This is a genomic window from Bradyrhizobium sp. 195, from assembly GCF_023101665.1.
Classification (GTDB): domain Bacteria; phylum Pseudomonadota; class Alphaproteobacteria; order Rhizobiales; family Xanthobacteraceae; genus Bradyrhizobium.
The window spans coordinates 3,882,274-3,996,827 of record NZ_CP082161.1 but is presented as its reverse complement, the minus strand read 5'-3'; the positions used below and the strand labels follow the sequence as shown (position 1 = coordinate 3,996,827).

The window sequence follows — 114,554 nt, the reverse complement described above, 5'->3', positions numbered from 1 at the left end:
CGACGCCGGCATCGCCAACCGCCCGCACATCAAGACGCACAAGAACCCGACCATCGCGAAGATGCAGGTCGCGGCCGGCGCCAAGGGCATCACCTGCCAGAAGATCGGCGAAGCCGAGATCATGGCCAACGCCGGCATCGACGACATCCTGATCAGCTACAACCTCTTGGGCGAAGAGAAGATGGCGCGGCTCGGCGCGCTCCAGGCCAAGGCCAACATGACGGTCGCCGCCGACAATTCGACGGTCGTTTCCGGTCTGCCCAAGGCAGCCGCGGCGTCGGGCCGTCCGCTCTCGGTCGTGGTCGAATGCGACACGGGGCGCAAGCGCGCCGGTGTCGAGACGCCGGCCGAGGCCATTGCGCTGGCGCGCGAGATCGCCGCGTCCAAAGGACTGCAGTTCGCCGGCTTCATGCTCTATCCGACCGAGACCGGCTGGGCGGACGCGCAGAAATTCTACGACGAGGCGCTGGCCGGCGTGCGCGCGCACGGGCTCGATGCAAAAATCGTCTCGACCGGCGGCACGCCGAACCTGAAGAATCTCGGCAAGCTCAAGGGCGGCACCGAGCACCGCTTCGGCACTTACATCTACAACGACCGCATGCAGGTCGCGGCGGGCTCCGCGACCTGGGACGACTGCGCGCTCCACATCTATTCGACGGTGGTGAGCCGCGCCGCGCCCGAGCGCGGCATCCTTGATGCCGGCTCCAAGACGCTGACGACCGACACCGGCGGCCTCGACGGTCACGGCCTGATCCTGGAACACCCCGAAGCCAGGATCGCGAAGTTCGCCGAGGAGCACGGCTTCCTCGACCTGTCCCGCAGCAATACCCGCCCCAATGTCGGTGACGTCGTCCGCATCGTGCCGAACCACGTCTGCGTCGTCGTCAACATGATGGACGAGGTCGTGATGGTGCGCGGCGAGGAGATCATCGGCACGCTGCCGGTCGCCGCGCGCGGGAAGCTTCGGTAAGGGCAAACTGCCGTAGGGTGGGCAAAGCAACTTGTCCGCCGAAGCTCGGAGAGCGAAGGCGGAAGCGTGCCCACGACTTCTCGTCGTAACTGCGAAAGATCGTGGGCACGGCGCTTCGCGCCTTTGCCCACCCTACGAGTTCTACGATTTGGCGAGCCACGCCAACACACCCCTGCCCGCAGCAACCCCCGTCGTGAACGAGGCCTGCAGCAGATAGCCGCCGGTCGGCGCTTCCCAGTCCAGCATCTCGCCGGCAGCGAACACGCCCGGCTGCTTGCGCAGCATGAATTGATTGTCGAGTTCGTCGAAACTAACTCCACCGGCCGTTGAGATCGCACGATCGATCGGGGCAACGCCCGTGAGTTGAACGGGAATTGCATTGACCAGGTGCGCGAGCTCGGCCGGCGAGAACATCGCCAGCGGCCGGCCCGAGGCGATGGCGGCCTCCTGCATCAGGCCGATGCCGACCGACGACAATTGCGCAGCCTTGCGCAGAAAGTTTGCCAAGGACTGCTTGCCGCGCGTCCCCGATAGCCGCGTGGTCAGAGCGGCGGCGTGGAGGTCGGGCCGCAATGCGATCATCAGCGTCGCCTGCCCGAGACCCAGCACCGCCTCCCGCAGCTCCGCCGACAGTGCGTAGATCGCGCCGCCTTCGATGCCGCACCGCGTGATCATCGCTTCGCCGCGCACCGTGTGTGCGCCAACCGTCAGCGCCACGCCCTTGAGCGGCTGTCCCTCGAAACGGTCTCGGAAGACGTCGGACCACGCGACCGTGAAGCCGGAATTGGCTGGCCGCAGCTTTGAAATGGCAATGCCTCTTGCCGCGAGGAGTTCGACCCAGCCCCCATCCGATCCGAGCCGCGGCCAGCTCGCGCCGCCGAGCGCGAGGACCGTGGCGTCGGCGAGGACGGCCGCCTCGCCATTGGGCGTTCGAAACAGCAGCCGTCCCTCGCCGTCCCAGCCTGTCCAGCGATGGCGGAAGGCAAATCGCACGCCGCTGGCGTCGAGGCGCCGCAGCCAGGCGCGCAGCAAGGGCGAGGCCTTGAACGCCTTTGGAAAGACCCGGCCGCTGGTGCCGACGAAGGTCGGCTCGCCCAGCGCCTCGCTCCACGCCCGCAGCGCGTCGGGCGAAAACGACTCGATCGCCGTTTGCAGCCTCAGTGCCGCCTCGCGATAGCGCGCCATGAATTGCGGCAGCGGCTCGCTGTGGGTGAGGTTGAGTCCACCCCGGCCCGCCATCAGGAATTTGCGCCCCGCGGACGGCATCGCGTCATAGACGGTGACGCGGGCGCCGCCCTGCGCCAGCACCTCCGCCGCCATCAGCCCGGCGGGACCGGCGCCGATGACGGCGACGGCTGTCAGAGCTTGATCCCCGCCCGCGCCGCGGCCTGCGCCACGTATTTCTGCGTCTGCTCGAACGCACCGGTCAGCGCCTTGGCCTTCGACATGTCGCTGATCTCAGCGAAATGCGCGGCGACCGCGTCCGGCGTCCATTCGGACTCCGGCAGGTTGATGCCTTCGCTCTCCACGATCTTGATGACGGCGAAGGAGCCGGCGCCGGCGCCCATGATGGTGCGGGTCGGCGCGTCCTCGCTCAGCATGTACTCGACCGCCGGCGTGATCGCGTTCGGCTTCATCAGCTGCAGCGCCTGCGGCGGCAGCAGCTCTTCCGTCATGCGGGTCGCCGCCGTCGGCGAGATGATGTTGACGCGGATGTCGGTCTTGCGGCCTTCCTCGGCCAGCACGTTCATCAGGCCGACCATGCCGGATTTCGCCGCGCCGTAATTGGCCTGGCCGAAATTGCCGTAGAGGCCGGAGGACGAGGTGGTCAGCACGATGCGGCCGTAATTGCGGTCGCGCATGCCGGCCCAGGCCGCCTTGCAGCAATAGAAGGTGCCGACAAGGTGCACATCGAGCACCTTCTGGAAATCGGCGGCTTCCATCTTGCCAAACGACTTGTCGCGCAAAATGCCGGCGTTAGCACACAAGAGGTCCACGCTGCCCCACTCCCTGGTGGCGCGCTCGACCATGGCGGTGACCTGCTCGAAATTCGAGACGTCGGCGCCGTCGGCCATCGCGGTCCCGCCCGCTTTGCGGATCTCCTCGACCACGGCCTCCGCGGGCGACAGCGAGCCGCCGCTGCCGTCACGTGCGCCGCCGAAATCGTTGACGACGACCTTGGTGCCGCGGCTGGCCAATCCCAGCGCATGCGCTTTGCCGAGACCATTGCCCGCGCCCGTGACGATGGCGACGCGTCCGTCGAACCTGATTGCCATGAGTGAAATTCCTGCTTCTTCTTCCTTCTCCCCTTGTGGGAGAAGGTGGCATAGGCGGCCTACGGCCGCCGTACCTGAAATGGACGCCGACGCGTAGCGTCGGCTACGGCGGCGGATGAGGGGTCTCTCTCGGCAGACGCGCTTGCGGAGAGAGACCCCTCACCCGCCTCGCGTTCCGCGAGGCACCCTCTCCCACAAGGGGAGAGGGTAAAACCGCGCGTTTGACGGCTTTTTGAGCAGCGAAGCCTCGCCGGGTCAAGCCCGGCAACGACGCCTCGGGCCTACGCGAAATAGATCAGACCGAGCCAATCCGCGACCAGCGCCGGCTTGTCCTCGCCTTCGATCTCCACGGTGACATTGGTGCGGGACTGCAATTCATTCGGCTTGCGGAGCTTCGCCTCCGCCAGCACGAAACGGCCGCGGATGCGCTTGCCGGAGCGCACCGGCGAGATGAAGCGCAGCTTGTCGAAACCGTAGTTGACGCCCATCGTGGTGCCCGCAAGGGCCGGCATCACTTCATAGGACATCACAGGCAACATCGACATCGTCAGGAAGCCGTGCGCGATGGTGGTACCAAACGCGGTTTCCTTCTTCGCGCGCTCGGGATCGATGTGGATGAACTGGCGATCCTCGGTCACGTCGGCGTAGGTGTCGATGCGGGGCTGGTCGAGCAAATGCCAGGACGACACGCCGATCTCCTTGCCGACCATGGCCTGATAAGCCTCGAGCGTAATCGGCGGCGACTTCCAGATTTGGTTCACTTAGGTCTCACTCCGTGTTTTCGGCAGCTCGGGAAAATCCTCCTCGCGGAATTCCCGGCCGCGCAGCGGATCGTTGCGATCATTGTCGCGTTCGAGCCGTCGTAGCTGGACCCGGCGGATTTTGCCAGAGATCGTCTTCGGCAGTTCGGTGACGATTTCGAGGCGGCGGATCCGCTTGAACGGCGCAAGGCGGGCGTGCAGATGCTTGAAGATCGACAGCGCCGTCTCCGGCGAGCGCTCCGCGCCCGACGTCAGCAGCACGAACGCCTTGGGGATGGCAAGGCGGATCGGGTCCGGGCTCGGCACCACCGCGGCTTCCGCGACGAGCTCGTGCTCGAGCAGGACGCTCTCGAGTTCGAACGGACTGATGCGGTAATCCGACGATTTGAATACGTCGTCGGAGCGGCCGACGAAGGTGAGATAGCCCTCGTCGTCTTCGAACACGACATCGCCACTGCGATAGAGCTCACCCTCGGCGCCAGACAGCTTGCCGTCCTCGCCCTGATAGCCCTGCATCAGACCGGCCGGGCGCTCACTGCCCAGCACCAGTGCGACCTCGCCCTCCCGTGCGGGATGGCCGTCGGCATCACTGATCTGCACGCGATAGCCCGGCAGCGGCCGGCCCATCGAGCCAATTTTGATCTTCTGGCCCGGCGAATTGCCGGTCAGCGCGGTGGTTTCGGTCTGGCCGTATCCGTCGCGGATGGTGAGGCCCCAGGCCGCCCGCACCTGATCGATCACTTCAGGGTTCAGCGGCTCGCCCGCGCCGCAGACCTCGCGCAAGGCCACCTTGAACGATGCAAGATTCTCCTGGATGAACAGCCGCCACACCGTCGGCGGCGCGCACAGCGTGGTGACGCCGCAGCGGCCGATGGTGGCAAGCAGGCCTTTGGCGTCGAAGCGCGGCTGGTTGACCACGAACACGGTCGCGCCGGCATTCCACGGTGCAAAGAAACAGCTCCAGGCGTGCTTGGCCCAGCCTGGCGATGAAATGTTGAGATGGACGTCGCCGGGTTTCAGCCCGATCCAATACATGGTCGAAAGATGCCCGACGGGATAGCTGCGCTGACTGTGACGCACCAGCTTTGGTTTCGCGGTCGTGCCCGAGGTGAAATAAAGCAGCATCGGATCGTCGGCGTTGGTCGGACCGTCGGCGCTAAAACTCTCCGAAGCCGTCGCCGCCTCATCGTATGAAAGCCATCCGTCGGAGGCGGCGCCGACCACGATGCGAACGACGTTCTCCGCGCCAAGGCTAGCGAACTTCGCCACCTGATCCTGCGCGGCAACCACCGCCTTCGCCTTGCCGCGATCGAGCCGATCGCGCAGCTCGTCCGCGGTGAGCAGCGTGGTCGCGGGGATCACGACGACGCCGAGCTTCATCGCCGCCAGCATCGTCTCCCACAGCGGAACCACATTGCCGAGCAGCAGCAACAGATGATCGCCGCGCCTCAGGCCCTGCGCGCGGAGGAAGTTGGCAATTTGGTTGGAGCGCTTCGAGAGCGCTGCGAAAGAAAGCTTTGTCTGCTTGTCCTGCGCGGCATCGACAATCCAGAGCGCGGGGCGGTCCTTGGCGTCGGCATCCTTCGCAAGCTCGTCGAACCAGTCGAGCGCCCAATTGAAGGGAACCGGATCGGGCCAGCGGAAATCCCTAACCGCCGTCTCGTAATCCGTGCGGTGCTTTAGCAGAAACGCGCGCGCGTCCTGAAATGTCGTCATGATCCGGGCCCGTCGAATTGATTGTCGAACGTAGCCCGGATGGAGCGAAGCGCAATCCGGGGGCCGGTCGCGCCAAACGAGGGAACAGTCCCGGATTTCGCTTCGCTCCATCCGGGCTACGAAGCCCCGCTATCGTCCAGCGAGGCTGCGAACGTGCTTGATAATTCCGGAAAAATCCACCCCACCCTGACCGGCTGCGTCGAAAGACTGATAAATCTCCTGCGCATGCTTGCCGAGCGGCGTCGCCGCGCCGGCCGCCTTCGCGGCGTCCTGCGCCAGGGTCAGATCCTTCACCATCAGCGCCGAAGCAAAACCCGGCTTGTAGTCGTTGTTCGCCGGCGAAGTCGGCACCGGGCCCGGCACCGGGCAATAGGTCGTCAGCGACCAGCACTGGCCCGACGAGGTGGAGGCGACGTCGAACAGGGCCTGATGCGAAAGACCGAGCTTCTCGCCAAGCGCAAACGCTTCGCTGACCGCGATCATGGAGATGCCGAGGATCATGTTGTTGCAGATCTTGGCCGCCTGGCCCGCGCCGGCGCCGCCGCAATGCACGATCTTCTTGCCCATTTTCTCCAGCACCGGCTTGGCCGCCGCAAACGCCATATCCTCGCCGCCGCACATGAAGGTGAGCGTCGCGCCCTTGGCGCCGCCGGTGCCGCCGGAGACCGGTGCGTCAACTGAAAGCACGCCGCTCTTGGCGGCCAGCGCATGCGCAGCCCTCGCGCTCTCGACGTCGATGGTGGAGCTATCGATGATCAGCGCGCCCTTGGCCATCGCGGGAACGACCTCGTTCCAGACGCCGAGCACATGCTTGCCCGCCGGCAGCATGGTGACGACGACATCAGCGCCCTTCACCGCGCCGGGCGCGCTGTCGGCGATGCCGGCGCCGTCGGCCTTGGCTTGCGCGCGCGAGGCCTCGACGAGATCGAACGCCACCACCTTGTGGCCGGCCTTGACCAGATTGGCCGCCATCGGGCCGCCCATGTTGCCCAGACCAATGAATGCGATCGTCGCCATTGTCGTTTCCTCCGCTGTCGCGTTGTTAGTTGAACTTCAGCTCGTCGGCGCCGATCTCGGCGAGATACGGCGCCAGCATCTGCGGCGTCACATCCTCGATCCGTGGCGGCGACCAGTTCGGATTGCGGTCCTTGTCGATCACGGCGGCCCGCACACCTTCGCGAAAATCATCGCTGCGGAAAACCTCGAGTGCGGCGCGGTATTCGCGCACCAGACATTCTTCCAGGCTCGAGGCGGTCCGCGCGAGCCGCAACAGCTTCAGCGTCACCACCATGCCCCGCGGAGATTTTTCGTTGAGCGTCTTCAGCGTGGCCAGCGCAAATTCCGAGCCGTCCCGCTTCAGCGCAGCAAAAATGTCGTCCATGCGATCGAAGCCGAACAATGCGTCGATCGCAGGCTCCTTTGCGGCCACCGGCCCCGCGGTCTCCCCGGTCTCAAAACCGCTGATGAGCTTGCTGACATCGGCTGCGGTCACGCCCTTCCGAACTTTCGTGAGCGCCTCGCGCAGCTCCGGCCATTCAGCCGCCGGCACAACCGCATCCGCGAACTTTGCGTGGATCGCGTCGGGGCCATTCATGGTCTGGCCGGTGAGGCCAAAATAAGTGCCGATCTCGCCGGGCGAGCGCGATAGCAGCCAGGTGCCGCCGACATCGGGGAAGAAGCCGAGCCCGACCTCGGGCATGGCCAGCCTGGTGCGATCGGTGACGACACGATGGCTGGCATGGCCTGACAGCCCGACGCCGCCGCCCATCACGAGGCCGTCCATGAACGCCACATACGGCTTCGGATATTTCGCGATCCGCGCATTCATGACGTATTCCTGGCGCCAGAACCGCGCGCCGAGATCGCCGCCTTCGCGCGAGCTCTCCCAGAGGCCGCGAATGTCGCCGCCGGCGCAGAGGCCGCGCTCGCCGGCGCCTTCCAGGATGATCGCAGCGACATCAGGATCGGTTTCGAACGTGTCGAGCGCCGCGTCGATGCCGATGGACATCTCCAGCGTCATTGCGTTGATCGCCTTGGGGCGGTTGAGGCGGATCACGCCCGCCGCGCCCTCGCGACGAACGACCAAATCGCCCTCTTCCACTGCATTCATCGCGCGCCCTCGATCAGTTTGCGCGCCACGATCAGCCGCATGATTTCATTGGTGCCTTCGAGGATCTGGTGCACGCGCAGATCGCGCACGATCTTCTCGATGCCGTATTCGCTTAAGTACCCGTAGCCGCCGTGGAGCTGCAGCGCGTGGTTGGCGACCTCGAAGCCGACGTCGGTGCCGAACCGTTTTGCCATCGCGCACAGCATGGTGGCATCCGGGTCCTTGCGATCCAGCGCGGCCGCAGCGCGCCACAGGAAGGTGCGCGCAGCCTCGAGCTCGATCGCCATGTCGGCAAGGCGGAATTGCAGCGCTTGGAATTCGTCGAGCCGCTTTCCGAACGCCTTGCGCTCCTTCATGTAGGCGCGCGCCTTGTCGAGCGCGGTCTGCGCGCCGCCGAGCGAGCACGCCGTGATGTTGAGGCGGCCGCCGTCGAGGCCAGCCATCGCGATCTTGAAGCCGATGCCCTCCTCGCCGAGACGATTGGCGACGGGCACGCGCGCGTTCTCGAACAGGACGGCGCGGGTCGGCTGCGCGTTCCAGCCCATCTTGCGCTCATTGGCGCCGAACGAGACACCGGGCGTCTTGCCGTCGATGACCAGGGTCGAGATGCCGCCGGGACCGTCGCCTCCGGTGCGCACCATCGCGACCAGCAGATCAGTGCCGCCGGCGCCTGAGATGAACTGCTTTTGGCCGTTGAGGACGTAATGGTCGCCGTCACGCACGGCGCGGGTGCGCAGAGCCGCCGCGTCCGAGCCGGCGCCGGGCTCGGTCAGGCAATAGCTCGCGATCAGCTCCATGGTGCAGAGCTTTGGCAGCCACGTATGGCGCTGGGTGTCGCTGCCGAAGGCATCGATCATCCAGCTCGCCATGTTGTGGATGGAGATGAAGGCCGAGGTGGTCGGGCAGCCCGTTGCCAGCGCCTCGAAGATCAGCGCCGCGTCGAACCGCGTCATCGCGGATCCCCCGACGTCGTCGCGGATGTAGATGCCGCCCATGCCGAGCGTTGCCGCCTCGCGCATCACGTCGACGGGGAAATGCTTCTCCTCGTCCCAGCGCAGCGCGTGCGGCGCGATCTTCTCGGCCGCAAACGCGAGTGCCATGTCGCGAACTGCGATTTGATCCTCGTTCAGAGCGAATTGCATGCTGCCGCCTACCCTTTCACCCCCATCGTCATTGCGAGGAGCGAAGCGACGAAGCAATCCAGGCTGCCTCTGCGGAAAGATTCTGGATTGCTTCGCTACGCTCGCAATGACGGGCTGGGCAACAGCCCTACTTCATCAGCGGGATCGAGAATTCCGCGCCTTCCTTGACGCCGGACGGCCAGCGCGAGGTTACCGTCTTGGTCTTGGTGTAGAAGCGGACCGAGTCCGGGCCGTGCTGGTTGAGATCGCCGAAGCCGGACTTCTTCCAGCCGCCGAAGGTGTAATAGGCGATCGGCACCGGGATCGGCACGTTGATGCCGACCATGCCGACGTTCACCTTGGCCGCGAAGTCACGCGCGGCATCGCCGTCGCGGGTGAAGATGGCAACGCCGTTGCCGTAGTCATGGTCCGACGGCAGCGCCAGCGCTTCCTTGTAGTCGTGGGCCCGCACGACCGAGAGCACGGGGCCAAAGATCTCTTCCTTGTAGATCCGCATGTCCTTGGTGACGTTGTCGAACAGCGAACCACCGAGATAAAAGCCCTTCTCGTAGCCCTGCATCTTGAACCCGCGGCCGTCGACCGCGAGCGTCGCGCCTTCCTTGAGGCCGATGTCGATATAGCTCTTGACCTTCTCGACCGCCTCGCGCGTCACCAGCGGACCGTAATCGGCCGACGGATCGATCGAGGTGCCGATCTTGAGGCTCTCGACGCGCGGGATCAGCTTTTCCATCAGGCGGTCGGCCGTGACCTTGCCGACGGGGACCGCGACCGAAACGGCCATGCAGCGCTCGCCGGCCGAGCCGTAGCCGGCGCCGATCAGCGCGTCCACGGCCTGGTCCATGTCGGCGTCCGGCATGATGATGGCGTGGTTCTTGGCGCCGCCGAAACACTGGCAGCGCTTGCCGGTTTGCGCGGCGCGCTCATAGATGTACTGCGCGATCGGCGTCGAGCCGACGAAACCGACGGCCTTGATATCGGGATCGTCGAGGATGGCGTCGACCGCCTCCTTGTCGCCGTTGACGACGTTGAGGATGCCGGCCGGCAGGCCCGCCTCGATCATGAGCTCAGCGAGGAGCATCGGCACGCCGGGATCGCGCTCCGACGGCTTCAGGATGAAGGCGTTGCCGCAGGCGATCGCAGGGGCGAACTTCCACATGGGGATCATCGCCGGGAAGTTGAACGGCGTGATGCCGGCGACGACGCCGAGCGCCTGCCGCATCGAATAGATGTCGATACCGGGGCCGGCGCCTTCGGTATACTCGCCCTTCATCAAATGCGGGATGCCGCAGGCGAACTCGGCGACTTCGAGGCCACGCTGGATGTCACCCTTGGCGTCTGGCACGGTCTTGCCGTGCTCGCGCGCCAGCAGCTCGGCGAGCTTGTCGTAGTCGCGCTGCACCAGCTCGACGAATTTCATCATGACGCGGGCGCGGCGCTGCGGGTTGGTGGCGGCCCATTCCGGCTGAGCGGCACGGGCGTTCTCGACGGCGGCGCGGACCTCGGCCTTGGACGCCAGCGCGACCTTGGCCTGGACGTCACCGGTCATCGGCTCAAAGACGTCTGCCGTCCGGCCCGACGTGCCCTTCACTTCCTTGCCACCGATGAAATGTCCGACTGAACGCATGGAATGATCTCCTTGAGGCCGAGCTTGAACGCTTTGACAAATCCTATCGACCTGCATTTATTGGGATTCAAGTCTGAGATAATGCACCATAGATGTGCGAAAATGCTGGATCAAGGCGCTATCGATTGGGACGACTTCCGCTTCGTGCTGGCCATCGTGCGGGGCGGCTCGGTCTCGGCTGCGGCAAAACAGCTCGGGGTCGACCATGCCACGGTGATTCGCCGCGTCGACCGGCTGGAGAAGCACCTCTCGGCAAAGCTGTTCGACCGGCGCAAGACCGGGTATCTCCTCACCGAAGCCGGCCAGCGCGTCGCCGACAGCGCGGAAGCCATGGAATCGACCATCGTCGCCAACCAGGAGCAGGTCGGCGGCTCGGTGGCGCGGCTGACCGGAACGGTGCGGATCGGCGCGCCCGACGGGTTCGGCACCGCGTTCCTGGCGCCGCGGCTGGCGCCCTTCGCCGACCGGTATCCCGATCTCGATTTGCAGCTTGTGGCCACCGCGCGGCTGTTCAGCCTGTCCAAGCGCGAGGCCGATATCGCCATCAGCCTGACCATGCCGAAGGAAGGCCGCATCGTCGGCCGCAAGCTGCTCGACTACCGGCTTGGGCTCTATGCCGCTCCAGCCTATCTCGACCGCTTCCCTGAGATCACCTCGCGGCAGGACCTGCCGCAGCACCGCTTCGTCGGCTACATCGAGGAGCTCTTGTTCACGCCGGAGCTCGATTATCTGCCGCAGGTCTCGCCGCGGATTTCCGCGCGCTTCCGCAGCGCCAATCTGATCGCACAGCTCAATGCCACGCTCTCCGGCTTCGGCATCGCGGTGCTGCCCCACTTCATGGCGAGCGACTATCCGCAGCTGGTGGCCGTGCTGCCGGAGGAGATCTCGATCACGCGGACGTTCTGGATGCTGATGCACGCCGACAGCAAGGATCTGGCGCGGATCCGGGCGGTGGCCGATTACATCGGCGAGATCGTGGAGCGCGACCGGGCGCTGTTTGCGGGGCGATAAACAAAGGTCTCGTAGGGTGGGCAAAGCGAAAGCGTGCCCACCACCTATCGCAACCGTGAGAAATGGTGGGCACGGCGCTGAGGCGCCTTTGCCCACCCTACGGCATCTCGCCTAGTTCTGCTTCGCCTTCTTCGCAGCCGCCACCTTCGGCTCGCGCTTGGCGCCATCCAGCGCACTGTCCCTGCCCGCCTTCAACACCTCGTCCGAGAGTTCGCTCGACCCGGCAACGCGTGCCAGCAGCATGGTGCCGGCCATCGTCGCCAACATCGCGACCGCCTGCTTGCGGGCGGTCTTACGCGGCAAGTTCGGGATGTAGTCCGCCAGCAGCTCGATCATCTCGTCGAGCTTGCCGGCAAATGCCTTTCGCGTCTTGGGGCTCTCGCGGGCGATCTCGGCGCCGAGGGCGGGGATCGAGCAGCCACTGCCGGGATTGTCGCGATGCAGCGTGGAGAGATAGCTCTCCGCGACCAGCGCCAACCGCTTTTCAGGAGCGGCCTCATCAGTGAGCTTGCGCCAATGGTCCATGGAACGATCCATGGCGTAGGAGAAGGCTTCCATCACCAGCGCCTCGCGGGAATCGAAATGCGCATAGAAGCCGCCATGGGTCAGGCCGGCCTCTTTCATGAGATCGGCGACACCGATGCCGTGGGCCCCCTTCTCGCGCAGCCGCACCGAAGCTTTCTTCACGATGCGGTCGTGGGTTTCCTGCTTGTGTTCCCGGGAATAGCGCATGCGGATCTCATTGGATGTCGATGGTCATCTTATAACACGCAAACGACGCAATGGGTGCATTAATTCATGTTAAGTTGCCTCCGATCATGGAAAACGTTGCAGTTGCGTGCACCGCAAGGGCGCCCTTGCCGTCGCGGACGAAGCCCTCGGCGTAGCTGGTCTGCCGTCCCAGCTTGATCACCTTCCCTTCCGCCGAGATCAGCCCGGACCGGACCGAGAGCGGGCGCAGGAAGGCCAGCTTCAGGTCGAGAGTGACCGAGCTGTGCCCGGCTTCCAGCCGGGTCGAAATGGCGCAGCCCATTGCGGTATCGAGCAGCGCGGCGGCGGTCGCTCCGTGGATGAGACCGATGGTGTTTTCGAGATCCTCGCGCGGCTCCAGTTCCACGACGACCCGACCCGGCTCGACCGTCGCCACCGTGAAACCGATCAGTTTCGCGAAAGGCGGCGGCGGCAGCCGGCCGTCGCGAATCCCCAGCATGGCGTCCATGCCCGATAGGCCCATCGCGACTTTCGCGATCGGCCCAGGCACCTGCCACTCCACCACACGCTCGCGCCGCTGCGCGGGCGAAAACAGGTCGAGTTGATCGTTACTGGTCATGTCAGCCTCTTTATATTACTTACATCATACTATGGCGCGCACTTCGCGATGGCAACTCGATCCCCTACCCGCTTGACAAGCCGAGCGTTTCGGCCCGGAAGTGATCATGACCGGCGCGCCTCGCGCATGTCCACGAAACCTTCGAGTTCCACGATGGAAATGCTCAACACCCACTGCGGCGTGACGCGCGATGCGCGCGGCGTCGTGCATGTCGCGATCTGCAATGCCGGCTCGCTGAATATTCTGGGCTCGCCCGTCACCGACGCGGTTCGCGAGGGCCTGCAGCAGCTCTCGTCCGACCGGAGCATCCGCGTCGTGGTGCTGCGCGGCCAGAGCGAGAAGAGCATGATCGGCGGCGCCGACATCAAGGAGATGGCCAAGCTCGACCAAAAGTCCGCCGAAGCCTTCATCAGCCGCCTGCGCGATCTCTGCGAGGCGGTGCGCCAGTTCCCTGCGCCCGTGATCGCGCGCATGCCGGGCTGGTGCCTCGGTGGCGGGCTCGAGGTCGCCGCGGCCTGCGACTTCCGCATCGCCGCGCATGACGCGCATTTCGGCATGCCAGAGGTGCGCGTCGGCATCCCCTCCGTGATCCATGCCGCCCTGCTCCCGCGCCTGATCGGCTGGGCCCGCGCGCGCTGGCTGGTGATGACGGCGGAGAACATCGATGCTCCGACGGCGCTCGCCTGGGGACTGGTCGACAAGGTTGCGGTGGACGGCGGGCTCGATGCCGAGGTGGAGCATGTCGTCAAGGCTTTGCTCGAATGCGACCCCGAAGCGCTGCGGTCGCAGAAGGCGCTGCTGCGGCAATGGGAGGAACTGCCGCTGACTGAGTCGGTGAATTTGAGCGTGAAAGTGTTCGGCGAGTCGTTCCTGACCGACGAGCCGACGCGGCTGATGCAGGCGTTCGTGAATCGGAAGCGGTAGGCTGCTGCCTCTGTCTTGAAACTGCTCCGTGCCTTATCAAAAGGTGTCATGCCCCGGCTTGCCGCCTTCGCTAAAGCTCCGGCGCGCCGGGCAACTCCGCAGGCCTTGGCGGAGCCGGGACCGGGACATCCCGTACGCCGTGGCCTCTCGTATCCCAGGACAGCCTCTGGAATACGGCATCACCCGCTTTCACGGGTGATGAAAGTGTGCTGTTGGAAGCACCTCCTCCCCTCGAGCGACCAAATCTCATCTCATCACGACATTTTCTCATCCCTGCCGCGGTTGCTTTTTTTGCGCCGCATCATATGATGCCCATAATCTCAATCATCACCGCAGGGAGTTTTGTCATGGCCGAAGCCGCCGATCCCGTCGTCATCGTCTCCGCCGCCCGCACACCGCTTGGCCGCTTCATGGGCGAGCTGTCGCCGCTGGCCGCGCACAAGCTCGGATCGCATGTGATCGGCGCGGCGCTGGAGCGCGCCAAGCTTGCGCCCGAGAAGGTCGACGAGGTCTTCATGGGCTGCGTGCTGCCGGCCGGCCAGGGCCAGGCGCCCGCGCGCCAGGCCGCGCGTGCGGCGGGTCTGCCCGATGCCACGGGCGCCACCACTGTCAACAAGGTCTGCGGCTCCGGCATGAAGGCGACCATGCTGGCGCACGACATCATCCGCGCCGGCTCGGCCGAGATCGTCGTCTCCGGCGGCATGGAGAGCATGAGCAACGCGCCGTATCTCCTCGCCAAGGCACGCGGCGGCTATCGCGCCGGCCACGACCGCATCATCGACCACATGATGATGGACGGCCTCGAAGACGCCTACGAGACCGGCCGTTCCATGGGCGATTTCGGCGAGGCCACCGCGGAGGCCTACCAGTTCACCCGCAAGGACCAGGACGCCTATGCGATGGAAACGCTCAGCCGCGCTCGCAAGGCGGTCGAAGGCGGCGCGTTCAAGGCCGAGATCGCCCCGATCACGCTGACCGAGAAAGCGGGTCCCCGCATCATCGCCAATGACGAGCATCCGCTGAAGGTCGACCCCGCCAAAATCCCGGGCCTGAAAGCCGCGTTCCGCGCCAACGGCACCATCACGCCGGCGGCCTCCTCCGCCAACGCCGACGGCGCCGCCGCGCTGGTGCTGACCAAGCGCTCGCTGGCCGACCGCAATGGCCTGCCTGTCATCGCCGAGATCAAGGGCCACGCCACCCACAGCCAGGAGCCGCAATGGTTCACCACGGCACCGATCCCGGCGATCCGCAAGCTGCTCGACAAGGTCGGCTGGAGCGCGGGTGACGTCGACCTGTTCGAGATCAACGAGGCGTTTGCCGTGGTGGCGATGGCGGCACAGCGCGACCTCGGCATTCCCCGCGACAAGCTCAACATCAACGGCGGCGCCTGCGCGCTCGGTCATCCCATCGGGGCCACCGGCGCGCGGTTGATCGTGACGCTGCTGCATGCGCTGGAGGCGAACAACCTGAAGCGCGGTGTTGCGTCGCTCTGCATCGGCGGCGGCGAAGCCACGGCAATCGCGGTGGAGCGAGTGGCGCACTAACCCGCGCCATGGCCGAAATAGAGGGAAGTCTGACATTTTAGACTTCCCTTTTTTATGCGAGATTGCAACGGTCATGCGGGTCTCTTTGGGGCTCGCAAACCACCATTGAGGCGCAATGATCTCGAACTGGCTCGCGGCGGCATTGTCCCGCCGCAACATCCATTACGGCTGGGTGATGGTCGGGGTGACCTTCCTCGCCGCGCTGATCAGCGCCGGCACGGTCGGCGCGCCCGGCGTGTTCATCGTTCCGCTGCAGAACGAGTTCGGCTGGAGCACGGCCGAGATCTCCTCCGCGCTGTCGATCCGTTTCATCCTGTTCGGGCTGATGGCGCCGTTCGCGGCCGCCCTGCTCAACCGCTATGGCCTGCGCAACGTCACGCTGGCAGCGCAGTTGGTCGTCGTTTCCGCGCTGGTGCTCTCGCTCGGCATGACGCAGGTCTGGCAGCTCGTGGCGCTGTGGGGCGTCGTGATCGGCATCGGCACCGGCATGACTGCGATGGTGCTGGGCGCCACCATCGCGACGCGTTGGTTCGCCGCGCGGCGCGGGCTCGTTATCGGCATCCTGACCGCGAGTGTCGCCACCGGCCAGCTGGTGTTCCTGCCGCTGCTCGCAAGCCTCACCGAACGTTACGGCTGGCGGCTTGCGCTCGGCTTCGTCTGCATCGCGCTTGGCGTTTCGGCGCTGGCGATCCTGCTCGCGATGCGCGACCGTCCGAGCGATTTGGGCCTGCGCCCGTTCGGCGACGAAGGCACCGAGCCCCTGCCCGCCCCGCCCGCCAGCCACGGCTCGATCACGGGCGTTGCCCTCGGCACGCTGCGCGACGCTTCGAGGTCGACGACGTTCTGGATCCTGTTTGCGACGTTCTTTGTCTGCGGCGCATCCACCGCTGGCCTCGTGCAGGTGCATCTGATCCCGATGTGCCTCGATTTCGGCATCCCGCAGGTGCAGGCCGCGAGCCTGCTCGCTGCGATGGGCATGTTCGACTTCGTCGGCACCATCATATCGGGCTGGCTGTCGGACCGGTACGACAATCGCTATTTGCTGTTCTGGTACTACGGGCTGCGCGGGCTCTCCCTGCTCTTCCTGCCCTTCAGCGATTTCTCGTTCTACGGCCTCTCCATCTTCGCAGTGTTCTACGGGCTCGACTGGATCGCGACGGTTCCGCCGACGGTGCGGCTCACTGCGCAAAAGTTCGGACCCGAGCGCGCCAATCTGGTGTTCGGCTGGATCTTTGCCGGCCATCAGCTCGGCGCCGGCACCGCCGCCTTCGGCGCCGGTTTGTCGCGGACGATCTATCAGAGCTATTTGCCCGCATTCTTCATCGCCGGCGCGCTCTGCGTGTTCGCCTCGCTGATCGTGCTGGCGCTGTCGCCGCAAACCAAGCCGAAGCCGCAAGCCGCGATGGCCTAGTACCTGATCGTGGTGGTGACGCCGAACACCGCGGCGTCACCAATCCGCGATATTCCGTTCGGATCGCTCGGATTCGGAATGCCGCCCGAGGGACGGAATACATATTGGAAATAAGGCGCGATCAGCCAGCCCGGCTTGACGTGCGCCTCGTAGATCATCTCGATCAGGGTCTCGTTGCTGCGCACCGGACTCTGGACGCCGGTGAAGGCTTGTGTGTCGAGATCGAGATTTCGGGCGGTTTTCGAAATCCGCATATAGGCCATCGCCACGCCGAACCGATCGAGCGGGCGGCCCGGCGTGAAGCCGACGAAGCCGATGCCGCCATCCATGTACAGGTCGATCAGATTGCGATCCGGCGGGCTGTAGGCGATGCGGCCGAACGCCGTGACGCCGGGGAGCGAGGCCGAGGTGCTGTTCTCGGTGACCGACGGCGGCCGATAGAGCACCTGCTCGATGACCGCAAAGAGTCCGTAATTGCCACGAAGCTTTGCGGGGATGCCGCTTCCGCCGGGATCGGCGATCGACTGTCCCTGCACCGTAAAGCGCTGGCTGTCGAATGAGCCGTAATGCTTCCAGGCATCCGGCGTGAAATTACCGGCGAGCGGACGGCCGCCCATATCGATGTCGTAGCTGAAGCGGACCTGCCCGATCACCCACGGCGGATCGTTGAGGCGGAACGCCAGGCCGTGATGGTCGCGCAGCTGCGGATCGGCCTCGCCCGGCCCCGACGGATCGCCGTTGAACACCGCGCCGTAAGCGGTGATCTTGTCGGTCAGCGCGGCCTTGATGCGAATGCCGGGCACCGCGATCGGCGGCGCCGGACCGCCAGCGGGCAAGTTGGAGGCCTTGATCGCGGGCCAGCCGAAGGTGCCGTTGATGAAGAGGTCGTCGGTCTGGCTGTCGAAAAACTCGACGTCGGCAGCTTGCTGACCTGCCCTGATGTTCAGCCTGTCGTTGAAAAAGCTCTGCTCGAAATACGCATTATAGAGCCGCTGGTCCGGCAGCGCCTCGATCTCGCTGATGGTTGCGAGATTCATCGCGTAGTTGCGGCTGAGTCCCTGGCCGTAGATCACGAAGGCATTGGCGTAGAATCGCCCGCCGGTCCAGCCGACAAGCTTGTCGAGATCGGCATCGACAGAGAGATCGAGGCGGCCGAAATGGATGGCGCCGCGCTTCACGCCGCCGGAGACGTTGGCGATATTGTCCGCGATGTAGGTGGCGCCGAAATTCAGGCCCCTGCCGGCGAGGCCGTCATGCCATTGGTTGAACCATTTCGGAAACAACCATGGGGCCGCGCTCTCATCCTTGGCGCCGGCAAACGCACTGGTGTTGCCCGCCGCGCACGCCAGCACAATCGTGGCCGCGCGTCGCAACGGAGATCTCTGGGCACGCCAACTCACGATCAATACGCTACTTGAAGATGCCCGTGCGCCGCATGAAGAGATAGGCCGCCGCAACCGAGCAGGCCATCAGCACCGCCGCCCAGAGGAATCCGCTCTCGACCTCTGTCAGCGGCAGGCCCTTGGTGTTCATGCCGAAGATGCCGGTGATCAGCGTCGGCGGCAGCAATAGCGAGGTCACGATCGAGAGCGTGTGGAGATGGCGGTTGCTCTCCTCCTCATTCTTGAAGCGCAGCTCCTCCTCGAGCAGGCGGCTGCGCTCCCTGAGCTCGACGATGTCGTGGTCGAGACCATCGAGCCGCTGCGCGAGCTTGCCGGCCTGGATCCGCAAGGCAGGCGACAGGTGATCGGTGTTCTTCTGGTCGAGCCGATGAAACAGCACGCGCAGGCCGGTGAGCTGCCGGTGCAATCTCACACAAGTCCGGCGCAGGCGGCCGAGATTGCGCCGCATCTCCGGTTTTGCATCCTCGGCGAGAATCCGCTCCTCGATGTCGTCGATCTCCTGCCCGAGCTTGTCGGCCATCCTGTCAAGCGTGTCGGCGACCTCGTCGACGATCTTCTCCAGAAGATGGGCGACATTGTCGACGCGGTAACCGCCTTCGAGGACGCGGCGCGTCGCATCCGCCGAGCAGAGCGTCTGATGGCGGCCGCTGACCAGGAGACGCTCGGTCATGGCAAAGCGCAGGAACGCGGTCTCCTCTGTCGGGCTGTCGATCTCGCGCACGAGGTCGGAGAACACGCCGTAGACGCAGTGATCGATGACGTGGAGCTGCTGGAACGTATCGTTCGACAGCAATAGCTCGCGCGCGAGCGGCGGCAGCGTTGACGCCGCGATCCACGGCCGCACGCGCGCGTCGGTCAGGTTGAAATGCAGCCAGAGCCGGCCGTCATGACTGAACTCGATCGGGTGGTCGATCGGTAGCGGCTCGGCACTGCCGTCGCTGTGCAGGCGAAACGCCCAGACCAGCCCGGGAATGGCCGGTTCGGCATCCGTTGTCGCGGTGACTAACTTTGCCGGCTCCGCCATGGCCAACCCCAACCGTCCACAATGCCCCATATCCGGAAGATGGCTGACGGCATCTTCCGGACCCGCGCGGGTACTCAATTACGCCAGTGTTACAGTTTGATGATGGCGCCCTATTCCGCCGCCAACCCTGTCGCGGCCGCCTCGGCTTCCCTGATGTAGTCATGCACGACGCGGCCAAACGGCAACGTCAGGTCGGCGATGTAATGATGCGCGCCGAGACAGCGACGGACCGGGAAATCCGCCACGGGCGCGTTGACGTGCGGCACCAGATGCAGCCGACCCGGCCCCATCCAGGACCCCTTCGGCACGATATCGGTGAGGTTGATCGCGACGAGCTGGCAGACTTCGAGACGGCCATCCACGCCCGGGATCATCTTCAGATTGATCTGCGTCTTCGACAGCGTGGCGCGAGTGAGCTCACCGTTGCCGGCCATGCTCTCGTGCTTGTAACCCATCGTGCCCATGGCGACGAGCTGGCCGGCATATTCCAGCGTGCCCGTCAGCGTGTCCTTGACGATCTCGAGCTTGGGATGAGCGTACTTCTTGGGAAAGCCCCAGATCTCGCGGCCGGCCGCGATCGGCGGATCATCGTCCAAATACATCTGCGAGACGAAATTGACTTCCTCGCCATTGAGGCGCGCGGGGATGACGAGACCGGATTCGGTGTAGCTGCCGAAGCCGGATGAATCCGGCATCTTGATCCATTCGTAGTGCACGATCGGCTGGCCGATCGGCTCCAGCGGCTCAGGCAGGCCGGCGCGGATCAAGTCGGGATCGGTCTCGTAGGTGATGACGAGGAATTCGCGATTGACGAAGCGGTAGGGCCCGGCTGGATAGCTCGGCCCGGCGGCCGGCATGGACGGAAGTTTCAGCACGTCTTCCCTGCGCATCGCTGGTCTCCTCGCGTGATGCCTTCTGTGATGCCCGCCCCGGCGGCGACAGGCTTGGCGCGAATTGCTAGCGACCCTCGTTGACTGCGATGTGATGGATTTCCGTCAGGGACGTGACCTCTCGTCATTCCGCTGCAGCAGCCTTGCATGCAGTCGATGCGCGCGAGCCGGCATTGTCATCAGCGCGTCACGGCAGGACGCAATCGTTCGGGGCATGCAGGAGGCACGCCATGGACGCCCGCACGCCGCAACCGACCCATCAGACGCAACAGCCTCCCGCGCACGGCTGGCGCCCCGAGCGCTGCGATCGCGTCGCGTTGGTGCTGCAGGGCGGCGGAGCGCTCGGCGCCTACCAGGCCGGCGTCTATCAGGCGCTGCACGAGGCCGGCATCGAACCCGATTGGGTTTGCGGTGTTTCCATCGGTGCAATTAACTCTGCCATCATCGCCGGCAACAGGCCGGAGAAACGGCTGGAGGCACTGCGCACGTTCTGGGAGCGCATCACCAACCGCAAGATCTGGCACTACACGCCCGACGGCGACGACTTCCGCCAGTGGCGTAACTTCACCAGCGCGTGGATGACCTCGGCGATGGGCCAGCCCGGATTCTTCACCCCGCACCAGATCAATCCCTGGTTCAGCCCGGTCGGCGCACGCACCGCCACCAGTTACTACGACACGATGCCGCTGAAGGAGAGCCTGCTCGAGCTCGTCGACTTCGACCTCATCAACGAGAAGAAGGTCCGCTTCGCTGTCGGCGCGGTGAACGTGCTCTCAGGCAATTTCATCTATTTCGACAACGCCCATGACGAGATCGAGCCGGAGCACATCATGGCTTCCGGCGCCCTGCCCCCGGCGCTGCCGATGGTGCGGATCGGCACCGATCATTTCTGGGATGGCGGCATCGTCTCCAACACCCCGCTGCAGCACCTGCTCGACCAGGAGGACGCGCTCAATTCGCTGGTGTTCCAGGTCGACCTGTTCAGCGCGCGGGGCGTGCTGCCGCGCTCGATCCAGGACGTGATGGCCCGCCACAAGGACATCATGTATTCCTCGCGCACGCGCCACAACACCGACGTCTATCGCCGCACCCACAACCTCAAGGTCCTGCTCTACAAGGCGTTGGCCAAATTGCCGGACGAGCAGCTCTCCGAGGAGGAGCGCAAGCTCAAGGCGAGCCTGCGCAACATGCCCGAGATCGCGATCCTGCATCTGATCTACCAGCAGAAGGCCTATGAGGGCGACGCCAAGGACCACGAATTCTCGGGCACCTCGATGCGCGAGCACTGGACCAGCGGCTATGAAGACACCAAGCGCACCCTGAAGCGCCGTGACTGGATCAAGATGCCGGACGAAGGCATGGGCCTCGTGGTGCACGACGTGCATCGGGAGACGGAGAGCGCGTGAGGCGCCGTGTCCCGGACAAGCTGCGCTGCTGAGCCGCGTCCGGGGAACGAGTCTGCCCGGGTGCCTCCACGCCGTCATTGCGAGCGCAGCGAAGCAATCCAGAATCCCTCCGCCGAGACAGTCTGGATTGCTTCGCTGCGCTCGCAATGACGGAGTGCGTGGGGGCGGCGTCGCTCTTTCACATCGCATCGTCATCGCAGACACACCTTCGCGTTCTCGCGGCTCATTTCGCCCGAGCTTTGCTCTCTTCGTTGCTCCCTTCTTGAGAAAGGGCGCAGGGAAGGCCGGGCGCCGGCTGGCACCCGCGGTCCCGTGTGCGAACAAGACGCGCACGGGGTGGACTACAGGTGACGCCGGAACGACCGGCCTTCCCTGCACGGATGGATTTACGGCTTATGTCGTGCTCTCCCCGGGGAGCGATGCACTATTGCCCCCGTCGCCTTGCGGATGGCTGATGCGCGAACCCGGTTGGGCCACCGCATCACCGCAACACTTGACGCACAGACCCCGGGCGTCAGGACCACACGATTTTGCCGTCCGCGCACATCCCCACTCCTGTCCGCGACGGCTGGCGTGCGCTCGCCATCGCGGCCGAACGAGGACGCTGTCGGCGCCGTGTCGTTTCGCGCGTGCCGCTGCTCACGGGGATTCCCGCCCTGCAGCCTGCCCAGCGCGCCAACGCCGTCGCGGCCACCGCCTCCCAGCCCGCGTCCCGTGACGATCGCGAAACGCCCCTTGCGGCGGGTGGGATGCGCAAAACATACGGCATATCCGAATTCTTGTAAAGCGAATTTTGACAGAGCAGCGACGGCAGACGGAAGCGCCCGCAGGGAGCGGTCGACCAAAAGCGAGGAAACAACCCCATGCACTTTAGCCGAGATACGGGGGGATCGTGGACTTAGATCGAGGACCCGGGCCACGAAGATACCAGGACGCGGATTCATTACGGCGTTCCAAGTTTGGGAGTTTGAATCATGAGGGGCCGTCCGACCGCAACGCTCCCGGCCCAGCCCCGGTCGCCGCTTATGGGCAAAAGCGAACATCTGACCAGCCAATGATCCCGGTGCGTCCGCCGAAAAAGGACCCATGGCCGTGCCTCACGACTCCCGCCGGGGCCGCTTGTGACCCAAATCGGGACACATCGGATGATGGCGCGGCAGAAGGCCTGCCTCGTTCACCACATTTAAACCTTAAGATTCTACGAAGAACCCTCACCCACAGGCGCAAGGACATGCGAACAGCCTTTGTACAGAAGCCATCCCTGGACTTCGGGTAATGAAGGTTTGGCAGACCAGCTGCATCGTGGCGGCTCTCGCATCCGTGGGACTTTGTCTGGCCGCGGGTAACAGACTGGCCGGGACGGTACCGGATGTCATGCCGGAAGCTGCAGCGAACATAGCGGCTCCTGCGAACATCACAGCTCCTGCGAACATGGTGACACCTGCGTTGTACGAAGAGGCATCCGCCAGACTTGCGGCAGCGCTTCGGGCAGAAAGAGCAGAGCCTGGCTCGGTGACGTCAGCAGGTTCCGCGCCGTTGAGCACGGGGGCCGAGATCGTCGATGAGCCCGTCGCGCCAAAATTGGCGTCGTTGGGACAGGATATCGTCCAACCGCTGCCGGCAGCGCGCGATGCGTCAAGCGATGCTCCGAAAGCGGCGTCGACGCAGGATTTCCGCTATCTGATCTACTACGTCTGGTCCGAACTGCCGCCTGCCGAGAAACCGGCGGAGATCGTCTTGCGTGCGTTCAAGGACATTCCGGTCGGAACGCCGGCCGAAGAGATCAAACGCGCTTCCGACGCATTTGGTCTCGATTTCAATTTCATGATGGCAGTTGCAAAGATCGAATCCGGTTTCAACCCCAATCAACGCACCGGGTCGTATATTGGCCTGTTTCAGCTGAGCCACTACGAGTTCGGGAAGTTCGGCTTCGGGCAGATTCGCAATCCGCGGGACAACGCCGTTGCGGCCGCCTACAAAATCATTACCGAAGGCGTCCAGTTCGGGTGGATCACGCACCGGACGCCGGACATGAGCGATCTTTACCTGATCCATCAGCAGGGCTGGGAAGGCGCCGCTCAGCACATTAGCCGGCCCGCTCGCACCGCCTGGAAATCCATGTGCGCCACCAGCGAGGGCAAGGAGAAGGGTGAGAGGTGGTGCAAACGCGCGATTTGGGGCAATGCACTTCCGGCGTTCAAGCGCACCTGGAAATCGGTGGACAACGTGACGTCCGAGGCGTTCGTCGGTATGTGGCGCGGCCGGGTCGCCGAATTCTACACGAAATATGTGGCGACCGCCGCTGCGGCGGCAAGCCAGTAATTCCGTCGTCGGCAGGGCCTTGCCACGCTCGCATTGCCTTTAGCCGCCGTGGAGAAGTCGACCCACCTGGGTAGACCCAGTCCGCTCATGGCCCGATGGCAACGTTCAGCTGAAGCTCTGGCTTGTCCGCTTTGGGAGGCAGAGCAGATCGTGTCTTGAGCAGCTCCAATATTCCGCTTTTGACCCATTGCGGACTTCGAGTACTCGGTCTGATGGCTGGTTCCGCAGTGCCTGTTTCCGAAGTCTTGAGCTTTTGCCGTAACTACACTTAAGCCAGGTTTCTAAGCGAGATATTTACCCATGATATCTACCTAGAGTCGCACTACCGGTGGGAGATCAACATGGGCGCTTGGAAGCTTTTTGCGCTCGTCAATGTTTTGCTCGCGAGTTTCAGCCTTCGCGATCTAGGGTCGTATGACCCGGGCCAGATCATCAATTTTGCAATAGAGGTACTTTCGACTATCGGCCTTGTGCTGATGTCGTTCGAAGTGATCCTCCTTCCTCGCAAATTCTGGCGTGCGCTCGCCTGCATCGTGTTCGCGAAGTGTTTTTCCATGATCGTCGGGTGGGGCCTTGTCGAGCAATTCCCCCTAGATGGAAACGTATTGGAAGCACTCCTTGCATTCACCCTCTTTCATTTTGCCGTTGGCTATGGCCTTTGGCTGTACGGATCAGGGCACGAACAGCACGCAGACGTGCCTCAGCTTGTGAGACACTCCAGCGTCCGCGAGTGAGGCTCAATTGATGGACACCGTCTACGTGATCCTGCTGATCACGACCCTGGTTCTGGGGTTCGTTGCAACCGTCCTATGGGGGCCAGACTTCGAATGGCTTGGGCACGATGTCGAGGCCGCTTACATCTTTAAGATGGTCGCCATCGGGCTGGTCGTGTTCTTCTTAATCGCGATCACTTTCGGCCTCATCTGAGACCTGACAAGACCCGCACCGACCGTAGCGAGCGCGTGCGAAACTTCCGCTTATGATGCTGTGGACGGCTCCTCCACGGGCACGAGAGTGCCAAGGAGTGGGCGCCGTTTAAAGCTCCCACGATTCGGAGGAGCAGCCTATGCAGTCAATTTCGACGATTGGTCTGGATATCGCAAAGTCGGTCTTCCAGGTGCACGGCGTCGATGGAGCCGGTCAGGTGGTGATGCGCCGGCAGTTAAAACGCCGTTTTGTGCATTCCTTCTTTGAGAAGCTGCCGCCGTGCTTGGTGGGAATCGAAGCTTGCGCGTCATCCCATTATTGGTCCCGCGAACTGCAGGCGTTGGGGCATACAGTGCGGTTGATGCCTCCGGGTTACGTGAAGCCCTACGTCAAGCGGCAGAAGAACGATACGGCCGATGCAGAGGCGATTTGCGAGGCGGTCACGAGACCCAATATGCGGTTTGTGCCGACCAAGACAATCGAGCAACAGAGTTGCCTAATGCTTCATCGAGCGCGCCATCTTTTTATCCGGCAGCAGACTTCGGTCATCAATTCAATCCGCGCCTATCTTGCCGAGTTCGGTATCGTCGCTCCCGTCGGACGCAGAGGTGTCGAGCAACTACTGGAAGTCGTCGCCGATAAAGCCGAAGACCGGATCCCGGAGGTCGCCCGGATGTGCCTAGCCGCTCTCGGCGAACAACTGTGCGCTCTAAAGGCTCGCATCCTTGAGTTCGACCGACGCATCATAGCCTGGCATCGATCAAACGCGACGAGCCAGCGGCTTGATGTTATTCCCGGCGTCGGTCCGGCGCTGGCAACAGCGCTGGTCGCCAGCATTGCCGATCCTAAAGCCTTCCGATCCGGGCGAGACTTCTCGGCTTGGGTCGGTCTCGTGCCAAAGCAGAGCTCGAGCGGGGGCAAAGACAGGCTTGGCAGCATTACCAAGCAAGGCGATCGCTATTTGCGTAGCCTGTTCACGGCTGGCGCACTCGCGGTGATCCGCTACGCCAAGATTCACGGCCCCGATCATCGACCCTGGCTCACACGATTGTTGGCCCGGCGGCCCGCCAAGGTCGCGGCGATCGCGTTAGCCAACAAACTCGCCCGGATTGCTTGGGCGATGATGGCCAGGAACGAACGCTATCAGGAACCGGCCGCGCTGGCGGCCTAAACGAGATCGCGTCGGGCATATCCGACGTGACGTAACGGTTGGGAGGACGAACAGCACGTAATGCAGTGCCGGTCGATCCGGCGATCAGGACAACCCACATGGGCCATGGCATCTCGAATGCGTGCTTTTGACCGGGACCTGATCCGCGGAGGGCATTATGGCCAGCGGTCACGTATACCGCGCGAAAAGGCCGAACACATGGCTGCTCCGACCAATCCCTGCAGCGTGAAGATTCTTCTTGCCAACCCGGAGCCGTCCACACATGGCCCATAGTTGACCTTGCCGCACTGCCCGCCACGCGTCGGCTTGTGACCCAAAGCGGACGTTCACACGACGCGCGCAAGGAAAACGCTGGAAGGCTCCACCTCAATCAGAAACGCGTCGTTGGCGAGGCTCGGCACCCCGATCCACGTTGCGCAAGGCGGATTATCTCCGAATGTTGCCCTGAGCGCGCCACTGATCGCCTCGCTTTCGTGCAGATATTCCTGCTTGATGTAGAGGCGAAGTGCGCCGACGTCATTGAGCGTCGCGCCAACCGAAGCCAGTGCGACAGCTAGATTTTCGAGGCTCTTTTCAAGTTGACGCGCGATGTCACCGACACCAATGATTTTTCGATCGGCATCCCAAGCGACTTGGCCAGAAACATTTGCAACGTCGCCGAACGGCGTCCGGACGACTGCGACCTGAGCAAAGCCATACGGTCGACTATCAAACAATCCTGCAGCGACCTTTATGGATCGGCTCATTGTAGCTCCCTATTTGGTGCGGGCTGACGGCGCCAGAACGGAATAGCACACGACCGCGATAACGACACTTCAGCTTCTGGCCCTTCGCGACAAACTCGATCCGAAGTCTTTCCTGTCGGCAATGAGGGGCAGAGCAGCCGGGATACTCGTTCTGAGTTCTTCGATGCCTGACCCAAAGGAGACATGGGCGTTCGGCTCCCGTCTAAGGCGCTTCCACTCCCGAACGCGATTACATAGACGGTCGGTATCGAAGGGAAGCAGACATCGACACAGATGACGAGTACGCGCCCTAAATTGACACAAGTCGCAAAATGCCAGACGCGAGATCCTAACACGGACCCGGCATATTGCCCGCGAACTGCGGATAGCATTCGCGCAGTTCTTCCCGAATTCGTCCCCGGATCAATGCCAGTGTCGCCTCGTCCGGCGACGGCGTCGTGACCTCGCATTGCTCGTTATCGTACGCGAAGCCCGTCGTGCCGCGAATGTCGCGCCAATCGTAGCCGGGATGCGTGCTCTCGAGGCGAAAACGTCCCGCCTCCCGTTCGAAGGAAAACAGCGCCGCATTGGTCAGCAGCGCATGAGGCCCGCCTCGCCGATAGACCGTCTCGTCGGTGACACCCGGGGCAGACACGAAGTCGACGCGCTCAACCAGGGATCGCAGGCTATGCTCTTCACGGAACAGAATGACTCGCGGAACGAGAAAATACAGGTAGGCGGAGCCGAACGAGCCGGGCCATCTGACCGGATTGTTCGGATAGTCGCCGGTGCCGACGAGATTGATATTGCCCTGGCCGTCGATCTGGCCCCCACCGAGAAAGAAGGCGTCGAGGCGTCCCTGCGCGGCACAATCGAACAACTCCTCGGCACCCCCGGTGAAGGAATTGTGCTTGACCGACCCGAGGATCGAGACCTGCACGTGCTCCAGTCCGTCACGCTGGTTGATCGCCCGCAACAGCATCGCTCCAGCCGCCGGCATCGGCGACGATTGACCGACTGCAACATGCCGCACGCCCTTCAGCAGCCGCGAGATCGTGTAGATCATCAACTCACGGCTGGTGCATGCCTCGCTCATGCGACGCTCCTGGAGTCCCGGACGTAGGCCAAAAATCCTTCCGGCGACCGCGCCGCTCGGGCGTATTTCTCGATCTCCTGCCCGTCCCTGGGATACTCCGCGTAAAGCCCCGTCGGCCATCCACCGTTCTGAAGCTGTGCCACCGCGCTCACGTAGATCGCGGGCAAGACACCCGCGGCCATTTTCTCATCCTCGAGCAGGGACACATCGGAGATGCGCTCGACCGTCACGAACGCCTTCTTCGACGCATGGGCCAGCAGCATCGTTTCGCGCCGACGCCCCAGCCGAACGTTGCCAAACCGATCTGCTTCAGGCGCATGAAACAATGCGATGTCGGGCCGAATCGCCGAGACCACGACGATCTGCTCACCATCGTCGAACGGGTTGGACGTCACCTTCCAGTCGTCCCGTTTCTTCAAGACGTCACTGTCGATGATGCCGCGGATCGGCATGAACGGAACCCCCTTCTCCGCGGCGGTCAGGCCCGCGAACACCGCGGGACAAGTCGCGTCGCGGAGGCGAATGGATCCGTCGCGGACAGCCCGGCTGAAACAGGGCGCGCCGCCCGCCTCGCCGAGACTGACGGCGCTGGTCTCCAGCGTTGCCACGGCGCCGGCGCCGATGAGCATATCGACCTGCATGCCGCCAATCGGCGCACAGACCACATGGAGATCGCGAATGCCTCGATCGATCAGCATCCGAACCAATCCGGGGGCCGCGGCGTAGTCATCCGGCGCCAAACCAAGCTTGCACCCCGACGGAATCATCTCGGCCATCTTCTGCGGCGTCACGAAGTCTGTCATCTCTGCACCTCTCCCTCGAGTCCCAATCCGGACGCCGCAGTCACTCACGACGGCGCCTTAGTTCTTTTCCGTAAGGTCCCTCGACGCGACGTAGCCATCGCGCGTCTGCGGCAGCTTCCAGCCCAGGACTCTGCCCGCGACCAAAGTGCGCAGCACCTGAGCCGTGCCGCCGCCGATCGTGAACATGCGGACATCGCGCGCCATGCGTTCGAGCGGAAAGTCGCGCGAATAGCCGCGCGCTCCGAACACCTGCAGGGCATCGTTGACGATCTTGATCGCGGCTTCCGAGGCAAAGATCTTCGCCTGGGCGGCAAGCATCGGATCGGGAAATGCGCTGCCGCCCGGCCCGCGCGAAAGAGCCGCCGCGTGCAGCATCAGGCGCGATGCGGTCAGCTGCGTCTGCATATCGGCGAGCATCCAGTGCAGACCTTGAAACTCGCCGATCGGCCGGCCGAACTGCTCGCGCGTCTTCGCCCATGCGATGGCGTGCTCCAGTGCGCCCGCCGCAATCCCCATGGCGACCGTGCCGGCGCCGACGCGCTGACTGTTGTAGGCATTGATGAGGTCGGCAAAGCCGCGCTTGAAGCCCGATGGCGGCAGCAGCACCATGTCCGGCGTGATCTCGAGGTCCTCGAAGACGAGCTCGCCCTCGGGCATGCCGCACAGCCCCATCGTCGTTTCGCGCTTGCTGACGCGGAGCCCTTGCGCCTCGCCGCGTATGGCCAGGAAGCCGCCGACGCCCAGCTCCTCTCCGCTCTCATCGAACACGCGTGCAAAGATCAGGTGGAGACGGGATATTCCGGCGCCGGTGATCCAATGCTTCCTGCCGTTGAGCACGTAGCGATTGCCACGTTTGTCGGCTCGCGTGGTCATTCCGCTCGCATCGCTCCCCGCGTCGGGCTCCGTGATGCAAATGGCCGGCTTGTCGCCTCCGAGGACGAGATCGGCAGCGCGCTTCTTCTGCGCCTCGGTCCCATAGGCCATGACGGTCGAGATGGCGCCCATGTTGGCTTCGACCACGATGCGCGCGGAGACGGTACAGGACCGGGCGATTTCCTCGATGACCAACACCGTGTCGAGGAAGCTTCGACCCTCGCCGCCATATTCCGGCGGGATGGTCATTCCCATGAAGCGCTCGGCCTTCAGCGCCTCGACGACGTCCCATGGATATTCACGCGACTGATCGATGTCGGCAGCACGCGTGCGTATCATCCCGTTCGAGAGCGCCGCAGCCCTTTCCTGCAAGGCCAGTTGCCGGGATGAGAGTTCCATGACCGTTCTCCATTCCGCACGGACGAGCGTGTTTGCCGAAGATGTCAGTCAGCCCCGTCAGCCGCGTCCCATGCTGTAGAATTCTGGGTTCGGACGCATGCTGGTGACGTTGGCAATCCGGTTGGAGAGGCCGAAGAAGGCCGAGATCGCGGCGATGTCCCACATGTCGTCTTCCGTGAAGCCGTGCGATTTCAGAGTGGCGAAATCGGCTTCGGAAACCTTGTAGGCCTCGGTCGAGACGCGCACGGCGAAATCGAGCATCGCCTTCTGCCGATCGGTGATGTCAGCCTTGCGGTAGTTGACCGCGACCTGATCGGCGATCAGCGGATCCTTCGCGCGGATGCGCAGGATCGCGCCATGCGCGACGACGCAATACTGGCACTGATTGAGATTGCTGGTCGCAACCACGATCATTTCCCGCTCGGCCTTGGTGAGATTGCCGGGCTTGTCCATCAGCGCATCGTGATAGGCAAAGAACGCGCGAAACTCGTCCGGCCGGTGCGCGAGCACGAGAAACACGTTCGGAATGAAGCCGGACTTCTCCTGGACAGCCAGGATCCGGGCCCGGATGTCGTCCGGCATGTCGGCCAGATCAGGGACGGGAAAGCGGCTGATTGCAAGTGCCTGGGTCATGGCGATGGTTATCCTCGGTGTTAGTCAGATGGAAATCGGTACGATCACGCGTCCCCGCACCGCAGCGGCAACTCGATCAGGATCGCTCTGAAACTATTGCTCACCGTCGTGGATCCTTTTGTTTGGCCTGGATCATCGCGAGAAATCCTCGCGCGAAGACGTCGAGCGCATCGGGGCGTCTTTCCAGCTTCGCCCGCAGCACCGCACCTTCCCAGCCGATCCAGAAGAAATGCGCGAGGCTATCGCAATCGATACCCTTGGGGATGTCGCCCGTCTCCTGCGCCAAGCGGAGGCAGCGTGAGGTCCGCATCTCCCAATCCCTGAAAACGGCAGCCAGGCGCTTTCGGAACGGTTCCGGCAGCGCCCCCATCTCCTGTCCGAGATTGCCGACGAGACAGCCGCGTCGATAGCCGTAGCGAGCCATGCCCGAGCGGGCGTCTGCGATGAAATTGCGCAGGCGCTCCAGCGGAGCCCGCTCTGCATCGTCGAACCATCGATCCAGCTTGCGGGCGAAATAGGCGGCATAAGCATCGATCAGCGCGAGACCAAAAGCCTCCTTGCTGCCGAAGTAGTGATAGAACGACCCCTTCGGCACGTCGGCGGAGGCCAGGATCTCCTCCACGCCGACGGCGCTGAATCCCTTTTCAGTCAGAATCGCCAGGCCCGTGCGCAGCAAGCGGGCGCGCGGCGCGTTCGGCTGCGACTGATCCTTCGGAGGACGACCTCGTCGAGGCGGCTCTGAAACCGGGGCTTCGCTGCTCATGGAGATTAATTAGACCGATCGGTTTGGAAAATCAACCGTCGGCTGAATGCGCTGCCGAGCCTGTGCAGCGACAGTGTACCGGCGCCGCTCGCGGGTGAATGCGAGCATGCCTTGGCGGGCCTTACTTCGACGTGCGAAGGAGTGCCGCTCCCGCGGGCAATCGCATATGGGCGATTTGGCCTGTGGCCATCCTTCGAGACGCCCGCAAGGACGAGGCGCGCGCTCAACTCGCGCAAATGCCGTGTGCGATCGCCCTGCCCCGCGCCCCCGTGAGGCTAGCAGGTCTTCTGCTGCAAATGCTGGACGCAGGTGCAGGTGGTCACCCCCGTTCCATATTTCACGTCGTAATAGGGAAAGCTCGAGGAGCCGCCCGGGCCGTTGGTCGAGCAGCGCGGGAACAGATAGTAGCTGTCGGACAGCTTGATGGTGCCGGCGATGGTGAAGCCGAGGTTGGGCGTGTAGTCATAAGACACCTCGCTCAGGATGAGGGAGATGTTGGCATTGGTGGTGCCGCCTGGCGCGGTAAAAGAAGACAAGGTCATCTGCTGACCGACGGTTCGCGCGCCCGAGGAGCTTGTGGACTTGCTCCATCGCACCGTGGCATTGCCGTTGCTGTCCGTCGAGACCTGCGAGACCGTGATCGTCATCAAGGAGGAGCTGCCATTCTTGGTGGGATATGGAGCCATGATGGCACTCGCGGCCGCGAGAATGCCGTCCATCTGGGTCGTGCTAACGGCGGTGTTCTGCGTGATCATGTCGGCGACACTGTGCGCGGTCGCGCTGACCTTGACGTTCATGGCGAGCCCGTTGCCGAGCTCGACGCCACCGATATAGAGCACCAGCATGAACGGCGTCACGATGGCGAACTCCGTCGCTGCAACGGCGCGGACATCGGTCAACAGGTGCCGGGCGCGAGACGACAGGGCGGAGATCATCAGGTAGCTCCTGGCTCGTTCTGGAACGCGGCAGACGACATGATCAGCCGATTGCCGTTGCTGAGATTCGAGAGGTTGAAACCGAGCGGGCCGAGGACGACCGGCCACTCGTACATCACGCGGAGCACGACGATATCGCCGGCGTCGCCCGGATCGTACTGCCAGACATTGGAGACCTTGCCCGATGCATCGTAGGTCAGGGTCGGCAACGCCGTGTTCGCGGAATTCCACGAGGTCGCGACCTGCATGTCGATCATCAGGCCGTTGCAAGTGAACAGGATCACGACCTGGTCGCAGACCTTCTGCTTGAAAACGGCCTGCGTCATGTTCGCGGACTGAACCTGTCCAGTCATGACAAGCCGCGCCGATTGGCGCACGACGGATTCGAGCATCTGCTGGGCGAAGAAGACCAGAAACGTCTGAATGAGTGCGATGACGAGGGCGAGAAACGGCGCGGCGACGAGCGCGAACTCGACGGCCGTGGCGCCCCTGCTGTCCCGCGCGAATGCGGCGCAGCGATTGCGGCGTCTGATGATGGTCGAACCGTATCCGAACATGGCCCTTTCCCTACTTCACGAGGCTGGCCGTGCTGGACGCAACCTTGATGAACAGGTCCGTCAGAGCCTTGTTGATGTCGCCACCATTCTTGACATTTGCGTACAGGCCCGGTGACGCACAGGATTGCAGCCGTTGCGCGATCGTGCCCGTCGATGAGGACGGATTGTTGAACTGCGAGATACGGCTGGTGTACCAGCCGTCGCTCGGCAGTTCCAGGTACTCGGTGTAGAGGATCGCGATACGAATGTTTCGATTCTTGATCGTGTCGCATATCGCCGTATTAAGCGGTTGCTGGCATCGCGCAGTCGTGGAGTTGGCTGACGGAAGCGGATAGGTAGCGTTGGGGTCACAGCTGCCCCCCGACTTCGGGATGAGCTTGTCCTCGACGCCGTCGGTGACGAGGAAGACCACTTCCTGCGGCGTACCGGTCGCGCTACCGTCGCCGGGATTGGGCATGATGGTGTTGAGGTCCGTCAGCCCCTTCGAGATATCGGTGCCGTAGTCGGTGGTGTAGATGCAGCCGCCCGAACCGTTGAGAACGGGGCAGTTCTGGTGGTCGACCGTCAGGAGCTGAATGTTGCCGATCTTCGTGCCGGCCGTGGTCGGGGTGGTCAGCGTCTGGATCGTGTTCAGGGCGTAGTCGAAGGTGTAGATGGCCGCCTTGTAGGTCGTATTGTTGAGCGCCGACATGCACTGCATGACGCCGCCCGACGTGCCCGACTGAGGGCACGTCCAGGGTCCGACCATCAACTGCTTGACGGCATTGGTCACGAGATCGATCCGCAGCGTGATGTTGTTCGCGCGCGCGACCGTGAGGTTGTCCTTGTTCGTCGAGCTGGGGGCAGCGTTGTTGGGATGCGCCTCATGACAGGCGAATGCACAATTCCTCGCGTAGGTGGGTTGGGTCTTCGTGGCGAGAACCATGTTGTCGATGTCGCCCTGGGTCGCCGCCAGCGCCATCGACGGGGAATCATCCAGCAACAGGTAGAAATTCATGTTGGGCGCGCTCGACGCCTTCGCGATCGCCGAACCGGCCACCTGCCAAGTCTGCTTGCCGAGAACGCCCGGGAAATTGTTGACGGACTCCGCGGTGTAGGACACCGTGATGGTCCGCGCGAGACCGGAATCGGTGACCGTGACCGTCGGCGTCGGCGTGGCCGCCAGCCCGGGAAGATTCGCCTTGGCGGCAAAGACGGCCTTCGCGGTCTCCTTGATGGTATCGCTATTGGTCTGCGTCAGCATCGCCGGCCTCACGGCCGCGATCGCGGCCGCGTCGGCAGCCGCGTTCAACTGCTCCCGCTTGCGCAGGGCGAGCGTGTAGTCGAGCGTCATCCCCAGCAGAAAGATGATAGGAACCAGCGTCAGCGCGAAAATGATGGCGACGTTGGCCTTCCGGTCTGTCGCGAAACCGAGCACTGCGCGGCGGAGCATGAGGTTCATCCTTACTGCCGTCATTGCGGCAGCGGCCCTTTCCCTAAAACCGACGGAAGAGGTTGCCGGGAGGCGATCCCAACACTCGTCCGTCATGGGCGGAATATGTCGAGCGCTCCGTTAATCAACACTTACGGGCCATTCGCAAACCGGAACCGCACGGGATCGAGATGTCTCATATCGAGAAAGCATCATTAATGTCGCTTAAATGCGATCGCAGAGATTGGCGGTAAACGGTTAGGAACACCCGTAAAATACCGGAAGAAAGCAATTGCGCCGGCCGACCGAGCGCGCGTCCGGCGCCGGTAGCGGCGCGGCTCAAACAGGAAATCCGAAACGTCCCCTGCACGGCCGCCGGCGCAAGGCGCCCTGCTCGCCGGGCCTTGCGGGCCGGAGCCATCTTGCCGTTAGACTCCACAGCGCAAACGTGGACAATACCCGGACGCACGTTACGTGCGCAATGCACATCAAGATGCGCCCAGGGGAAATAAATGCCGGCTGCCGGTCCGTCGTCCGAACCCATCATTCCAACCGCTCCGCTGACCGCCCAAATGCGCGATTCGCTGCGCGCGATCGTCGGTGAGAAGGGCCTCATCGAGGACGAGCACGGCAAGCAGCCGTTCGTGACGGACTGGCGCGGACTGCTGGTTGGAGGGGCCGGAGCCGTCGTTCGTCCTGGCAGTACCGAGGAGGTCGCGAAGGTGGTCAGGCTCTGCCATGAACACGGGGTCGCGATCGTGCCGCAGGGTGGAAACACCGGGCTGATGGGCGGAGCCACGCCCTGGCCCGCGCACACCGGCATCGTGTTGTCGCTTGGCCGCATGAACCGCGTGCTGGACGTCGATGCCACCGGTTACACCATGACGGTCGAGGCCGGCTGCGTGCTGCAGGCTCTTCAGGAGACAGCAAGCCGGCACGACAGGTTCCTGCCCCTCAGCCTTGGCGCCCAGGGCTCGTGCATGATCGGCGGCAATCTGTCGACCAACGCCGGCGGCGTGCAGGTGCTCCGCTATGGCAATGCCCGCAATCTCGTCCTGGGCCTCGAGGTCGTGCTGCCGAGCGGCGAGGTCTGGGACGGGTTGCGTGCGCTCAAGAAGGACAATACGGGCTACGACCTCAAGCATCTCTTCATGGGCGCCGAAGGAACGCTCGGCATCATCACGAAGGCCGTGCTCAAGCTATGGCCGGCTCCCAAGGACGTCTGCACCGCGTGGCTGGCGATCCGGGATCCGCGCGCGGCGCTGGAGATCCTGTCGGAAGCCCATAGCGCATCCGAGGACAATGTCGGCTCCTGCGAGCTGATGAGCCGCGCCGCAATCGACATGGTGCTCCGCCACATCCCCGGCACGCAGGATCCGCTTCGGGCGGACACGCCATGGTACCTGCTGCTCGAATGGTCGTCCTCGCGGGCGCGCCAGGACGGAGCTGACGGCATCGCGGCGAAGATGGAGCAGTTTCTTAGCCAGCAGCTCGAGGCCGGACGCGTGATCGACGCGGTGATCGCTCAGACCGGAAGCCAATCGCAGAACATGTGGCGCATCCGCGAAAGCGTCGCCGAGGCCTCCCGCGCCGAGGGGCCGGGACTCAGCTACGACGTGTCAGTGGCCATCTCCAGGATTCCGGAGTTCATCGACCTCGGGCTCAAGGCGGTGTGCGACATTCTCCCGGCCATTCGCCCCTATCCTTTGGGGCACATCGGCGACGGCAACCTGCATTTTTCGTTCATGGGGCCGCTCGGCATGGATCAGCAGACACTGACCCAATACAAGGCCGCGATCACGCGGGCCGTGAACGATCTCATCACGTCCATGGGCGGCTCGATCTCGGCGGAACACGGCATCGGCATCGACAAGCTCGACGAGCTCAGCCACTACCGCTCGAAGACCGAGCTCGACATCATGCAAACCATCAAGCGCGCGCTCGATCCGCAGAACATCATGAATCCCGGCAAGGTGTTGCGGCTATAGTTGCGTAGGATGGGTAGAGCTCTTGCGAAACCCATCACCGCTCTCTTTGCCCGAGACATCTTGATGGGTGTCGCTCCGCTCTACCCATCCTGCGGTCCGCCAACGCTATTGCATGATCGCCGCCGCGATCTTCTCCGCCGACATCAGGACCGGGAAGTTGGTGTTGGCGCATGGCACCACCGGGAAGATCGAGGCGTCGACGACGCGCAGGCCCTGGATGCCCTTGACGCGACCTTCTGTATCGACCACCGCCATCGGATCGTCGGCCCGGCCCATGCGGCATGAGCACGAGGCGTGCCACACGCCGATCGTCGCCTTGCGCACGAAGGCTTCCAGCGCCTCGTCGTCGTTCATGACCTGATCGAAGGTAAATCCCTCGACCACGAAATTGTCGATCATGTAGTGACGCAGCGCCGCCGGCCCGTCCATCAAGGCCGCGGCGATCTTGGTCAGAATCCTGTTTTTGGTATTGACCACGCCGATCTTGCGCACCTTGTCCGTATAGGCGGCCGGGAACGGCTTGTCCGTCACCGCCTTGACCACGTCGCTCATCTGCACCGCCGCCATCTTGCGGAAGCCGCTCATCAGCCGATCGAGGTCGCGCCGGTCGGACAGGAGATTGAACTCGACGATCGGTTCTGCCGAGGGATCGCGCGAGGCAAGCTTGACCTGCCCGGTCTCGGAATAAGTCTTGTTGACGAAGGTCAAGAGCGAGCCGATCTGCTCCCCGACCCCGTGCCAGGCCGACTTGCTGAGCAGGACGACGAACATGTCGCCCTTCGGCACGCCTTCGAGCCCCGAAGAATATCGCAAACCGAGCTGCATGTGGCGCCTGGTGTGCTCGTTCATGCGCGCGCCGCGGCGGACGAAGGAGGACAGCGAGATCGAGGGATGATCCATCAGGCGCTGGCCGACGCCAGGCAAGCCCATCAGGACGGGAATGCCGAGATCCTTGAGATGACCGACCGGGCCGATGCCGGCGCGGAGCAGATGCGCCGGCGAATGGATGGCGCCGCTGGAGAGAATGATCTCGCGCCCGCGGAATTCCTGTTCGCGCCCGTCAATCATCGCCTTCACGCCGACGCACCGCGTGTCTTCGAACAGCAGCTCTCTCACTTGCGTGTTGGTGGAGATCGTGAGGTTGGCGCGCTGTCGGGTGTCGCGATCGAGATAACCCATCGCGGCCGAGACGCGTTGCTCGGCCTGGTTGGAATGCGTCACCGGAAAATAACCGTCGACGAACGCGCCGTTCTGGTCCGGCACGAACTGGTGCCCGGCCTGCTGGAACGCCTCGGCGAAGGCCTGCGAATGCCGCGTCCAGTGCTCGCGCGGAATCCGGCGAACCGGGATCTTGCCGTCCTTGCCGTGGAAGGGACCGTCGAAATCGAGGTCGCGCTCCACCTTCTTGAAGAAGGGCAGCACGTCGTTCCAGCTCCAGCCCGTAGCGCCCCGCGCGTCCCATTCGTCGTAATCGGTCGGTGCGCCGCGATTGGCCATCTGGCCGTTGATCGACGAACCGCCGCCGAGCACGCGCGCCTGCTCGTATTTGCGTAACGGAGGCCGCGCTTCATGCGGATTGTTGTGGCTGACGACCTGGGTCGTGACCTTCAGCTCGGTCCAGTGGAAGCGCGGATCGAAATAGGCGGTGCCGGGATAGCTGTCTCTGATCTCGGCCGGCTCGTTGCCGGGCGGCGTGTCCTGCCCGGCTTCGCATAGCAGGACCTTGTTGGCGCTCTTCGCCGAGAGCCGGTGGGCCAGCACGGACCCCGCCGAGCCGCCGCCCACGATGATGAAGTCGTACACGATTGGCGCTTCCTCTTGTTCTTGTTGGGGAGCTTGGCGCGGTGCTGCTTGGCCGGCAACGACAGCCGCTACCCTACGGCCTGATCGAAAAGTTCTCCGGCGGTCCCGGCTTGCGCAAGGGCTCTGCGAGCCGGGCGAACTCGCACAACAGCGAGCGCGTCTTGCGGGGATCGATGATCTCCTCGACCCAGAACTTTTCGGCCGAGCGGAACGGCGAGCGCAGCTTGTTGAGGCGCTCCTGGATTTCCTCCAGCTTCGCCGCCTTGTCCTCGGCCGCGTCGATGTCGGCGCGATAGGCGGCCTCAATGCCGCCTTCGAGCGGCAGCGAGCCCCAATAGGCCGACGGCCAGGCGTAGCGGATCGAGAAGCGGTCGGCCGGCTGATGCACGACACCCGCAACACCAAACGCGTTGCGCAGGATCACGGTGCACCAGGGCACGGTGGTCTGGTTGACCGCGGCCATGGCGCGAACGCCGTGACGGATGGTGGCGGCTTTCTCGGCATCGAGGCCGATCATGAAGCCGGGACAATCCATGAGATAGACGACCGGCAGATGGAAGGTCTCTGCGAAGTCGACCCAGCGCACCACCTTCTGGCAGGCATCCGCGGTCCAGGAGCCGCCATAGTGGAAGCTGTCGCTGGCGAGCAGCAGCACCGCCCTGCCCTCCAGCCGGGCGAGGCCGACGATGAGGGGCTTGCCGAAGTTCTTGCCGACCTCGAAGAACGAGCCCTTGTCGACGACGGACTCGATGATGGGCCGCATCTTGTAGACCTGCTTGCGGTTGCGCGGCACCACATTCAGCAGCGCCTCTTCGGAGCGCTCCGGATCGTCGGTGCAGGGCAAGGTCGGCGGCAGTTCGTAGACCGACGACGGCAAGTAAGAGAGGAAACGCCGCGCGCAGGCGAACGCTTCTTCCTCCGTGTCGACGGCATGGTCGACCGCGCCGGCGCGGGTCTGGATGTCGGCGCCGCCGAGCTCTTCCTTCGAGAGGTCCTGCCCCAGCGCCTTCACAACCGGCGGTCCGGCGACGAACATCGCGGACTTCCGCGTCATGATCGAATAGTGGCTGGACGCGAGACGCGCCGCGCCAAGCCCCGCGACCGAGCCGAGGCCGAGCGCGACCACCGGCACACGCGATAAATTCTCGGTCGTGAAGCGATACCAGCGCGTGCCGCCGATGCCTCCAGGCAGATTGGCCGCGCCCTTGGTCTCGATGGTCTTGACCGAGCCGCCGCCGCCGGAGCCTTCGATGATGCGGACGATCGGCAGACGGAAGTCGTGCGCCATCTCCTCCGCCATCAACGGCTTTGCAGAAATCGACGCATCGGCCGAGCCGCCGCGCACGGTGAAATCATCGCCGACCACCACGACGGTGCGGCCGTCGACGCGAGCGCGGCCGAACACGCAGTTCGCCGGCGTCAGTTTCTGCAGCTCGCCGCTGGAATCGTACTCACCGATGCCGGAGACGGCACCGATCTCGTGAAAGCTATTTCGATCAATGAGCTTGTCGATACGCTCCCGAACAGTCAGCCGGCCCTGGTCATGCTGTCGCTTGACCTTGTCAACGCCGCCCATCTCCCGCGCGAAGGCTTCGCGCCGGGCGAGCTCGTCGAGTTCCGGCTTCCAGTTCATTCACTCCCTCCGAATTGATCGGCTTGTTATTGTTGTGCACGGCCATGGCGACCGGCTTACGCGAGATGCGGTTGTTGAAGGCATCGCCCTCCGCGCCTTCCACCAGGCTGCCAAGCGAGCGGCCCAGCTGCAGCATCAGCGGGGCGACTTCGTCATGCAGACGCTGCTCGTCATACATCGCCGAGAGCAGACCAATCGTGATGACCACGAAGGTCTGATATTGCGGCGACCAGATCGGCACCGCGAGGCCGTTGATGTGCGGGCTCCACAGGCCGCAGGCCACGACATAGCCGCGCTCGCGCAGCATCTGCCGGTTGGCCTCGATGCGGGGCCTGAGGATCTTCGCAGCCTCGGGCGCTTCGCGCTCCATCTCCGTGATGAAGGCATCGCCGACTTCCGGCGACAACGCCGCCGTGTAGGCCGCGCCTGCTGCGGTGGAGGCCATCGAGATGCGGCTGCCGGTGCCCTCGTGCAGGCCGAGCGCAGAGGCCGAGCGCGCGAACTGGAGATAGACGAGATTGAAGCGATCGGGCACGACTAAGCCGACCGTGCCGGGAAGCTGCTCGGCAACTTCCTGCAGCCGCTGGCGGATCATGCTGCGCAGCTGTGCGCCCTTCATCATCGAAGCGCTCATCGCCACTGCGCTCGGGCCGATGCGATATTTTTGATCGCGCGGCAGATAGACCAACTGCCCCATCCGCGTCAGCGTGTGCGTGAGCCGCGACACCGTCGAGCGCGGCAGGCCGCAGCGATTCGAAATCTCGAGATTGCCGAGCCTGCTATCGTGGCCCTCGAAGCATCGCAACACGTCGAACGCGCGCGAGACCACCTGGATGACATCACCCTCACCGGCATCGCCAGCGAGCATGCCTTGCCTACTCAACCGCTCAGATCGTCGTCCCATTGTTCCCTACCGTCTGTTCCGCTCTGCGGAATTAAATTCCACTTGCAGACGACGCTACCTCAGGCATTTTGCAACGACAACAAAAAGGCGATGGCATGCCAGAAATTAAGATCGTCACCGAAGTCGCGGGACGTATCTGCGCAACTCCCGTGCAAGTTGGAGGAACCGTCGCGGATGGCGATGAAATTGTGGTGGTCGAGGCGATGAAGATGGAGATACCGGTGCCTTCGCCTGCGAACGGCACGATCACATCGCTGCTGGTGAAGCTCGACGACATCGTTGCCGAGGGACAGGCGATCGCGATCGTCGCGAGCTGAACATGCATATGTCGCAGCCTTGGTTGCGCAATCTTTGCCTAAGCCCATCCTTCGAGACGCCCGCTTCCGCGGGCTCCTCAGGATGAGGACTGCCTCTGATGCAAGATCCTCGACCTCATGGTGAGGAGCGCCGCTTGCGGCGCGTGTCGAACCATGGGCCAAGCGCTCCCTCGTCGCAAGGCACGCGACAATCTGTCGGCCTCATTCCCGCATGCGCGGTACGGCGTTGCCATCGCTTGATCGCGGTGACATGATCCGTTTGAAACAAACTCTGTTTCAAACAAAGAATGAAAATCCTCGCGGCAAACGCGGGGAATGTTGGAGGGAAACATGCTTCGTGGGCTGATCATGCTTGCGCCTGCCTTGGTGGCGGGTATTTCGTTTGCGTCTACACGCTACTCGCGCGCCGAGGACGTCAAGCTCCCGGCGACCTTGACCTTCACCGCCTATGACACCGGCACCGCCGGCTTCAAATCGCGGTCGGTGTCGGCAAGATGATGAAGGACAAATACGGCACCGACGTGCGCGTGCTCCCCGCAGGCAACGACGTCGCCCGCCTCGCGCCGCTGCGCGCCAAGCGCGCGGTCTCATCTGCGATGGGATCGGGCACCTATTTCGCACAGGAAGGCGTGTTCGAGTTCGGGTCAAAGGAATGGGGCCCGCAGCCGCTCCAGATCCTGCTCTCATCCGTCGACTGCAATTGCGGCTCGCTGGGCGTTGCCGCCGACACCGGCGTGAAGGAGTTGAAGGACCTCAAGGGCAAGCGCGTCGGCTTCGTGGTCGGCTCGCCCGCGCTGAACCAGAATTCGCTCGCGGTGCTCGCCTTCGCGGGGCTGACGCAGAAGGACGTCAAGGCTGTCGAGTTCGCGAGTTACGGCGCGATGTGGAAAGGACTGATCAACAACGACGTCGATGCCGCCTTCGGCACTACCATCACGGGCCCTGCCAAAGAGGCCGAGACTTCGCCGCGCGGCCTGATTTGGCCGCCGCTACCGGCCAAGGACAAGGAAGGCTGGGTGCGGATGCAGAAGGTCGGCTCGTTCTTCTTCCCGCAGACCGCGACCTGCGGCGCCGGCATCTCGCCGGACAAGCCGGTCGAGCTCGGCAATTACCCCTACCCGATCTTCGTCACCTACGCCTCGCAGCCGGCCGACCAGGTCTATGCGATGACCAAGGCGATGATCGTGAACTACGACGCCTACAAGGATTCCGCGCCCGGCGCCGGCGGTCTCGCGGCCGATCGCCAGACCAAGAACTGGGTGGTACCGGTGCATCCCGGCGCGGTGAAGGCTCTGAAGGAAACCGGGCATTGGAGCGATGCGCAGGAGGCCCACAACAACAAGCTGATCAAGCGGCAGGAGGTGCTCGGCGTAGCGTGGACGGAGTACGGCAAGTCCAATCCGCCATCGGATGACAAGGCCTTCCTCGACGGTTGGATGAAGGCGCGCGCGGCCGCGCTTGCGAAAGCCGACATGCCGAACGGGTTCGAGGATTAGTCTTGCAATGGGATTGAACGCCGCCGGGACGACGGTGCGCTCCCTCTCCCGCTTGCGGGAGAGGGTATCACCGCGGCGGGATTCCCCCAGAGCAGAAAACCCTCACCCGGCGCTACGCGCCGACCTCTCCCGCAAGCGGGAGAGGTGGAAGAGCACGTGGCTCCATCGATTCAACCAACGGCCATTCGCTTAGTTAGTTACCAGCCGACACCCGGGATCAATGATGTCTTCTGCTTCCACCTCCACTGCCCCGCAAGACGAGGCCAAGCGGGTCGTGTTCGACGATCCGCACGGCGCCGCCGGCAACATGCAGGAGGCGGAGGTCACGCGCGTGCGCACCCTGCGCGGCGCCTGGCGCTGGACGCTGATCGCAGCGACCGCGGCGACGATCCTGCTCTGCATCAACCAGCAATTCTCGCTGCGCTTCTTCATCGGCTACACCCAGCTCAACACCGAATATTTCTATCTCCTGATCGCGTTGATGCTGCCGTTCACCTTTCTGATCTTCCCGGGCACGGAACGCGCCCCGCTCGATCGGATTCCCTGGTACGACCTCGCCCTCTTCGTCGCGACCTTCGCCGCAGCGCTGCTGCTGATGTCGAACGTGCGCAAGGCGGCCGAGGCCGGCTGGGAGTTCGGCGGCGCGCCGAACAGCGTGATCGCCGCGGGCCTCGTGATGTGGGTGATGCTGATGGAGGCACTGCGCCGCACCGGCGGCTGGAGCCTGCTCTTGAGCGTGCTCCCCTTCACTGTCTATCCGCTGTTTGCCGAGGCCAGCTGGCTCGGCCCGTTCCGCGGCACGCAGTCGACGCTGGAGCAGGCGACCGCCTATCATGTGCTGTCGGGCGAAAGCCTGCTCGGCATCCCGATCCAGGCCTTCGCCGATACCGTGATCGGCTTCCTGGTGTTCGGCACCGCGCTGATGATGACGGGCGCCGGCAAATTCTTCATCAACCTTTCTTTCGCGATGTGCGGCACCTTCCGCGGCGGTGCCGCCAAGGTCTGTATCTTCGCCAGCGGCCTGCTCGGCATGATGTCGGGCTCGATCATCTCCAACGTTCTGACCGCCGGCACCATGACTATCCCCGTCATGAAGAAGAGCGGTTTTCGCGCGTCCTATGCCGCCGCGATCGAGGCCTGCGCCTCGACCGGCGCGGTGCTGGCGCCGCCGGTGATGGGCGCGACCGCCTTCGTGATCGCACAGTTCCTCAACGTCAGCTACGCAGAAGTCGCCGTGGCCGCGATCATTCCGGCCGCGCTCTATTATGTCGGGCTGTTCATGCAGGTCGATACCTACGCCGCGCGCCACGGGCTGAAGGGCATTCCGCGCGCCGAGCTGCCGCGGATCATGGATACGATCAAGGACGGCTGGTACTACGTCTTCGTCATCGCGCTGCTGATCGTGATGCTGCTCTATTTCAAGCGCGAGAGCCACGCGCCATTCTACGCCACCGCTCTGCTGCTGGTCCTCAACCAGCTCTTCTCCAAGGAGACGCGCTGGACGTTCGCGACGATCGGCAAATTCCTGGAGGTCAACGGGCGCACCTTCGTCGAACTGGTCGGCATCCTTGCCGGCTGCGGCCTTCTGATCGGCGCATTCTCGATGACCGGCGTGGTGTCGAGCCTTGCCAATGACCTCCTGCATATTGCCGGCGACAATCCCTTCCTGCTGCTCGGCATGTGCGCCCTCACCAGCCTCATCCTCGGCCTCGGGCTGACGACGACGGCCTGCTACATCTTCCTCGCCATCCTGGTCGCCCCCGCGCTGGAGAAGCTCGGGCTGAACAAGATGGCGGTGCACATGTTCATCTTCTACTGGGGCATGCTGTCGTCGATCACCCCGCCCGTCGCGATCGCCTCATTCGCCGCCGCAGGCATCGCGGGCTCGCCGGCGATGAAGACCGGCTGGGAATCGATGTGGGTCGGCAGCATCATCTATTTCATCCCGTTCTTCTTCGTGCTCAATCCGGCGCTGGTGCTGCAGGGGCCGAGCCCCTACTTCGCCGGCCTTGGCTTGATGGGTCTTGCCGCGTTCGGCACGCTGTTCATCTGTGGCGGCATCCAGGGCTACCAGCCCTTCGTCGGCGATCTGCGCGGCGCCGGCGCGCTGGAATGGCCGATCCGCGTGCTGCTGGTGATCGGCGGCTTCGTGGTGGCGACGCCCGGCGGCGGAATCATGCCGCTATCGCAGCTGCAGGTGACGCTGCTCGGCCTTGCCATCCTCGTACCCACGACCTTGCTGGCCCTTCTCCTGGTCCGCCGGCAGACCATAGCGCCGGACGGGTTGCGCGCGCCCTGATTGCGTTGCACAAATGAGGCGATGAAGCCTCTCACGCCCGCCGCCTCGGCCTGGACCTGCTCGAAACCGCCTCTGCTGCGGTTTCTGGACAATTGCCTCAACGAATTCTCGGCCGAGACCTCGGGTAACGTTGCCGACTACATCCCCGAGCTGAGCAAGGCCAATCCTGCCTACTTTGGCATCAGCCTCGCGACACTGGATGGCCATGTCTACGAGGTCGGCGACTCCAGGGTGCCCTTCACCATCCAGTCGATGTCGAAGCCGTTCGTGTTCGCGCTGGCGCTGGACCTTTTGGGCGCAGGCAAGGTCGAGAGTGCGATCGGCGTCGAGCCCTCCGGCGATCCCTTCAACTCGATCCGGCTCAATTCGGAGAACCACCCGTTCAATCCGATGGTCAATGCCGGCGCGATCGCCTGCACCGGGCTGATCTACGACAGCAAGGGCGCGGCAGCCTTCGAGCAGATCCGCCTTGCTCTCGGCCGCTTTGCCGGACGCGAGCTTGCCGTGGACCAGGCCGTCTATGCCTCCGAAAGCCAGACCGGCGACCGCAACCGCGCCATCGGCTACCTGCTCAAGACCAACGCGGTGATCTCGGACAACGTCGCCGCCGTGCTCGACGTCTATTTCCGGCAATGCGCCGTGCTGGTGACCGCGCGCGACATCGCGGTGATGGCGGCAACGCTTGCCAATCGCGGGGTCAATCCGCTCACGGGCGAGCAGGTGCTGAGCGCTTACGCGATCTCGCGCACGCTTTCCGTGATGACGTCATCGGGCATGTACGACTATGCCGGCGAATGGATCTACCGCATCGGCATCCCCGCCAAGAGCGGCGTCGGCGGCGGCATTCTGGCCGCGCTCCCTGCCCGCCTCGGCCTCGGCAGCTATTCGCCGAAGCTCGACAAGCACGGCAACAGCGTGCGCGGCATCAAGGTCTGCGAGGCGCTGTCCTCGCATTACGATCTGCACATGCTCAATCGCAGCGACGATGCGCGTAACGCCGTCATCGCCGATTACGATATCGGCAAGAGTCCGTCACGCCGCGTGCGCCGGCCGCAGGAGCGCGAGATCCTGGCTGCACATGAGCAGGAGGTGCGGGTCATCGAGCTGGTCGGCACGCTGTCGCTGTCGGCCGTCGACTACGTCTCGCGCCGGCTGGCGGGACGACCGCGGCCGCAAATCGTCGTGTTCGACCTGCACCGCGTCACCTCCACCACCCGCGCCGGTGCGCGGCTCGTTGCCGAAACCTTCGAGGAGCTCGCGGCGCTGAACGTGACCGTCGTGCTGTCAGGCGTCAGGCGCACCTCCAAGGAATGGGACAGCTTGCGGGAATGGACCGCCGAGCTGAAGAACGTCCGCGACTTCTATTTGCTCGACACCGCGATCGAATGGGCCGAAGACCAGATCGTCTACCGCTATGGCGGCTCGATCGACTTTCACGAGACCACCGAGCTTGCCGAGCAGCCGCTGCTATCAGGTATGAGCGAAGAAGAGCTGACGGATCTCGCCTCGATCTGCACGATCGGAACCTTTCAGGCCGGCGCCAAGATCATCACCACGGGCGATCCCGCCGAATCCCTGTTCTTCCTGCGCAGCGGTGCGGTGCATGTCACGCTGCCCGACGGCGTGCGGCTGGCGACGCTGACCGCCGGCATGGCCTTCGGAGAGATGGCGCTGCTGGAGACGACGCGCTCGGCCGACGTCTTTGCCGACATGGCCGCGACCGCGTTCGAAGTGCCGCTGAAGGCGTTCGAACGCTTCCGCAATCAGCACCCGCGCGCCAGCGAGCGCGTCATGCGCAATCTGGCCCAGCTGTTGGCCGATCGCCTGATCGTCGCGAATGCGAGGGTGGATATTCTGACGTCGACGTAACGATTCAAGACATGATGGGATGGGCCGCGCCTGGCCGTCTACCGGCTCGCCGCCTCGCTCAGGCGTCGCTTGATCTTGGCGGTGCTTGCCTTGAGCACTTCAGATGGCTGCTGACCAGTCGCGGCACAGAGACAGGCCCAATAATAGATGACATCGCCCAGCTCATCGACGAGGCCAGCCTTGTCGAGCCAGTCATCGCGCAGGAGCTTCTTGATGTGGTCGGCGACCTCGCCGGCTTCGCTGGCAAGGCCAAGTCCAAGATAGGACAGCCGCTCGTTCGACGGATGCTCATCGACCTTCGCAATGCTCGCGGCCCAGGCCGCATATTCGTCGATCGTCATGAGCATCCCTCGCCGCGGATTTTGAATCAGCCCACCACTTCCGTCACGGGCTGCAGGTCGATCTCGAATGTCTCCAAGAACTTTGACGTCATGATGTAGAAGCCGACCGAGAGCTGGAGCTCGACCAGCGCGGCCGGCGTCAGCTTCGCTGCGATCGCCTTGAAGGTCGCATCCGCCGGCTTCTTCAGCGTCACGATCTCGTCTGTGAAGGCGAGCGCCGCGCGCTGCACCTCGTTGAAGCAGGTCGCCGCCTGCCAGTCCGCGAGCGCCTCGTTCTGCTCGTCGGTGACGCCGACATTCTTGCCGATGCGTTTGTGCGCGACGATCTCGTACGGCGCCTCGCACAAAATGCCGGTGCGGGTGATTGCGAGCTCGCGCACGATGGGGTCGAGCTCGCCCTTGTGGCGGATGGCGCCGCCCAGGCGGCAGTACTGCTCGAAATAGCTTGGGGAGTGCGCCATCATGCGGAAGATGTTGGCATTGCGATTCTTGTCGAGAATTTCGCGGGTGCGGTCGGAGGCCTTGGACGGGTCGCTGTAGTTGATGCGGGCCATGATTTTCCTGAAGTTTTCCCTGAATTTTTGATGCTTTTTGTCGTTGTCGGCGGGAGTTCTCTGAAACTCTATTCTTGCGCCGACGCAGGAGCAACATCATCGAGTCAAATTGCCGCCGCATTGCTGATCGACCTTGGAACGGTCGATATTCGCCGCGTGGGGACAAATCGCGGTGAGTACTCGCAAGTGGGGTGTTCCGAGTAAAACAATTGGCCGTCGGGTGCGCTAGCCGCACAACGATGAGTCACGCCCAAGTCTAGGGAGAAAAAGGCATGAAGGAAGCCACCAAGGGGGCGGCCTCGGGAGCGCTCGCGCATATGCTGGCGGTGACGGCGATGCTCGTCATCGCCAGCATCTTGTTCTACGGGCGTTAGCTGGAGTTTTAGAGTTTTCGTCATTCCGGGGTGGCGCCTCGCACAGCGCCAGGCCCAGAATCCCGTTCCAGGCTCGGTCCTTCGGACCGCCCCCGAATGACGGATCCCGCGAATCGCTCTCGGCAGTAGCCCGGATGGAGCGAAGCCCAATCCGGGAAAGTCTATTGCGGGGTGAGACTCCCGGATTTCGCTGCGCTCCATCCGGGCTACAGCATCCCCCACTATTTGCTCTTTGCAAAAAACGGCACGAGCCTGCCGGCGAACGGCTTGAAGCTTGCAACGACCGAATCGCCGATGGCAAGGTCATTCTCGCCATGGCCCATCATGCGAAAACCCTCGGCGCAATCGACCAGCAGGATGTTGTAGGGCACGTGGGCGCGCGTCTCTGGCGTGGCGGCACGGCAGACCAGCGAGGTCGCGTAGACCCTGCCCTTGCCGCTGGCACGCTGCTCACGCGGATCGGAGGCGCCGCACGCCGCGCAGAAGGCGCGGTGGAAATACTGCACATGGCCGCACGCGGTGCAGGTCTGGAAGGTGATGGCCTGTTCGCCCTTGGTCCAATCCGTCAGACGCCCGCTCATCGCACCCGCTCCAGGAACATGCTGACATGGGACGACAGCACACCGCCGTCGCCATGCAACAAGGCGATCGAGGCATCGCGCACCTGGCGGCCAGCCGCCCGTCCCGTCATCTGCAAATGCGCCTCGACCAGATGCGCCATGGCGCCGCCGACGCCGCAATGGCCGTAGCTGAGCAGGCCGCCATGGGTGTTCAACGGCATCGCGCCGTCGCGGCCGAAATGACCTGATCGCACGCGGGCAGCCGCCTCGCCGCGCCCGGCAAGGCCGAGGTCTTCCAGCAGCATCGCGAGCGTGATGGTGAAACTGTCGTAGATCGCCGCATAGCGCACGTCGGAGATTGCAAGGCCGGTGGCCTTCTTGGCGCGCGCGATGGAAATCTCGGCGCCGAGCTCACTGAGCGCGGGTGCGGCCGTGACATGCTGATGGGTGTGGGCTTGCGCGCAGCCGCGGATGCGGACGCCCGCCTCCCCGGTCCGCTCGCGGCTGATGACGAAGGCCGCACCGCCATCGGAGACCGGGCAGCAGTCGAGCAGTTTTAGGGGCATCGCCACCGGCTTCGAGGCCATGACGTCGGCGACGGTGATGGGATCGTGGAATTGGGCGCCGGGATGGGTGCAGGCGTGGGCGCGCATCAGCACCGCGAACTCGGCGAGATCTTCTTCCGTCACGCCATATTCGTGCATGTACCTGCTGGCGACGAGGCCGTAATAGGCGGGAATGGTCGGACCCAGCGGCACCTCGTAGTCGGGATGGCCGACCTGCGCCAGCGCCTGGATCGAGGCGTCGCGGCTCTGCCCGGTAAGACGGTTCTCGCCGGCGACGACCAGCACGTGGCGCGCGACGCCTGATACGACGAGATGATGCGCCAGCATCGTCATCGCGAGCCCCGTCGCGCCGCCAACCTGCACGGCGTGGGCATAAGCGGGACGGATGCCAAAGTGCTCGGCGAAGACGGTCGCCAGCATGATGTGGGGCGAGACGGTGGAATAGCCGCAGAGGATGCCGTCGATGTCGGATCGCTTCAGCCCGGCATCGTCAAGCGCGGCTTGCGCCGCTTGGCTCATCAGATCGAGCGAGGATGAGCCTTCATGCTTGCCGAAAGATGTGAGGCCGACGCCGGTGATGAAGCTCATGGCGCCCCTCCCTCCTCCGGCGGTGACCGCGTGACGCCATCGCGGACCATGGCGGCGATCTCGTCCTGGGAGTAGCCAACCTCGCGAAGGATCTCCGCGCCGTGCTCGTTGAGCTGGGGCGCCAGCCGCACCGGCTCGGCTTCGCTCTCCGACCACGTCGCCGTCACCTTCATGCTGCGGATCGGACCTTCCGTCGGATGGGTCACGACCGGGAAGAAGCCGGTCGCCTCCAGATGCTCATCGTGCAACATCGACGCCAGGTCGTGCATCGGCATGACCGGCACGTCGGCCTTGGTGAGCAGATCGATCCACTCGGCCGTGGTGCGCGTCTCGAAGATGCGCGCGAGCTCGGCATAGACGACGTCGATGTTGGCGGCGCGCCCCGCGAAGGTCGCGAATTTGGGATCGGCGCGAAGATCATCGCGCGCGGTCGCCTTGAAGAAATTCTCCCACTGCTTGTCGTTGTAGACGATGACGCTGAGATAGCCGTCCGAGGTCTTGTAGGGCCTCCGATCCCGCGACAGATGGCGGGCATAGCCGCCCTTGTCGAGCGGCGGCTCGTAGGTGAGCCCGCCCATATGGTCGCCCATGACGAAGCCGGCCATGGTCTCGAACATCGGGATGTCGACGCGCTGGCCACGGCCGGTGCGATCGCGGTGCACCAGGCTGGCGCAGATCGCGCCGACGGCGGTGAGGCCGACGATGCGATCGACCAGCGCATTCGGCACGTAGCGCGGCACACCGTCGCCGGTTTGCGCCATCAGCGCCGGCAGTGCGGTGGCGCCCTGGATCAGGTCGTCATAGGCGGGTTTTGCCGCATAGGGCCCGTCCTGGCCGAAGCCGAACACGCCGGCATAGACCAGGCGCGGATTGATGGCGGAGACGACATCGTAGCCGAGCTGCAGCCGCGCCATGGCCTGCGGGCGGACGTTGTAGACGAGGACGTCGGCGTCCTTCAGCAGCCGCAGCACGGCGTCCCGGCCAGCAGGCTTTTTCAGATCGAGGCAGATCGAGCGCTTGCTGCGGTTGGTGTTGAGAAACACCGGGCCCATGCCGGCGTGACGCATCGGGCCGATCAGGCGGGTGACGTCGCCGTCGAGCGATTCCACCTTGATGACATCGGCACCGTAGTCGCCGAGCATCTGGGTCGCATAGGGCCCCATCAGCACGGTGGTCATGTCGATGACCTTGATGCCCTTCAGCGGCCCCATCGTTCGCTCCCGATTGCGCAAGGGCCAAGGCGCGGCCTTGCGATTTCGGTCCAGCTAAAGGCAGCGAGGCCGCGCGCGCAAGGGCGGCCGGCGTATGGCCGCATGCGCCGCGCGGCGATATCGGCCGCTATTTCTTCTGGCGGGATTCGCGGATCTTGAGCAGCCGGTCGAGTTCGTCATTCTGCTGGCTGATGCGGTCGGCGATGCGCGACTCGTTCTGCTCGCCCGAGGCGGCCGCGGCCTGCTCGATGAGCTGGCGGATATTGTCCTCGATGATCGCGATGCGATCGTTGAGTGCGTCCATCGACAGTGAAGTTTCGTAGTCAGTGCTCATGATGCATTTCCCGCAAATCAATCAGGAGCGTAAGGTGGGCAAAACGAAGCGCGCCCACCATGATCTAGCGCAAGGGCCGTAGGGTGGATTAGCCGCAGGCGTAATCCACCAACTCTGTCTCCGCGGAGACAAAAGAGGTGGGTTACGCCAGCGGCCTGCGCTTCGCGCAGCCGCCAGCTAACCCACCCTACAAAACCTACTTCAGCGGCTCCAGCACGGAGACGTAGTTCGCCACCGCGGCGCCGCCCATGTTGAAGATGCCGCCGAGCTTGGCGTTCTTCAGCTGCATGCCCTCGGGCGCCTGCCCTGCGAGCTGCATCGCGGTCATCACATGCATGGAGACGCCGGTGGCGCCGATCGGGTGGCCCTTGGCCTTCAGGCCGCCGGACGGGTTGACCGGCAGCTTGCCGTCCTTCAGCGTCCAGCCTTCCTTGATGGCGCGGGCGCCCTGGCCCTTCGGCGTCAGGCCCATCGCTTCGTACTCGATCAGCTCGGCGACCGTGAAGCAATCATGGGTCTCGACGAAGGAGAGATCGGACAGGGTCACGCCCGCCTTTTCCAGCGCGCGCTGCCAGGCAACCGTGCAGCCCTCGAACTGCAGGATGTCGCGCTTGGACATCGGCAGAAAATCCTGGGCGTGCGCGGTGGCGCGGAAGCCGATCGACTTGGTCATGGCCTTGGCGGTCTCGGCATCGGCCAAAACCAGCGCGGCGGCGCCGTCGGAGACCAGCGAGCAGTCGGTGCGCTTCAGGGGACCGGCGACGTAAGGGTTCTTCTCGCTCTCGGCGCGGCAGAAGTCGAAGCCAAAATCCTTGCGCATCTGGGCGAAGGGATTGGCGACGCCGTTCTTGTGGTTCTTGGCCGCGATCAGCGCCAGCGCATCGGACTGGTCGCCGTATTTCTGGAAATAGGAGCTGGCGATCTTGCCGAACACGCCGGCAAAGCCGCCGACGGTGTCGCCGTCCTCAGGCAGATAGGACGCCTTGAGCAGGTTCTTGCCGATCTCCGCGCTAGGGGTGCGCGTCATCTGCTCGACGCCGACGACCAGCACGATCTTGGCGGCACCTGCGGCAATCGCGCGCAGGCCCTGGTGAACGGCGGCCGAGCCGGTCGCGCAGGCGTTCTCGACCCGGGTGGTCGGCTTGAAGCGCAGCTTCGGGTCGGCCTGGAGCACTAGGGAGGCGGTAAAATCCTGCGGCGAGAAGCCGGCGTTGAAATGGCCGAGCACGATCTCGTCGACATCGCCGGCCGAAATGCCGGCATCGGCCAGCGCCTCATTGGCAACGCGGGTGACGAGACTTTCGACGGTTTCGGTGTCGAACTTGCCGAACGGCGTATGCGCCCATCCGACGATGCTGGCGGTCATGGTCTTTTCTCCCTGGAGTCCTGTCCTGAGCTAAGTCTTAGCCCAGGGATGGCAAGACTTCACGTGGCTTTCAGGGCCTTGAGGGTGCGCTGGCAGATGGCAGTTATGCCGGCCCAGTTCCCGGCCCGGATCTCCGCCGTCGGACACAGCCAGGAACCGCCGACCGCGACCACATTGGGCTCGGCGAGCCAACTCGCCGCATTGGCTTCGCCGACCCCGCCGGTCGGGCAGAACCGCACGTTCGGGAACGGGCCACCGAGGGCGCGCAGGCCCTTGATGCCGCCGGCCTGCTCGGCCGGAAAGAACTTTGCGACATCGAGGCCGTAGGACAGTGCCATCATCAGCTCGGACGCCGTCGCGATGCCCGGCGCGAACGGCAAGGAGCTGTGCGCGGCGGCCTTGAGGAGGTCGGGTGTCAGGCCCGGGCTGATGCCGAAAGCGACGCCAAGCTTCTCGACACGGGTGAAGTCGGCCGGATTGAGGATCGTGCCGATACCAACGACCGCCTCCGGCACTTCGGCCATCATCGCCCGCGCGGCCTCGATCGCAACGGGGGTGCGCAGCGTCACCTCCAGCGTGCGGACGCCGCCGGCGACCAGTGCCCGCGCCAGCGGCACGGCATCCTGGATGCGCTCGATGGTGAGGACGGGAATGACGGTGGCGTCCCTGAACAGCGCGACGAGGTGGTTCTGTTGGGCAGTCGTGGGCATCTTGTGGATCTTTTCGTTTTACTTGGTCGCTTGGCGCGTGGCCGCCGGCCGGTGCCGCTTCTTCGGTGGCATGGCATAGCCCGGAATGATGGCGCCGGGATAGCAGATCACGAGGCTGGCGAGACGATGCCCGGCCTGGGCCGCCTCCACCGGATCCGAGCCACCTAGCCGGGCCGCGATATAGGCCGCGGCAAAGCTGTCGCCGGCCGCCGTGGTGTCAACGACGGGTTCTATCATGGGTTCGGCGCGGACCTCGTGGGTGCCGCCCGGAAAGCGCAAGAGGCTCACCGGCTCGGTCAGCCGGAACACCAGTTCGGGCGTGGGGATGCGCGCCATCAATTGCTCGTGGCTCTCGCCAGGATAGAGCGCGAGCAGGTCCTCGGTCGAGGTCAGCACGATGTCGGCGGCCGCAAACGCCGCAGCAAACACCTCGCGCGCGACATCGCGATCCGGCCACCCCCGCGCGCGGAAATTGGTGTCAAACACGAAGCGGGTGCCGAGCAGGCGCGCGCGCTTGATCGCCGTGAACAGGCGCTCGCGCCCGCCCGCGTCGTAGATCGAGAGCGTGATTGCGGAGAGATAGACGATGTCGTAGCTCGTCAGCGAGTTGAGCAGTTCGTCCGTCTCGGGCAGTTTCATCAGCTCGCGCGCCGCCGCGCTGTCGCGCCAGTGAAAGAACTGGCGCTCGCCCTTTGCATCCGTCTGGATCATGTAGAGGCCGGGCAGCTTGCCCGCCAGGCGCATGACGCGCCTCGTGCCGACGCCCTCGGCATTCCAGGCCGCGATCATTTCATCGCTGAGACCGTCATCGCCGAGCGCCGTGAGATAGTCGACCTTGACCTCGAGCCGCGCGAGGTACACCGCGGTGTTGAGCGTGTCGCCGCCGAAGCCGCGCGAATACAGGCCGCCGCCCTGCCCCTGCCCGGCAGACGCGCCGCCCTGGGCCTGCCGGAGCTCGACCATGCATTCGCCGATGCAAGCAACGCTCGCCATCATGTGACCCGCTCAGTCAGAGATCAGGCGACGAAGTTGCCGCCGAGCTCATCTTCGATGTGAATGCGGATGATGTCGTCGAACGTCTTCTCGGCGGTGGTGAAGCCGAGCTCGAGCGACCGCTTTGCGTTGAAATTGCGCGGCCAGCCGCCGACGATGCCGACGATGAAGGGATCGGGCTCGCGCTTGATGCGCGCGGCGACCTTCTCGCCCGCAACCCGCTTCAACGCGGCGATCTGCTCGCCGACCGTCGCCGACAGGCCGGGCATGGTCAGATTGCGGCGCGGGCCGACCGCGGCAAGGTCCATGGTGCCGGCGTGGAGCAGGAAGCCCACCGCGGAGCGCGGTGTGGCGTGCCAGTGACGAACGTCCTCGGAGACGGGAAGAACCGCTTCCTTGCCTGCCAGAGGTTCGCGCAGGATGTTGGAGAAGAAGCCCGATGCCGCCTTGTTGGGCAGGCCGGGCCGGATGCAGATGGTCGGCAGGCGGATGCCGATGCCGTCGAGGAAGCCACGGCGCGAATAGTCGGCGAGCAGGAGTTCGCCGATCGCCTTCTGGGCGCCGTAGCTGAGCAGCGGCGTATGGAAGAACTCGTCGCCGATCGCATCCGGGAACGGCGCGCCGAACACCGCGATCGAGGACGTGAAGACCACGCGCGGCTTGTAGCCGCCGCCCACGAGCCTGACGGCATCGAGCAGCATCCGGGTGCCGTCGAGATTGATGCGGTAGCCCTTGTCGAAATCGAGTTCGGCTTCGCCGGAGACGATGGCGGCAAGATGGAAGATCACGTCCGGGCGGCCGGCGATCAGCTTTTCGGCAGCGCCCGGCACGGCGAAATCGCCCGACACCGTCTCGACGGGGAAACCAGCCTTCTCCGGCTTCTTCGGCTCGACCACGTCGTGCATGGTCAGTTTCGTGATGTCGCTCTTGCCGAGCCGTCCGTCGCGCAACAGCCGTTCACACAATTTGCGGCCGACCATGCCGGCGGCACCCAGAACCAGAACGTGCAAGAGCTTAACTCCTTTTTATTGGCCGGAACGCGCAGCCTCCAGCGCGCTCCCATGGCAGACCCCCGCGATCACTCCTTCACGGCGCCGGTCATCGCGGACACATAATGCTCCACGAAGAAGGCGTAAAGGATGACGAGCGGCAGCGAGCCGGCCAGGGCTCCCGCCATCAGCGAACCCCAGCGGTAGATGTCACCATCCACGAACTCGTTGACGATTGCGACCGGCACCGTCTTGTTGCTGGTCGACTGCAGGAAGGTCAACGCGTAGATGAACTCGTTCCAGCACAGCGTGAAGCAGAAGATGAAGGCCGAGATCAGGCCGGGGATTGCCAGCGGCAAAACGATCTTGATCAGGATCTGCCAGCGACTCGCCCCGTCGATCAGCGCGCATTCCTCGAGCTCGAACGGGATGGTCTTGAAATAGCCCATCAGCAGCCAGGTCGAGAAGGGGATCAGGATGGTCGGATAGGTCAGAATCAACGCCAGCGGCGAGTCGAACAGACCATACTGAAACACGACGGTGGCGAGCGGAATGAACAGGATCGACGGCGGCACGAGATAGGCGAGGAAGATCAGCCCGCCGACGAGATTGGCGCCCTTGTAGCGCAAGCGCACGATGGCGTAGGCAGCCAACACCGATGCGATGATCGAGAGCACCGTGGCGCAGACCGCCACGTACATCGTGTTCCAGAGCCAGTGCGGATAGTAGCTCTCGAACAGCAGCTTGTGGAAATGCTTGAAGGTCGGATTCCAGGTCCAGAACGGGTTGTACCTGTCGAGATCGAGCAGCTGCTCGTCCGGCTTCACCGAGGTCAGCGCCATCCAGTAGAACGGAAACAACAGCACCACGACGATGATCGCGAGCGGCAGGTACAGCGTCACCATCCGGCGCGGCACCGACTGCAGATAGCTCATGCCCTCGCTGTTATCGACGCGCGCGGGCGCAGATATGACGGACTTGAGGTCGACTTTCGAGGCAGGAAGATCAGTCATTGTTTTCTCCCTGTTGCCACTTGCGACGCTGCAGGCCGAACCAGGACACCATGATCGCCGCGAGCAGGAATGGAATCATGGCGCTCGAGATCGCCGCGCCCTCGCCGAGTTGCCCGGCGATGATCGCGCGCTGGTAGGACAGCGTCGCCATCAGATGGGTGGCGTTGACGGGGCCGCCGCGCGTCATTGCCCAGATCAGCTGGAAGTCGGTGAAGGTGAACAGCACCGAGAAGGTCATCACGACGGCGATGATCGGCGTCAGCAGCGGATAGGTGATGAACCGGAAATTCTGCCAGCGTGTGGCGCCGTCGAGCGTTGCGGCCTCATAGAGCGACGGCGACACCGTCTGCAGGCCCGCGAGCAGCGTGATCGCCACGAAAGGCACGCCGCGCCAAATATTGGCGAAGATCACGCAAATGCGCGCCCAGGTCGTATCGCCGAGGAAGTTGATGTTTTGATCGATCACACCGAGATGCCTCAGCGACCAGGAGATGATCGAGAATTGGGAGTCGAAAATCCACCAGAACGCCAATGCCGAGAGCACCGTCGGCACGATGAAGGGGATGAGGACCATCGCGCGCAGCATCGCCTTGAACGGCATATTCTCGTTCAGCAGCAGCGCGAGATAGAGCCCGATCGCGAATTTGAGGGCGCTGGCGACGAAGGTGTAGAGCAGCGTGTTGAACACCGACAGCCAGAAGATGGAATCGTCCCACAGCCACTCATAGTTCTCGGTGGCGACAAAGTGCCCGACCCTGCCGATGCGGGTGTCCGTGAAGGACAGCCAGATCCCGAGCCCCAGCGGATACGCCAGGAAGAAGATCAGGAACGCCATGGCCGGCACCATGAACCAGAAGCCGAGCCAGTTGCGATTGTGTTTGAGCTGGGTCCAGGCGGTGTCCTCGCTCATTTGAGGCTTGGCCCGGGGAATTGCGACATCAGCCATGCCCGATATCCCTGATCGAAATGTTGACGAGCGGGCGGCGCGACTGCCGCCCGCTCCGTGACGCTTAGCGATAGATGCGCTTCAGCTGGCGCTCGGCTTCCGCCATCGCGCCCTTCGCATCCTTGGTGCCGGTGCAGTAGTTGGCGAACATGTCGACGACGATGAAGTCGGCGATTGCCGTTGCCGCCTTTTCGCCGACCGAACCGATACCGGCCGCCGGCAGCGTGCGCTTGGAGGCCTGCGAGAACACGGCATTCTTGGGATCGGCCTTCCAGATCGGCGCCGACTCATAGCCGTTCAAGGTCTGCGTCAGGTAGCCCTGCGCGCCGTCCAGCCACTTCTCGTAGTTCTCCTTCTCCAGCATGAAGGCGACGAAGGCCTTCGCCGCGTTCGGATATTTGGTGAAGTTGAAGGCGAGAATCGGCAGCGCAAGCTGCAGCTCGCTCGGCTTGCCGACCGGTCCGACCGGCCAGAGCGCGTGATAGGTGTCCTCGGCCAGCTCCTTCTTGCTCGCATCGGTCTTGGCGGCGACGTAGATCGAGATGCCGTTGGCCGTGCAGTAGAGCTCGCCGGCGAGGAAAGCCTTGTTGTTGGAGGAATCGTTCCAGGACGCCGTGCCCGGGATGAAGCTCTCGTACAGCGCCTTGCAATATTCCAGCGCCTTCGCCGTCTCCGGCGAATTGATGATGATCTTGTCGTTCTGGTCGACCGTGTAGGCGCCGTGGCCCCACAGCACCCAGTGCAGCCACGAATTGCCGTCACCCGACGCATGCCCGAGCGCGAAGCCGGCCGGCGTGTTGTTCGCCTTCAGCGCCTTGCACATCTCGAGGAAGCCGGGGAAATCTTTCGGGAATTCCTTGAACCCTGCCTTGTCGAGCGCCGACTTGCGGTACGTCATGTAACCGCCGTTGGTTGCAACGGGGATGCCGAGCCAGTCGTTGCCCTGCTTGCAGGTCTTGGCGGCCGCATCGGTCCAGCCACCATATTTGTTGCCGAGATAATCGGCGACGTCGTTCATCTTCAGCACTTTGGTGGGGAACAGCTGCGGCAGCGTGTGCAAGCCCCAAGCGAGATCGAGCCCGGAGCCCGTATTGGCCGCAACCGAGGCCTTTGGCTGCACGTCCTCGAAGGATTCGCTGAACACGTTCATCTCGGTGCCGGTGGCAGCCTTGAACGCCGCGACCATCGCGTTGAACGCATCGTCTTCCGCCGGCACGAAGCGCTTCCAGCGCATCACGGTCAGCTTGGCGCCGGGCTCCGCCTTCCAGGGCGCGCTCTGCGCCCAGGCCTTCGCGAAATCGAACAGCGCCGGCCCGGTGAGCATGCCGGTTGCAGCCAGTGCCGTTCCGCCCTGAAGCAGAGTCCGGCGGGTAAAGTCTTGCATGTCGTCCTCCCTGTGATGCTTTTTATTGTCTTAACTTAAACTTACGCTACGCGTTCAGGCGCTTTCCCGTCGCCTCGTCGAACAAGTGCACCAGTGACGGGTCCGGCTTCAGCCGGACCTTGTCGCCCGGGTTGAACTGGTGGCGTTCGCGGAAGACCGCGACGACCTGCTCGCCGCCGATCTTGGCGAACACTTGCGTCTCCGAGCCGGTCGGCTCGACCACGATGATCTCGGCCTCGGCGCCGTCGTCGGCGATGGTGAAATGCTCCGGCCGCACGCCGTAGACTGCGGGAAGGCCGTCGGACGCCGCGGGCGCGGTCTTGAGCGGCAGCTTGACGCCGTTCGGCCCTTCGAAGGTGGCAACGCCGTTGACGCGCACATGCCCCTTCAGGAAGTTCATCGCGGGCGAGCCGATGAAGCCGGCGACGAACTGGTTGTCCGGCTTGTCGTAGAGCTCGAGCGGCGTGCCCATTTGCTCGACGATGCCGTCATGCATGACGACGATCTTGTCAGCCATGGTCATGGCTTCGATCTGATCGTGGGTGACGTAGACGGTGGTCGTCTTCAGCCGCTGGTGCAGCTCCTTGATCTCGGTGCGCATGGCGACGCGCAGCTTGGCGTCGAGGTTGGACAAGGGCTCGTCGAACAGGAAGACCTGCGGGTCGCGCACGATGGCGCGGCCCATCGCGACGCGCTGGCGCTGACCGCCCGAGAGCTGGCGCGGATAGCGATCGAGCAGCGGCGACAGCGCGAGAATTTCGGCAGCCCGCTTGACGCGCTTGTTGATCTCGTCGGAGCCGGCATTCCGCAGCTTCAGCGAGAAGCCCATGTTGTCGGCCACCGTCATGTGCGGATAGAGCGCGTAGTTCTGGAAGACCATTGCAATGTCCCGCTCCTTCGGCTGGACATTGTTGACGACGCGGTCGCCGATCGAGATCGTGCCGGAGGTGATGTTCTCGAGACCCGCGAGCATGCGCAGAAGCGTCGACTTGCCGCAGCCGGAGGGGCCGACCAGAACGACGAACTGGCCGTCCTCGATCGGTACAGTCACGCCGTGCAGGACTTCAAAATTGCCGAACGATTTCCGCACGTCGCGGATTTGCACAGACGACATCTAGCTCCCTCCTCGAAAGTCCACGACGCCTCTAGCGCCGCGACCGTCTTGTTTTTCAGACTTCGCCGAACCAAGGCCCGACCTTAGCGGGCTATATTGTCGGCAGTTTGTGCGGTTTTGGCAATTTGTCTTTGGTTAGTCGCTGCTGGTAGCGCTGTCAACGTTCCTTTGTTTGCGGGACCGACTGTGTTATGAGCAGCAAATGGGTCGAAAACGCACCAAGTCAGGCAAAATCCGGTTGGCGGAAGTCGCCGAGCTTGCCGGCGTCAGCCCCATTACAGCGTCCCGCTTCTTTCGTAATCCGGAGGCCCTGTCGGTCGCCAAGCGGACGCGGGTCGAGAGCGCGGCCAAGGAGCTCGGCTATGTCCCGAACCTTGCGGCACGCGCACTGGCCTCGCAACGCACCGAGGTCATCGGTGTCTTGATTCCCTCTCTCACCAACAACGTGTTCTCGGACGTGCTACGCGGCATCTACGATGCGTCCGAAGGCAACCGTTACTCGATCCAATTGTCCAACACACGCTACAGCATTCTCCAGGAAGAGAAGCTGCTGCGTCTGTTTCTGGCGCAGAAGCCGGCCGGACTGATCGTTACCGGCATCGACCAGACCGCGGAATCGCGCGCGATGCTGGAGGCCGCCGACTGCCCGATCGTGCAGATCATGGAGATCGGCCCCGATCCGGTCGACATGATGATCGGCTTTTCGCACTATGATGCAGCCCGCGCAGCGGTTGCGCACCTGTTCGAACAAGGCCGCCGCAGGATCGGCTTCGTCGGCGCCCGCATGGATCCGCGGGTGCAGCGGCGGCTGGACGGATATGTCTCGGCCATGAAAGACACCGCATTGTTCGAGCAGCGCCTCGTCGTCACGACCGCGACGCCGACCTCGGTGACGCTCGGCGGCGCCCTCTTCACCGATCTGCTGGCGCGAGAGCCCGACCTCGATGCAGTGTTCTGCGCCAATGACGACCTCGCGCTCGGCGTTCTGTTCGAATGCCGGCGCCGCGAGATCGCGGTCCCCGACCAGATCGCGATCGTCGGCTTCAACGATCTCGAATTCATGGCGTCCGCCGTCCCCACCCTCACCAGCGTGCGCACCAACCGCTACGAGATGGGCAAGACGGCCGCCACCATGCTGATCGATGCGATCGACGGGCGGCGCCCGGAGCAGCCGGTGCTCGATCTCGGCTTCAAGGTGATCGAGCGGCAAAGCTCGTCGCCGCGCCATTCGGAGAGCAGGCCAGCCGTTTCAGGCGCGGGTGCGGCGAACAAAATGGTAGCGTTACCAAGTGGCCATGACTAGTATTGCACTCATGAGGAAACGCCCCGCCAGCGGGCCAGCGATCCATCATTCGCGCCGTTGGGCATCGCACAAGCCGACGCCCTAGGACGGACGCCAGTGCGTTTGCATTGCAGGAGAAGCCAATGACAAAAAAACCAACCAATGGGCACGCGCCCGCCGGCAACGGCTCAGGACGCCACCTTCGCTCGCAGGAATGGTTCAACAACCCGCACAACCCGGGCATGACCGCGCTCTATATGGAGCGCTACCTCAATTACGGCCTCACCCGCGCCGAGCTGCAGTCCGGCAAGCCGATCATCGGCATCGCCCAGACCGGCAACGACCTTTCTCCCTGCAACCGACACCATATCGAACTTGCCCACCGCGTGCGCGAGGGCATCCGCGAGGCCGGCGGCATTGCGATGGAATTCCCGACCCATCCGATCCAGGAGACCGGCAAGCGCCCGACCGCCGCGCTCGACCGCAACCTCGCCTATCTTGGCCTGGTCGAGATCCTCTACGGCTATCCGCTCGACGGCGTCGTGCTCACCACCGGCTGCGACAAGACCACGCCGGCCTGCATGATGGCGGCGGCGACCGTGAACCTGCCCGCGATCGTGCTGTCGGGCGGCCCGATGCTCAACGGCTGGCATGCCGGCGAGCGCACCGGCTCCGGCACCATCGTCTGGAAGTCGCGCGAGCGGCTCGCCGCGGGCGAGATCGACTATGAGGAGTTCATGGAGATCGTGGCCTCCTCGGCGCCCTCGGTCGGCCATTGCAACACCATGGGCACCGCTTCGACCATGAACGGGCTTGCCGAAGCACTCGGCTTCTCGCTGCCGGGCTGCGCGGCGATCCCCGCACCCTACCGCGAGCGCGGCCAGATCGCCTACGAGACCGGCAAGCGCGCCGTCGAGATGGTCTGGGAAGACCTCAAGCCTTCGGACATCCTGACCCGCAAGGCGTTCGAGAACTGCATCGTGATCAATTCGGCGATCGGCGGCTCGACCAACGCGCCGATCCACATCAACGCGCTGGCCCGCCACATCGGCGTCGAGCTCACGATCGAGGACTGGCAGAAGGTCGGCCACGACGTGCCGCTGCTGGTCAACATGCAGCCGGCCGGCTTCTATCTCGGCGAGGAATTCCACCGCGCCGGCGGCGTGCCGGCGGTGGTGCGCGAATTGATGAAGCACAAGCGCATCCATGAAGACGCGGTCACCGTCAACGGCCGCGGCATCGGCGAGAACTGCAAGGATGCGCCAAAGCCCGACAACGACGTGATCTGGGCCTACGACAAGCCGCTGGTGAAGGACGCCGGCTTCCTGGTGCTGAAGGGCAATTTGTTCGATTCCGCGATCATGAAGACCTCGGTGATCTCCAAGGAATTCCGCGACCGCTATCTCAGCAACCCGAAGGACCTCAACGCCTTCGAGGGCCGCGCCATCGTGTTCGAGGGGCCGGAGGACTATCACGAGCGGATCGACGATCCCGCGCTCGACATCGACGAGCGCTGCGTGCTGTTCATCCGCGGCACCGGGCCGATCGGCTACCCCGGTGGCGCCGAGGTCGTGAACATGCAGCCGCCCGCGGCGCTGATCAAACGCGGCATCCTGTCCCTGCCCTGCATCGGCGACGGCCGCCAGTCCGGCACCTCGGGATCGCCCTCGATCCTGAACGCCTCGCCGGAAGCTGCCGCCAACGGGGGCCTCGCGATCCTCAAGACCGGCGACAAAGTCCGCGTCGACCTCAACAAGGGCAGCGCCAACATCCTGATCTCGGACGAGGAGCTGAAGAAGCGTCACGCCGAGCTGAAGGCCGATGGCGGCTTCAAGCATCCCGAAAACCAGACGCCGTGGCAGGAGATCTATCGCAACACCGTCGGCCAGCAATCGACCGGCGCCTGCATGGAGCTCGCCACGCGCTACCAGAACGTCGCCGGCACGTTCGGCGTGGCGCGGGATAATCACTAGCAGCCACACCGTCATTGCGAGCGTAGCGAAGCAATCCAGAGATATCTCCGCGGCGACAGTCTGGATTGCTTCGTCGCACCAGTGCAAAATTGCTACGCAATTTTGTCAAGGCTCCTCGCAATGACGCTGGGTTGGCACTCGAATGAACTCAAGGGAGAAGAAAATGGCAGACCGCCTCAAGGGAAAGCGCGCCGTCATCACGGCTGCAGCGGCAGGCATCGGGCGCGCATGCGCCATCGCATTCGCGCGTGAAGGCGCAACCGTCATTGCCACCGACATCAACGAAGCGGGCATCGCTGGCTTGACCAAGGAAGGCATCGCCGAGGTCGCAAAACTCGACGTCCGCAACACTGCCGACGTCAACGCCTTTGCCAAGCGCGTCGGCAAGATCGACATCCTGCTCAATGCGGCAGGTTTCGTGCACCACGGCACCATCCTGGAGTGCTCGGAAGAGGATTTTGATTTCTCGTTCGACCTCAACGTCAAGTCGATGCACCGGACCATCAGGGCCTTCCTGCCCGAGATGCTGGCGGGCGGCGGCGGCAGCATCGTCAACATCTCGTCCTGCGCGGCGCTGCGGCCGCCGGCCAACCGTTACGTCTACAGCTCGTCCAAGGCGGCAGTATCGCTGCTGACGCGCGCGGTCGCGCTCGACTTCATCACCAAGGGCATCCGCTGCAACTCGATCTGCCCCGGCACCGTCGAGACGCCCTCGATGCTCGACCGCGCCGCCGCGCAGGGACCGCAGGGCAAGGAGATGTTCGTCTCCCGTCAGAAGATGGGCCGGCTCGGCACCGCCGAGGAAATCGCCAACATGGCGGTCTATCTCGGCAGCGACGAGAGCGCCTTCACCACCGGCGTCGACCTCGTCGTCGACGGCGGTTACATGCTCTGACGCCGGGAGATCAATCGCATGAACAAGATCGATCTCAACGGCCGCGTCGCCATCGTCACCGGCGGCGCACAGGGTTTTGGCCGCGCGATCACCGAGCGTTTTGTCGCCTCCGGCGCCAAGGTCGCGATCTGGGATTTCGATGCGGCTCTGGCTGAGAAAACCGCAAAGGAAATCGGCGATAGCGTCCGCGTGTTCAAGGTCGACGTCACCGACACCGCAGCGGTCGAGCAGGCCCGCGATGCGACGCTGGCCGCCTTCGGCAAGATCGACATCCTCGTCAACAATGCCGGCATCGCCGGAATCAACAAGCCGGTCTGGGAGACTGACCTCGAGGAATGGCGCAAGGTGCTGCGCATCAACCTCGACGGCCCCTTCATCGTCTGCAAGGCCATCGTGCCCGCGATGCTCAAACAGAAATACGGGCGCATCGTCAACATCGCCTCGATCGCCGGCAAGGAAGGCAATCCGAACGCCTCGCATTATTCGGCCTCCAAGGCCGGCCTGATCGCGCTGACGAAATCGCTCGGCAAGGAGCTCGCCGCCCACGACATCCTCGTCAATGCGGTGACACCGGCGGCCGCGAAGACGGCGATCTTCGACCAGATGACGCAGCAGCATATCGACTTCATGCTGTCGAAGATCCCGAAGGGGCGCTTCGTGCTGGTGGAAGAGCTCGCCGCGATGGTGAGCTGGCTCGCGTCGGAGGACTGCGCGTTCTCGACCGGCGCGGTGTTCGACATCTCGGGCGGTCGCGCAACCTATTGAGGACGTCATGATCCGGGAAGGTGGATGCCTGTGCGGCGCGATTCGGTTCAAGGCTGAGGGCGAGCCGCTCAACGTTCGTGTCTGCCATTGCCGCACCTGCCAGAAGGCGATGGGCTCGCCCTTCTTCGCCCGGGCGCAGTTCGACCAGCGCGCGCTGACCGTCGAAGGCGACACCGCCCGCTACGCGTCCTCCGAGAACATCGACCGCGTGTTCTGCAAGCGCTGCGGCACGCGGCTGTTCGCCTGGCGGCGTAATGGCACGCTCGCAGGCGTGTCCCTCTCCGTTTTCGACGATCGCAACGCCTTCGCGCCGACCGAGCACATATGGGTGTCGGAAAAGCCCGACTGGCTGAAGCTCGACGACGGTCTGACTCAACATCCAGGGACGATCCCGGCATAGTTGCGCGATCGCACGGCAGCGTGCTGCGGTCGGATCATTTGCGGCGTGGCATTTCGGGACAGGCCACCCTATGTTGACGTGAAGCGTCGCTGCACCGCCGGTTTGGCTGAACGGCTGCAAGGCCGCGAGCGAACCGGGACGGACGAGCCGTGAACATTTCCTTTTATGACCTGTCGGTGTGGGTGCTGCCGCTCGTGCTCGCCATCACCTTCCACGAGGCCGCGCATGCCTTCGTCGCGGACCGGCTCGGGGACAACACGGCCTCGCAGCTCGGCCGCGTCAGCTTCAATCCGCTCAGGCACATCGATCCGTTCGGCACGCTGATCCTGCCGGCGATGCTGCTGTTTGCGCATTCGCCGTTCCTGTTCGGCTACGCCAAGCCGGTGCCGGTGAATTTCCGCAAGCTCAACAACCCCAGGCTCGACATGGTCTGGGTGGCGCTGGCCGGACCCGTCACCAATATCCTATTGGCGCTCGCCGCCGCCCTCGCCTTCCATGCCCTGCCCCTGGTCCCCGCGAGCTCGGCGAAATGGGTCGCGGACAACCTCAAGAATGCCCTCGTGATCAACGCGATCCTGGCGGTGTTCAACATGATGCCGATTCCGCCGCTCGACGGCGGGCGCGTCGCGGTCGGGCTGTTGCCGCGGCCCCTCGCCGTGCCGCTGGCCCGCCTCGAGCCGTTCGGAATGCTGATCCTGATCGCACTCCTGATCCTGCTACCGCTTGCGGGGTCCCGGTTCGGTCTAAATCTTGATGTTATTTCAGCAATACTGCGAACGTTGACCGGTTATGTGATTCAGGCTGTTCTCTTCCTGACCGGCAATGCGTAGTTGAACAGCGACACCGAACACAAGCCGAAGGGCCAGAGGCCGACTTGGTCAAAGCTGCCGATATGCTGATCGCGCGACGCGCGGATACCCGCGCCCGCGCCGATTTCGCCACCTGGAAGATGATGGCCAAGCTCAACGGTTCGTCCGCGCTGCCGCCGGAGGCCCAGGAATTCCTGGCGAGCTACCAGAACCTGTTGGCGCAAATGAGCGAGGGTGAAGCCACCGAGGCCACCATCGGCGCGATCTACAAGGCCTATTATGCCGAGATGGGTGGCGCGGGAACCCCGCCGGACGTCCGCCCACGCGCGGCTGAGCCGGCCGCGGACAATGTTACCGCCTTCCGCCGCCCGGCACCGAAGCCGAAGAAGGCCGCTTCCTTCGGGGCGGCGGCGTTCGCGGGCTCCCAGAAACGGCCGCTGCCGGTGGCGCTGATCTTCGCCTGCCTGGTCGTGGTGTATGTCGGCATCAGGCTCTACTGGCGCTGAGCAGACTTCTTCGTTTTCTTCTCTTCCCGCGGCTTGAACTTGATCTCGACGGTGCGCTCGAACCGGTCGTCGGTGAGCTCGGTCGGCGGGACCGGGAAAGGATCGGATTTGTGGACCATGGAGATCGCAGCGGCATCGTAAGCCGCGTCTCCGGACGATTCCACGACATCGACCGAAACCACGTTCCCTCTGCGGTTGAGTGCGAAGCTCACCTTGGCTTTCTGGTCCTTGGGCTCCTTGCCCTCCGGGTTGACCTTGTGCGCGGCGAGATGCGCACTGATCTTGCGGTTCCAATCGGCCGTTAGCTTCAGCAGGTCTTTGCCGATGCCAAGCACCGGCGCCATGGCCTTCTCGGCCTCGCGCGTTGCGTCTTCGAAAGTCTGCCGATCCGCGGCAACCGACTTCTGGGATGCCTCCATGGCCGGCGTTTCAATCGCGGCCACCTTCGGATCGTCGTCCTGTTCCTTCTTCGGCTTGTTCTCGGTGACGATACGATCGGCATCCTCGACTTGCTGCGGCCGATCCTGCGGAAGGTCGGTCTCCTTCGTCTCGGTCTTTTGCTCAGGCAGTGCCGGGCGCTCTTCCGACTCGTCCGATTCTGTCGGCGCGAGGGGCAGATTGGCCTCCTGAACCGGAGGCGAAGTCATTTCCACCGCGAACTCCGCGCCGGCTGCCCCCAGACCGTCGCCGTCATCATCGGCTTGCAGGTGCGCCAGCGCGAGCGCTGCGCCACCCAGATGAAGCACGAGCGCCGCTACCGCGGCGAGGATCCAGAGCTTCCGGGATGGTCTGAGTTCGTCCGACATAGCGGGCCTTCTTAAGGCTGAGCGGCGCCTGCCGCAGGCGCCCCCGGAGCGCCTTCCAGCGCCACCAGTTTCACCCGCGTATAGCCGCCTGAGCGCAAGAGCTCCATGATGCCCATCAACTCCCCATACGGCACCGATTTGTCGGCGCGCAGGAAGACGTACTTGTCCTTGCTCATGTCGGACAATCCGTCGAGCGTCCCGATCAGCTCGGCCCGGTGGACCGCGTTTTCTCCGATGGCAAGCGTCAGATCGGGCTTGATGCTGAGATAGGTCGGCTTGTCCGGCTTCTTCTGCGGCGTCGCGCTGGAGGTCGGCAAGTCGATCGGCAGATCGACTGTGGAGAGCGGCGCTGCGACCATGAAGATGATCAGCAGCACCAGGATGACGTCGATGAACGGCGTAACGTTGATGTCATGCGTTTCCGAGAAATCGTCGTCGTCATCGTTGTCTGCGAGCGAAACGGCCATGGTTCACTCCGCTGCGCGCGAATGCACGCTGCCGTGGCTGCGGTCGAGATCGCGCGAGAGCAGCCGGCCCGCGGTGCCCGAGGCGCGGCTGACGAGCTCGAGATAGCCCTTCGTCACGCGCGAGAAGTGGTTGTAGATGATGACGGCGGGGATCGCGGCGACGAGGCCGATCGCGGTGGCGAGCAGCGCCTCGGCGATGCCGGGCGCAACGACAGCAAGGTTCGTGGTCTGCGACTTCGAGATGCCGATGAAGCTGTTCATGATACCCCAGACCGTGCCGAACAGGCCGACGAAGGGGGACGTCGAGCCGATGGTCGCGAGCACGCCCATGCCGATCCGGATGCGTCGTGCCTCGGCGCGCACGATCTCGGAAAAGCTGGAGGCCGCGCGCTCCTTGATGCCGGCGTCGCTGGACAGGCCGGCCGACATCCGCGCCTCGCGCAGCGCTGCCGCGAGGAAGGACGGCAAAATCCCCTCCTTGGATCCGAGCGCCATCTGCGCTTCGGCGAGGGAGCGCGTCTCAGAAATCTTCTTCAGCGCCGAACGAAGCTTAGTGGATGCGACCGACAGTTCGATCGATTTGGCGATGAAGACGGTCCAGGTCATCAGCGATGCAAAGGCGAGCCCGATCATCACCGCCTTCACGATGACGTCGGCCGACATGAACATGACCCAGGGCGACAGTTCCTTCATCGCCGGCGCGACGGCGGCCGCCGCATCGGGTTTGGCGGTGGTCGAGACGGTGGCCGCGGGGGACGCCGTCGGAGCAGCCGGGGCGGTTGCCGTCGAAGCCGAAGGCGCCGGGGCAGCAGGTGCAGTCACCGCCGGAGCCGGACCGGCCGGGACAGGCTGAGCCGCCGATTGCGCCGCTGCCGGCGGGGTTTGCGTCTGGGCGGAAACAGGAGATGCGAGCCAGGCGGCCGCCAGCATCGCGGCGGCGGCAAGGCTTGCTTTGGAGGTCATGGTCTTCATACTTCGGCCCAGTAGCGAATGAGGTTGTGATAGATACCCGTCAATTTGACCGTTTCGGGATCGTCACGCCCGAGCCGTTCCACCAGCGCCTGTATCGCGGTGTCGAGGTCAAAGATCATGCTCCGGGCTTGATCGTCCCGTATCATGCTCTGAAGCCAGAAGAAAGACGCAACCCGCGTTCCCCTCGTCACGGGGGTGACGAGATGGAGGCTGGTCGAGGGATAGAGCACGCAGTCGCCGGCTGGCAACTTCACTTCGTGCGAGCCGTAAGTGTCCTCGATCACAAGTTCGCCACCGTCGTACTCTTCCGGCTCGGCGAGGAACAGCGTGACCGACAGGTCTGTGCGGATGCGAAGGCCGGTTAGACGGTCACCGCGGATCGCATTGTCGACATGCAGGCCGAAATGGTGGCCGCTGCTCGCCGCATAGCGGTTGAACAACGGCGGGAAAATCTGGAGCGGGATTGCCGCCGCGAGGAAGCGCGGATTCGACGTCAGCGCCGAGATGATGCGGTTGCCGAGTTTTCGCGCGACTTCGCTATCGGGCGGCAGTTGCTCGTTGCGTTTGACCATCGCCGACTGCGCGCCGGCGGTGGAGCGGCCGTCCTCCCATTCGCTGGCATCCATGATGCGGCGGAAATCCGCCACATCATCCTTGCTGAGAACGCCTGGCAGGCACGTCAACATGATCAGAACTTCGCTGTGGTCACGACGTAGAACGCCCGGCCGGGCGCGACCGCCACGAACGGCACCGCGCTGCGATAGAACGAGTCGTAATAGAGCTTGTTGGTCAGGTTCTGCGCGTAGAACTTCATGGTCCAGTTCTGGTCGATCTTCTTCTCGACGAACGCATCGAAGCGCCAATAGCTCGGCAGCTCGTTGGTGTTGGCCGCAAAGGTGCCGCCGTAAACCTTCGAGCGGTACACCGCCTGCCCGCCGAGCTCCCAGCCGCCGTCGAATTTGTACTTGGTCAGCATGCTGAACGACTGGTGGGCAACGTTGGCAAGCTGCAGGCCGAGATTCGAGGCAACGCCGCTCTGCGTGACCTTCGACTGCATCAACACCAGGCCGCCAAAGATGCTCCAGCGATCGGTGATCTTGCCCTCGGCTTCGATGTCGATGCCTTGGATCCTATAGGCCGCGCCCGATGTCAGCAGGCCGGCGACGGTCTCGCGCGCGTTGTCCTTGGTGGTCTGGAACAGCGCACCGGTCACCAGCAGGTGGCGATCAGCAAGCTCCCATTTGGTGCCGAGCTCGATCGCCTTGTTGCGCTCGGGCCCGAGCAAGAGAGTCGAGTTGGGCGGAACGCCGCCGTAGTCGGTGGCGGTCGCGTCCAGTTCAGAACCGAACGGATTGGCCGAGGTCGCGTAGGCCGCATAGATGCTGCCGATCGACATCGGCTTGTAGACCAGGCCGACGTTGTAGTTCACCAGATCGGCGTTCTGCTTCACATAGCTCGCATTGTTCGACGCGCTCTGGCTATAGCCGTCGTAGCGCACGCCGCCGTTGACGATGATGGTGTCCTGCCAATTCGCGGTGTCCATCACATAGACGCTGCTGGTGTTGACACCGTAGCGCGTTGGATTTCCGACCAGCGAGGGGATGCCGAAGCCGGAGAGATTAGTGTATTGAGGCGAATACAGATTGACACCCGAGATCGCGCCGGCGCTCGTGAAGGGCGAGCCGGCCAGCTCTGCCGCGAGACCGGCGTAGCGGTCGATCGAGATGTTCTCGTTCGCATACTCGACGCCGAACACGGCGGTGTGCTTGACCCCGCCGGTGTCGAGCTTGAACGTGGCCTCGTTCTGGTTGGCCCACACGTCCACGTTCTGATACCGGCTCTGCGCGCTCGCCGTCGTGGTCCAGAGCAGCGGATTGGGGCTGGTCGTAATCGGGTTCTGCGGCAGCGTGCCGATGTAGTTGAGCACCGAGTGCTCGCCGCGCACCTTGCTCGTCAGCGTGATGGCCTCGTTGACCTTGTACTCGATGATGCCGGTGCCGAAATCCTGTCGCGCGGTCTGGAAGTCGCGGTTGAGGAAGCCGTACCAGTTTCCGCGCGGAATGCCGGCCGAGGTCACCGGGACATTGCCCTGCCTGTAAAAGGGCACGCCGAAATCGGGATAGCCGCTGAGATCGGTATGAACGTAATTAGTCGTGATCTTGATGTCGGTCGTCGGGGTGTACTTGGTCGAGATGAAGGAACCCCAGCGATTGTCTGTCACGAAATTGCGCCCGGCGACATTGGCGTCCTGGAACAGGCCGCCGGTGCGAACCGAGAAGGTCGGATCGATGACCTGGTTCACGTCGAGCGTGACGCGCTTGGTCATGTCGGTGCCGAACTCGGAATCCACGCGCTGGAAGTTGCGATCACCGGCCTGCTTGGTGACGATGTTGATGGCGCCGCCGGCGGTGCCGCGGCCGGCGTAGGAGGATGCCGGGCCGCGCAGAATTTCGATCTGCTCGGTAAAGAAGTTCTCGCGGATCGACACGGCGGGATCGCGGATGCCGTCGATGAACACGTCGTTGCGGGCGTCGAAGCCGCGGATGAAGAAGCGGTCGCCGAACGCATTGCCGCCTTCGCCCGAGCCCAGCGTCACGCCTGCGGTCGAGCGCCCGATCTCCTTCAGCGTCGTTGCGTTCTTGTCCTCGAGCACTTCCTTGCTGAGCACCGTGATGGACTTGGGGGTGTTCAGCATCTTCTCGGGAAACTTGCCCGAGGCCTGGACGTGGTCGACCTTGTAGGGCGCGGCCGGATCGGCATAGGGATTGCCGTCGGGAGCGCCTGACGGCGCAGTCGGCGCCGCCTGCTGGGCCGCCTGCTCGCGCTGCGCGGCGCGACGAAGCGCGTTGCGGGCCCGGATTTGCTCCGGCGAAGGCTTCGAGGCCGTCGGACGCGGACGCGCGACAGGAGCGTCGACCGTCACCGGCGGCAGATTCGACTGCTGCGCCTGCGCCGCGCTCGACACGGACGCCGCTGCGATCAAGCTCGCAACCGCGGAGACCTTCTTGCCGGAAACGCCCGCGAACTTTTCATTCCCCAGATCGAATGCTGCGACCGAACGCAACGACTTCGGTGCGACCACCTGCCCCATTACCAAACGCCCCATCTTCCTGTTCGCTCACTCACTTCGACGAACGATGGGTTGTTGGTATCGGCCGCAAAATAGTGGGTCAATGCGAGCGCCTCGCAAGAACCCTTGAATCAATCCAGATCAAAACAATTCTAAACTGCAGTTTGAAATCGTTCTAAACTAAGACTGGACTCATTCTAAAGACGACGCCAAATGCGTGCAATTGACGGCGTGCTTTCAGCATCAATCGCTGCTCGGCGGCTTCATCAGCGAGAACAATTCATCGACGGTTTTCTGCGCGACCGCGCGCACGCGATCGGTGTTGTCCATCCCCGCGATGTTGACGCCATTCACGACGGCCTTGATCTCGTCTCGGAAGTCGGTGAGGAAGCGCAAGGGATCGCGCTGCTCGTTGGCCACACGCGCGATCAATCCCGTGATCAGAATCTGACACGCGATCAGCTTGCCGTTCAATTCGTCCATGCTGCGCTCCCTTGTGGCGGCGCCGATATGGACGATGCCGAAATTCCTGACAACCGAAACAGCTTCCGCGGTATTTAGAACCGTTCTTGTCGCCGGCACCGAGATGCGGCTCGGCGCGGCGCCATCGAGGTTGAGCACACCGTCTGCGAGTGCCGCACAAGACTTGCCCGCGGGCCGGCCCGGCCGGGAAAATGCAGCGCTGCACAGCGCAGCGCCAGACCACTGCCCAGGGGGTGCAAAGCTTTCCAATTGTTTAGGATTCTCAACTGATAGTGCTGTTTACACTGGAACTTGGCGTGTATTATACAAACGCGGTGGAACCCTGCGATTGCCCCGTAATTCGTAGCTGAGGGCATACGAGCCGATACGAGACGACATGAAAAAGTCCCGGCCGATCCTCTGGCTTCTGATCATCGCGGCCGTGGCCTCCGCGGGTTACTATGGTTGGCAGAAATTCGGGCCTGAGGCCGGAGCAACCAAGACCGCCCAGAAGGGGCCACCCCGCCCGCCCGCCGTCCCCGTAAGCGTTGCGCCGGTTCAGAAGCTCGACTTCCCGGTCTACCTGACCGGTCTCGGCACAGTTCAGGGCTTCAACACCGTCCAGGTCCGCAGCCGGGTCGATGGTCAGATCGACAAACTCGCCTTTAAGGAAGGGCAGATTGTCCAGCAGGGCGAGCTTCTGGTCGCGATCGATCCCCGTCCGTATCAAGCCACGCTCGATCAGGCCAAGGCCAAGAAGGCGCAGGACGAGGCGAGCCTGGCCAACGCCAATCTCGAACTCCAGCGCGCCATGAAGCTCGGCGAATTCGCGACCGCCCAGCGGGTTGATACCCAGCGCTCCACAGTCGCCCAGCTCACCGCCCAGATCGCCGCCGACGAAGCCGCGATCGCCAACGCCCAGACCCAGCTCGACTACACGCAGATCAAGGCGCCGATCACGGGGGTCGCAGGGCTCCGCCAGGTCGACATCGGCAACATCGTCAACGCCTCGACGCAGACGGGCATCGTCACGATCTCGCAGGTCGAGCCGATCACCGTGATCTTCACGGCACCGGAAGACCAGCTCCCCTATATCAGCGAAGGCCAGCAGGCCGGTGCACTCAAGGTGATCGCCTTCACGACCGACGGCAAGAAGACGCTGGCCGAGGGCAAGCTCGCGGTCATCAACAATCAGGTCGACACCACCAGCGGCACCATTCGGCTCAAGGCGGTGTTCGACAACAAGGACCACACGTTGTGGCCGGGCCAGTCGGTTTCGACGCGGCTTCTGGTTCGGACCCTGAAAGACGCGACCGTGGTTCCCGATGATGCGGTCCAGCATTCGACCAATGGCCTGTACGCTTATACCGTCAATCAGGACAACAAGGCCGAAGTACACAAGATCAAGGTCAGCTACAGCATCGACGGACGCTCGGTCGTCGATGAAGGCCTGATCCCCGGGCAGCAGGTCATCACCGGCGGTCAGTTCAAGGTGCAGCCCGGAAGCCTCGTCTCCACAGCGGTGGCGAGCTCGGATCCGGCGCAGAACAAGGTTCGACAGGAATGACCGAGGGCGGGATTTCGGCACCTTTCATCCGTTATCCCATCGGCACCTCGCTGCTGATGGCCGGCATCCTGTTCGTCGGCCTCGTTGCCTACCCGCTGCTGCCGGTCGCGCCGCTGCCGCAGGTGGACTTCCCGACCATCCAGATCACCGCCAACCTGCCCGGCGGCAGCCCCGAGACGATGGCCTCGTCGGTGGCGCAGCCGCTCGAACGGCAATTCGCCCAGATCCCCGGCATCGCCCAGATGACCTCGACGAGCTATCTGGGCACGGCGTCGATCACCATCCAGTTCGACCTCAATCGCAGCATCGACGGCGCCGCCAACGACGTCCAGGGTGCCATCAACGCCGCCAGCGGCCAACTGCCGAAGAACCTGCCCTCGCCGCCGACCTACCGCAAGGTCAACCCGGCGGACGCCCCGATCCTGCTGCTGTCGGCAACCTCCGAGACGTTGCCGTTGACCAGCGTCAGCGACGCCGTCGACGCCCAGCTCGCCCAGCAGATCAGCCAGCTTTCGGGCGTCGCGCAGGTCTTCATCGGCGGACAGCAGAAACCTTCGATCCGCATTCAGGTCGATCCCGGCAAGCTTGTGGCAAAGGGCCTGTCGCTGGAAGACGTGCGCAGTGCGATCGCGATCACCACGGTCGACAGCCCCAAGGGCAATATCGACGGCGAGAGGCGCGCCTATACGATCTATGCCAACGACCAGCTCACGCACTCGAAGGACTGGAACGACGTCATCATCGCCTATCGCAACGGCGGTCCGTTGCGCATCCGCGACATCGGCCAGGCGGTCAGCGCCGCCGAAGACTCCAAGCAGGCGGCCTGGGCCAACGGCAAGCGCGGCGTGTTCCTGGTGATCTTCAAGCAGCCCGGCGCCAACGTCATCGAGACCGTCGACCGCATCAAGGCCACCCTGCCGCGGCTGGTGGCGGCTATTCCGCCCGCCATCAAGATCGAGCTGATCAGCGACCGCACCACGACGATCCGTGCCGCGGTCGAAGACGTCCAGTTCACCCTGCTCCTGACCATCGCGCTCGTGGTCATGGTCATCTTCATCTTCCTGCGCAGCTTCTGGGCCACCGTGATTCCCACGGTGACGGTGCCATTGGCGTTGCTCGGCGCGTGCGCCTTGATGTGGGTGGTCGGCTATTCGCTCGACAATTTGTCGCTGATGGCGCTCACCATCGCGGTCGGATTCGTGGTCGACGACGCCATCGTGATGCTCGAGAACATCACCCGCTACATCGAGGAAGGCGACTCGCCCATGGTGGCCGCCTTCAAGGGTTCCAAGGAAATCGGCTTCACGATCGTCTCGATCAGCATCTCGCTGGTCGCGGTGCTGATCCCCCTGCTGCTGATGGGCGGCATCATCGGGCGCCTGTTCCGCGAGTTCGCCGTGGTGCTGGCGATGACCATCTTCGTCTCGATGTTCGTGTCGCTGACGCTGACGCCGATGATGGCCTCGCGCTTCCTGCGCGCGCATGGCGAGGTGACCCACGGCAAATTCTACCAATGGAGTGAGCGCGCCTTCGACGGGCTGCTGCGCGGCTACGAATACGTGCTTGACCACGCCCTGGCCTGGCGTCGCACCACGCTGGCGATCTTCTTCGCCACGCTCGGATTGTCGATCTACCTGTTCGTCCTGATCCCGAAGGGCTTCTTCCCGCAACAGGACGTCGGCCTCATCACGGCCACATCCGAAGCCTCGCAGGACATTTCGTTCAAGGAGATGGTCAGGCGCCAGGAGGAGCTCGGCAAGATCATCATGGCCGATCCCGACATTGCCAGCATTGCCATGGCGATCGGAGGCAGCGGTCGCGCCGGCAACAACGGCAATTTGTTCATCACGCTGAAGCCGCGCGACCAGCGCCAGGCTTCGGCGCAGGAGATCATCGCGCGGCTGCGTCCGCAGTTCGACAAGGTCGAGGGCGCCCGCCTCTACATGCAGGCGGCCCAGGACGTCCGGCTTGGCGGCCGGCCGACCCGTACGCAGTTCGAATTCACGCTGCAGGACGCCAATCTGGAGGAGCTCAACGAATGGGCGCCAAAGATTCTCTCCAAGATGCAGACGCTGCCGCAACTGCGCGACGTCGCGACCGACCAGCAGACGCGGGGCACCACCGTCCAGCTCAAGATCAACCGCGACACCGCCTCGCGCTACGGCATCCAGCCGCAGATGATCGACGACACGCTGTATGACGCCTTCGGGCAGCGGCAGGTTACGCAGTATTTCACTCAGCTCAACACCTACAAGGTGATCCTCGAAGTCCTGCCGGAAATGCAGGGCAGTCTCGAGACATTGAACAAGCTCTATCTGAAATCGCCGCTGACCGGCGAACAGGTGCCGCTGTCGACCTTCGCGACCTGGACCACCGATCCGGTCCGCCCGCTCTCGATCAGCCACCAAGGCCAGTTTCCGGCGATCACGATCAGCTTCAACCTCGCCCAGGGCGTCGCGCTCGGCCAGGCGACCGAGGCCGTGCAGAAGGCGATGGCCGATCTCGGAACGCCGCCGACGCTCAATTCCAGCTTCCAGGGCACCGCGCAGGCGTTCCAGCAGTCGCTCGGCACCGTGCCGCTGCTGATCCTCGCCGCGCTCGTCGTGGTCTATCTGATCCTCGGCATCCTCTACGAGAGCTACATCCATCCGATCACGATTCTGTCGACCCTGCCCTCGGCCGGGGTCGGCGCGCTGGCGATCCTGATGGCGGCCGGCTTCGACTTCAGCCTGATTGCGTTGATCGGAATCATTCTCCTGATCGGCATCGTGAAGAAGAACGGCATCATGATGGTCGACTTCGCGATCGCCGCCGAACGCGACGAGCACAAGACGCCGGCGGAATCGATCCGCCAGGCCGCGCTGCTGCGCTTCCGCCCCATCATGATGACGACGATGGCCGCGCTGCTCGGCGGCGTGCCCTTGATGCTCGGTCACGGCACCGGCGCCGAGATCCGCCAGCCGCTCGGCTACGCCATGGTCGGCGGCCTGATCGTCAGCCAGGCACTGACGCTCTTCACCACGCCGGTGGTCTATCTCTATCTCGACGAGCTCAACAACTGGTTCTCGGGCTGGGGCCGTCCGGGTGATGGTGACAGTCACGAGACGGTCGAGCACCGCACCGTCAAGGAAGCCGCCGAGTAAGCTTGCGCCGCGTCTCCTGCGACGCTACAGCGAGACCCCCGGTTCACGCCAACGTGGTTTCGCCATGCCCATGCAATCCCGATTTGTCGCCATCGCCGCCGCGGTCCTGTTATCGACGGGGTTCGCCTATGCGCAGCAAGGCGCGAAGAAGAACGCCCCTGCCCCGGCGGCACAGCCTGCGCCGGCTCCGACGCAAGCACAGGCTGACGGCGCGCCGGCGCAGCAGCCCGGCTGGATCGTGCGCTGCACCAGCGTGAGCCGCGAGGCGCCGCTCGAATGCGCGATGGAGCAGAACGCGGTGCTGACCAAGACCGGCCAAACCATTGTCCTCGTCAACATCCGCATCGCGCCCGACACCCGCACGCCGGTTGCATTGCTGCAATTGCCGCTCGGCCTCAATCTTCCCGTCGGCGCCAAGCTTCAGGTCGACGAAGGCAAGACGGTCGATCTCCAGATCCAGACCTGCGAGAACCGCGGTTGTTACGCCTCGACCCCGATCGCGGCCGACCTGCTGGGCGCTTTACGGTCGGGCAAGCAGCTCAAGGTCTCCTTCCAGAACATGGCCAAGGAGACCATCGCGATCCCGATGCCGCTCGGCGACTTCGCGGCGGCTTACGACAAGATCAAGTAAGAATTGATCGTCAGCCGATGACGTCGCTGGCCCGGAGCAGCGTGGTGAAGCCGCCGTAGATCATGCGCTTGCCGTCGAACGGCATGCCCTCCATCTTCAGCCGCGGATCTGCCATCACCTTCTTGTTGACGGCATCGCGGGTCTCCCGATCGCGGTAGACGATCCAGGCGAACACCACGACCTCGTCCTCCTTCGCCATCACCGCACGCGGAAACGAGGTGAGCTCCCCATAGGGAACGTCGTCAGCGATGCATTCGACATAATCGAGCGCACCATGCTCCATCCAGAGCGCGCAGGCGGTCGAGGACAGCGACTTGTAGGCATCGACCTTGTCCTTCGGCACGGCCAGAACGAAACCATCGACATAGGGCATCACGGATCTCCCAGGGTTGTATGACCCAAGGACGATGGAGCGCGCGGCGTTCCGACCGGGACATGCGATTTTTAGATGAGGCAAACCGTCGCGACGCGCGGCCAACGGACTTCATCGCCGCCGAGCGGCACACCGAGGGAACTGCGACCGTGGAAAAGCGCCGGAACTGGCTGGGGAACCTGGATTCGAACCAAGACAAACAGAGTCAGAGTCTGTTGTGCTACCGTTACACCATTCCCCACCGAAGAGCTTGAAATGACTAAGCTTTCTTCGGAAGTTCTGCAAGGCTGGCCGAAAGGTTTGCAAATCAGCGGCTCGCAGGCCGCTCATATAGCCGCGCTGATCTTCGCGGTCCAGTCCTTCTGTGAACATCGACAGCCTGTTCTTGCTGCGTTCGCATCAAGCCTTTCCGATAGCCTCACGCCCGTCCAATTGTCGTAAGGAATCCGGCGCCCCCTTGCGGTTATAGAAAAGCGAGCGGCGCGCCCGATCAATCCATCGCTGGACCGTGAATTCAAATGCGAGCGCGACGACCGTGGATGCGAGCAGGATGCCCAAAGTCTGAAGCAGAATTCGCCAATGGCTCACAATGTGCGGATTGGTCAGCGTGATCGGATCAAACAGCTGCAAATTGATCGCGATCTGTATGAAGAGAAAATGCGAGAGATAGACGCCATAGGAGGCGTCGCCCAATGTGGTCGACAGCGGTCCATTGACCCTCGCGAAGAGCGTCGGAATCACGATGCTGGTTGCGACAACCAGCGGCACGCCCTGAACGATGCCCCCGTGATAGTCGACGTCGGCATACACGTCGCCCAGGAGATAAAGGCTGTAGAGGCCGGCGAGCCAGTAGCCCGCACGCGTCGACCATGTCAGGCGATCCCGCAACGAGAAAAGCACAACCCCAGTGCCGAAATATCCGATCTGGCTGTAGAACGGGAAGTAAGCCCATTTCCATTCGCAGAAGTGAAGAATGACCAGCTTGATCGCGAAGGCAGCGACCACCAACCCGGCGAGCCATTTTCTGTTGAGTAGAAGCAAGGCTGGCAGTAGCGCGTAGAAGACGATTTCCGCGCTGATCGACCATGCCTGAGGAACCAAGAGATATGTGGTGCTGTGCATGGCCGAATAGAGATCGAGACCCACCAGCGACAGGTTGATCACATAGGGCCGCTCATCCGTTCGGAGAGAATCGAAGATGCCGCTCTCGTTCGCCGGGTTCCACAAATGGAGTGCGAACGTAGCGATCAGGACAGTCAGGTAGAACGGGTAGAGCCTCGCAAAGCGGCTGGCCATGAACGCAGCAGGCCGCCCCGGATAATGCCGCTCATAGGCGGCGGCCATGTAGAAGCCACTGATGATGTAGAAGACCTCTACCGCGGCCAGGCCCCCGATTGTCTGGTGGATGACGCCGAACTGGCAATGAAATCCGACGACGATCGCCGCCAGCAGAAAACGAACTGTCCCCATCAGCCCCACACCCGTTGGCCTGCGAACCTAGCCCTGCAATCGACACTGAACAAGCGGGCGCCGCGCTCGGAGCGGCCACGGTATTGCAACGGTGCAGGAATTCGGCGCGGCCGGCGCTTGCGGATCGAAGTCTGCGCGCTTGGGCGTTGCGGTTGCGAGCAGCGCCAACCGGGCCGGTCTTCACCTGCGGCAACAGCAGCGGCACATTGTCGAAGGCGCGACTAGATCACCATGTGATCGAAGTCGGCTGCGATCCCAGTGTTCGGAAAGATCCTCGCCGCCTCGGCCAGGATCTCATCGTCCTCGTATCGTCCCGACATATGAGTCAGCACGAGTTGGCGGACGTTGTTCGCGGCGGCAAAGGCGGCCGCTTCCGCCGCGGTGAGATGGCCGTAACCCCGCGCGGTTGCGGCGTCGCGATCGAGGAAGGTCGCCTCGATCACCAGCATATCTGCGTCAGCAACGTAGCTGGACAGTCCGTCGGTGGTTTCGGTGTCACCGATCACGACGAGCTTCTTGCCGCCGCTCGGCGGGCTCAGAACGTCTTCCGGATCAATCGTTCGATCGGCGATCACGACCGGCCGTCCTGCAGCCAGTTCGCCGCGCATGGGACCATCCGGGACGCCAAGCGCCGCAAGGCGATCGGGCCGAAGGTGGCGACGTGCAGGGCTTTGAAACACGAAACCAAAGCTGTCGGTGTCGCGGTGACGGACCGGAAAGCAGGCGATGGTGAAGTCGCCGGCGTCGATGACCTGTCCTTCGGCCAGGGCAGCGAATTCGACCGCGATCGGCGCCCTGCCCGCGCCCCACAGGCCGGCGAGCATCCGGATGACGATGTCGAGCGTCCCCTGCCCGCCATGAATCGTCATCATTTCGGCGCTCTGCCGCAAGCCCAGGGTTGAAAACAGTCCGGGGATGCCGAGCACGTGATCGAGATGAGCGTGCGTCAGCAGCACGCGGTCGAGCCGCCGAAAGCCGGTGCCACTGCGCAGCAATTGGCGCTGCGTGCCCTCGCCGCAATCGACCAGGATGCGCTGGCCCGCGGCTTCCACCAGGAGCGCCGGATGGTTGCGCTCCGCCGACGGAACGCTGGCCGAGGTTCCGAGAAATGTCAGGGCGAACATGGTCGTTACGTGTCCGGCGGTGGACGGGTCTCACCGCCCCCAATGCCACGCGAGCAGCAGCGCGTACAGGCCCATCGACGCCGCATAGAGCACGGCAAGGAGTGCGTAGCCCGCGATCTGGCGACTGATCGCCGCCTTCGGCCTGACCCACCAATCGAGTGCCTTGAAGGCGGCGGGCACCAGCCACCAGCCGAGCAACTGGGTGCTGACGAGATTGCCGACGAAGAGCGACAGCCAGATTGGCACGCCGTTTCTGTCGATCAGCGGCGCGCTGACAAAATAGCCCCAGAGATAGACCACGGGATAGAGCACCAACAGCACGATGAGGTTGCTCTTCCAGATCAGGCTTGGGCTCTGCTCCGGAGCCTGGGCTTTGCCGGCCGGGAACCAGAAATTGAAGCCGTAGCTCGCCCGCTTCACGTTCATGCCAGCGTTGAAGCGCTCGCCTTCACTCAGCAGCGTCTGCCGCAACGGCGAGTCGAGCCATGCGTTGAGGTTGGCATCGCTGTCGAACGTCAGAATGACGATCCACTCGTCGTGAAGGCCCGGAATTGGCCGTTCGATCTTGTGGCGCAAGAACCCCTTGAACTCGGCCTCCGCGGCCTGGATGCGCTGCTGCCATTTGAGAAACGCGTCCTCGAGCCCATCCGGCACAATGAAGGAGATGACGGCGGAGACCGCATTGTCACGCTGGACGCCGCTGTCGGGCAGGATATGGACGTCCTCCGAACCGACGAAGAAGCGCTGCACCTCGCCGATCCGCCGCGTCCGCTCCTCGCTTTGAAGCCAGGCGCGCGCTGCAGCCGGGCTTGCGAAACGCAAGACAGTCACCCAATCAACATGGGCCGGCGGCCGCGGCGGCACGACCTCCTGCCCCAGGAAGCCGGGCCAGGCCTTGAGTGCCTCGCCGACCTCGCCATTCCAGCGCGCGAACGCGGCAAAGCCGTCATCGGCGATGCGGCGCTGGATGACGAGGGCGACCGGCTGTCCGGCCGTATCCGGAGATGCGCTCATCGGCGTCCGTCCGCTTCAGTTCTTCTTGTAGAGGCGCTTGCCCATCACCCAGGTCTCGTCGACGCAGCGATCGTCGCCGACCATCATGACGGCGAACAGCATGCTCGCGGCCTCATCCATCGTGCGCGGGCCGGCGCCATCGGCGATCAGCGACTGATGCCACGCTTGCGCGACTTGCCCGCCATTCGGATCGAGCGCGACGAAATCGGCCTCCTTGCCGGGCTCGAAATTGCCGAGCTTGTCGTCGATATAGAGGCCTTCGGCGCCGCCGAGCGTGATCGACCAGAAGCCGCGATAAGGCGAGAGCTTGTTGCGCTCGGCCTCCGCAAGATCCTTGCGCGTGGGATCGATGCTGCCGTCGAGCAGCGTGTTGTTGCACATGCCGACCTTGTAGGCGTCGTCGAGCACCGAGATCATCGAGAAGCGGTTGCCGCCGCCCACATCGGTGCCGAACGACATCTTGACGCGATGCTCCGGATCGGTGGCGCGGCCGAGGCGGAACAGGCCACTGCCGAGGAACAGGTTCGAGCACGGGCAGAACACCACAGCGGCGCCCTTCTTCGACATGCGGCGAAACTCGTTGTTCGAGAGATAGACGCCGTGACCGCCGGAGAATTTCGGACCGACCAGGTCGAACTTCTCGTAGACGCCGAGATAGTCCTGGCAGTCCGGATGCTCGACCAGCACGCCGCTGCATTCGGCCGGGTTCTCGGAGATGTGGGTGTTGACCCAGCAGTCCGGATGCTCGTGCTTGAGGCGCTGGCACGCTTTCAGCAACTCCGGCGAGGCGCCGAAGGCGAAGCGCGGCGTGATGGCGTAGAGGTTGCGGCCCTTGTTGTGATACTCTGCGATCAGCCGCTTGCTGTCGCGATAGAAATTCTCGGGCGTATCGATGAAATCGGCGGGCGCGTTGCGATCGATGCCGGTGAGGCCCGCGATCACGCGCATGTTGCGGCGGGCTGCTTCCTCGAACAACTCCTCGGTTGAAACAGGCGAGGAGCTCGTGAAGGCCTGGCAAGTGGTGGTGCCGGACGCCAGCAGCGCGTCGAGGAAGCGCTTCACGCCCTCGCGCGCATAGTTGCGGTCCCGGTATTTGAGCTCTTCCGGATAGACCCACTTCTGGAGCCACGGCAGGAGCTGCTCGCCGTAAGCACCGAGCACGCGGGTCTGCGGCAGATGGATGTGGCCGTCGATGAAGCCGGGGACGATGATGCGATCCTTGATATGGGTGATCTCGACGCCGGGGTGCGCGTCAGCGATGGTCTCGTAGGGACCGAATGCCTTGATGACGCCGTCCGTGACGACCATGAGGCCGTCCTGGTGAAACCGCGCGGCGGCCTGCTCGTTGCCGACATGCTTCCAGGGATCGTCGACGAAGTCGAAGAACGTGCCGCGAATACCGACCGTGGTCATGATGTGGTTCCTTCCTTAAGTCTGTGTGGCGTGGCGCACCGCAGGCAACGAGATCGCGAGCAGCGTGCCCGCAACGGCGCAGAGGCCGAGATAGAGCCATCCGATCGGCGCCTGCGTCGCTTCGGGCAATACCGCCGTGATCGCCATGGAGCCGCTCACCGCGAGATAGCAGAGCGCGCTGATGAGGCCGCCGATCAGGCCGTGGTCGCGCTCGAACAGGCCGAGGGCCATGCCGTACATCATCGGACACAGCACGCCGCAGCCGCCGAGCACCAGCGCGCCGCCGATTGTGATCGACACGAAATCGAGACCGATGGTCATGCCTGTTACGGTCAGGACCGCCGAGCCGGCGAGAAACAGCGCGAAGGCGCCAAAGCCGAGCATCCGGGCCGGCATGAATCGCGCAAAATGCGCGCAGCCGAGTTCGCCGGCGAGATTGACGCCGCCAAGGCCGAGCGCGACGAGGCCGTAGATGGCCGCGGAATAACCGAGGCCGGTCTGGTAGAAGAACGGCGCGACGACGCCGAATGCCAGCTGCGCGCTCGCTGCTGCGGCAAACACCAGGACGAAAGCCAGGAAGCCCGGACGGCGCAGCGCATCGCGCAGGATGCCGGCCGTGCGGCGCGGATCGAACGGTGCCCGCCGATCAGCGGGCAACGTTTCGGGAAGAAGGAATACGACGATGGCGGCAACGATCGCCGCGGCAACGGCGATGATGACGAAGACGCCGCGCCATGACGTCAGCTCGACGATGAAGCCGCCGGCCGCGGGCGCAAGCACAGGTGCGAGCCCCCACGCAGCGCCAAGCAGGCCGGAGATCGCCGTGAGCTCACGACCGCGAAAGCAGTCGGCCGCAACCGCATAGGCGACGACGAGGCAGGTGCAGCCGCCGACGCCTTGCAGGAAGCGCAAGCCAAGCAGCAGCGAGGCGCTGGTGGCGAGCGCACAGGCGATGCTCATCGCGATCAGCACCGACAGCCCCGCGAGCAAGACCTTGCGACGGCCGAGCGTGTCGGAGGCGATGCCGACCGGCACCAGCGCCAGACTCATGCCGAGCATATAGGCGGTGACGGTGTTCTGCATCGAGGCCGCGTCAGTGGCGAGATCCATCACCATCTGCGGCAGGCCGGGCGTGTAGGCATCGAGCGGAATCTGGCTGAACGGCACGACGCACAACAGGATCGGCACGATCCCACCCCTGGCGCGACCGGCGTCCGAAGCGAGTGCAGTCATGGATTACGCCCCTCGGTTCCCGCGGGCCCCGTCTTTTCGTGCGCGCAATAGGAGGCGACGATGCGGGTTGCGGACATTGTCTCGCGGAGCCTGCCAGAACTGTGTGTAAGAATTCTTAGGAGCGCCCGTATCGAGACGGCCTCTGCCGGCTGATGCTCTGGCCCGGGACCGCCAAACAAAAACGCGAAAACAACCCCATGCAAAGTACAAATCATTGAAGAATCTCGCGCCGCACGGCGCGTGGCCTGCCAGCGCGGACGTTTGACACGTCGGGCAAAGCAGGCGCAGAACTGCATGATGGCCGCTTGTCAGTTCCGCCCTCGCGCCGATCCGTTAACGGGTCGGAAGGCATAGCTGCTTTGGAGCCCGGCCTGCGCATCGGTGCCGCCGGCAAGCAGATCTGGTGCCCATTGCGCCGCCTCCTCATCCCGCTTTCAAAATTGCATGTTCGGGGCCCGGATCGCTTTGCATCCGGAAGTCTCGACACGGCGATGGAATCCAACGGAGTTCGTGATGACCGCTGATGGTGCTGAGTGGGACTATGGTTCGATCAGCAAACTTCTGGGCGCCTTGCGCGCGGGCAAGATGTCTGCGTCGGAGCTGCTCGAACATACGATCGCGCGCATCGAGGCGCTGGACGGGCGGATCAACGCGATCATCGTTCGCGATTTCGATCGAGCGAGAGACGCCGGGCGCGCCGCTGATGCTGCGCTTGCGCGCGGCGAGCGGCTGCCGCTGCTCGGCATTCCGGTGACCCTCAAGGAACCGTTCAACGTTGCCGGCCTGCCGACGACCTGGGGCTTTCCGCATTTCAGGGATTTTCAACCGAGCGAGGTTGAAGGCGGCGGGCGCCGTCATCATCGGCAAAACCAATATCCCGATCGGGCTCAGGGATTTCCAGAGCTATAACGAAATCCACGGGACGACGAACAATCCGTGGGACCTCGGCCGGTCGCCCGGCGGCTCCTCGGGCGGATCGGGCGCGGCGCTGGCCGCGGGCTTCGGTCCGCTCTCGATCGGCTCGGATATCGGCGGCTCGATCCGCGTGCCTGCGCATTTCTGCGGTGTGTTCGGACACAAGCCGAGTCTCGGCCTGGTGCCGCTGCGCGGATACGGTCTGCCGCCGGCACCACCCGTTCCCGGCCACGGCGATCTGGCTGTCGTCGGGCCGATGACGCGCACGGCTTCGGACCTTGCGCTGGCGCTCGACGTGATCGCCGGCCCCGACGAGACGCGCGAGGGGATCGGCTATCGCCTTAAGCTGCCCGCCCCGCGGCATGACAATCTCAGGGATTTCAGGATCCTCGTGATCGATACCCATCCGCTGATGCCGACGGGCGACGCCGTACGTTCTGCCGTTGGGCGATTGGCCGACCGGCTCGACGGATCGGGCGCACGGGTCGCGCGCGCGAGCACGTCGTTGCCCGACCTCGCCGCCTCCGCGCGGCTTTACATGAAACTGTTGAACGGGGCGCGGAGTCCGCGCCTGACACCGGCCGCCCTCGCGGAGGCGCAAGAAGGTGCCGCAGCACTCGCGCCCAACGACCGCAGCCTGCAAGCCGAGCGCGCTCGCGGCTGGGGGATGCTCCATCGCGAATGGCTCGCGACTGACGCGGCCCGCCTGCAGCTACAACAGAAGTGGTATCAGTTGTTCCGCGAGTTCGACGCGGTGATCTACCCGTGCGCAGCGGTGCCGGCCTTTCCGCAGGACCAGTCCGAACCGTTCGACGCGCGACAGCTCGACATCGACGGCAAGCTCTACAATTACGCCGATGCATGCTTCATCTGGGCCGACCCCGCCTCGACCTGCGGGCTTCCTGCAACCGCCGTTCCGATCGAGCGCACGCCTTCGGGCCTGCCGATCGGCGTCCAGATCATCGGGCCGTACCTGGAGGACCGGACGACGATTGCACTGGCCGGGCTGATCGAGCGCGAGTTCGGTGGCTTCGTCGCGCCGCCGGGGCTGCCTGCCAAATAATACGCCGCGATGGGCTAAGGCTGATGACCGAGCCTCACGATCATCTTCGGGTGACGTTCACTCAAGGCTTTCAGCTGGAGCAAACTTTTTCGTTCGCTGTCCCGTTCGAACGTGAAACTTCCGGGCTCAACGCCATGCTCCCAGCCCCAGCACGTGTGGCAAGCGTCGCCCGTAAAAAGAACCGGCCCCGCCGGTGTGCGGGCCAGATAGGAGACATGACCCGCAGTATGCCCCGGGGTCAGAATCGCAAACAACGAACTGTCGCCGAAGACATCAATCACGCCTTCCAATTTCCCGCCCGGGTCCTTCGTGAACTGAAACTCCTGAATTGCCGGCCTGCCATCAAAGAAACGATTCACCATTCCCTGAACGACAACGTTCTCGAACTTCTCCTCCCCAGCCTCGCCGGGACCCGTGTAAAACGGAACGTCTTTTGGAACGTCAGGCATTCCGGAGATATGATCGAAATGGAGATGGGTTATGAATACGCCTTTGAGCGGAACGCCTTGCGATATGATGGCCGACAAGGCGTCTTCTTTGACCTGAAGCTTGTCCATCTTCGCAAAATTTCTCAGCACCCATGGCACACCGACGCTCTCGGGATGCTCGGCAAACTGCTTTGAAACACCCGTATCGATCATGAAAAAGCCCTCTGTGGGGTGCCGCACGAGATGCGTATAGATCTGGATAGGCTCCTCGTGATCCACGAGCGCCGCCTGAACGGCTTTCGGATCTTTCAGATTGATCAGTCCCGATAGATCGGCTTTCCAGTCGGAGCTCGCAACCGTTCTGACCGCGATCGGTCCCGGCTCATCGATCAAGGCTTCCATGGCCGACGAACTGATCGGCTTGCCAAGGTTGGCTATCACAGTTTGATGGGTTGTCTGCGACCAGCCGGAAAAGCTGATGAAAGCAGCACCAGAGAGCGCAATGATGATGAATCCAGCAACAGCAAGGGATCGTGATCGACGGAGCATGATGATCGGTTTTCCTCATTTCTGATCCCGCTTTTGCCCTGGACGGAGAGAATGGCAATCGTCTAAATTCCTATGCCGCCATACATATATGGATGGCATCGGACGATGCTGAGGAGTGAACGTGGACCTCCAATGGGATGATCTCCGGATCTTTCTCGCCGTTGCGGATGCCGGCAGCCTGAGCGGCGCCGCGCGACGCCTCAAGGTGAGCCAGCCCACTTTGAGCCGGAGGATTGCGGAGATGGAGTACGAGCTGGGCGAGCCGCTCTTCGTCCGCAAGAACCAGGGCATCTCCCTGACCAAGACCGGAAGAAGACTGCTTCCCGCCGCTCAAGGCATGGCGCAATGGGCGACGGAAGCCAATCGCTCGCTCGACGCGAAGAACTCGCCCGTGAGCGGCCGCGTGCGCATCACCGCGGCACCATCGTTTGCCTTTGATTTCTTGGCCCCGATCTCGGAGAAGCTCCGGACAAAGCATCCGCAGATCACCCTCGAGGTTTTGGCCAGCATGGAACGCTTGAATCTCTCGCGCGGCGAGGCGGACATCGCGCTCAGGCGATATCCGTCCGATGATTCCGATCTGATCGCAGTCGATGAAGTTGTCGTTCCGATCGGGGTCTACGCGAGCCGGGACTACGCTCGCAGGCTGCCCGCAAGGTACGATTTCCGAGACCTCGACTGGATCGCGTGGGCGGGTGAGCGCGAGATGCTGAGCCCGAATCCGGAGCTCGCGGCCAGGATCCCCGACTTTCGTCCCGCTTTCACATCTGACGACTACAGTGTCCAGGTCGCGGCCTGCCAAGCCGGTGTCGGCGCGATGATCCTTCTGAAGACAGCCCATCGGCTCAAGCGACCGGGCGAGCTCGTGGAGCTCAAGCTCGAACTTCCAACTTCGCTCCGCGCCGAACTCACGATCATCTGCCACAAGCGTATGGCGGATCTCCCGAAGGTCAGGATCGTCCTAGACCTGCTCAGGCAAGAGTTTGCCGAACTGAGGAAGAACAAGGTCACGAAAAATTCTCGAACCGAGTCCACCGCAATCCCAAAGCAGGCAAGGAATTAAGAGAAAGGCTGGCCCAAACGCGCCGCCTGCCGCCACTATCCGTGTCGAGACTTTACTGTGACCTATCCGTTGCCCGACTGCGCCTCGACCGCCTGCACCGCTACGCTCGCCACTTGCCGTAGCGCTTCGCGATCCGCGCCGGATGACGCCATGACCCCCATGCCGACAGACACGGCCAAGACATAACGTGCGAGCGCGGCGGGATCGGAGTTCGGCTTCAGATCGCCTTCGGCTTTGGCGCGGATGAAGCGGTCGCGGAGTTGATCTTCGTTCTCCGCGCGACGAGCGGCGAGCTCGAACGGGACGTTCTCGGAGCCGGTGCCACAGGCGATGCCGCCCTGCACGAGCAGGCAACCGGGCGGATTGGCGGGATCGGTCTGCTTGTCGGCGATGCCCATCAGCATCCGCTCGGCGACGTCGCGGGCGGTCGGTGCGGCGACCACCTCGTCCATCCAGACACCGCGCAGCTTGCTGTAGCGGTCGAGCGCCGCTTTGAGCAGGCCTTCCTTGTTGCCGAAACAGGCATAGAGGCTCGGGGGATTGATGCCCATGGCCTCGGTCAGCTGCGCGATGGTGGCGCCCTCATAGCCATGGCGCCAAAACACTTCCATCGCCTGGTCCAACGCCATTTCGGCGTCGAATTCGCGGGGGCGTCCCATGCCCATGTGCCTGTCTCCTCGGGATCGGCGGTCCGTATCAGCTAACGCCGGATCCTATCTATTTGTTCTAGCTTTCTTTTTCTTGTGTCTTCCCATTGTCGCGGTATCGGCGTACAATTTTCTTAGTGAATGATACATAAGTATCTTGCACTGCGAGATCCAGCTCCACATCTGTAGTGAACACTACATATCTGGAGCGCGCAAATGCACCCCACTCAAAATACCTCCCATGCCGGCCGCCTTCGCCGCCTCCTCAGCGGCGTCGCCATCGTTGGCGTCCTTGCCGTGGCCGGTACGGTCGCGGCCAGCCACTATTTTCGGCCGGCCCAGGCAACCGCAACAGCCGCCGCGGCTGAACAGGCGGTGCCCGTCACTGTCGCCATGATCGAGCCGCGGCAAACCGCTCTGTGGGACGACTTCTCCGGCCGATTGGAGGCCATCAACCGCGTCGAGCTCCGCCCACGCGTCGCCGGCGCAATCCTTGCGACCAAGTTCACTGAAGGCGCGCTGGTGAGGGCCGGCGACGTCCTGTTCAAGATCGACCCGGCGCCTTACGCCGCAGAGGTCGACAAGGCCAACGCCCAGCTCGAGGCGGCGAAGGCGCGCGTGGTGTTCACCACCAGCGAGGTCGAACGCGGCGCGCAGCTTGTCGGCAACGCCGTCGTGACACGCCGCGATTTCGATCAGCGCGAGAACGCCAACCGCGAAGCGATCGCCAACGTGAAGGCGGCCGAGGCGACGCTCCAGACTGCAAAGCTCAACCTCGACTACACCGAGGTGCGCGCGCCCGTGGACGGCCGCGTCGGCAAGATCGAGGTCACCGTCGGCAATCTCGTCGCTGCCGGCACCGCCTCCCCGGTGTTGACCTCGCTGGTCTCGGTCAATCCGATCTATGCCTCGTTCGATGCGGATGAGGAGATCGTGCTGCGTGCGCTGAACTCGATTGCGGACGCCACAGGCCAGCGCGGCAAGCTCGACCAGATTCCGGTGGAGATGACGACCTCCGGCGGTCTCTCGGCGAAAGGCCATATCCAGCTCATCGACAACCAGGTCAACGGCCAGAGCGGCACGATCCGCGTCCGCGCGGTCTTCCAGAACGAGGACGGGCGTCTCATCCCCGGCCAGTTCGCCCGCGTGCGTATGGGTCAGCCGAAGCAGCAGACGCTGGTGATGATCGACGAGCGCGCGATCGGCACCGACCAGGACAAGAAGTTCGTGATGGCGGTCGGCGACGACAGCCGGGCGGTCTACCGGCCGGTCACGCTCGGCGGCGCCGTGGACGGGTTGCGCATCGTGACGGACGGCCTGAAGTCAGGCGACCGCATCGTCGTCAACGGCCTGCAGCGTGTGCGTCCGGGCGCCCTGCTCAAGACCGAGGTCGCCGCAATGGGTGCGCGTGGGCAGCAAGCGGCTTCCAACCACAGCAACCAGGACGTGGTGCAACGCTAAGACCCATCGTCATTCCGGGGCTCGCACAGCGAGAACCCGGAATCTCGAGATTAAGATGCTCCGACCACATCACCTCTGGATTCCGGGTTCGCGCTTCGCGCGCCCCGGAATGACGGCGGAGCTGTGTGGCGACGAGCAAGATACTGCGCAGGGGCAAAGCCATGAATCTCTCAAAGTTCTTCATTGATCGTCCGATTTTTGCAGGCGTTCTCTCGGTCCTGATCTTCCTCGCCGGCCTGATCTCGCTGTTCGCGATGCCGATCTCGGAATATCCCGATGTGGTGCCGCCGTCCGTCGTGGTCCGCGCCACCTATCCCGGCGCCAATCCCAAGGTGATCGCGGAGACGGTGGCAACGCCGATCGAAGAGCAGATCAACGGCGTCGAGAACATGCTCTACATGTCGAGCCAGGCGACCACTGACGGCGCGATGACGCTGACGGTGACGTTCCGGCTCGGCACCGATCCCGACAAGGCCACGCAGCTGGTGCAGAACCGCGTGCAGCAGGCCGAGCCGCGCCTGCCCGCTGTGGTGCGCCAGCTCGGCATCATCACCAAGAAGTCGTCGCCCGATCTCACCATGGTCGTTCACCTGCTGTCGCCGAACGGCCGCTACGACATGACGTATTTGCGCAACTACGCCGTGCTCAACGTCAAGGATCGCCTGGCGCGGATCGACGGCGTCGGCGACGTGCAGCTCTATGGCGCTGGCGACTATTCCATGCGGGTCTGGGTCGATCCGCAGAAGGCCGCCGAACATGGACTGACCGCGAGTGACATCGTGCGGGCGATCCAGGCGCAGAACGTCGAGGCCGCCGCCGGCGTGGTCGGTTCCTCCCCGAACGTTGCGGGCATTGATCTCCAGCTCTCCGTCAACGCCGAAGGCCGGCTTGCGAACGAGGAGCAGTTCGGCGACATCGTGGTCAAGACCGGTGCACGCGGCGAAGTCGTGCGCTTGCGCGACGTCGCGCGCATCGAGCTTGGCGCCTCCGAATACGGCCTGCGCTCGCTCCTCGACAACAAGCAGGCGGTGGCGATCCCGATCTTCCAGGCGCCCGGCTCCAACGCGCTGCAGATCTCCGACAATGTCCGGGCCACCATGGCGGAGATCAAGAAGAACATGCCCGAGGGCGTGTCCTACCAAATCGTCTACGATCCCACCCAGTTCGTGCGCTCCTCGATCGAGGCGGTGATCCACACGCTGCTCGAGGCGATCGCGCTGGTGGTGCTGGTCGTGATCCTGTTCCTGCAGACCTGGCGCGCCTCGATCATCCCGCTGCTGGCCGTGCCGGTGTCGATCGTCGGCACGTTTGCCGTGATGCACGTGTTCGGCTTCTCCATCAATGCGCTGAGCCTGTTCGGCCTCGTGCTCGCGATCGGCATCGTCGTCGACGACGCCATCGTCGTGGTCGAGAACGTGGAGCGCAACATCGGGGCCGGGCTGTCGCCGCGTGATGCCACTTATCAGGCGATGCGCGAGGTCTCGGGGCCGATCATCGCGATCGCCATGGTGCTGATCGCGGTGTTCGTGCCGCTCGCCTTCATCTCCGGCCTCACCGGGCAGTTCTACAAGCAGTTTGCGCTGACGATCGCGATCTCGACCGTGATCTCGGCCGTCAACTCGCTGACGCTGTCGCCGGCGCTGTCGGCGCTGCTACTTAGGGGACACAACGAGCCGAAGGACAGGCTGACGCTCATCATGGAAAAGAGCCTTGGCTGGTTCTTCCGCGGCTTCAACAAGGCTTTTACGCGCTCCTCGGAAAATTACGGCGGCAGCGTCACCAGGGTAATCTCCGGCAAGGCCGCGGTGATGGGCCTCTACGCGGTGCTGGTCGGCCTCACCGCCCTCCTGTTCCAGCAGGTACCGAGCGGCTTCGTGCCGGGCCAGGACAAGCAATATCTGGTTGGCTTTGCCCGCCTGCCCGACGGTGCCACGCTCGACCGTAGCGAAGAGGTGATCCGCAAGATGAGCGACATCGCGCTGACCCAGCCCGGCGTCGAGAGCTCGGTCGCCTTCCCCGGCCTGTCGATCTCCGGCTTCACCAACTCCTCCAATGCCGGCATCGTGTTCTCGACATTGAAACCGTTCGACGAGCGCAAGGATGCGGCCCTGAGCGGGAATGCAATCGCGGCTGATCTGAACAAGAAATATGCCGGCATCCAGGAAGCCTTCATCGCCATGTTCCCACCGCCGCCGGTCAACGGCCTCGGCACCATCGGCGGCTTCAAGCTGCAGATCGAGGACCGCGCGGGTCTCGGCTATGAGGCGCTGAACGAGGCGACCAAGGCGTTCATGGCGGCGATGCAGAAGGCGCCGGAGATCGCCGGCGTGTTCTCGAGCTTCCAGGTCAACGTACCGCAGCTGTTCGCCGACATCGATCGCACCAAGGCGCTGCAGTTGGGGGTGCCCGTGCCGGAAGTGTTCAACACGCTGCAGATTTATCTCGGGTCCTACTACGTCAACGACTTCAACAAGTTTGGCCGCACCTATTCCGTCCGCGTCCAGGCTGACGCACCGTTCCGCGCCCGTGCCGACGACATCAGGCAGTTGAAGGTGCGCTCGTCCTCCGGCGACATGGTGCCGTTGTCGGCGCTGCTCACAATCCGCCAGAGCGCGGGGCCGGAGCGCGCGATCCGCTACAATGGGTTCCTGTCGTCCGACATCAACGCGGCAGCGGCACCTGGCTTTTCATCGGGCCAGGCGCAGGAGGCGGCGACGCGGATTGCGGCGGAGGTGCTTCCGCCCGGCTTTGCCTTCGAATGGACCGACCTGACCTATCAGGAGTTCATCGCCGGCAATTCCGGCCTCTGGGTGTTCCCGCTGGCGATCCTGCTGGTGTTCCTGGTGCTGGCCGCGCTCTATGAGAGCCTGACACTGCCGCTCTCGATCATCATGATCGTGCCGATGGGCCTGCTCGCTGCGATGTTCGGCGTCTGGATCTCGAAGGGAGACAACAACGTCTTCACCCAGATCGGGCTTATCGTGCTCGTGGGACTTTCGGCCAAGAACGCGATCCTGATCGTCGAATTCGCGCGCGAGCTCGAATTCGCAGGACGCACGCCGATCCGGGCCGCGATCGAAGCGAGCCGCTTGAGGCTGCGCCCGATCCTGATGACGTCGATGGCGTTCATCATGGGCGTGCTGCCGCTGGTGCTCTCGACTGGCGCGGGCTCGGAGATGCGGCGCGCCATGGGCGTTGCCGTGTTCTCCGGCATGATCGGCGTCACCGTGTTCGGCCTGTTCCTGACGCCGGTGTTCTATGTGCTGCTGCGGACCGTCACCGGCATGAAGCCGCTGACGCATCACGGCAGCGACACCAGCGCGGCGCCGGTCCAGAGCGCGAGCCATTAAAGCGGAATAGCTTTAAGTCGATCGATCGGCCGCGGGCTCGTTCCGACCTCTCCCGCTCGCGGGAGAGGTCGGCGCGAAGCGCCGGGTGAGGGTTCTTTCCTCTGGGGGAGTGTCCCCACGCGGAGACAGCCCTCTCCCCCCCACCCTCTCCCGCAAGCGGGAGAGGGAGCGCACGTGCGTTGTAGCAACCAAACTTGATCGCACCACGCACTAGCCCGCTCATTGCCGTCGCCCTGTCGGCTTCAAAGCCGGCATCGGCAATCTATTTCCGGTTCTCCTCGCAGAACTTCAACGCCGCCAGCGCTTCGCCGGCACGCGGCATCTGCATCTCGATACTGTCGTCGTCATCGTCCTCGAAATCGAGTGTGAGGCGTTTGGCCTTCGACAGGCGATCCATCATCGACTGGTCGTACTCGAAGATGCCGCGCACGGTAGTCTTGTCCATGACCTCCCACTTTGCCTTCTTCATGATGTCCGCATCGTCAGTACCGACATCGGCCCGAAGGATCTCGCCGACCTTCTCCCATTCCCAGCCATCGTAGATCATCACGATCACGATCGCCTTCTCGGAATAGGTGATCACGATGACGTAGTCGCGGTTCTCGTCATCCTTGTCCTTGTAGCCGCGGCTCGCATTGCAGTGCGTATCCTGCGTACGCTTCTCGATAGTCCAGTCGCCGACCTTGGATTGTTGCGCAAGCGCCGGCCCGGCGCCTAAGGCGCCCGCGGCGAGCAAAACGGCAAGAAGGGATCGTTTCATGTCAGCCTCCAGCGGTTCCCCGGGCTGAGATGACCACCTCTACGGGAGACCCGCAAGGGCCGGCGCCGGCTGCAAGAGAGTGCAAAGTCCTGTCCCGCGGCGGCATTTGGCGGGCTCCGCAGCGCACAAACCCGCCCCGGGGTTCCCCCGCGAAACCGCATTCCCGATGCGACGAAACACGCCTGAAACAGATCGCCGGTTAAGTGGTTGTCAAAATAAATACAGGGACGGCCACCATGCAGTTCTTACTCGACCTGATCTACGAATATTCCTGCTGCCAAAACCTCGTTGCCCAGCCAGCGTGGGAGGACGAGCAATGATCGAGCTGATCTCCGCCCTGCTCGCCCTTTGCAGCGTCGGCGTCTTCGCGGCGCATGCGTTGGACGCCTACCGCACGACGCACTCTTGACCGCTCCGCAATTTCCGGCGCTAGAACGGCCGCCGGTAAAAATGCTCCGAATGCGTGGCCGGCGGAAACCGGTTGGCGAGCGCCAGCGCGCCCCTTTCGTCGGTCTCGAGGGCGATCTTTTGCGCCAGCATTACGTCGCCCGGCACCAGGAAGCCTGACGGGACGAAGCACCATCCCATCGTCGCCCGGCCTTCACCATCGATTTCGTGGACGTTGGCGGCGGTGCCGTAGTGAATGCGATAAGTCTTGCCCGTGCCGCCGCCGACGACGTCGAAATACCGGTGCTCCTCGAATTGCGCGCGTTGTGCGGGCGAGAGCCATTCGAAGAGCAGCCGGCGGCCGCGCGCATCCGGCGTGTTCTCGCCGAAGAACCGCCGATAGAGTTCGCGCAGCGCATGCAGGCGCGCACGCGCCGGGGCGCGGAGCCAAACTGCCGCAATCATGAGCAGCTCAGATCAACCGCCGACCAGGCGGGGATAGAACAGTGTTTCCTGCGCGGTCGGATCGAACGATCGGATACGGGTCACCTCGCCCGGCCCGGTTCGCAGCGCGGCGGTGAAGCCGGCGCCGGTCAGCTCCCGAAAGCGCCGTTCGGCTCGCGCCAGCGCTTCGGCATTGCCAGGATCAAACTCGTGGCGCGTATCGCCCGTCTGATCCAAAACGATTTGGGTTGCCATCGTGAGTCTCCTCATGCCTAGCCCCGAACCTCATCAAAGCAAACGTCGTGCCGTCAGTTCCAGATGGCAACAACTTTCTCATGCCGGCGCATCACGCCTTGCTGAACGATTTAACGCGAGGCCGCGGTCCCTCCGCCTTCGTCGATCTGCCGGCCCATCAATGCGATGGCCTTCTGATAGACGCCGGCGGCATTCCAGGCCTCGATCGCGGCGAAATTCGGCTCGCCCGGCTGGTACCCGGCTCCCGCGCGCCAGCCATGAGCCCTCAGGAAATTCGCCGTCGAGTTCAGTGCATTGGCCGCAACTTCGAGATTACCGGTGCCATAGGCCAGGATGTTCTTGGGCATGAACTGGGTCTGGCCGACCTCGCCGTGCATGGAGCCGCGGGTCGCGCCCGACAGCGTGCCGCGGTCGATCAGCTTCAGGGCGGCGTAGAGCTGGTCGGTGAAGAATTCGGGGCGGCGGCAGTCATAGGCAAGGGTTGCGATCGACGACAACATGTTCTGGTTGCCACGCTGGCTGCCGAAACCGGTCTCCATGCCCCAGATCGCGATCAGGGGTCCGGGCGGGACGCCATAACGCTGCTGGATGGAAGCGAACAAGGCAGCCTGCGACTGCTTGAGCTGCCGCCCCTTGGCGACGATGGTGGTGGCGCCGCGCTTGGCGAGGAACTGGTCGAGCGTCAGCTGGAAGCTGCGCTGGCCGCGGTCGGCCGCGATGGTAGCGCTGGCGTAGTTGGTCTGCATCAGCGCCGCGAGCGCAGTCTGGCCGACGCCCTTGCCTTGCGCCTCGGCACTGAACTCCCGCTTCCAGGTCTCGAACCCCGCCGGCGAGCTGCCGCATTGCGCAGCCTCGGCGGTGGGCGCAAGGCAACCGAACAGCGCCATCGCGCCAACAATAGCTCCCGCAGCGGCCCTGCCCCTGATCATACCTGTCTCCCGTCCTGTACCGATCGGCGCCAATCCTACCCGGGCGAACGCGCCGACTCCATGGCCTGATCATAGGACAATTCGAGGCCTTCCAGATTGCCTTCCTTCCGCCATTTGTCGAGCAGCCGCAGGAATGCCACCGGCCCGCGCCAATATTGGCTGTTTCTTGCCGCGATCGGATCGAACACGCCTTCGTTGTTGTAGTAGCCAGGCGTGCATTCGGCCAGATAGGTCTGGCGGCCGAGCGCTGCCCTGACGACCTCGTCCACCCAGGCATTCTCGCCCACGAGCGTCGGCTCGAGCGTCCGCGCTTTGCGCTTGCGCGCTTCAGTGAGCACGTAGGCGATGTGCTGCGATTGCTCGTCGATGATGTGCGGGAAATTGGCGCTCTGGCCCGCCTGCACCGTGACGATCAGAAAGCAGTTCGGGAAGCCGCGGCTGTAGAAGCCATGCATCGTCTTGACGCCATCCTGCCAGCGCTCGGACAGGCTGACGCCGCCACGGCCATAGACCTCGAAGCCCATGCGGCGGGCATAATCGGTGCCGACCTCGAAACCGCTGGCGTAGATCAGGCAGTCGAGCTCGTAGGCCTTGCCGCCAGCCACGACGGCATTCTCGGTGATGCAATCGACCCCCCGCCCCATAGTGTCGACGAGATGCACGTTGGGACGATTGAAGGTGTCGAGATATTCGTCGTGAAAGCAGGGCCGCTTGCAGAACGCCTTGTACCAGGGCTTGAGCGCTTCCGCGGTCGCCTCGTCCTTGACGACCGCATCGACGCGGGCGCGGATCTCCTCCATCTTGCGGTAGTCGGCCTGCTCGATGACCTTCAGCGCCTCCTCCATCGAGGTCACCGGTTGCGGCTGACGACGCGGCGCCAGCAGGATCTCGCCGAGCAGGCCGGTCCAGCCGTCCTCCACCAGGTCCCGTTCGAACGGCTCGCCTGATATCACCGAGGTGAAATTGTCCATGCGCTGGCGCTGCCAGCCGGGCGCAAGGCTCTGCGCCCAGCCCTGATCGGTCGGCCGGTCGTCGCGCACGCCGATCGCCGACGGCGTCCGCTGGAAGACATAGAGCTCCTTCGCCGAACGGCCGAGATGCGGCACGCATTGCACGGCGGTGGCGCCGGTGCCGATGATGCCGACGCGCTTGTCGGCAAGGCCGGCCAAATCACCATCCGCGTTGCCGCCGGTATAGCTGTAATCCCAACGGCTGGTATGAAAGCTGTGGCCCTTGAAGGTCTCGATGCCGGGTATGCCCGGCAGCTTCGGCCGGCTGAGCGGACCTCCAGCGAGAATGACGAAGCGTGCACGGATGCGATCGCCGCGATCGGTCTCGACCAGCCAACGCGCCGCCTGCTCCTGCCACACCATCCGCGAGATGACGGTCTGAAACAGTGCGCGCTCGTAGAGACCGAAATGACGGCCGATGCGGCGGGAGTGCTCGTAGATCTCCGGTGCCCGGGCGTATTTGCGCACCGGCATGTAGCCGGTCTCTTCCAGCAGCGGCAGGTAGATGTAGCTCTCGGTATCGCAGGCAGCGCCAGGATAACGATTCCAGTACCAGGTGCCGCCGAAGTCGGCAGCCTTTTCCACGATGCGGAAATCATCGACGCCGGCCTCGCGCAAGCGCGCGCCACAGAGAAGACCGCCGAAGCCGCCGCCGACGACCAGCACTTCAGTCTCTTCACTGATGGGTGCGCGCGCAAATCCGGGATCGGCCCAGGGGTCGTCGAGGTAGTGGCCGAAATCACCGGCTACCTCGACATACTGAGCCTTGCCTTCGGCCCGCAAACGGCGGTCGCGCTCGTCGCGATAGCGCGCGCGCAGAGCCGCAATATCGACCGTAGGTTCGCCGGCTGCACCGGTCTTGTGTCTTTCCGCTGACATGCAATTCCTCCACGGAGAGCGCTGCTTCGCCGGCAGCTCGGATCAGTTAGCCCCGAAAAAGCGACGCATGCAATCGCGTCCCATCTTTTTGCGTGAACGCCACGCGACGTTCCGCTAACCTCAAGCGCAAATCACAAGCGTACGCCACGCAACGACGTGGCTCAGGAGGAGACCATGCAGGGATTGATGATGGACATGCCGCTTCTGATCAGCGGTTTGATCCAATTTGCCGCGGACTATCACGGCGAAGCCGAGATCGTCGCGCGCGAGATCGAGGGCGACATTCATCGCTACACCTACGCGGACGCTCATCCGCGCATCAAGCGCATGGCGCTGGCGTTGAAGCGGCTCGGCATGAATCCCGGCGATCGCGTCGGCACGCTGGCCTGGAATACCCATCGTCATTTCGAGATGTTCTACGCCGCGCCGGGCATGGGCTATGTGCTGCACACCGTGAACCCGCGGCTGTTTCCCGAACAGCTGGTCTACATCATCAATCACGCCGAAGACCGCCTGCTGTTCATCGACCGCGCCACGCTGCCGCTCGTCGAGGCGATCGCGCCGCAGCTGAGGACGATCGAGGCTTACGTCGTGATGTCATCGCGCGAGCGCATGCCCGAGACCAAGCTTGCCAACGTGCATTGCTACGAAGAGCTTCTGGACAGGGAGGACGACGCCGGCTTCACTTGGCCGGAGTTCGACGAAAAGTCCGCCTCCACGATCTGCTACACCTCGGGGACCACGGGCAACCCCAAGGGCGTGATCTATTCGCACCGCGCCGCGATCCTGCAGACCATGACCTGCTGCAATTTCGACTTCCTGCCGGGACATGTCGAAGGCGTGCGCGAAGTGATGATGCCGATGGCGCCTCTCTTCCACGGCAATGGCTGGAACATGCCATTCACCGCGCCCTATACCGGCTCGAAGCTGGTGCTGCCCGGCCGCAACTACGAACCCGACAAGCTCTATGAACTGCTCGAAGGAGAGAAGGTGACGCTATCGGCGGGTGTGCCGAGCTTCTGGCTGATCCTGCTTGACTGGCTGGGCCGCACCGGCAGCAAGTTCTCGACGTTGCGCGCAACATTGTCGTCAGGCTCGGCGCCGCCGCGCGCGATGATCGAGAAGCTGAAGCGCGACTATGACATCGACTATATCCAGGCCTGGGGCATGACCGAGGCCCTGGGCTGCTCGATGCCGGGCTTGCGGCCGGGCTCGGAGCATCTCGGCGACAAGGAGAAGTTCGACCGGCGCCAGGTCTCGGGCCGCGCCTGTTTCGGCACGGCCTTGCGCATCGTCGACGATGCCGGCGTTGAGCTGCCGCGCGACGGCAACACCGTCGGTCATCTGCGCGCCCGCGGGCCGTGGGTTGCGTCGGGCTACATGAAGCTCGACGAAGGCCTCGACCGCGACGGCTGGCTGATCACCGGCGATATGGCCGTGATCGATCCTCAAGGCCATGTCACGCTGACCGACCGCTCCAAGGACGTCATCAAGTCCGGCGGCGAATGGATCTCCTCGATTCAACTCGAGGACGTTGCCTTGTCCCATCCCGATGTGCTGCAGGCCGCCGTGGTCGCGATCAACCATGAGAAATGGCAGGAGCGCCCCCTGCTCCTCGTCGTCCGCAAAAAGGGCGCGACGGTCGACGGCAAGACCCTGCTCGACCACATGCGCCCGAAGATCGCGAGCTGGTGGATGCCGGACGCCGTCGAATTCCTCGACGAATTTCCGATGACGGGGACCGGCAAGGTGCTGAAGTCGGCCCTGCGCGAGAAATTCAGGGAGTACCGCGTCGCGTGAAGCTCGGCGATCGCGCACGGGCCTGTCCGTGCGCGATCGTCTTCATCTTTTGGTAGATTTGGAGGCGATATAGCGAAATGTCGCTAATCCCCTATCGAGGACACCATGGCGTTTTCCGGATTGGGCCTGCATCTCGGCAATCTATCACGCCTGTCGAATGCGCAGACGCGCTCGATCAGCCCCGAGAACTTCACCGGCGAGAAGGGCAAGGGCGGCACGTCCGTCGACGGCCCCGCCGCGCGCCAGGCGCGCGATCTCGGACAGGGCTGGAAGGTCTCGCCCTATGTCGTCATCGATCCGGGCACGACCTTCACGCTCGCCGACATCCAAGGTCAGGGCGCGATCCAGCAGATCTGGATGACGCTGGCGCGCGGACGGCTGCGCCACTCCATTCTGCGCATCTACTGGGACGACCAGGAACAGCCGAGCGTCGAATGCCCGGCGGGCGATTTCTTCGCCTGCGGATGGGAAGAGTTCGCGCAAGTGTCCTCGCTCGCCGTTTGCGTCAACCCCGGCCGCGCCTTCAACTGCTATTGGGAAATGCCGTTTCGCAAGCGTGCGCGCTTTACGCTGGAGAACCGCAGCGAGGAGCAGCTCACGGTCTACTACCAGATCAACTACGCCCTGACCGACGTGCCCGAGGATTGCGGCTATTTCCATGCGCAGTTCCGTCGCACCAATCCGCTGCCTTACAAGGAGGTCTACACCATCCTCGACGGCATCAGCGGCGCCGGCCATTATGTCGGCACCTACATGGCCTGGGGCGTCAACAACAACGGCTGGTGGGGCGAAGGCGAGATCAAGTTCTTCATCGACGGCGATGGCGAATTCCCGACGATTTGCGGCACCGGCACCGAGGACTATTTTTGCGGTGCCTACAATTTCGATCCCCATGTCGCGCATGGCGGCCAGGGACAATCGCGCTACCAGGAATTCACCACGCCCTATGCCGGCCTGCCGCAGGTGATCCGCCCCGATGGCGTCTACAAATCGCAGCAGCGCTTCGGCCTCTATCGCTGGCACATCCCCGATCCCGTGCGCTTCCGCTCCGATTTGCGGGTGACGATCCAGGCGCTGGGCTGGCTGCCCGGCGCGAAGGACGGAAAATACCTTCCCTTGCAGGACGACATCGCCTCGGTCGCGTTCTGGTACCAGACGCTGCCGACCGCGCCCTTCCGCAAGTTGCCCGGCCCGGACTATCTCGAAATCGGCTGAACCTGCGGCCGATCGACCAAGGAGACCAGAGATGCTCTACCCGATGTCGCCTAAAGTCGTCGAGCTCAAGCGTAGGCTCGAAAGCTTCATGGACCGGCACATCTATCCGAACGAGGAGCGGTTCTATCGCGAGGCGGAGGAGCTCGGGCCGTGGAAGGTCTATCCCGTCGTCGAAGAGTTGAAGCCGCTGGCGCGCAAGGAAGGCCTCTGGAATCTGTTCCTGCCGGAATCCGGCCATGGCGCGGGCCTGACCAATCTCGAATATGCCCCGCTCTGCGAGGTGATGGGCCGCTCGCACCTTGCGCCGGAGGTGTTCAACTGCTCGGCGCCCGATACCGGCAACATGGAGGTGCTGGAGCGCTATGGCACCGAGAAGGACAAGGAGCGCTGGCTGAAGCCACTGCTCGCGGGCGAGATCCGCTCCTGCTTCGCCATGACGGAGCCTGCGGTCGCATCGTCCGATGCGACCAACATCGAAAGCTCGATCGTGCGCGACGGCGACCATTACGTGATCAACGGGCGCAAATGGTACACGACCAACGCGACAGATCCCCGCTGCAAGATCTGCATCTTCATGGGCAAGACCGATCCCGACAATCCCGACCGGCACAAGCAGCAATCGATGATCCTGGTGCCGATGGAGACATCAGGCATCGAGGTGAAGCGCGCCCTGCCCGTATTCGGCTTCTACGGCGTGCCCGACCGCGCCTCCGAGGTCGTCTTCACCAATGTGCGCGTGCCCCGGGAAAACATGTTGCTCGGCGAGGGCCGCGGTTTCGAGATCGCGCAGGGCCGCCTCGGTCCCGGCCGAATCCACCACTGCATGCGGCTGATTGGCCTCGCCGAACGCACGCTGGAGAAGATGTGCCGCCGCGTGCGCAGCCGCGTCGCCTTCGGCAAGCCGGTCTCCGAGCAGACGGTGACGCAGGAGCGCATTGCGGAAGCCCGCCTCATGATCGAGCAGGCCCGCCTGCTGACGTTGAACGCGGCCTACGCGATGGACACGGTCGGCAACAAGGTGGCGAAGGCCGAGATCGCGATGATCAAGGTCGCCGTACCCAACATGGCCTGCCAGATCATCGACTGGGCGATCCAGGCCCATGGCGGCGGCGGCACCTCGAACGATTTCGGTTTGACCCAGGCCTACGCCACCGCGCGGTTGCTGCGGCTTGCCGACGGCCCGGACGAGGTTCACAGGAACCAGATCGCGCGGTTCGAACTGAAGAAATATTCGAACGCCTAGGCAATTCGATGGCCCTTCCCGATCCCGACATCCGTCGCACCTGGCTCTTCGGGCCCGGAGCGGATCGCGCTGCGCATGCGAAGATGCTGGAGAGCGACGCGGATGCTCTCATCGTCGATCTCGAGGACTTTACGCCTCCCGCACGACGCGGCGAGGCACGCGGACTGCTCGACGGTTTCGTGAAAGAATGTCGCCGGCGGCAACGCCTTGCCGCCATCCGCATCAATGCCCTGGAGACCGATGGGCTGCTGGATCTTGCGGCAGCCATGACGGCGCGTCCCGACGTCGTCGCCTATCCCATGAGCGACAGGGCGGCCCAAATGCATGCCCTGGACGCAGCGATCTCGCATTGGGAAAACCAGCTCGACCTCGACAAAGGCAGTACGGAAATCCTTCCCGTCTGCGAGACGGCGTTGGGAGTTATCGAGGTCCGCGCGATGGCCGCAGCCAGCTCCCGCGTTCGTTGTGCGCTCCTTGGAGCCGAGGACCTGGCCAATGATCTATGTGCCGAGCGGGGCGCGGATGGCCTCGAGCTCGAGTATGCTCGAAAGCGCTTCATAGTGGAAGCACGTGCAGCAAACATCGAACCGATCGATGCACCCTATACGTTCAGCGACGTCGGAGGCGCCGTTCGCGAGGCAACTCTATCCCGTCGCCTCGGTTACCGTAGCAAATCCCTGGTCCTGCCCGAGCATGCGAAGTGCCTCAATGATGTATTCACGCCGGGAGCTGGCGAGATCGCGCACGCCGACGCAATCGTCGCGGGCTTCGACGCGGCACGCAGCCGAGGCGAAGATCGCGCGCTGGTGAATGGCCTGTGGGTGGAAGTGCCGACCTATCGCAACGCATGTAGGCTGTTGGGACGCGCGCGTCGCCTGGGTGCGCTTCCGAGCGCGCCCTAGTTCAGCACCTCGACCGTCATGCCGCCCGATTGCGGCAGGCCGCCCTCGCCTCAGTTCACCACGTACACATCAGGATCTGCGCTCCAGCTCGGCTTCTTGAAGGCATTGCGCAGGGCCGACGACATCGGGACGTTGTAGTTGAGGCCGTTCGGCGGCGTCGGCGATTGCAGCCATTTCTTATAGAGCACCTCGATCTCCGGGCTGGCATAGAGCTCCGCCGTCGCGCGATCGGCGAGCGCCTTGAACGGCGCGTCCTCTCGCCGCAGCATGATGCCGTAAGGCTCGGGCTTCGAGAACGCCTCCTCGCTGATCATGTAGGCTTGCGGCTCCTTGGAGCGCGCGATCGCAACCGCCAGCTGCACGTCATCGAGTGCGTAGGCCTGGGCGCGATCGGTTTCCAGCAGCAGGAAGGCTTCGGCCTGGTCCTTGGCCGGCATCACATTGATGCCGAGGTTGCGTTCCGTATTGACCTTGGCGAGTTGCGTCAGGTTGACCGAGCCAGCCACGGCCGTGACCGCCTTGCCCTTGAGATCGTCGATGGTGTTGATCTTTGCGGCCTTCTTGGCTGCAAATCGCGTCGCACTGAGGAAATGCGTGTTGGTGAAGGCGACCTGCTTCTGGCGATCGGCGTTGTTCGTGGTCGCCGAACAATGCAGATCGAGCGTGCCGTTGACCATCAGGGGAATCCGGTTCGACGACGTCACGGCGAGCGTGTCGACGGCGATGTCGGGCATGCCCAGCTGTTTCTTCACGGCATCGACGATCTTGAGGCAGATGTCCATGGCAAAGCCGACCGCCTTCTGGTTGCCATCCAGATAGCTGAAGGGGACCGAGGCCTCCTGATAGCCGAGCGTGATCTTCTTGGTCTCCTTGATCTTCTGGAGCGTGCCCGACAGATCTTCGGCTGAGGCCGCGCCGGCAAGACATGTGAGGGCCACGATAACGGTAGCTAGACGCATCGGCTGCTCCTAAGGGGCTCGCGCCTCCATGCCGGGCGCAGTCACGGCTTTTGATAGCGCAGGCGCGCTCCAGCCGCCAGACGTGCCTGCGCCTATCAGCTATCACAGCTTTCGATATGACGAGCGGCCGCTCGTTTGCGCCGAAGGGGTCTCGCCCGAACAGCGCAATGGCTGCTACGCCTCGATGCCGCGCTGGACCAGGATGCGCTCGGCACTGTCGTTCCAGACGTCCATCTTGGTGATCTTGCCATTGCGCACCACGAAGCGGTCGACGTAACGGTTGCCCTCGAAAGGTGTCCCATCCATCCATTCGCCGTAGAGCGTGCCCACGCTGTAAACCACGGTCTCGCCGTCGCCGGGGCAGACATCGAACCGGTCCATCTTCTTCTTGACCCAGCGGTAGCGCTTGGCGTTGAAGCCGGTCGGGCCGCGCGGATGATCGAACTCGCGCCCGCCGGTGAAGGTGATCACGGTGCCCGGCGCCATATAGGCCGCCGCAGCGTCCGGATCCGGGATCATCGATGCCGTGAGATAGGCCTCCACAATCGCGGCGTCGGACATTGGTGGGGCTTCGCCTCTTGCGGCAACGGACATGGCTGGTTCTCCCGGGATTCGCGGAATACTAGCGCCAGTCTCGTAAAATCCATGCATATATTTTGAACATCTGCCCCGCTACACTGCCGACAATCTGGAGCCGCCGATCCCGGCTGATTGCTCTAAATTCTGTCCGCAAGAGCCATGATCACCCAGCCCGCCTTCGACCTGATCTTTCGTAACGCACTGTTGCGATCATCCGCCGCGCCCGTCGACATCGGCGTGAAAGCCGGCCGGATCGCCGCGATCGAGCCGAAGCTCGCCTGTGAAGCGGTCGAGGTCGATATCGGCGGGCACCTGGCCCTGCCAGGTTTCGTCGACACCCACATTCATCTCGACAAGGCCTGCCTGCTCGACCGCTGCGGGCACAATCACGGCAGTCTCAGTGACGCCATCCGGGCCGTGTCGGCAATGAAACGCGATTTCACCATCGAGGACGTCTACGCCCGCGGCGCCAAGGTGCTTGAACGCGCGATCGTGCATGGCACGACGCGCATGCGCACACATGTGGAAATCGATCCACGGATCGGCCTGCGGAGCTTCGAGGCGGTGAAGGCGCTGCGGCGCGACTACGCCTGGGCGATCGACCTGTCGCTCTGCGTCTTCCCGCAGGAAGGCCTGACCAACGATCCCGGAGCTGAGAACCTGCTGGTCCAGGCCTTGCGTGACGGCGGCGACGTGATCGGAGGCTGTCCTTATACCGACACCGACCCGAATGCGCACCTCGAGCGCATCTTCGATCTCGCGCAGGAGTTCGACGTCGATGTTGACCTCCATCTGGATTTCGATCTCGATCCCTCCTGGTGGCATCTCGACGAAGTCTGCCGGCAGACCGAGCGGCGCAACTATCAGGGACGGGTCGCGATCGGCCATGCGACAAAACTCTCGGCCCTGCCCCCGGAGCGGATGAAGGCTGCCACCGCGCAACTCGCAACAGCCGGCATCGCCGTCACCGTACTGCCCGCGACCGATCTGTATCTGATGGGGCGCGAAGCCACCCACAACGCGCCTCGCGGGTTGACACTCGCCCACAGGCTCGCGGGCGACGGCGTCGTGTGCTCGATCGCGACCAACAATGTGCTCAATCCCTTCACGCCGTTCGGCGACGCCTCGCTGCTGCGGATGGCAAACTTCTACGCCAACGTCGCGCACGCCTCGGTGAGGGATTTCGACACCTGCCTCGATCTCGTGACCGAACTGCCGGCGCGGCTGATGAACCTCGACGACTACGGTATCAAGCTCGGCAATCCCGCCGATCTCGTCGTGCTCGATACCAAGAACAGCCGCTTCGCCATCGCCGAGCTGCCCGATATCGTGATGGGCTTCAAGAGCGGCCGACAGACATTCGCGCGGCAACGGCCCGCTCTGTTCCGGCCCGGGAGCTGAATGCGTTCCTGGGTCGAACTTCCAACGGTAACATCGTCGGGAACACAGCTGATCATCGGACCGTTTCGTTCCCGTTTCACAGCCGATTCCGGCTCAAGATCCGAGTCCGGTAGAATCCCGGACCGTAGCTGTGCGCATTGAACAAGAGGCCGTCCGGATCATACTAAGGGGGCGCTCTGAACCATCTGGGTTCAGTCGGGAAGTATATATGTTCAACGCATTCAGTAGCATCGATTATCGCTCCATTCGGGCCAACACGCCCGCGGAAACGGCCGTCAAGCGGCTGACTGGAATCGGCGAAGTGCTATCCGGCCTCGATATCTCGGCGATCCACACGCAAGCCGACATGACCCGCGCGCTCTTGGCGCTCGATACGGCCGACAAGTGCATCCGCATGATCCTCACGGAGTTCCGCACCGCGCCCGCCAGGGAGCAGGTCGTCCGCAAGGCCAAGAGCCTGGTCGACTTGATCGAGCGCGCCCGCGACGAAATCTCGAACTATCGCGACGCCTGCACGGTCTTGAGCTGAACGCACGCGTTCGGCGTCAACGCTTGATCTTCGCCAGTATCCGATCTGCCTCGGTACGCCAATCGGCGCTGCGAGCGAACTCCCTGGCGCCCCTGGGGCCAAACAGCCCTTCATCGGCGAGATCGGCGACCCACGCCTGACGCTCGGCGGTGCCCTCCGCAGACCATGGCGTCAGCCCTGCCTCGCGCACGGTCTCGGCGACCTCACGCACTTCTTCGGCACGTCGGCGGCCGTGCTCGATCACACGCTGGAAGAAATAGGCGCCCTGCGTCTCCCAATTGATGGCGGGAAACGTCTCCGCGAGCGAGGCCAGCACCGCATCCTCGACCCCATAGGCGCGCGCGGTCGTAAAGCTCTCGATGACCATGGCCTCGAGGCCCTTGATCATGATGCTGCGGCACATCTTCACTGCCGAAGCCACGCCGAGCTTGTCGCTCGTAACCTTCGCGGCAAAGCCGATCGCGTTCAGAAGCGGCTCGATCTCCCTCGCGCCGGGACCGCCGAGCAGCAGCGGCACCTTGATGCGATAAGGCGGCACCGAGGTCATCACCGCGCCCTCGACATACCGGCCGGCAGCGCCATCGATCAGTGCCGCCGCGCGCTGCTTGGCGCCTGGAGAGGCCGAGTTGAAATCGAGGAACCAGGTGCCCTGGTTGATCGCAGCCGCACAGGCCTTCGCCACCGGCACAGCCTGGCTGGCGGTGACCGCGGAGATAATCAAATCGCATTTCGCGGCCAACTCGGTATGAGAGATTGCGAGCGTCACCCCGAATTTCGCCGCATGCTCTTTCAGCGGTGCCCCCTGCTCGCCACCGAGCTTGATATCATAGGCAGCGAGTTTGATGTCCTGCTGGCGCAAATCCTCGGCCAAAATCCTGCCGACCTCACCATACCCGACCAGCCCGATCCGCCATCGCTTCGGATCCGCCATCAGTCCAATCCTCGCGTTGTCGCGTCGAACAGCTCCTCGACCGCATAGCGGCGCGGGATCAGCGCCTGCTGGAATGCGTAGCCGACAATCAGCTCGAGCGGCTTCCTGTTCGCCTCTACTCCGAACGGGAGGAGATCCGGCGAGGCTGCGGGCCCCATCCGCTCTTTATTGCGCTTGAGAAGATCATAGATGCCTGCGACCACGTCGGGGCGCGATTTCGCGAGCTGCTCAGTCACGACCACGAGATGGTTGACCGGCACGACGCTGCGCCGGGCATACCATTTGGCAGCTTCTGCAGCGGGATCGGAAAATAAGGGCTTTAGCTTCGGATCGTTCGAGGCCTCGCCGAGGACCGCGTCGAGCTCGCCGTCGAGCAGCATCTGCAGGATCTTCTTGTCCTTCGGGGCACGCTCGGTGGTGTCGACATATTCGGCGACGTGCGGATCCTCGAAGGTGATCCAGCGGATCTTGTCGAGGTTCACGCCATAGTCGTTGGCGAGGATCCCCCTGATCCAGGCGCCGGTCGTGGTCGTGAACGAGCGGATGCCGACGCGCTTGCCTTCGAGATCGGACGGTCCGAGCGGTCCCCGCGCGGGATTGTAGAGCGCGTAGGAATGCTGGAAACGGCCGAGCATGGTCGCCGGCAGGAGCACAAGCGGCTTGCCATGCGCCTTCGCCATCAGAAAGGTGACGATCGCCATCTCGCAGACGTCGAAGGCCTGCTCCCGCACCATCGGCTTGAACGCGGTGTTGGTCGGCGTGTACTCGATGAAGTCGAGATCGAAGAGCTCGGGGCGGAGCTCTCCATTCTTCACCGCCTGGACGTGGGGGTGACTGCCGAGCACGGCCTTCAGCTTGAGACGATCCATCTACTCGCTCCGCCTCTCGTCGCTCTCAGACGTCCTCGGGGTTATCGACGTAGACGAGACCCGCCTTCGCCAGCGCTTCCCGCATGCTGTACATGTCGAGGCCGAGCTCGCCCGAGGCGAGCCGCGTGCGCTTGCCGCCTTCGTCCGCGTTGCGCTTCTTCGCCTTCTCAGCTACTTCGGCGGCATACCGCTTCGGCACCACGACGACGCCATCGTCGTCGGCCACGACGACGTCGCCGGGATCGACGCTAACGCCGGCGCAGACCACGGGAATGTTGACCGAGCCGAGCGTCGCCTTGACCGTGCCCTTGGCCGAGACCGCGCGCGACCATACCGGAAACTTCATCTCGTGCAGCGCTTTGACGTCGCGGCAGCCTGCGTCGATGATCAGGCCCTGCACGCCCCTCGCCTGGAGCGAAGTCGCCAGCAGCTCGCCGAACATGCCGTCGGTATTGTCGGTGGTGCAGCCCACGACGAGGATGTCCCCCTTCCTGCATTGCTCGACCGCGACATGGATCATCCAATTGTCGCCGGGCTGCGCCAGCACGGTGACGGCAGGCCCCGCAATTGCCGCGCCCGACCAGACCGGTCGCAAGTAAGGCTTCATCAGGCCGACGCGCCCATAGGCCTCGTGCACGGTCGAGACGCCGTATTCCGCCATGCCGGCCGGTCAGCACGCTTGATGTTACGAACGACGACCGGCTTCATGCCAGCTCCTCCGCGACGGTCGGAAACAGGCGCTGATAGGCTTCGCCATAGGTCATGGGCACGCCGGTGTTGCGGCTGCCCTGAATGCCGCGATTCAGCGCGACGCGCTCGTAATAGCCCCAGAGATGTTTCTGCGCGGCCAGGATCTGGAACGCCTCGTATTTCTCCTTCCAGACCTCGTCGATCTTGAGGAGCAGGTCGGGCTTGTAATTGCACTGCTCGGGCTGGTGCGGCTCGAACAGGAACACCGGCGGCGCCGAATATTTATACTGCGCGCCGGGCTTGTGGCCCATCGCCTGCGCGACCACACGCGTCTCCTGCGCGAAATGCGCCGCATTAGGATGGTCGAAATTATAGGGGTCTTCGAGCGCATGCGTCAGCACGAAGCTCGGGTTGAGCTCGCGGTAGATGTCGACCATGCGGTCGAAATGCGCTTCAGTGAGCTTCAGCGGATAATCGCCGCAGTCGAAGAATTCGATCTCGGCGCCCAAAAGCTTCGCCGCCCGCTCCGCCTCGTCCTTGCGCCCGGCCTTGACCGATTCCAGCGTCGCGCCCTTCTCCTTCCAGGCGAACTGGCTTTCGCCGCGCTCGCCGAAGGACATGCAGACGATCTTCATGCGATAGCCCTTCTTCGCATGCAGCGCGATGGCGCCCCCGGCGCGCCAGACGAAATCGCCGGGGTGGGCGGTGATCACGAGACCTGTTTTCATGGGACACTCCTTTCGTTCGTATGCATCCCGCGCAGCTTGTCGGTCTTCAGCAACGTCATCGGTCGAACCCGAACAAGCGCGCGGGATTGTCGACCAAGATCTTCTGCTGCAACTCCGGCTCCGGCGCGAACAGCGGAATGAGGTCGACGAGATCGCCGTCGTTCGGCATCACCTTGACGTTGGGATGCGGCCAGTCCGTGCCCCAGATGACGCGGTCGGCAGCGGTCTCGACGATTTTTCGTGCGAACGGCACCGCATCCGTGAACGGCGGACCGCTCGAGGACACCCGCTCCGAGCCGCAGATCTTGACCCAGCATTTCTCGTCGCGCTGCATCAGCTCGATCAGGATCTCGAACGGGAGCTGGTCGAGCCCGTCGGACGCCTTCACCCGTCCCATATGGTCGATGGTGTAGCTCAGCGGCAGCTTCGCCAGCATGTCGGTATAGTCAGGCAGGTCGATCGCGTCGAAATGCAGGTCGATGTGCCAGCCGAGCGGCGCGACCATGGCGATGACGCGATCGAACACACCCTTGTCGGGCACGCCGCCGAGATGGCGGACGAAATTGAAGCGGCAGCCGCGAAAGCCGCCCTCGTGCAGCACGCGAAGCCCGCGTTCGGTGATGGTGTCGTCGATATTGGCAACCGCCCGATAGGCGCCATTGCTCTGCGCAATGGCATCGAGGGCCACCGTGTTGTCGGTGCCGTGCACGCTGGCATTGACGATGACGGCACGCTCGACGCCAAGCCTGGCATGCAGCGTGCGGAAATCCTCCAGCGGCGCATCCGGTGGTGTGTAGGAGCGACCGGGCGCATAAGGGTACTTCGCGCCGGGACCGAAGATGTGACAATGCGCATCACACGACAGCTTCGGCAGCTTGAACTTCGGCGCGCGCGTATTCGGGTCGGGCGGCGGAATGGTCGGAGTGTACATCATCGTCATCAGGTGAACCGCCGAAGCGAGACGCTCGTTCAAGTCTTGCTGCTGACGACCGGCCGCCGCGGCGCCGGCGCGGCCTGATCCAGAGCCGGCGCCTGGAACGCGGCAACGGTGGCCTGCACCAATTGCTCGATGGCGTTGGCGGGATCACTGCCGTCGGCCGCACCGCGCGACAGGCGCGAGACGCGGTCCGGCGTCACCAGTGAATAATAGAGTGCGCCGAGCAGGAAGTGGCTGCGCCAGACGATATCGGTGCGGGGGATATGCGGCAGGCTCTCGTGGATCGCATCGATGAAGGCGTGGCTGGTGTCGTCGAAGGTCTGCGCGATGATTTTTCGCGCGACCTCGTTGCCTTCGGCCGACATCACGGCGCGCAGCCGCGTGAAGCGCGCCCCGCCGCCGGCGAGATCGCTGCCGGAGGTGAAGGCCGGCACCACATAGGCGCGCACGATCGCCTCCAGGCGGTCCTGGAGATCGCGCACGCGCCTTGCGGCCGCGAGCAGTTCGGAACGGCGCAGGTTCATCGGACCGCAATGGCGCCGGTAGATCTCCAGCAGCAGACCGTCCTTGGTCTTGAAATGGTAGGTCACGCTGCCGGGATTGGCCCCGGCGGCCACCGCGATGTCGCGCACCGAGACGGCATTGAAGCCGTTGATGGCGAACAGCTCCTCGGCCGCGGCGAGGATCGCCTCGCGCATGTTCGGCTTGCGGGCCGATTCCTTGCTGGTGGGCTTGCGTACCATGTCATTTGTACTATCGTACAAAAGATCAGGTCTCGTCAACAAAAACCATGGGCAGTGTCCAGGACGGTTTGGAGACCGTCGCAAGGATGCGAGTGCCTGCAAGGAGTGCTGGGAAAAATGCTGGGTTTGAACAAGAGAATTGGCGGTTTGGTGCTGAGCGCCGGTCTGCTGCTGGCGGGCGGCGCGCAGGCCGCCGACAATTATCCGAGCAAGCCGGTCCACATCCTGGTCCCCTACGCGGCCGGCGGCGCGGTCGATGTACTCGCGCGCACGCTGGGACAGGCACTCGCAAAAACCTGGGGCCAGCAGCCGGTGGTCGACAATCGTCCCGGCGCCGGCGGCATCGTCGCCTCGCAGGCGCTGACGCAGGCCGCGCCTGATGGTTACACGCTGATCCTGGTCGCGAGCGGTCATCCGCTCAACCAGTTCATCTATCCGAGCGTGCCTTACGACACATTCAAGGACTTTACCGCGATCACCGAAGTCGCTTCCTCACCGCTCGCGATCGTCGTGGCCAAGGACAGTCCCTACAAGACACTCGGCGATCTCCTGGCTGCTGCGAAGAAGGAGCCGGACAAGCTCTCCTACGGCATGTCAGGCAACGGCACCTCGGCGCATCTGGCTGGCGAACTGTTGAAGCATATGTCCGGCACCAAGATCGTCGCGATCCCCTACAAGGGCGGCGCGCCCGCGCTGACGGCCGTGATCGCCGGTGAGATCCCGCTTAGCATCAATCCGCTCGCCGAAGCGATCGGCCAGCTCGAAGGCGGCCCGGTGCGTGCGCTCGCGGTGACTTCGGCCGAGCGCTCCAAGGCGCTGCCCAACGTTCCGACGATCGCGGAAGCCGGCATATCCGGCTATGACGTCTCGGTCTGGTGGGGCGTCCTCGGCCCGGCAAAGATGCCGCCCGAGATCGTGGCAAAGCTCGAGACCGATCTCAAGGCGGCGCTGCAGGATGCGAATGTGCTGTCGACGCTCGGCAAGATCGGCGCAACGCCGGTCGGCTCAACGCCCAAGGAGTTTGACGCCTATATGCACGCCGAGGCGACCAAATGGGAGCCGGTGCTGAAGGCTGCCAACATCCGCGCGCAGTGAGGCTGTTCAGAAGCAAGCCGCGTCAGCTATGTGCACGCGCGCGCATCTTCTCCGGCGGCGCAGTGCCTCGCATGAAATCGGCATCATCGCCTCCGCCCGACGGGATCAGGATCGCCCGCTCGCGCGGCAACGCCTCCGGCATCTCGTCACGAATGAAGGCCACGAGCTTCTCCCTGATCTCGCAGCGCAGGTCCCACGACTGCGGCGCGTTCCTCGCGCTGACCAGTGCCCGCAGCTCTATGGTGCGCGAGTCCGCGTCAATCACCTGGAGATTGACCACCGCACCGTCCCAGAGCTTGGACTGCTTCACTGCCTCTTCCAGCCAGCGTCGAATGCGCGGGACGTCGGCACGATAGTCGACGTGAAGCGCGATCACGCCGATCAAGGATGCGGTGTCGCGGGTCCAGTTCTGGAACGGTTTTTCGATGAAGTAGGACAGCGGCACCACCATGCGGCGCCAGTCCCACAGCCGGATCACGACATAGGTCGCGGTGATATCCTCGACCCATCCCCACTCGTTCTCGATGATCACCGCGTCCTCGATGCGGATCGGCTGGGTGATGGCGATCTGCAAGCCCGCAATCAGATTGCTGAGCAGCGGCCGTGCGGCCAGACCGACGATGATACCAGCGGCGCCGGCGGAGGCGAACAGGCTGACGCCGTATTGCCGGACCGAGTCGAACGTCATCAGCGCGGTCGACACCGTGATGATGACGATGATGGTGTCGGTGACGCGCTTGAACACGCGGACCTGCGTGACGTGCTTGCGGGCGACGAAATTCTCGGTGACGTCGCGAAAGTTCTGCAGATAGCGCGCCGCACTCATGTCGACGATCCGGATCGAGATCCAGCCGATCAGCGCGATGACAGCCACCACGAACAGCCGCATCAGCGGCGTGCGGATCGTGTCGTCGAGCGGCGCGAGCGGAAGCACCAATGCGACCGCGCCAAGACACAACGCCAACTGAGCTGGGCCCGTCGTGCGCTCGATGAACACGCTGAGGAGCGGCAGACGAGTTCCGAAGGCGCGATTGAGAAGCCAGGCCGCAAGCCGATGGAGGGCAAGGGCCAGCAGAACCGCGCCGAGCACCAGGCTGAGGCCGACAAACCACGACGGTATCCAGCCGAACATCCTGTCGATGTCGGCCAGGAGGGCCTGCCAATTCATTGCTGTCCCCGTCTTTGCATTCGCGTAGCCGGCTCAACGCCTCCCGGCCGGCTTCGCTCCCCCGCCCTGTGCAACGCAGCATTCCACAGGTGCAACCGTTGCCGAACTGGACTAGTTTGGGGCAGTCATGACTCGACGTAGCGGCAGCGCCGATCTTCCCTTGCACACCGGACGGGTTCCGCCGTGGCTGGCAAGCCGCATGGCCTCGCTGGGGTCGATCGTCACGCAGGCGATTGTGCATCATTATGGCCGCGATGCGTTCCTCCAGCGGCTGTCCCATCCGTTCTGGTTCCAGTCATTCGGCGCCGTCATGGGAATGGACTGGCACTCCTCGGGCATCACGACCTCCGTGATCGGCGCACTGAAGCGCGGGCTCGGGCCGCTCCAGGACGAGCTCGGGATCTATGTCTGCGGCGGCCGCGGTCAGCATTCGCGCAAGACGCCGGATGAGTTGATGCAACTCGGCGACCGCGTTGGATTCGACGGCGCAAAGCTGACCCGCGCCAGCCGCTTGGTGGCGAAGGTCGACAGCGCGGCCGTGCAGGACGGCTTCGACCTCTATCTCCACGGCTTCTTCGTTACCGCCGACGGCAAATGGACGGTGGTGCAGCAGGGCATGAATGGCGACAAGCGGCAGGCACGACGCTATCACTGGCATTCCGAGGCCCTGAAGAGCTTCGTCGATACGCCGCATTGCGCGATTGACGGGCCGCAACAGGGGGAGATCGTCAATCTCACCGA

The 114,554-nt window shown here is 63.8% G+C and carries 102 protein-coding genes, 1 tRNA gene and 4 pseudogenes (2 of these 107 only partly in view); 38 read left to right on the top strand and 69 right to left on the bottom strand.

Features of this window, described 5'->3' with window-relative positions:
- A protein-coding gene (locus IVB26_RS18255) for a D-TA family PLP-dependent enzyme (RefSeq protein WP_247972915.1) crosses the window boundary here: on the top strand, positions 1-970 show its 3' portion. It extends 110 nt beyond the left edge of the window; the window shows 970 of its 1,080 coding nt (coding positions 111-1,080); its start codon lies beyond the left edge, outside the window; it ends in the stop codon at positions 968-970.
- 141 nt (positions 971-1,111) lie between these two features.
- Here IVB26_RS18255 and IVB26_RS18250 read toward each other — a convergent pair whose 3' ends face one another.
- The 8 genes from IVB26_RS18250 to IVB26_RS18215 all read right to left on the bottom strand — a co-directional run bounded on the left by IVB26_RS18250 (position 1,112) and on the right by IVB26_RS18215 (position 10,599).
- Positions 1,112-2,290 (bottom strand): TIGR03862 family flavoprotein, encoded by a 1,179-nt coding sequence (locus IVB26_RS18250; protein WP_247972914.1) that lies wholly within the window; start codon positions 2,288-2,290, stop codon positions 1,112-1,114.
- A 38-nt stretch (positions 2,291-2,328) separates the two neighbouring features.
- A complete protein-coding gene (locus IVB26_RS18245; RefSeq protein ID WP_247972913.1) occupies positions 2,329-3,246 on the bottom strand; it encodes an SDR family NAD(P)-dependent oxidoreductase in 918 nt (305 codons plus the stop codon).
- 281 nt (positions 3,247-3,527) lie between these two features.
- The gene (locus tag IVB26_RS18240) at positions 3,528-4,007 is read right to left on the bottom strand and encodes a MaoC family dehydratase (RefSeq protein ID WP_247972912.1); all 480 of its coding nucleotides are present in this window, start codon (positions 4,005-4,007) and stop codon (positions 3,528-3,530) included.
- Entirely contained in the window at positions 4,008-5,723 is a 1,716-nt protein-coding gene (locus tag IVB26_RS18235) for an AMP-binding protein (protein ID WP_247972911.1), read from the bottom strand.
- Between the two features lie 129 nt (positions 5,724-5,852).
- Positions 5,853-6,740: a 3-hydroxyisobutyrate dehydrogenase gene (mmsB, locus tag IVB26_RS18230; RefSeq protein ID WP_247972910.1), complete on the bottom strand. Its 888-nt coding sequence runs from the start codon at positions 6,738-6,740 to the stop codon at positions 5,853-5,855.
- Positions 6,741-6,765: 25 nt separating this feature from the next.
- Positions 6,766-7,833, bottom strand: coding sequence for an enoyl-CoA hydratase/isomerase family protein (locus tag IVB26_RS18225; protein WP_247972909.1), 1,068 nt, complete (start codon positions 7,831-7,833; stop codon positions 6,766-6,768).
- A complete protein-coding gene (locus IVB26_RS18220; RefSeq protein ID WP_247972908.1) occupies positions 7,830-8,975 on the bottom strand; it encodes an isobutyryl-CoA dehydrogenase in 1,146 nt (381 codons plus the stop codon). Before IVB26_RS18220 ends, IVB26_RS18225 begins: the two co-directional genes overlap by 4 nt.
- A 127-nt stretch (positions 8,976-9,102) precedes the next feature.
- Positions 9,103-10,599 (bottom strand): CoA-acylating methylmalonate-semialdehyde dehydrogenase, encoded by a 1,497-nt coding sequence (locus tag IVB26_RS18215; protein ID WP_247972907.1) that lies wholly within the window; start codon positions 10,597-10,599, stop codon positions 9,103-9,105.
- 102 nt (positions 10,600-10,701) lie between these two features.
- On the opposite strand from IVB26_RS18215, the gene IVB26_RS18210 reads away from it, so the two are divergent.
- Complete coding sequence (locus IVB26_RS18210; protein ID WP_247972906.1) at positions 10,702-11,610, top strand: LysR family transcriptional regulator; 909 nt, start codon at positions 10,702-10,704, stop codon at positions 11,608-11,610.
- Between the two features lie 111 nt (positions 11,611-11,721).
- On the opposite strand, the gene IVB26_RS18205 is transcribed toward IVB26_RS18210, so the two are convergent.
- Both IVB26_RS18205 and IVB26_RS18200 read right to left on the bottom strand, forming a co-directional pair.
- The gene (locus IVB26_RS18205) at positions 11,722-12,342 is read right to left on the bottom strand and encodes a TetR/AcrR family transcriptional regulator (protein WP_247972905.1); all 621 of its coding nucleotides are present in this window, start codon (positions 12,340-12,342) and stop codon (positions 11,722-11,724) included.
- Between the two features lie 64 nt (positions 12,343-12,406).
- Positions 12,407-12,940 carry a PaaI family thioesterase gene (locus IVB26_RS18200; protein WP_247972904.1) on the bottom strand — a complete coding sequence of 178 codons (534 nt, stop codon included), beginning with the start codon at positions 12,938-12,940 and terminating at the stop codon, positions 12,407-12,409.
- Positions 12,941-13,093: 153 nt separating this feature from the next.
- Between IVB26_RS18200 and IVB26_RS18195 the strand changes: the two genes are divergently transcribed.
- The 3 genes from IVB26_RS18195 (at position 13,094) to IVB26_RS18185 (ending at position 16,819) form a co-directional block, all read left to right on the top strand.
- The gene (locus IVB26_RS18195) at positions 13,094-13,864 is read left to right on the top strand and encodes an enoyl-CoA hydratase (RefSeq protein WP_247972903.1); all 771 of its coding nucleotides are present in this window, start codon (positions 13,094-13,096) and stop codon (positions 13,862-13,864) included.
- Positions 13,865-14,211: 347 nt separating this feature from the next.
- A complete protein-coding gene (locus IVB26_RS18190; protein ID WP_247972902.1) occupies positions 14,212-15,408 on the top strand; it encodes an acetyl-CoA C-acyltransferase in 1,197 nt (398 codons plus the stop codon).
- Between the two features lie 115 nt (positions 15,409-15,523).
- Positions 15,524-16,819, top strand: coding sequence for an MFS transporter (locus IVB26_RS18185; protein ID WP_247972901.1), 1,296 nt, complete (start codon positions 15,524-15,526; stop codon positions 16,817-16,819).
- Here the strand turns inward: IVB26_RS18185 and IVB26_RS18180 are convergent.
- The 3 genes from IVB26_RS18180 to IVB26_RS18170 form a co-directional block, all read right to left on the bottom strand.
- Complete coding sequence (locus IVB26_RS18180) at positions 16,816-18,192, bottom strand: carbohydrate porin (RefSeq protein WP_247972900.1); 1,377 nt, start codon at positions 18,190-18,192, stop codon at positions 16,816-16,818. The two genes, IVB26_RS18185 and IVB26_RS18180, sit on opposite strands and share 4 nt — an antisense overlap.
- A 37-nt stretch (positions 18,193-18,229) precedes the next feature.
- Positions 18,230-19,246, bottom strand: coding sequence for a transporter (locus IVB26_RS18175; RefSeq protein WP_247972899.1), 1,017 nt, complete (start codon positions 19,244-19,246; stop codon positions 18,230-18,232).
- A gap of 110 nt (positions 19,247-19,356) precedes the next feature.
- On the bottom strand, positions 19,357-20,136 hold the full coding sequence (locus tag IVB26_RS18170) for an acetoacetate decarboxylase (protein WP_247972898.1): 780 nt from the start codon (positions 20,134-20,136) through the stop codon (positions 19,357-19,359).
- A 230-nt stretch (positions 20,137-20,366) separates the two neighbouring features.
- On the opposite strand from IVB26_RS18170, the gene IVB26_RS18165 reads away from it, so the two are divergent.
- The 5 genes from IVB26_RS18165 (at position 20,367) to IVB26_RS18145 (ending at position 25,962) form a co-directional block, all read left to right on the top strand.
- Positions 20,367-21,542 carry a patatin-like phospholipase family protein gene (locus tag IVB26_RS18165; RefSeq protein ID WP_247972897.1) on the top strand — a complete coding sequence of 392 codons (1,176 nt, stop codon included), beginning with the start codon at positions 20,367-20,369 and terminating at the stop codon, positions 21,540-21,542.
- A 1,275-nt stretch (positions 21,543-22,817) separates the two neighbouring features.
- Positions 22,818-23,864: a transglycosylase SLT domain-containing protein gene (locus tag IVB26_RS18160; protein WP_247972896.1), complete on the top strand. Its 1,047-nt coding sequence runs from the start codon at positions 22,818-22,820 to the stop codon at positions 23,862-23,864.
- A gap of 341 nt (positions 23,865-24,205) precedes the next feature.
- Positions 24,206-24,598 carry a hypothetical protein gene (locus IVB26_RS18155; RefSeq protein WP_247972895.1) on the top strand — a complete coding sequence of 131 codons (393 nt, stop codon included), beginning with the start codon at positions 24,206-24,208 and terminating at the stop codon, positions 24,596-24,598.
- Between the two features lie 10 nt (positions 24,599-24,608).
- Positions 24,609-24,791, top strand: a complete 183-nt coding sequence (locus IVB26_RS18150) for a hypothetical protein (RefSeq protein WP_247972894.1) — start codon at positions 24,609-24,611, stop codon at positions 24,789-24,791.
- Positions 24,792-24,930: 139 nt separating this feature from the next.
- Positions 24,931-25,962, top strand: a complete 1,032-nt coding sequence (locus IVB26_RS18145; protein ID WP_247967704.1) for an IS110 family RNA-guided transposase — start codon at positions 24,931-24,933, stop codon at positions 25,960-25,962.
- Positions 25,963-26,288: 326 nt separating this feature from the next.
- On the opposite strand, the gene IVB26_RS18140 is transcribed toward IVB26_RS18145, so the two are convergent.
- The 10 genes from IVB26_RS18140 to IVB26_RS18095 form a co-directional block, all read right to left on the bottom strand.
- Positions 26,289-26,708, bottom strand: coding sequence for a RidA family protein (locus IVB26_RS18140; RefSeq protein ID WP_247972893.1), 420 nt, complete (start codon positions 26,706-26,708; stop codon positions 26,289-26,291).
- 328 nt (positions 26,709-27,036) lie between these two features.
- Positions 27,037-27,783, bottom strand: coding sequence for a CoA-transferase (locus IVB26_RS18135; protein WP_247972892.1), 747 nt, complete (start codon positions 27,781-27,783; stop codon positions 27,037-27,039).
- Positions 27,780-28,586 (bottom strand): CoA transferase subunit A, encoded by an 807-nt coding sequence (locus tag IVB26_RS18130; RefSeq protein ID WP_247972891.1) that lies wholly within the window; start codon positions 28,584-28,586, stop codon positions 27,780-27,782. Before IVB26_RS18130 ends, IVB26_RS18135 begins: the two co-directional genes overlap by 4 nt.
- Positions 28,587-28,643: 57 nt before the next feature.
- A complete protein-coding gene (acdA, locus tag IVB26_RS18125) occupies positions 28,644-29,858 on the bottom strand; it encodes a 3-sulfinopropanoyl-CoA desulfinase (protein WP_247972890.1) in 1,215 nt (404 codons plus the stop codon).
- 57 nt (positions 29,859-29,915) lie between these two features.
- Positions 29,916-30,491 (bottom strand): peroxidase-related enzyme, encoded by a 576-nt coding sequence (locus tag IVB26_RS18120; RefSeq protein ID WP_247972889.1) that lies wholly within the window; start codon positions 30,489-30,491, stop codon positions 29,916-29,918.
- 100 nt (positions 30,492-30,591) lie between these two features.
- Complete coding sequence (gene acuR / locus IVB26_RS18115) at positions 30,592-31,167, bottom strand: acrylate utilization transcriptional regulator AcuR (protein WP_247972888.1); 576 nt, start codon at positions 31,165-31,167, stop codon at positions 30,592-30,594.
- Between the two features lie 362 nt (positions 31,168-31,529).
- Positions 31,530-32,189, bottom strand: coding sequence for a TadE/TadG family type IV pilus assembly protein (locus IVB26_RS18110; RefSeq protein WP_247972887.1), 660 nt, complete (start codon positions 32,187-32,189; stop codon positions 31,530-31,532).
- The gene (locus IVB26_RS18105) at positions 32,189-32,746 is read right to left on the bottom strand and encodes a TadE/TadG family type IV pilus assembly protein (protein WP_247972886.1); all 558 of its coding nucleotides are present in this window, start codon (positions 32,744-32,746) and stop codon (positions 32,189-32,191) included. The genes IVB26_RS18110 and IVB26_RS18105 overlap by 1 nt, the downstream gene beginning before the upstream one ends.
- Before the next feature lie 10 nt (positions 32,747-32,756).
- The gene (locus tag IVB26_RS18100; protein WP_247972885.1) at positions 32,757-34,178 is read right to left on the bottom strand and encodes a TadE/TadG family type IV pilus assembly protein; all 1,422 of its coding nucleotides are present in this window, start codon (positions 34,176-34,178) and stop codon (positions 32,757-32,759) included.
- Positions 34,179-34,353: 175 nt separating this feature from the next.
- Positions 34,354-34,704: a hypothetical protein gene (locus tag IVB26_RS18095; RefSeq protein WP_247973416.1), complete on the bottom strand. Its 351-nt coding sequence runs from the start codon at positions 34,702-34,704 to the stop codon at positions 34,354-34,356.
- Here IVB26_RS18095 and IVB26_RS18090 point away from each other — a divergent pair.
- Positions 34,670-36,145 carry an FAD-binding oxidoreductase gene (locus tag IVB26_RS18090; RefSeq protein WP_247972884.1) on the top strand — a complete coding sequence of 492 codons (1,476 nt, stop codon included), beginning with the start codon at positions 34,670-34,672 and terminating at the stop codon, positions 36,143-36,145. The two genes, IVB26_RS18095 and IVB26_RS18090, sit on opposite strands and share 35 nt — an antisense overlap.
- 105 nt (positions 36,146-36,250) lie before the next feature.
- Here IVB26_RS18090 and IVB26_RS18085 read toward each other — a convergent pair whose 3' ends face one another.
- The 3 genes from IVB26_RS18085 to IVB26_RS18075 all read right to left on the bottom strand — a co-directional run bounded on the left by IVB26_RS18085 (position 36,251) and on the right by IVB26_RS18075 (position 40,485).
- Complete coding sequence (locus IVB26_RS18085) at positions 36,251-37,948, bottom strand: GMC family oxidoreductase (protein WP_247972883.1); 1,698 nt, start codon at positions 37,946-37,948, stop codon at positions 36,251-36,253.
- A gap of 73 nt (positions 37,949-38,021) precedes the next feature.
- Positions 38,022-39,581, bottom strand: a complete 1,560-nt coding sequence (locus IVB26_RS18080; RefSeq protein ID WP_247972882.1) for an acyl-CoA carboxylase subunit beta — start codon at positions 39,579-39,581, stop codon at positions 38,022-38,024.
- Entirely contained in the window at positions 39,511-40,485 is a 975-nt protein-coding gene (locus IVB26_RS18075; protein ID WP_247972881.1) for an IclR family transcriptional regulator, read from the bottom strand. Before IVB26_RS18075 ends, IVB26_RS18080 begins: the two co-directional genes overlap by 71 nt.
- A 95-nt stretch (positions 40,486-40,580) precedes the next feature.
- On the opposite strand from IVB26_RS18075, the gene IVB26_RS18070 reads away from it, so the two are divergent.
- From IVB26_RS18070 to glsA, 4 genes and pseudogenes are all read left to right on the top strand, one after another.
- Complete coding sequence (locus IVB26_RS18070) at positions 40,581-40,802, top strand: acyl-CoA carboxylase biotin carboxyl carrier protein subunit (protein ID WP_247972880.1); 222 nt, start codon at positions 40,581-40,583, stop codon at positions 40,800-40,802.
- 330 nt (positions 40,803-41,132) lie between these two features.
- Positions 41,133-42,298: pseudogene (locus IVB26_RS18065) on the top strand (TAXI family TRAP transporter solute-binding subunit).
- A 223-nt stretch (positions 42,299-42,521) separates the two neighbouring features.
- Positions 42,522-44,597, top strand: coding sequence for a TRAP transporter permease (locus tag IVB26_RS18060; RefSeq protein WP_247972879.1), 2,076 nt, complete (start codon positions 42,522-42,524; stop codon positions 44,595-44,597).
- Positions 44,598-44,618: 21 nt separating this feature from the next.
- A complete protein-coding gene (glsA, locus tag IVB26_RS18055; protein ID WP_247972878.1) occupies positions 44,619-46,466 on the top strand; it encodes a glutaminase A in 1,848 nt (615 codons plus the stop codon).
- 38 nt (positions 46,467-46,504) lie between these two features.
- Here glsA and IVB26_RS18050 read toward each other — a convergent pair whose 3' ends face one another.
- The 14 genes from IVB26_RS18050 to IVB26_RS17985 form a co-directional block, all read right to left on the bottom strand.
- Positions 46,505-46,807, bottom strand: coding sequence for a nucleoside triphosphate pyrophosphohydrolase family protein (locus tag IVB26_RS18050; protein ID WP_247972877.1), 303 nt, complete (start codon positions 46,805-46,807; stop codon positions 46,505-46,507).
- 26 nt (positions 46,808-46,833) lie between these two features.
- Positions 46,834-47,361 carry a carboxymuconolactone decarboxylase family protein gene (locus IVB26_RS18045; RefSeq protein WP_247972876.1) on the bottom strand — a complete coding sequence of 176 codons (528 nt, stop codon included), beginning with the start codon at positions 47,359-47,361 and terminating at the stop codon, positions 46,834-46,836.
- A gap of 595 nt (positions 47,362-47,956) precedes the next feature.
- Positions 47,957-48,316 carry a Zn-ribbon domain-containing OB-fold protein gene (locus tag IVB26_RS18040; RefSeq protein WP_247972875.1) on the bottom strand — a complete coding sequence of 120 codons (360 nt, stop codon included), beginning with the start codon at positions 48,314-48,316 and terminating at the stop codon, positions 47,957-47,959.
- Positions 48,313-49,449, bottom strand: coding sequence for a thiolase family protein (locus tag IVB26_RS18035; RefSeq protein WP_247972874.1), 1,137 nt, complete (start codon positions 49,447-49,449; stop codon positions 48,313-48,315). Before IVB26_RS18035 ends, IVB26_RS18040 begins: the two co-directional genes overlap by 4 nt.
- Positions 49,446-50,660 (bottom strand): CaiB/BaiF CoA transferase family protein, encoded by a 1,215-nt coding sequence (locus IVB26_RS18030; protein WP_247972873.1) that lies wholly within the window; start codon positions 50,658-50,660, stop codon positions 49,446-49,448. The genes IVB26_RS18035 and IVB26_RS18030 overlap by 4 nt, the downstream gene beginning before the upstream one ends.
- 127 nt (positions 50,661-50,787) lie before the next feature.
- Positions 50,788-50,994 carry a hypothetical protein gene (locus IVB26_RS18025; protein ID WP_247312986.1) on the bottom strand — a complete coding sequence of 69 codons (207 nt, stop codon included), beginning with the start codon at positions 50,992-50,994 and terminating at the stop codon, positions 50,788-50,790.
- A gap of 196 nt (positions 50,995-51,190) precedes the next feature.
- Positions 51,191-52,360, bottom strand: a complete 1,170-nt coding sequence (locus IVB26_RS18020; RefSeq protein ID WP_247972872.1) for an acetyl-CoA acetyltransferase — start codon at positions 52,358-52,360, stop codon at positions 51,191-51,193.
- A 59-nt stretch (positions 52,361-52,419) separates the two neighbouring features.
- Positions 52,420-53,070 carry a bifunctional 4-hydroxy-2-oxoglutarate aldolase/2-dehydro-3-deoxy-phosphogluconate aldolase gene (gene eda, locus IVB26_RS18015; RefSeq protein ID WP_247972871.1) on the bottom strand — a complete coding sequence of 217 codons (651 nt, stop codon included), beginning with the start codon at positions 53,068-53,070 and terminating at the stop codon, positions 52,420-52,422.
- Positions 53,071-53,088: 18 nt separating this feature from the next.
- Positions 53,089-54,063 carry a sugar kinase gene (locus tag IVB26_RS18010; RefSeq protein ID WP_247973201.1) on the bottom strand — a complete coding sequence of 325 codons (975 nt, stop codon included), beginning with the start codon at positions 54,061-54,063 and terminating at the stop codon, positions 53,089-53,091.
- Between the two features lie 23 nt (positions 54,064-54,086).
- Complete coding sequence (gene denD, locus IVB26_RS18005; protein WP_247972870.1) at positions 54,087-55,073, bottom strand: D-erythronate dehydrogenase; 987 nt, start codon at positions 55,071-55,073, stop codon at positions 54,087-54,089.
- A gap of 68 nt (positions 55,074-55,141) precedes the next feature.
- Entirely contained in the window at positions 55,142-56,065 is a 924-nt protein-coding gene (locus tag IVB26_RS18000; protein WP_247972869.1) for a carbohydrate ABC transporter permease, read from the bottom strand.
- Entirely contained in the window at positions 56,058-56,975 is a 918-nt protein-coding gene (locus IVB26_RS17995; RefSeq protein ID WP_458309373.1) for a carbohydrate ABC transporter permease, read from the bottom strand. Before IVB26_RS17995 ends, IVB26_RS18000 begins: the two co-directional genes overlap by 8 nt.
- Positions 56,976-57,075: 100 nt before the next feature.
- Entirely contained in the window at positions 57,076-58,395 is a 1,320-nt protein-coding gene (locus tag IVB26_RS17990) for an ABC transporter substrate-binding protein (protein ID WP_247972867.1), read from the bottom strand.
- Between the two features lie 46 nt (positions 58,396-58,441).
- Entirely contained in the window at positions 58,442-59,509 is a 1,068-nt protein-coding gene (locus IVB26_RS17985) for an ABC transporter ATP-binding protein (protein WP_247972866.1), read from the bottom strand.
- Positions 59,510-59,711: 202 nt separating this feature from the next.
- On the opposite strand from IVB26_RS17985, the gene gntR reads away from it, so the two are divergent.
- From gntR to IVB26_RS17950, 7 genes are all read left to right on the top strand, one after another.
- Positions 59,712-60,812, top strand: coding sequence for an HTH-type transcriptional regulator GntR (gntR, locus tag IVB26_RS17980; RefSeq protein ID WP_247972865.1), 1,101 nt, complete (start codon positions 59,712-59,714; stop codon positions 60,810-60,812).
- Between the two features lie 122 nt (positions 60,813-60,934).
- Positions 60,935-62,764, top strand: a complete 1,830-nt coding sequence (locus IVB26_RS17975; protein WP_247972864.1) for an IlvD/Edd family dehydratase — start codon at positions 60,935-60,937, stop codon at positions 62,762-62,764.
- Between the two features lie 163 nt (positions 62,765-62,927).
- A complete protein-coding gene (locus tag IVB26_RS17970; RefSeq protein ID WP_247972863.1) occupies positions 62,928-63,659 on the top strand; it encodes an SDR family oxidoreductase in 732 nt (243 codons plus the stop codon).
- A gap of 18 nt (positions 63,660-63,677) precedes the next feature.
- Complete coding sequence (locus tag IVB26_RS17965) at positions 63,678-64,424, top strand: SDR family NAD(P)-dependent oxidoreductase (protein ID WP_247972862.1); 747 nt, start codon at positions 63,678-63,680, stop codon at positions 64,422-64,424.
- Positions 64,425-64,431: 7 nt separating this feature from the next.
- Complete coding sequence (locus IVB26_RS17960) at positions 64,432-64,824, top strand: GFA family protein (protein WP_247972861.1); 393 nt, start codon at positions 64,432-64,434, stop codon at positions 64,822-64,824.
- Positions 64,825-64,973: 149 nt separating this feature from the next.
- A complete protein-coding gene (locus tag IVB26_RS17955; RefSeq protein WP_247972860.1) occupies positions 64,974-65,654 on the top strand; it encodes a site-2 protease family protein in 681 nt (226 codons plus the stop codon).
- Between the two features lie 62 nt (positions 65,655-65,716).
- Positions 65,717-66,139 (top strand): hypothetical protein, encoded by a 423-nt coding sequence (locus tag IVB26_RS17950; RefSeq protein WP_247973200.1) that lies wholly within the window; start codon positions 65,717-65,719, stop codon positions 66,137-66,139.
- On the opposite strand, the gene IVB26_RS17945 is transcribed toward IVB26_RS17950, so the two are convergent.
- The 6 genes from IVB26_RS17945 to IVB26_RS17920 all read right to left on the bottom strand — a co-directional run bounded on the left by IVB26_RS17945 (position 66,127) and on the right by IVB26_RS17920 (position 71,937).
- Positions 66,127-66,945, bottom strand: coding sequence for a TonB family protein (locus IVB26_RS17945; protein WP_247972859.1), 819 nt, complete (start codon positions 66,943-66,945; stop codon positions 66,127-66,129). The two genes, IVB26_RS17950 and IVB26_RS17945, sit on opposite strands and share 13 nt — an antisense overlap.
- 11 nt (positions 66,946-66,956) lie before the next feature.
- Positions 66,957-67,412: a TonB system transport protein ExbD gene (gene exbD / locus IVB26_RS17940; RefSeq protein WP_247972858.1), complete on the bottom strand. Its 456-nt coding sequence runs from the start codon at positions 67,410-67,412 to the stop codon at positions 66,957-66,959.
- 3 nt (positions 67,413-67,415) lie between these two features.
- On the bottom strand, positions 67,416-68,384 hold the full coding sequence (gene exbB / locus IVB26_RS17935) for a tonB-system energizer ExbB (RefSeq protein ID WP_247972857.1): 969 nt from the start codon (positions 68,382-68,384) through the stop codon (positions 67,416-67,418).
- Positions 68,381-69,070, bottom strand: a complete 690-nt coding sequence (locus tag IVB26_RS17930; protein WP_247972856.1) for a Fe2+-dependent dioxygenase — start codon at positions 69,068-69,070, stop codon at positions 68,381-68,383. Before IVB26_RS17930 ends, exbB begins: the two co-directional genes overlap by 4 nt.
- A 2-nt stretch (positions 69,071-69,072) precedes the next feature.
- A complete protein-coding gene (locus tag IVB26_RS17925) occupies positions 69,073-71,475 on the bottom strand; it encodes a TonB-dependent receptor (protein ID WP_247973199.1) in 2,403 nt (800 codons plus the stop codon).
- Between the two features lie 222 nt (positions 71,476-71,697).
- Positions 71,698-71,937, bottom strand: a complete 240-nt coding sequence (locus IVB26_RS17920) for a hypothetical protein (protein ID WP_025035676.1) — start codon at positions 71,935-71,937, stop codon at positions 71,698-71,700.
- Positions 71,938-72,313: 376 nt separating this feature from the next.
- Here IVB26_RS17920 and IVB26_RS17915 point away from each other — a divergent pair, with 376 nt between their 5' ends.
- The 3 genes from IVB26_RS17915 to IVB26_RS17905 all read left to right on the top strand — a co-directional run bounded on the left by IVB26_RS17915 (position 72,314) and on the right by IVB26_RS17905 (position 77,257).
- Positions 72,314-73,483, top strand: a complete 1,170-nt coding sequence (locus IVB26_RS17915) for an efflux RND transporter periplasmic adaptor subunit (protein ID WP_247972855.1) — start codon at positions 72,314-72,316, stop codon at positions 73,481-73,483.
- Positions 73,480-76,626: a multidrug efflux RND transporter permease subunit gene (locus IVB26_RS17910; RefSeq protein ID WP_247972854.1), complete on the top strand. Its 3,147-nt coding sequence runs from the start codon at positions 73,480-73,482 to the stop codon at positions 76,624-76,626. The genes IVB26_RS17915 and IVB26_RS17910 overlap by 4 nt, the downstream gene beginning before the upstream one ends.
- A 64-nt stretch (positions 76,627-76,690) precedes the next feature.
- Positions 76,691-77,257 carry an invasion associated locus B family protein gene (locus IVB26_RS17905; RefSeq protein ID WP_247972853.1) on the top strand — a complete coding sequence of 189 codons (567 nt, stop codon included), beginning with the start codon at positions 76,691-76,693 and terminating at the stop codon, positions 77,255-77,257.
- A 10-nt stretch (positions 77,258-77,267) separates the two neighbouring features.
- On the opposite strand, the gene IVB26_RS17900 is transcribed toward IVB26_RS17905, so the two are convergent.
- From IVB26_RS17900 to IVB26_RS17870, 7 genes are all read right to left on the bottom strand, one after another.
- Positions 77,268-77,630: a DUF1428 domain-containing protein gene (locus IVB26_RS17900; RefSeq protein WP_247972852.1), complete on the bottom strand. Its 363-nt coding sequence runs from the start codon at positions 77,628-77,630 to the stop codon at positions 77,268-77,270.
- 167 nt (positions 77,631-77,797) lie between these two features.
- Positions 77,798-77,871, bottom strand: a tRNA-Gln gene (locus IVB26_RS17895).
- A 158-nt stretch (positions 77,872-78,029) separates the two neighbouring features.
- Positions 78,030-79,100, bottom strand: coding sequence for an acyltransferase family protein (locus IVB26_RS17890; RefSeq protein ID WP_247972851.1), 1,071 nt, complete (start codon positions 79,098-79,100; stop codon positions 78,030-78,032).
- Between the two features lie 221 nt (positions 79,101-79,321).
- Positions 79,322-80,224 carry a ribonuclease Z gene (rnz, locus tag IVB26_RS17885; protein WP_247972850.1) on the bottom strand — a complete coding sequence of 301 codons (903 nt, stop codon included), beginning with the start codon at positions 80,222-80,224 and terminating at the stop codon, positions 79,322-79,324.
- Between the two features lie 30 nt (positions 80,225-80,254).
- Positions 80,255-81,238 (bottom strand): antibiotic biosynthesis monooxygenase, encoded by a 984-nt coding sequence (locus IVB26_RS17880; RefSeq protein ID WP_247972849.1) that lies wholly within the window; start codon positions 81,236-81,238, stop codon positions 80,255-80,257.
- A 15-nt stretch (positions 81,239-81,253) separates the two neighbouring features.
- Positions 81,254-82,651, bottom strand: a complete 1,398-nt coding sequence (gene guaD, locus IVB26_RS17875) for a guanine deaminase (protein ID WP_247972848.1) — start codon at positions 82,649-82,651, stop codon at positions 81,254-81,256.
- 15 nt (positions 82,652-82,666) lie between these two features.
- The gene (locus IVB26_RS17870; RefSeq protein ID WP_247972847.1) at positions 82,667-83,884 is read right to left on the bottom strand and encodes a multidrug effflux MFS transporter; all 1,218 of its coding nucleotides are present in this window, start codon (positions 83,882-83,884) and stop codon (positions 82,667-82,669) included.
- 513 nt (positions 83,885-84,397) lie between these two features.
- Between IVB26_RS17870 and IVB26_RS17865 the strand changes: the two are divergent.
- A pseudogene (locus IVB26_RS17865) lies at positions 84,398-85,862 on the top strand (amidase).
- A 14-nt stretch (positions 85,863-85,876) separates the two neighbouring features.
- On the opposite strand, the gene IVB26_RS17860 reads toward IVB26_RS17865, so the two are convergent.
- Positions 85,877-86,839 (bottom strand): MBL fold metallo-hydrolase, encoded by a 963-nt coding sequence (locus IVB26_RS17860; protein ID WP_247972846.1) that lies wholly within the window; start codon positions 86,837-86,839, stop codon positions 85,877-85,879.
- A 115-nt stretch (positions 86,840-86,954) separates the two neighbouring features.
- On the opposite strand from IVB26_RS17860, the pseudogene IVB26_RS43540 reads away from it, so the two are divergent.
- Positions 86,955-87,092 (top strand): annotated as a pseudogene (locus IVB26_RS43540) (helix-turn-helix domain-containing protein); the annotation flags it as partial.
- A 150-nt stretch (positions 87,093-87,242) separates the two neighbouring features.
- On the top strand, positions 87,243-87,902 hold the full coding sequence (locus IVB26_RS17855) for a LysR family transcriptional regulator (RefSeq protein WP_247972845.1): 660 nt from the start codon (positions 87,243-87,245) through the stop codon (positions 87,900-87,902).
- Between the two features lie 62 nt (positions 87,903-87,964).
- Here the strand turns inward: IVB26_RS17855 and IVB26_RS17850 are convergent, their stop codons facing one another.
- Complete coding sequence (locus tag IVB26_RS17850) at positions 87,965-88,567, bottom strand: TetR/AcrR family transcriptional regulator (RefSeq protein ID WP_247972844.1); 603 nt, start codon at positions 88,565-88,567, stop codon at positions 87,965-87,967.
- Positions 88,568-88,765: 198 nt separating this feature from the next.
- Here IVB26_RS17850 and IVB26_RS17845 point away from each other — a divergent pair, with 198 nt between their 5' ends.
- Positions 88,766-90,010 carry an efflux RND transporter periplasmic adaptor subunit gene (locus IVB26_RS17845; RefSeq protein WP_247972843.1) on the top strand — a complete coding sequence of 415 codons (1,245 nt, stop codon included), beginning with the start codon at positions 88,766-88,768 and terminating at the stop codon, positions 90,008-90,010.
- Positions 90,011-90,171: 161 nt separating this feature from the next.
- Positions 90,172-93,360, top strand: a complete 3,189-nt coding sequence (locus IVB26_RS17840; RefSeq protein WP_247972842.1) for an efflux RND transporter permease subunit — start codon at positions 90,172-90,174, stop codon at positions 93,358-93,360.
- 262 nt (positions 93,361-93,622) lie between these two features.
- Here the strand turns inward: IVB26_RS17840 and IVB26_RS17835 are convergent, their stop codons facing one another.
- The 5 genes from IVB26_RS17835 to IVB26_RS17815 form a co-directional block, all read right to left on the bottom strand.
- Positions 93,623-94,120, bottom strand: coding sequence for a hypothetical protein (locus tag IVB26_RS17835; RefSeq protein WP_247972841.1), 498 nt, complete (start codon positions 94,118-94,120; stop codon positions 93,623-93,625).
- A gap of 429 nt (positions 94,121-94,549) precedes the next feature.
- Positions 94,550-94,972: a hypothetical protein gene (locus tag IVB26_RS17830; RefSeq protein ID WP_247972840.1), complete on the bottom strand. Its 423-nt coding sequence runs from the start codon at positions 94,970-94,972 to the stop codon at positions 94,550-94,552.
- A gap of 12 nt (positions 94,973-94,984) precedes the next feature.
- Positions 94,985-95,206 (bottom strand): hypothetical protein, encoded by a 222-nt coding sequence (locus IVB26_RS17825; protein ID WP_247312841.1) that lies wholly within the window; start codon positions 95,204-95,206, stop codon positions 94,985-94,987.
- A gap of 110 nt (positions 95,207-95,316) precedes the next feature.
- The gene (locus IVB26_RS17820; RefSeq protein ID WP_247972839.1) at positions 95,317-96,135 is read right to left on the bottom strand and encodes a lytic murein transglycosylase; all 819 of its coding nucleotides are present in this window, start codon (positions 96,133-96,135) and stop codon (positions 95,317-95,319) included.
- Positions 96,136-96,170: 35 nt separating this feature from the next.
- Entirely contained in the window at positions 96,171-98,024 is a 1,854-nt protein-coding gene (locus IVB26_RS17815; protein ID WP_247972838.1) for a flavin-containing monooxygenase, read from the bottom strand.
- Positions 98,025-98,198: 174 nt separating this feature from the next.
- On the opposite strand from IVB26_RS17815, the gene IVB26_RS17810 reads away from it, so the two are divergent.
- From IVB26_RS17810 to IVB26_RS17795, 4 genes are all read left to right on the top strand, one after another.
- Positions 98,199-99,824, top strand: coding sequence for a long-chain fatty acid--CoA ligase (locus tag IVB26_RS17810; protein ID WP_247972837.1), 1,626 nt, complete (start codon positions 98,199-98,201; stop codon positions 99,822-99,824).
- 105 nt (positions 99,825-99,929) lie between these two features.
- Positions 99,930-101,039: a glycoside hydrolase family 172 protein gene (locus tag IVB26_RS17805; protein WP_247972836.1), complete on the top strand. Its 1,110-nt coding sequence runs from the start codon at positions 99,930-99,932 to the stop codon at positions 101,037-101,039.
- A gap of 31 nt (positions 101,040-101,070) precedes the next feature.
- Entirely contained in the window at positions 101,071-102,282 is a 1,212-nt protein-coding gene (locus tag IVB26_RS17800) for an acyl-CoA dehydrogenase family protein (RefSeq protein ID WP_247972835.1), read from the top strand.
- A gap of 8 nt (positions 102,283-102,290) precedes the next feature.
- Entirely contained in the window at positions 102,291-103,184 is an 894-nt protein-coding gene (locus tag IVB26_RS17795; RefSeq protein ID WP_247972834.1) for an HpcH/HpaI aldolase/citrate lyase family protein, read from the top strand.
- Positions 103,185-103,234: 50 nt separating this feature from the next.
- On the opposite strand, the gene IVB26_RS17790 is transcribed toward IVB26_RS17795, so the two are convergent.
- Together IVB26_RS17790 and IVB26_RS17785 are read right to left on the bottom strand one after the other, a co-directional pair.
- The gene (locus tag IVB26_RS17790; RefSeq protein ID WP_247972833.1) at positions 103,235-104,143 is read right to left on the bottom strand and encodes an amino acid ABC transporter substrate-binding protein; all 909 of its coding nucleotides are present in this window, start codon (positions 104,141-104,143) and stop codon (positions 103,235-103,237) included.
- A gap of 174 nt (positions 104,144-104,317) precedes the next feature.
- On the bottom strand, positions 104,318-104,737 hold the full coding sequence (locus IVB26_RS17785; RefSeq protein ID WP_247972832.1) for a nuclear transport factor 2 family protein: 420 nt from the start codon (positions 104,735-104,737) through the stop codon (positions 104,318-104,320).
- A gap of 144 nt (positions 104,738-104,881) precedes the next feature.
- Here IVB26_RS17785 and IVB26_RS17780 point away from each other — a divergent pair, with 144 nt between their 5' ends.
- Complete coding sequence (locus IVB26_RS17780; protein WP_247972831.1) at positions 104,882-106,123, top strand: amidohydrolase family protein; 1,242 nt, start codon at positions 104,882-104,884, stop codon at positions 106,121-106,123.
- Positions 106,124-106,331: 208 nt separating this feature from the next.
- A complete protein-coding gene (locus IVB26_RS17775) occupies positions 106,332-106,652 on the top strand; it encodes a hypothetical protein (RefSeq protein WP_247972830.1) in 321 nt (106 codons plus the stop codon).
- 16 nt (positions 106,653-106,668) lie between these two features.
- Here IVB26_RS17775 and IVB26_RS17770 read toward each other — a convergent pair whose 3' ends face one another.
- From IVB26_RS17770 to IVB26_RS17745, 6 genes and pseudogenes are all read right to left on the bottom strand, one after another.
- The gene (locus IVB26_RS17770; RefSeq protein ID WP_247973198.1) at positions 106,669-107,586 is read right to left on the bottom strand and encodes a DUF1932 domain-containing protein; all 918 of its coding nucleotides are present in this window, start codon (positions 107,584-107,586) and stop codon (positions 106,669-106,671) included.
- Complete coding sequence (locus IVB26_RS17765; protein ID WP_247972829.1) at positions 107,583-108,452, bottom strand: substrate-binding domain-containing protein; 870 nt, start codon at positions 108,450-108,452, stop codon at positions 107,583-107,585. The genes IVB26_RS17770 and IVB26_RS17765 overlap by 4 nt, the downstream gene beginning before the upstream one ends.
- Positions 108,453-108,477: 25 nt before the next feature.
- A pseudogene (locus IVB26_RS17760) lies at positions 108,478-109,160 on the bottom strand (4-carboxy-4-hydroxy-2-oxoadipate aldolase/oxaloacetate decarboxylase).
- A complete protein-coding gene (locus IVB26_RS17755) occupies positions 109,157-109,870 on the bottom strand; it encodes a PIG-L deacetylase family protein (RefSeq protein WP_027517331.1) in 714 nt (237 codons plus the stop codon). Before IVB26_RS17755 ends, IVB26_RS17760 begins: the two are co-directional and overlap by 4 nt.
- A gap of 55 nt (positions 109,871-109,925) precedes the next feature.
- Positions 109,926-110,810 (bottom strand): amidohydrolase family protein, encoded by an 885-nt coding sequence (locus IVB26_RS17750; protein WP_247973197.1) that lies wholly within the window; start codon positions 110,808-110,810, stop codon positions 109,926-109,928.
- Between the two features lie 29 nt (positions 110,811-110,839).
- Positions 110,840-111,550 (bottom strand): TetR/AcrR family transcriptional regulator, encoded by a 711-nt coding sequence (locus tag IVB26_RS17745; protein ID WP_247972828.1) that lies wholly within the window; start codon positions 111,548-111,550, stop codon positions 110,840-110,842.
- Between the two features lie 117 nt (positions 111,551-111,667).
- On the opposite strand from IVB26_RS17745, the gene IVB26_RS17740 reads away from it, so the two are divergent.
- Entirely contained in the window at positions 111,668-112,645 is a 978-nt protein-coding gene (locus tag IVB26_RS17740) for a tripartite tricarboxylate transporter substrate binding protein (RefSeq protein WP_247972827.1), read from the top strand.
- 22 nt (positions 112,646-112,667) lie between these two features.
- Here IVB26_RS17740 and IVB26_RS17735 read toward each other — a convergent pair whose 3' ends face one another.
- Positions 112,668-113,813 carry a mechanosensitive ion channel family protein gene (locus tag IVB26_RS17735; protein ID WP_247972826.1) on the bottom strand — a complete coding sequence of 382 codons (1,146 nt, stop codon included), beginning with the start codon at positions 113,811-113,813 and terminating at the stop codon, positions 112,668-112,670.
- Positions 113,814-113,940: 127 nt separating this feature from the next.
- Between IVB26_RS17735 and IVB26_RS17730 the strand changes: the two genes are divergently transcribed.
- A protein-coding gene (locus tag IVB26_RS17730) for a DUF763 domain-containing protein (RefSeq protein WP_247972825.1) crosses the window boundary here: on the top strand, positions 113,941-114,554 show its start. Its footprint extends 637 nt past the window's final position; only the first 614 of its 1,251 coding nucleotides appear in the window; the start codon lies at positions 113,941-113,943; the stop codon falls past the right edge of the window.

Bases quoted from the DNA above. Each gene is read 5' to 3' on its own strand.
- IVB26_RS17990 (WP_247972867.1), bottom strand. From the start codon at position 58,395: ATGCAAGACTTTACCCGCCGGACTCTGCTTCAGGGCGGAACGGCACTG.
- IVB26_RS18235 (WP_247972911.1), bottom strand. From the start codon at position 5,723: ATGACGACATTTCAGGACGCGCGCGCGTTTCTGCTAAAGCACCGCACG.
- IVB26_RS18165 (WP_247972897.1), top strand. From the start codon at position 20,367: ATGGACGCCCGCACGCCGCAACCGACCCATCAGACGCAACAGCCTCCC.
- IVB26_RS17970 (WP_247972863.1), top strand. From the start codon at position 62,928: ATGGCAGACCGCCTCAAGGGAAAGCGCGCCGTCATCACGGCTGCAGCG.
- IVB26_RS18050 (WP_247972877.1), bottom strand. From the start codon at position 46,807: ATGACGATCGACGAATATGCGGCCTGGGCCGCGAGCATTGCGAAGGTC.
- IVB26_RS17890 (WP_247972851.1), bottom strand. From the start codon at position 79,100: ATGGGGACAGTTCGTTTTCTGCTGGCGGCGATCGTCGTCGGATTTCAT.
- IVB26_RS17850 (WP_247972844.1), bottom strand. From the start codon at position 88,567: ATGGGCATGGGACGCCCCCGCGAATTCGACGCCGAAATGGCGTTGGAC.
- IVB26_RS17835 (WP_247972841.1), bottom strand. From the start codon at position 94,120: ATGAAACGATCCCTTCTTGCCGTTTTGCTCGCCGCGGGCGCCTTAGGC.
- IVB26_RS17795 (WP_247972834.1), top strand. From the start codon at position 102,291: ATGGCCCTTCCCGATCCCGACATCCGTCGCACCTGGCTCTTCGGGCCC.
- IVB26_RS17755 (WP_027517331.1), bottom strand. From the start codon at position 109,870: ATGAAAACAGGTCTCGTGATCACCGCCCACCCCGGCGATTTCGTCTGG.
- IVB26_RS17975 (WP_247972864.1), top strand. From the start codon at position 60,935: ATGACAAAAAAACCAACCAATGGGCACGCGCCCGCCGGCAACGGCTCA.
- IVB26_RS18095 (WP_247973416.1), bottom strand. From the start codon at position 34,704: ATGATGGGTTCGGACGACGGACCGGCAGCCGGCATTTATTTCCCCTGG.
- IVB26_RS17750 (WP_247973197.1), bottom strand. From the start codon at position 110,810: ATGACGATGATGTACACTCCGACCATTCCGCCGCCCGACCCGAATACG.
- IVB26_RS18130 (WP_247972891.1), bottom strand. From the start codon at position 28,586: ATGACAGACTTCGTGACGCCGCAGAAGATGGCCGAGATGATTCCGTCG.
- IVB26_RS18075 (WP_247972881.1), bottom strand. From the start codon at position 40,485: ATGGGACGACGATCTGAGCGGTTGAGTAGGCAAGGCATGCTCGCTGGC.
- IVB26_RS18045 (WP_247972876.1), bottom strand. From the start codon at position 47,361: ATGGCCCGCATCAACTACAGCGACCCGTCCAAGGCCTCCGACCGCACC.
- IVB26_RS17910 (WP_247972854.1), top strand. From the start codon at position 73,480: ATGACCGAGGGCGGGATTTCGGCACCTTTCATCCGTTATCCCATCGGC.
- IVB26_RS18205 (WP_247972905.1), bottom strand. From the start codon at position 12,342: ATGCGCTATTCCCGGGAACACAAGCAGGAAACCCACGACCGCATCGTG.
- IVB26_RS17825 (WP_247312841.1), bottom strand. From the start codon at position 95,206: ATGGCAACCCAAATCGTTTTGGATCAGACGGGCGATACGCGCCACGAG.
- acdA (WP_247972890.1), bottom strand. From the start codon at position 29,858: ATGGAACTCTCATCCCGGCAACTGGCCTTGCAGGAAAGGGCTGCGGCG.
- IVB26_RS17780 (WP_247972831.1), top strand. From the start codon at position 104,882: ATGATCACCCAGCCCGCCTTCGACCTGATCTTTCGTAACGCACTGTTG.
- IVB26_RS18185 (WP_247972901.1), top strand. From the start codon at position 15,524: ATGATCTCGAACTGGCTCGCGGCGGCATTGTCCCGCCGCAACATCCAT.
- IVB26_RS17745 (WP_247972828.1), bottom strand. From the start codon at position 111,550: ATGGTACGCAAGCCCACCAGCAAGGAATCGGCCCGCAAGCCGAACATG.
- IVB26_RS17985 (WP_247972866.1), bottom strand. From the start codon at position 59,509: ATGTCGTCTGTGCAAATCCGCGACGTGCGGAAATCGTTCGGCAATTTT.
- IVB26_RS18155 (WP_247972895.1), top strand. From the start codon at position 24,206: ATGGGCGCTTGGAAGCTTTTTGCGCTCGTCAATGTTTTGCTCGCGAGT.
- IVB26_RS17900 (WP_247972852.1), bottom strand. From the start codon at position 77,630: ATGCCCTATGTCGATGGTTTCGTTCTGGCCGTGCCGAAGGACAAGGTC.
- IVB26_RS18245 (WP_247972913.1), bottom strand. From the start codon at position 3,246: ATGGCAATCAGGTTCGACGGACGCGTCGCCATCGTCACGGGCGCGGGC.
- IVB26_RS17930 (WP_247972856.1), bottom strand. From the start codon at position 69,070: ATGTTGACGTGCCTGCCAGGCGTTCTCAGCAAGGATGATGTGGCGGAT.
- IVB26_RS18250 (WP_247972914.1), bottom strand. From the start codon at position 2,290: ATGGCGGCGGAGGTGCTGGCGCAGGGCGGCGCCCGCGTCACCGTCTAT.
- IVB26_RS17965 (WP_247972862.1), top strand. From the start codon at position 63,678: ATGAACAAGATCGATCTCAACGGCCGCGTCGCCATCGTCACCGGCGGC.
- IVB26_RS17830 (WP_247972840.1), bottom strand. From the start codon at position 94,972: ATGATTGCGGCAGTTTGGCTCCGCGCCCCGGCGCGTGCGCGCCTGCAT.
- IVB26_RS18080 (WP_247972882.1), bottom strand. From the start codon at position 39,581: ATGAACTGGAAGCCGGAACTCGACGAGCTCGCCCGGCGCGAAGCCTTC.
- IVB26_RS18040 (WP_247972875.1), bottom strand. From the start codon at position 48,316: ATGAGCGGGCGTCTGACGGATTGGACCAAGGGCGAACAGGCCATCACC.
- IVB26_RS17735 (WP_247972826.1), bottom strand. From the start codon at position 113,813: ATGAATTGGCAGGCCCTCCTGGCCGACATCGACAGGATGTTCGGCTGG.
- IVB26_RS18100 (WP_247972885.1), bottom strand. From the start codon at position 34,178: ATGCTCCGCCGCGCAGTGCTCGGTTTCGCGACAGACCGGAAGGCCAAC.
- IVB26_RS18160 (WP_247972896.1), top strand. From the start codon at position 22,818: ATGAAGGTTTGGCAGACCAGCTGCATCGTGGCGGCTCTCGCATCCGTG.
- IVB26_RS18225 (WP_247972909.1), bottom strand. From the start codon at position 7,833: ATGAATGCAGTGGAAGAGGGCGATTTGGTCGTTCGTCGCGAGGGCGCG.
- IVB26_RS18170 (WP_247972898.1), bottom strand. From the start codon at position 20,136: ATGCGCAGGGAAGACGTGCTGAAACTTCCGTCCATGCCGGCCGCCGGG.
- IVB26_RS17810 (WP_247972837.1), top strand. From the start codon at position 98,199: ATGCAGGGATTGATGATGGACATGCCGCTTCTGATCAGCGGTTTGATC.
- IVB26_RS18070 (WP_247972880.1), top strand. From the start codon at position 40,581: ATGCCAGAAATTAAGATCGTCACCGAAGTCGCGGGACGTATCTGCGCA.
- eda (WP_247972871.1), bottom strand. From the start codon at position 53,070: ATGCCCACGACTGCCCAACAGAACCACCTCGTCGCGCTGTTCAGGGAC.
- exbD (WP_247972858.1), bottom strand. From the start codon at position 67,412: ATGGCCGTTTCGCTCGCAGACAACGATGACGACGACGATTTCTCGGAA.
- IVB26_RS17880 (WP_247972849.1), bottom strand. From the start codon at position 81,238: ATGAGCGCATCTCCGGATACGGCCGGACAGCCGGTCGCCCTCGTCATC.
- IVB26_RS17845 (WP_247972843.1), top strand. From the start codon at position 88,766: ATGCACCCCACTCAAAATACCTCCCATGCCGGCCGCCTTCGCCGCCTC.
- IVB26_RS18120 (WP_247972889.1), bottom strand. From the start codon at position 30,491: ATGACCCAGGCACTTGCAATCAGCCGCTTTCCCGTCCCTGATCTGGCC.
- IVB26_RS18020 (WP_247972872.1), bottom strand. From the start codon at position 52,360: ATGACCGCCAGCATCGTCGGATGGGCGCATACGCCGTTCGGCAAGTTC.
- IVB26_RS17960 (WP_247972861.1), top strand. From the start codon at position 64,432: ATGATCCGGGAAGGTGGATGCCTGTGCGGCGCGATTCGGTTCAAGGCT.
- gntR (WP_247972865.1), top strand. From the start codon at position 59,712: ATGGGTCGAAAACGCACCAAGTCAGGCAAAATCCGGTTGGCGGAAGTC.
- IVB26_RS18145 (WP_247967704.1), top strand. From the start codon at position 24,931: ATGCAGTCAATTTCGACGATTGGTCTGGATATCGCAAAGTCGGTCTTC.
- IVB26_RS17805 (WP_247972836.1), top strand. From the start codon at position 99,930: ATGGCGTTTTCCGGATTGGGCCTGCATCTCGGCAATCTATCACGCCTG.
- IVB26_RS17790 (WP_247972833.1), bottom strand. From the start codon at position 104,143: ATGCGTCTAGCTACCGTTATCGTGGCCCTCACATGTCTTGCCGGCGCG.
- IVB26_RS18060 (WP_247972879.1), top strand. From the start codon at position 42,522: ATGTCTTCTGCTTCCACCTCCACTGCCCCGCAAGACGAGGCCAAGCGG.
- IVB26_RS17775 (WP_247972830.1), top strand. From the start codon at position 106,332: ATGTTCAACGCATTCAGTAGCATCGATTATCGCTCCATTCGGGCCAAC.
- IVB26_RS17840 (WP_247972842.1), top strand. From the start codon at position 90,172: ATGAATCTCTCAAAGTTCTTCATTGATCGTCCGATTTTTGCAGGCGTT.
- IVB26_RS17905 (WP_247972853.1), top strand. From the start codon at position 76,691: ATGCCCATGCAATCCCGATTTGTCGCCATCGCCGCCGCGGTCCTGTTA.
- IVB26_RS17820 (WP_247972839.1), bottom strand. From the start codon at position 96,135: ATGATCAGGGGCAGGGCCGCTGCGGGAGCTATTGTTGGCGCGATGGCG.
- mmsB (WP_247972910.1), bottom strand. From the start codon at position 6,740: ATGGCGACGATCGCATTCATTGGTCTGGGCAACATGGGCGGCCCGATG.
- IVB26_RS17920 (WP_025035676.1), bottom strand. From the start codon at position 71,937: ATGGACGAATTGAACGGCAAGCTGATCGCGTGTCAGATTCTGATCACG.
- IVB26_RS17765 (WP_247972829.1), bottom strand. From the start codon at position 108,452: ATGGATCGTCTCAAGCTGAAGGCCGTGCTCGGCAGTCACCCCCACGTC.
- IVB26_RS18030 (WP_247972873.1), bottom strand. From the start codon at position 50,660: ATGGGGCCGCTGAAGGGCATCAAGGTCATCGACATGACCACCGTGCTG.
- IVB26_RS17785 (WP_247972832.1), bottom strand. From the start codon at position 104,737: ATGTCCGTTGCCGCAAGAGGCGAAGCCCCACCAATGTCCGACGCCGCG.
- IVB26_RS18110 (WP_247972887.1), bottom strand. From the start codon at position 32,189: ATGATCTCCGCCCTGTCGTCTCGCGCCCGGCACCTGTTGACCGATGTC.
- IVB26_RS18190 (WP_247972902.1), top strand. From the start codon at position 14,212: ATGGCCGAAGCCGCCGATCCCGTCGTCATCGTCTCCGCCGCCCGCACA.
- IVB26_RS18135 (WP_247972892.1), bottom strand. From the start codon at position 27,783: ATGAGCGAGGCATGCACCAGCCGTGAGTTGATGATCTACACGATCTCG.
- IVB26_RS17995 (WP_458309373.1), bottom strand. From the start codon at position 56,975: ATGAGCGAGGACACCGCCTGGACCCAGCTCAAACACAATCGCAACTGG.
- exbB (WP_247972857.1), bottom strand. From the start codon at position 68,384: ATGAAGACCATGACCTCCAAAGCAAGCCTTGCCGCCGCCGCGATGCTG.
- glsA (WP_247972878.1), top strand. From the start codon at position 44,619: ATGAAGCCTCTCACGCCCGCCGCCTCGGCCTGGACCTGCTCGAAACCG.
- IVB26_RS18035 (WP_247972874.1), bottom strand. From the start codon at position 49,449: ATGAGCTTCATCACCGGCGTCGGCCTCACATCTTTCGGCAAGCATGAA.
- IVB26_RS17815 (WP_247972838.1), bottom strand. From the start codon at position 98,024: ATGTCAGCGGAAAGACACAAGACCGGTGCAGCCGGCGAACCTACGGTC.
- IVB26_RS18025 (WP_247312986.1), bottom strand. From the start codon at position 50,994: ATGAGCACTGACTACGAAACTTCACTGTCGATGGACGCACTCAACGAT.
- IVB26_RS18000 (WP_247972869.1), bottom strand. From the start codon at position 56,065: ATGACTGATCTTCCTGCCTCGAAAGTCGACCTCAAGTCCGTCATATCT.
- IVB26_RS17800 (WP_247972835.1), top strand. From the start codon at position 101,071: ATGCTCTACCCGATGTCGCCTAAAGTCGTCGAGCTCAAGCGTAGGCTC.
- IVB26_RS17950 (WP_247973200.1), top strand. From the start codon at position 65,717: ATGCTGATCGCGCGACGCGCGGATACCCGCGCCCGCGCCGATTTCGCC.
- IVB26_RS18200 (WP_247972904.1), bottom strand. From the start codon at position 12,940: ATGACCAGTAACGATCAACTCGACCTGTTTTCGCCCGCGCAGCGGCGC.
- IVB26_RS18175 (WP_247972899.1), bottom strand. From the start codon at position 19,246: ATGGCGGAGCCGGCAAAGTTAGTCACCGCGACAACGGATGCCGAACCG.
- IVB26_RS17740 (WP_247972827.1), top strand. From the start codon at position 111,668: ATGCTGGGTTTGAACAAGAGAATTGGCGGTTTGGTGCTGAGCGCCGGT.
- IVB26_RS18090 (WP_247972884.1), top strand. From the start codon at position 34,670: ATGCCGGCTGCCGGTCCGTCGTCCGAACCCATCATTCCAACCGCTCCG.
- IVB26_RS18195 (WP_247972903.1), top strand. From the start codon at position 13,094: ATGGAAATGCTCAACACCCACTGCGGCGTGACGCGCGATGCGCGCGGC.
- IVB26_RS18010 (WP_247973201.1), bottom strand. From the start codon at position 54,063: ATGGCGAGCGTTGCTTGCATCGGCGAATGCATGGTCGAGCTCCGGCAG.
- IVB26_RS17870 (WP_247972847.1), bottom strand. From the start codon at position 83,884: ATGACTGCACTCGCTTCGGACGCCGGTCGCGCCAGGGGTGGGATCGTG.
- IVB26_RS17925 (WP_247973199.1), bottom strand. From the start codon at position 71,475: ATGGGGCAGGTGGTCGCACCGAAGTCGTTGCGTTCGGTCGCAGCATTC.
- rnz (WP_247972850.1), bottom strand. From the start codon at position 80,224: ATGTTCGCCCTGACATTTCTCGGAACCTCGGCCAGCGTTCCGTCGGCG.
- IVB26_RS18150 (WP_247972894.1), top strand. From the start codon at position 24,609: ATGGACACCGTCTACGTGATCCTGCTGATCACGACCCTGGTTCTGGGG.
- guaD (WP_247972848.1), bottom strand. From the start codon at position 82,651: ATGACCACGGTCGGTATTCGCGGCACGTTCTTCGACTTCGTCGACGAT.
- IVB26_RS17945 (WP_247972859.1), bottom strand. From the start codon at position 66,945: ATGTCGGACGAACTCAGACCATCCCGGAAGCTCTGGATCCTCGCCGCG.
- IVB26_RS18220 (WP_247972908.1), bottom strand. From the start codon at position 8,975: ATGCAATTCGCTCTGAACGAGGATCAAATCGCAGTTCGCGACATGGCA.
- IVB26_RS17915 (WP_247972855.1), top strand. From the start codon at position 72,314: ATGAAAAAGTCCCGGCCGATCCTCTGGCTTCTGATCATCGCGGCCGTG.
- IVB26_RS18215 (WP_247972907.1), bottom strand. From the start codon at position 10,599: ATGCGTTCAGTCGGACATTTCATCGGTGGCAAGGAAGTGAAGGGCACG.
- IVB26_RS18140 (WP_247972893.1), bottom strand. From the start codon at position 26,708: ATGAGCCGATCCATAAAGGTCGCTGCAGGATTGTTTGATAGTCGACCG.
- IVB26_RS17860 (WP_247972846.1), bottom strand. From the start codon at position 86,839: ATGCTCCGTCGATCACGATCCCTTGCTGTTGCTGGATTCATCATCATT.
- IVB26_RS18105 (WP_247972886.1), bottom strand. From the start codon at position 32,746: ATGTTCGGATACGGTTCGACCATCATCAGACGCCGCAATCGCTGCGCC.
- IVB26_RS18210 (WP_247972906.1), top strand. From the start codon at position 10,702: ATGCTGGATCAAGGCGCTATCGATTGGGACGACTTCCGCTTCGTGCTG.